The organism is Cystobacter fuscus (genome assembly GCF_044360685.1).
Classification (GTDB): Bacteria; Myxococcota; Myxococcia; order Myxococcales; family Myxococcaceae; genus Cystobacter; species Cystobacter fuscus_C.
Genome location: NZ_CP043491.1, coordinates 4,773,970 through 4,889,312, shown reverse-complemented (window position 1 = coordinate 4,889,312; position 115,343 = coordinate 4,773,970). Strand labels below are relative to the sequence as shown.

General features: G+C 68.1%; 92 protein-coding genes (1 of these 92 running past the window's edge). 43 read left to right on the top strand and 49 right to left on the bottom strand.

The annotated features are described in order from the left end of the window. Positions 1-449 precede the first annotated feature (449 nt). The 3 genes from F0U63_RS20095 to F0U63_RS20085 all read left to right on the top strand — a co-directional run bounded on the left by F0U63_RS20095 (position 450) and on the right by F0U63_RS20085 (position 3,401). A complete protein-coding gene (locus F0U63_RS20095) occupies positions 450-1,217 on the top strand; it encodes an SDR family oxidoreductase (RefSeq protein WP_395847543.1) in 768 nt (255 codons plus the stop codon). A gap of 841 nt (positions 1,218-2,058) precedes the next feature. After that, positions 2,059-2,928, top strand: coding sequence for a hypothetical protein (locus tag F0U63_RS20090; protein WP_395847542.1), 870 nt, complete (start codon positions 2,059-2,061; stop codon positions 2,926-2,928). Beyond that, positions 2,925-3,401, top strand: a complete 477-nt coding sequence (locus F0U63_RS20085; RefSeq protein ID WP_395847541.1) for a DUF2019 domain-containing protein — start codon at positions 2,925-2,927, stop codon at positions 3,399-3,401. Before F0U63_RS20090 ends, F0U63_RS20085 begins: the two co-directional genes overlap by 4 nt. A gap of 330 nt (positions 3,402-3,731) precedes the next feature. Here F0U63_RS20085 and F0U63_RS20080 read toward each other — a convergent pair whose 3' ends face one another. The 7 genes from F0U63_RS20080 to F0U63_RS20050 form a co-directional block, all read right to left on the bottom strand. Further along, positions 3,732-4,661, bottom strand: a complete 930-nt coding sequence (locus F0U63_RS20080; protein WP_395847540.1) for a branched-chain amino acid ABC transporter permease — start codon at positions 4,659-4,661, stop codon at positions 3,732-3,734. Further along, positions 4,658-5,545 (bottom strand): branched-chain amino acid ABC transporter permease, encoded by an 888-nt coding sequence (locus tag F0U63_RS20075; RefSeq protein ID WP_395847539.1) that lies wholly within the window; start codon positions 5,543-5,545, stop codon positions 4,658-4,660. The genes F0U63_RS20080 and F0U63_RS20075 overlap by 4 nt, the downstream gene beginning before the upstream one ends. Positions 5,546-5,555: 10 nt before the next feature. Then, complete coding sequence (locus F0U63_RS20070; RefSeq protein WP_395847538.1) at positions 5,556-6,866, bottom strand: ABC transporter substrate-binding protein; 1,311 nt, start codon at positions 6,864-6,866, stop codon at positions 5,556-5,558. Positions 6,867-6,897: 31 nt separating this feature from the next. Further along, positions 6,898-7,617, bottom strand: coding sequence for an ABC transporter ATP-binding protein (locus F0U63_RS20065; protein WP_395847537.1), 720 nt, complete (start codon positions 7,615-7,617; stop codon positions 6,898-6,900). Then, positions 7,610-8,365: an ABC transporter ATP-binding protein gene (locus F0U63_RS20060; protein ID WP_395847536.1), complete on the bottom strand. Its 756-nt coding sequence runs from the start codon at positions 8,363-8,365 to the stop codon at positions 7,610-7,612. The genes F0U63_RS20065 and F0U63_RS20060 overlap by 8 nt, the downstream gene beginning before the upstream one ends. A gap of 208 nt (positions 8,366-8,573) precedes the next feature. Beyond that, positions 8,574-9,323, bottom strand: a complete 750-nt coding sequence (locus F0U63_RS20055; RefSeq protein ID WP_395847535.1) for a hypothetical protein — start codon at positions 9,321-9,323, stop codon at positions 8,574-8,576. 108 nt (positions 9,324-9,431) lie between these two features. Then, the gene (locus tag F0U63_RS20050) at positions 9,432-10,757 is read right to left on the bottom strand and encodes a sensor histidine kinase (protein WP_395847534.1); all 1,326 of its coding nucleotides are present in this window, start codon (positions 10,755-10,757) and stop codon (positions 9,432-9,434) included. A 403-nt stretch (positions 10,758-11,160) separates the two neighbouring features. Here F0U63_RS20050 and F0U63_RS20045 point away from each other — a divergent pair, with 403 nt between their 5' ends. The 3 genes from F0U63_RS20045 to F0U63_RS20035 are packed head-to-tail and all read left to right on the top strand — an operon-like array spanning position 11,161 to position 14,617. Continuing rightward, the gene (locus F0U63_RS20045) at positions 11,161-12,180 is read left to right on the top strand and encodes an esterase (RefSeq protein ID WP_395847533.1); all 1,020 of its coding nucleotides are present in this window, start codon (positions 11,161-11,163) and stop codon (positions 12,178-12,180) included. Further along, the gene (locus tag F0U63_RS20040) at positions 12,177-12,854 is read left to right on the top strand and encodes a hypothetical protein (protein ID WP_395847532.1); all 678 of its coding nucleotides are present in this window, start codon (positions 12,177-12,179) and stop codon (positions 12,852-12,854) included. Before F0U63_RS20045 ends, F0U63_RS20040 begins: the two co-directional genes overlap by 4 nt. Next, the gene (locus F0U63_RS20035) at positions 12,851-14,617 is read left to right on the top strand and encodes a GMC oxidoreductase (protein WP_395847531.1); all 1,767 of its coding nucleotides are present in this window, start codon (positions 12,851-12,853) and stop codon (positions 14,615-14,617) included. Before F0U63_RS20040 ends, F0U63_RS20035 begins: the two co-directional genes overlap by 4 nt. A 33-nt stretch (positions 14,618-14,650) precedes the next feature. Here F0U63_RS20035 and F0U63_RS20030 read toward each other — a convergent pair whose 3' ends face one another. Beyond that, positions 14,651-18,673, bottom strand: a complete 4,023-nt coding sequence (locus F0U63_RS20030; RefSeq protein ID WP_395847530.1) for a protein kinase — start codon at positions 18,671-18,673, stop codon at positions 14,651-14,653. Between the two features lie 157 nt (positions 18,674-18,830). On the opposite strand from F0U63_RS20030, the gene F0U63_RS20025 reads away from it, so the two are divergent. After that, positions 18,831-19,799: a D-2-hydroxyacid dehydrogenase gene (locus F0U63_RS20025; protein ID WP_395847529.1), complete on the top strand. Its 969-nt coding sequence runs from the start codon at positions 18,831-18,833 to the stop codon at positions 19,797-19,799. Positions 19,800-19,803: 4 nt separating this feature from the next. Here the strand turns inward: F0U63_RS20025 and F0U63_RS20020 are convergent, their stop codons facing one another. Both F0U63_RS20020 and F0U63_RS20015 read right to left on the bottom strand, forming a co-directional pair. Then, positions 19,804-20,109 carry a hypothetical protein gene (locus F0U63_RS20020; RefSeq protein ID WP_395847528.1) on the bottom strand — a complete coding sequence of 102 codons (306 nt, stop codon included), beginning with the start codon at positions 20,107-20,109 and terminating at the stop codon, positions 19,804-19,806. Positions 20,110-20,170: 61 nt separating this feature from the next. After that, complete coding sequence (locus F0U63_RS20015) at positions 20,171-20,551, bottom strand: MarR family winged helix-turn-helix transcriptional regulator (protein ID WP_395847527.1); 381 nt, start codon at positions 20,549-20,551, stop codon at positions 20,171-20,173. Between the two features lie 182 nt (positions 20,552-20,733). On the opposite strand from F0U63_RS20015, the gene F0U63_RS20010 reads away from it, so the two are divergent. From F0U63_RS20010 to F0U63_RS19995, 4 genes are all read left to right on the top strand, one after another. Beyond that, the gene (locus F0U63_RS20010) at positions 20,734-22,122 is read left to right on the top strand and encodes a TolC family protein (RefSeq protein WP_395847526.1); all 1,389 of its coding nucleotides are present in this window, start codon (positions 20,734-20,736) and stop codon (positions 22,120-22,122) included. Then, a complete protein-coding gene (locus tag F0U63_RS20005; protein WP_395847525.1) occupies positions 22,110-23,291 on the top strand; it encodes an efflux RND transporter periplasmic adaptor subunit in 1,182 nt (393 codons plus the stop codon). Before F0U63_RS20010 ends, F0U63_RS20005 begins: the two co-directional genes overlap by 13 nt. Before the next feature lie 78 nt (positions 23,292-23,369). Next, on the top strand, positions 23,370-26,519 hold the full coding sequence (locus F0U63_RS20000) for an efflux RND transporter permease subunit (protein WP_395848393.1): 3,150 nt from the start codon (positions 23,370-23,372) through the stop codon (positions 26,517-26,519). 673 nt (positions 26,520-27,192) lie between these two features. Beyond that, positions 27,193-27,720 (top strand): hypothetical protein, encoded by a 528-nt coding sequence (locus F0U63_RS19995; protein WP_395847524.1) that lies wholly within the window; start codon positions 27,193-27,195, stop codon positions 27,718-27,720. Positions 27,721-27,758: 38 nt separating this feature from the next. Here the strand turns inward: F0U63_RS19995 and F0U63_RS19990 are convergent, their stop codons facing one another. After that, positions 27,759-28,649 carry an HNH endonuclease gene (locus F0U63_RS19990; protein ID WP_395847523.1) on the bottom strand — a complete coding sequence of 297 codons (891 nt, stop codon included), beginning with the start codon at positions 28,647-28,649 and terminating at the stop codon, positions 27,759-27,761. Between the two features lie 208 nt (positions 28,650-28,857). Between F0U63_RS19990 and F0U63_RS19985 the strand changes: the two genes are divergently transcribed. The 3 genes from F0U63_RS19985 (at position 28,858) to F0U63_RS19975 (ending at position 31,230) form a co-directional block, all read left to right on the top strand. Further along, the gene (locus F0U63_RS19985; protein ID WP_395847522.1) at positions 28,858-29,358 is read left to right on the top strand and encodes a MarR family winged helix-turn-helix transcriptional regulator; all 501 of its coding nucleotides are present in this window, start codon (positions 28,858-28,860) and stop codon (positions 29,356-29,358) included. A 50-nt stretch (positions 29,359-29,408) separates the two neighbouring features. After that, the gene (locus tag F0U63_RS19980; protein ID WP_395847521.1) at positions 29,409-30,602 is read left to right on the top strand and encodes an FAD-dependent monooxygenase; all 1,194 of its coding nucleotides are present in this window, start codon (positions 29,409-29,411) and stop codon (positions 30,600-30,602) included. Positions 30,603-30,759: 157 nt separating this feature from the next. After that, a complete protein-coding gene (locus F0U63_RS19975; RefSeq protein ID WP_395847520.1) occupies positions 30,760-31,230 on the top strand; it encodes an NUDIX hydrolase in 471 nt (156 codons plus the stop codon). 77 nt (positions 31,231-31,307) lie between these two features. On the opposite strand, the gene F0U63_RS19970 is transcribed toward F0U63_RS19975, so the two are convergent. The 4 genes from F0U63_RS19970 to F0U63_RS19955 all read right to left on the bottom strand — a co-directional run bounded on the left by F0U63_RS19970 (position 31,308) and on the right by F0U63_RS19955 (position 36,643). Beyond that, the gene (locus F0U63_RS19970; protein WP_395847519.1) at positions 31,308-32,219 is read right to left on the bottom strand and encodes a DUF2381 family protein; all 912 of its coding nucleotides are present in this window, start codon (positions 32,217-32,219) and stop codon (positions 31,308-31,310) included. Continuing rightward, complete coding sequence (locus F0U63_RS19965; protein ID WP_395847518.1) at positions 32,216-34,141, bottom strand: serine/threonine protein kinase; 1,926 nt, start codon at positions 34,139-34,141, stop codon at positions 32,216-32,218. The genes F0U63_RS19970 and F0U63_RS19965 overlap by 4 nt, the downstream gene beginning before the upstream one ends. Before the next feature lie 61 nt (positions 34,142-34,202). Next, complete coding sequence (locus F0U63_RS19960; RefSeq protein ID WP_395847517.1) at positions 34,203-35,324, bottom strand: DUF819 family protein; 1,122 nt, start codon at positions 35,322-35,324, stop codon at positions 34,203-34,205. After that, a complete protein-coding gene (locus F0U63_RS19955; RefSeq protein ID WP_395847516.1) occupies positions 35,321-36,643 on the bottom strand; it encodes a pyridoxal phosphate-dependent decarboxylase family protein in 1,323 nt (440 codons plus the stop codon). The genes F0U63_RS19960 and F0U63_RS19955 overlap by 4 nt, the downstream gene beginning before the upstream one ends. Positions 36,644-36,816: 173 nt before the next feature. Between F0U63_RS19955 and F0U63_RS19950 the strand changes: the two genes are divergently transcribed. The 10 genes from F0U63_RS19950 to F0U63_RS19905 all read left to right on the top strand — a co-directional run bounded on the left by F0U63_RS19950 (position 36,817) and on the right by F0U63_RS19905 (position 48,163). Next, on the top strand, positions 36,817-38,445 hold the full coding sequence (locus tag F0U63_RS19950; RefSeq protein WP_395847515.1) for a peptide-N4-asparagine amidase: 1,629 nt from the start codon (positions 36,817-36,819) through the stop codon (positions 38,443-38,445). Positions 38,446-38,540: 95 nt separating this feature from the next. Then, positions 38,541-38,687, top strand: coding sequence for a LysR family transcriptional regulator (locus F0U63_RS19945; protein WP_395847514.1), 147 nt, complete (start codon positions 38,541-38,543; stop codon positions 38,685-38,687). Next, complete coding sequence (locus F0U63_RS19940) at positions 38,687-38,950, top strand: LysR substrate-binding domain-containing protein (RefSeq protein WP_395848392.1); 264 nt, start codon at positions 38,687-38,689, stop codon at positions 38,948-38,950. The genes F0U63_RS19945 and F0U63_RS19940 overlap by 1 nt, the downstream gene beginning before the upstream one ends. An 86-nt stretch (positions 38,951-39,036) precedes the next feature. Further along, complete coding sequence (locus F0U63_RS19935) at positions 39,037-40,770, top strand: DUF3616 domain-containing protein (RefSeq protein ID WP_395847513.1); 1,734 nt, start codon at positions 39,037-39,039, stop codon at positions 40,768-40,770. Between the two features lie 173 nt (positions 40,771-40,943). Then, positions 40,944-42,167 (top strand): cytochrome P450, encoded by a 1,224-nt coding sequence (locus F0U63_RS19930; protein ID WP_395847512.1) that lies wholly within the window; start codon positions 40,944-40,946, stop codon positions 42,165-42,167. 150 nt (positions 42,168-42,317) lie between these two features. Continuing rightward, positions 42,318-43,046, top strand: coding sequence for a hypothetical protein (locus F0U63_RS19925; protein WP_395847511.1), 729 nt, complete (start codon positions 42,318-42,320; stop codon positions 43,044-43,046). Between the two features lie 149 nt (positions 43,047-43,195). Continuing rightward, positions 43,196-43,957 (top strand): SDR family oxidoreductase, encoded by a 762-nt coding sequence (locus F0U63_RS19920; protein WP_395847510.1) that lies wholly within the window; start codon positions 43,196-43,198, stop codon positions 43,955-43,957. Positions 43,958-44,115: 158 nt separating this feature from the next. Continuing rightward, on the top strand, positions 44,116-45,036 hold the full coding sequence (locus F0U63_RS19915; RefSeq protein WP_395847509.1) for an NAD(P)/FAD-dependent oxidoreductase: 921 nt from the start codon (positions 44,116-44,118) through the stop codon (positions 45,034-45,036). Between the two features lie 160 nt (positions 45,037-45,196). After that, entirely contained in the window at positions 45,197-46,492 is a 1,296-nt protein-coding gene (locus F0U63_RS19910; RefSeq protein WP_395848391.1) for a PQQ-dependent sugar dehydrogenase, read from the top strand. A gap of 66 nt (positions 46,493-46,558) precedes the next feature. Further along, positions 46,559-48,163 (top strand): AMP-binding protein, encoded by a 1,605-nt coding sequence (locus tag F0U63_RS19905; protein WP_395847508.1) that lies wholly within the window; start codon positions 46,559-46,561, stop codon positions 48,161-48,163. A 19-nt stretch (positions 48,164-48,182) separates the two neighbouring features. Here F0U63_RS19905 and F0U63_RS19900 read toward each other — a convergent pair whose 3' ends face one another. From F0U63_RS19900 to F0U63_RS19855, 10 genes are all read right to left on the bottom strand, one after another. Beyond that, the gene (locus F0U63_RS19900; protein WP_395847507.1) at positions 48,183-49,235 is read right to left on the bottom strand and encodes a serine hydrolase domain-containing protein; all 1,053 of its coding nucleotides are present in this window, start codon (positions 49,233-49,235) and stop codon (positions 48,183-48,185) included. 195 nt (positions 49,236-49,430) lie between these two features. After that, positions 49,431-51,467 carry a secreted glycosyl hydrolase gene (locus tag F0U63_RS19895; protein ID WP_395847506.1) on the bottom strand — a complete coding sequence of 679 codons (2,037 nt, stop codon included), beginning with the start codon at positions 51,465-51,467 and terminating at the stop codon, positions 49,431-49,433. A gap of 98 nt (positions 51,468-51,565) precedes the next feature. Beyond that, positions 51,566-52,462, bottom strand: coding sequence for an RluA family pseudouridine synthase (locus F0U63_RS19890; RefSeq protein WP_395847505.1), 897 nt, complete (start codon positions 52,460-52,462; stop codon positions 51,566-51,568). A 161-nt stretch (positions 52,463-52,623) separates the two neighbouring features. Continuing rightward, positions 52,624-53,238 (bottom strand): HD family hydrolase, encoded by a 615-nt coding sequence (locus F0U63_RS19885; RefSeq protein ID WP_395847504.1) that lies wholly within the window; start codon positions 53,236-53,238, stop codon positions 52,624-52,626. Between the two features lie 173 nt (positions 53,239-53,411). Then, positions 53,412-59,939, bottom strand: coding sequence for an AAA family ATPase (locus tag F0U63_RS19880; protein ID WP_395847503.1), 6,528 nt, complete (start codon positions 59,937-59,939; stop codon positions 53,412-53,414). Positions 59,940-60,082: 143 nt separating this feature from the next. Continuing rightward, positions 60,083-60,739 (bottom strand): 2-hydroxychromene-2-carboxylate isomerase, encoded by a 657-nt coding sequence (locus F0U63_RS19875; protein WP_395847502.1) that lies wholly within the window; start codon positions 60,737-60,739, stop codon positions 60,083-60,085. Between the two features lie 27 nt (positions 60,740-60,766). Further along, entirely contained in the window at positions 60,767-61,717 is a 951-nt protein-coding gene (locus tag F0U63_RS19870; RefSeq protein WP_395847501.1) for a hypothetical protein, read from the bottom strand. Between the two features lie 10 nt (positions 61,718-61,727). After that, a complete protein-coding gene (locus F0U63_RS19865) occupies positions 61,728-63,287 on the bottom strand; it encodes a caspase domain-containing protein (protein ID WP_395848390.1) in 1,560 nt (519 codons plus the stop codon). A gap of 38 nt (positions 63,288-63,325) precedes the next feature. Next, on the bottom strand, positions 63,326-64,081 hold the full coding sequence (locus F0U63_RS19860) for a zf-HC2 domain-containing protein (protein ID WP_395847500.1): 756 nt from the start codon (positions 64,079-64,081) through the stop codon (positions 63,326-63,328). Continuing rightward, positions 64,078-64,593: an RNA polymerase sigma factor gene (locus tag F0U63_RS19855; protein ID WP_395847499.1), complete on the bottom strand. Its 516-nt coding sequence runs from the start codon at positions 64,591-64,593 to the stop codon at positions 64,078-64,080. The genes F0U63_RS19860 and F0U63_RS19855 overlap by 4 nt, the downstream gene beginning before the upstream one ends. Before the next feature lie 418 nt (positions 64,594-65,011). Between F0U63_RS19855 and F0U63_RS19850 the strand changes: the two genes are divergently transcribed. From F0U63_RS19850 to F0U63_RS19840, 3 genes are read left to right on the top strand one after another with little or no spacing between them, the layout of a single operon-like run. Then, complete coding sequence (locus F0U63_RS19850) at positions 65,012-66,358, top strand: hypothetical protein (RefSeq protein WP_395848389.1); 1,347 nt, start codon at positions 65,012-65,014, stop codon at positions 66,356-66,358. After that, entirely contained in the window at positions 66,348-67,025 is a 678-nt protein-coding gene (locus F0U63_RS19845; RefSeq protein WP_395847498.1) for a hypothetical protein, read from the top strand. Before F0U63_RS19850 ends, F0U63_RS19845 begins: the two co-directional genes overlap by 11 nt. Positions 67,026-67,034: 9 nt before the next feature. Next, positions 67,035-68,585 carry a hypothetical protein gene (locus F0U63_RS19840; protein ID WP_395847497.1) on the top strand — a complete coding sequence of 517 codons (1,551 nt, stop codon included), beginning with the start codon at positions 67,035-67,037 and terminating at the stop codon, positions 68,583-68,585. Positions 68,586-68,646: 61 nt separating this feature from the next. On the opposite strand, the gene F0U63_RS19835 is transcribed toward F0U63_RS19840, so the two are convergent. The 3 genes from F0U63_RS19835 to F0U63_RS19825 all read right to left on the bottom strand — a co-directional run bounded on the left by F0U63_RS19835 (position 68,647) and on the right by F0U63_RS19825 (position 71,250). Continuing rightward, a complete protein-coding gene (locus F0U63_RS19835) occupies positions 68,647-69,159 on the bottom strand; it encodes an imm11 family protein (protein ID WP_395847496.1) in 513 nt (170 codons plus the stop codon). 154 nt (positions 69,160-69,313) lie between these two features. Continuing rightward, positions 69,314-69,895, bottom strand: a complete 582-nt coding sequence (locus tag F0U63_RS19830; protein ID WP_395847495.1) for an imm11 family protein — start codon at positions 69,893-69,895, stop codon at positions 69,314-69,316. After that, complete coding sequence (locus F0U63_RS19825; RefSeq protein ID WP_395847494.1) at positions 69,892-71,250, bottom strand: AHH domain-containing protein; 1,359 nt, start codon at positions 71,248-71,250, stop codon at positions 69,892-69,894. The genes F0U63_RS19830 and F0U63_RS19825 overlap by 4 nt, the downstream gene beginning before the upstream one ends. Before the next feature lie 216 nt (positions 71,251-71,466). On the opposite strand from F0U63_RS19825, the gene F0U63_RS19820 reads away from it, so the two are divergent. Both F0U63_RS19820 and F0U63_RS19815 read left to right on the top strand, forming a co-directional pair. Beyond that, positions 71,467-72,882 (top strand): serine/threonine protein kinase, encoded by a 1,416-nt coding sequence (locus F0U63_RS19820; RefSeq protein WP_395847493.1) that lies wholly within the window; start codon positions 71,467-71,469, stop codon positions 72,880-72,882. A gap of 117 nt (positions 72,883-72,999) precedes the next feature. Then, positions 73,000-73,671: a hypothetical protein gene (locus F0U63_RS19815; RefSeq protein WP_395847492.1), complete on the top strand. Its 672-nt coding sequence runs from the start codon at positions 73,000-73,002 to the stop codon at positions 73,669-73,671. Positions 73,672-73,689: 18 nt separating this feature from the next. On the opposite strand, the gene F0U63_RS19810 is transcribed toward F0U63_RS19815, so the two are convergent. The 3 genes from F0U63_RS19810 to F0U63_RS19800 form a co-directional block, all read right to left on the bottom strand. Next, positions 73,690-74,181, bottom strand: coding sequence for a serine/threonine protein kinase (locus F0U63_RS19810; RefSeq protein ID WP_395847491.1), 492 nt, complete (start codon positions 74,179-74,181; stop codon positions 73,690-73,692). A gap of 64 nt (positions 74,182-74,245) precedes the next feature. Beyond that, complete coding sequence (locus F0U63_RS19805) at positions 74,246-75,172, bottom strand: DUF2381 family protein (RefSeq protein ID WP_395847490.1); 927 nt, start codon at positions 75,170-75,172, stop codon at positions 74,246-74,248. 573 nt (positions 75,173-75,745) lie between these two features. Beyond that, on the bottom strand, positions 75,746-76,858 hold the full coding sequence (locus F0U63_RS19800; RefSeq protein WP_395847489.1) for a DUF3800 domain-containing protein: 1,113 nt from the start codon (positions 76,856-76,858) through the stop codon (positions 75,746-75,748). A 556-nt stretch (positions 76,859-77,414) separates the two neighbouring features. Here F0U63_RS19800 and F0U63_RS19795 point away from each other — a divergent pair. After that, positions 77,415-77,594, top strand: coding sequence for a hypothetical protein (locus F0U63_RS19795; protein WP_395847488.1), 180 nt, complete (start codon positions 77,415-77,417; stop codon positions 77,592-77,594). Positions 77,595-78,192: 598 nt separating this feature from the next. On the opposite strand, the gene F0U63_RS19790 is transcribed toward F0U63_RS19795, so the two are convergent. Beyond that, positions 78,193-79,443, bottom strand: coding sequence for a hypothetical protein (locus F0U63_RS19790; protein ID WP_395847487.1), 1,251 nt, complete (start codon positions 79,441-79,443; stop codon positions 78,193-78,195). 304 nt (positions 79,444-79,747) lie between these two features. On the opposite strand from F0U63_RS19790, the gene F0U63_RS19785 reads away from it, so the two are divergent. Further along, positions 79,748-80,506, top strand: coding sequence for a zf-TFIIB domain-containing protein (locus tag F0U63_RS19785; RefSeq protein ID WP_395847486.1), 759 nt, complete (start codon positions 79,748-79,750; stop codon positions 80,504-80,506). Positions 80,507-80,515: 9 nt separating this feature from the next. On the opposite strand, the gene cglE is transcribed toward F0U63_RS19785, so the two are convergent. The 14 genes from cglE to F0U63_RS19715 form a co-directional block, all read right to left on the bottom strand. Continuing rightward, complete coding sequence (gene cglE, locus F0U63_RS19780) at positions 80,516-81,112, bottom strand: adventurous gliding motility protein CglE (protein ID WP_395848388.1); 597 nt, start codon at positions 81,110-81,112, stop codon at positions 80,516-80,518. An 81-nt stretch (positions 81,113-81,193) separates the two neighbouring features. Beyond that, on the bottom strand, positions 81,194-83,104 hold the full coding sequence (locus F0U63_RS19775) for an AgmX/PglI C-terminal domain-containing protein (protein ID WP_395847485.1): 1,911 nt from the start codon (positions 83,102-83,104) through the stop codon (positions 81,194-81,196). 39 nt (positions 83,105-83,143) lie between these two features. Further along, positions 83,144-83,425, bottom strand: a complete 282-nt coding sequence (locus F0U63_RS19770) for a hypothetical protein (protein ID WP_002627483.1) — start codon at positions 83,423-83,425, stop codon at positions 83,144-83,146. A 183-nt stretch (positions 83,426-83,608) separates the two neighbouring features. Then, the gene (locus F0U63_RS19765) at positions 83,609-85,009 is read right to left on the bottom strand and encodes a tetratricopeptide repeat protein (protein ID WP_395847484.1); all 1,401 of its coding nucleotides are present in this window, start codon (positions 85,007-85,009) and stop codon (positions 83,609-83,611) included. A gap of 11 nt (positions 85,010-85,020) precedes the next feature. After that, positions 85,021-88,695, bottom strand: coding sequence for a tetratricopeptide repeat protein (locus tag F0U63_RS19760; RefSeq protein ID WP_395847483.1), 3,675 nt, complete (start codon positions 88,693-88,695; stop codon positions 85,021-85,023). 273 nt (positions 88,696-88,968) lie between these two features. Next, entirely contained in the window at positions 88,969-90,441 is a 1,473-nt protein-coding gene (locus F0U63_RS19755) for a tetratricopeptide repeat protein (RefSeq protein ID WP_395847482.1), read from the bottom strand. Between the two features lie 10 nt (positions 90,442-90,451). Next, complete coding sequence (locus tag F0U63_RS19750; protein WP_395847481.1) at positions 90,452-91,465, bottom strand: outer membrane beta-barrel domain-containing protein; 1,014 nt, start codon at positions 91,463-91,465, stop codon at positions 90,452-90,454. A gap of 13 nt (positions 91,466-91,478) precedes the next feature. Then, positions 91,479-92,294, bottom strand: coding sequence for an outer membrane beta-barrel domain-containing protein (locus F0U63_RS19745; protein ID WP_395847480.1), 816 nt, complete (start codon positions 92,292-92,294; stop codon positions 91,479-91,481). 280 nt (positions 92,295-92,574) lie between these two features. Then, positions 92,575-93,222 (bottom strand): 50S ribosomal protein L3, encoded by a 648-nt coding sequence (rplC, locus tag F0U63_RS19740; protein ID WP_395848387.1) that lies wholly within the window; start codon positions 93,220-93,222, stop codon positions 92,575-92,577. A 176-nt stretch (positions 93,223-93,398) separates the two neighbouring features. After that, positions 93,399-94,172 (bottom strand): hypothetical protein, encoded by a 774-nt coding sequence (locus tag F0U63_RS19735; RefSeq protein ID WP_395847479.1) that lies wholly within the window; start codon positions 94,170-94,172, stop codon positions 93,399-93,401. Between the two features lie 46 nt (positions 94,173-94,218). After that, entirely contained in the window at positions 94,219-94,614 is a 396-nt protein-coding gene (locus F0U63_RS19730) for a hypothetical protein (protein ID WP_395847478.1), read from the bottom strand. A gap of 136 nt (positions 94,615-94,750) precedes the next feature. Next, positions 94,751-95,830 (bottom strand): HupE/UreJ family protein, encoded by a 1,080-nt coding sequence (locus F0U63_RS19725; RefSeq protein WP_395847477.1) that lies wholly within the window; start codon positions 95,828-95,830, stop codon positions 94,751-94,753. A 35-nt stretch (positions 95,831-95,865) separates the two neighbouring features. Then, complete coding sequence (locus F0U63_RS19720) at positions 95,866-96,426, bottom strand: hypothetical protein (protein WP_395847476.1); 561 nt, start codon at positions 96,424-96,426, stop codon at positions 95,866-95,868. Between the two features lie 9 nt (positions 96,427-96,435). Then, positions 96,436-96,591, bottom strand: coding sequence for a lmo0937 family membrane protein (locus F0U63_RS19715; protein WP_002627494.1), 156 nt, complete (start codon positions 96,589-96,591; stop codon positions 96,436-96,438). A 269-nt stretch (positions 96,592-96,860) separates the two neighbouring features. Between F0U63_RS19715 and F0U63_RS19710 the strand changes: the two genes are divergently transcribed. The 12 genes from F0U63_RS19710 (at position 96,861) to F0U63_RS19655 (ending at position 113,350) form a co-directional block, all read left to right on the top strand. Beyond that, the gene (locus tag F0U63_RS19710) at positions 96,861-97,574 is read left to right on the top strand and encodes a lytic transglycosylase domain-containing protein (RefSeq protein ID WP_395847475.1); all 714 of its coding nucleotides are present in this window, start codon (positions 96,861-96,863) and stop codon (positions 97,572-97,574) included. Positions 97,575-97,776: 202 nt separating this feature from the next. Further along, entirely contained in the window at positions 97,777-98,100 is a 324-nt protein-coding gene (locus F0U63_RS19705; RefSeq protein WP_002627496.1) for an STAS domain-containing protein, read from the top strand. A gap of 214 nt (positions 98,101-98,314) precedes the next feature. After that, positions 98,315-99,298, top strand: coding sequence for an AAA family ATPase (locus F0U63_RS19700; RefSeq protein ID WP_395847474.1), 984 nt, complete (start codon positions 98,315-98,317; stop codon positions 99,296-99,298). 32 nt (positions 99,299-99,330) lie between these two features. Beyond that, entirely contained in the window at positions 99,331-100,260 is a 930-nt protein-coding gene (locus F0U63_RS19695; RefSeq protein WP_395848386.1) for a DUF58 domain-containing protein, read from the top strand. Beyond that, a complete protein-coding gene (locus F0U63_RS19690; protein ID WP_395847473.1) occupies positions 100,257-102,287 on the top strand; it encodes a DUF3488 and DUF4129 domain-containing transglutaminase family protein in 2,031 nt (676 codons plus the stop codon). The genes F0U63_RS19695 and F0U63_RS19690 overlap by 4 nt, the downstream gene beginning before the upstream one ends. A 350-nt stretch (positions 102,288-102,637) precedes the next feature. Continuing rightward, the gene (locus F0U63_RS19685; protein ID WP_395847472.1) at positions 102,638-103,537 is read left to right on the top strand and encodes an RNA polymerase factor sigma-32; all 900 of its coding nucleotides are present in this window, start codon (positions 102,638-102,640) and stop codon (positions 103,535-103,537) included. Positions 103,538-103,652: 115 nt separating this feature from the next. Further along, positions 103,653-106,136 carry an OPT family oligopeptide transporter gene (locus F0U63_RS19680; protein ID WP_395847471.1) on the top strand — a complete coding sequence of 828 codons (2,484 nt, stop codon included), beginning with the start codon at positions 103,653-103,655 and terminating at the stop codon, positions 106,134-106,136. Between the two features lie 64 nt (positions 106,137-106,200). Continuing rightward, positions 106,201-107,445: an AAA family ATPase gene (locus F0U63_RS19675; protein ID WP_395847470.1), complete on the top strand. Its 1,245-nt coding sequence runs from the start codon at positions 106,201-106,203 to the stop codon at positions 107,443-107,445. Then, entirely contained in the window at positions 107,442-108,116 is a 675-nt protein-coding gene (locus tag F0U63_RS19670; RefSeq protein WP_395847469.1) for a hypothetical protein, read from the top strand. The genes F0U63_RS19675 and F0U63_RS19670 overlap by 4 nt, the downstream gene beginning before the upstream one ends. Before the next feature lie 208 nt (positions 108,117-108,324). Next, entirely contained in the window at positions 108,325-110,088 is a 1,764-nt protein-coding gene (locus tag F0U63_RS19665; RefSeq protein ID WP_395847468.1) for a HEAT repeat domain-containing protein, read from the top strand. Between the two features lies 1 nt (position 110,089). Next, a complete protein-coding gene (locus F0U63_RS19660; protein ID WP_395847467.1) occupies positions 110,090-111,409 on the top strand; it encodes an HD-GYP domain-containing protein in 1,320 nt (439 codons plus the stop codon). Between the two features lie 90 nt (positions 111,410-111,499). Continuing rightward, positions 111,500-113,350 (top strand): DUF885 domain-containing protein, encoded by a 1,851-nt coding sequence (locus tag F0U63_RS19655; RefSeq protein ID WP_395847466.1) that lies wholly within the window; start codon positions 111,500-111,502, stop codon positions 113,348-113,350. Positions 113,351-113,353: 3 nt separating this feature from the next. Here F0U63_RS19655 and F0U63_RS19650 read toward each other — a convergent pair whose 3' ends face one another. The 3 genes in view from F0U63_RS19650 to F0U63_RS19640 are tightly spaced (at most 18 nt apart) and all read right to left on the bottom strand, a layout consistent with a single transcriptional unit that may run on beyond the window. Then, on the bottom strand, positions 113,354-114,370 hold the full coding sequence (locus tag F0U63_RS19650; RefSeq protein ID WP_395847465.1) for an NAD(P)/FAD-dependent oxidoreductase: 1,017 nt from the start codon (positions 114,368-114,370) through the stop codon (positions 113,354-113,356). 10 nt (positions 114,371-114,380) lie between these two features. Next, entirely contained in the window at positions 114,381-114,707 is a 327-nt protein-coding gene (sugE, locus tag F0U63_RS19645; RefSeq protein ID WP_395847464.1) for a quaternary ammonium compound efflux SMR transporter SugE, read from the bottom strand. Positions 114,708-114,725: 18 nt separating this feature from the next. Further along, positions 114,726-115,343: the 3' portion of an RluA family pseudouridine synthase gene (locus tag F0U63_RS19640; protein ID WP_395847463.1), read on the bottom strand. The gene runs 330 nt beyond the window's last position; only the last 618 of its 948 coding nucleotides appear in the window; the start codon falls outside the window, past its right edge — the gene reads right to left on this strand; it ends in the stop codon at positions 114,726-114,728.

The window sequence follows — 115,343 nt, the reverse complement described above, 5'->3', positions numbered from 1 at the left end:
CAGGGGGTCAGCGGGCGAGAGACGCCTGTCCGCACGTGTTATTTATCAAATATTTGGAGCCGATAACATGCTTCATTGGGAAAACACGTCTTCCCATCCGGCAGGTCAATCCCAGGTTGACCACTTGGAAAGTGGGCCGGGGCCTCGGGCGGGCAATCGGCGTCTGGGATGCATGGTCATCGCAAGGCGTAGCACCCCAAGGGGCCACCTTCCATCGGGGCGAAACAATACAGGTCGGGTCCCGCCCGCTCCCGCGAGCGCGTCGTGGCCTTGCAGCGCAGCCGCGACACGGGCTGGGGGCAAGAGGGCCGGAGGGGCCGCGCAGCGCGTGCGACGGAGCCGGCACTGTAATGCGCCGCTTAACAGCCCATGAAGCGGGCGACGCCTGGTTCAGCACCGAGTGCGAGCGCATACTCCTGTTGTTGACATCAAGAGATCGGAGACTCGACATGAATCCCACGTACGATTTCAAGGGTCAGGTGGCCCTGGTCACCGGCGCCGCGATGGGCATGGGGCTCGCCACGGCCCGCGCCTTCGCACAGACCGGCGCATCCGTGGTGCTGGCCGACCGCGACGGAGTTCTTGCCGCGAAGCAAGCGGCGAAGATCGTCGAGGAAGGCGGCATCGCGCTCGGCGTGACTTGCGACGTGACCGACGAGGCGCAAGTCGCCGCCGCGGTCGATAGGGCGGTCGCCGAATATGGCCGGCTCGACATGGCGTTCAACAATGCCGGCATCCAGGTGCCGCCGAGCGATGCCGCCGACGAACCGGCCGAGAACTTCCAGCGCGTGATGGCGGTCAACCAATTCGGCGTCTGGGCATGCATGAAGCACGAGCTGCGCGTCATGCGCGCGCAAGGGTCGGGCGCGATCGTCAACTGCTCGTCGCTGGGCGGCCTGGTCGGCCTACCCCAGCGCGCGGCCTACCACGGCACCAAGCACGCCGTGCTCGGCATGACCAAGAGCGCCGGTGTGGAGTATGCACCGCGCGGCATCCGTATCAATGCGGTCTGCCCCGGCACGATCGACACGCCGATGGTGCAGGACATGCTGAAGGGCCAGTCGGATGCGATGGAGGAGATCCTGAAGCAGCAGTCGATCGGCCGCCTCGGCCGAGCCGAGGAGGTCGCGGCCGCCGTGCTATGGCTATGCAGTCCGGGCGCGAGCTTCGTGATCGGCGTCGGCCTGCCGGTTGATGGCGGCTTCACCGCGCACTGAGCTGTCGCTCCAGCTCGTGCTGCTCAAGTGCTTTGACACCCTCCCGGGGCACCGTAACCCTCGGGAACGTCACGTTCCCGCCTGTAGAGCAAGTGAGAGAGCAAGGGAAGGTGCGTGAGTAATGCCGCCGCGCCATCCGGTCCGAGGGAAACACAACCTGCCTGATAGGCGCCCAGCGCCTCACCAGACCCGGCGTCTTGACCGAGCTGTCTTCCGCTCTCTGTAATCGGCGGATTTGGCCTTCCAGCTCGGGCGGATCGCCCGGAGAGGTGCGGCAATGTCTAGGCGTTCTATCGATACTCGCCCCGTGGACACACGGCGGCCCTTGCGCGTGGGGGCGCTGGCGCTGGCTGCGCTGATGTTGTTTACAGCGTGCGCCACGGGGGCCCCCATGGGCGCGGCGTACCGTTCCCCCCCGAGCGCGCCGCACGACTCGCCCGAGACGTGGGCACTGGAGTCGGAAGCCGAAGGCGGGGGCCGGGAAGAGGCTATATTTACCAAGCTGCCAACAGACTTCGCGCCGGTGCAGGTGAGTGACGCCGAGTTTTCGGCAACCATGACAACGCTTTGGCTCAACATGCCGCTTCGGGTGGCCGCGCCCCGCCCCCCGTTGTATGTGGGCCGTAGGCTGGCGTTGGCTTCCGCGCCCTTGAGCGGCAACGCCTGGCAATCAGACCTGGCTCGGACCTATGGGAAGTTTTGCGAGCGGTGCGGCACTCCAGGGGATTGCCTGACGCTGTTTGAGGATGGGTCCCACTTCCAGGATGATGACATGCGAAGCCTTGCACTTGCCCTGGCGGTTGGGCCAGCCTTGGAAGGCGTAAACGCGGAAGTGCGGGCCATGCTCGACCCCACACGAATGCTCGCGATGATTAGCATTAGCATCACGGCTTATATGGCGCTGCTGATGGCGCCAGTGCCCGAGCCGATAACAAAGGGCGCGGCCCTGGTGTTTAGCGCCGCCTTGTGGGGCTATCTCGGTTATGAATTCTTCGACCTGCTGCGGGCCTATGCGCAGCTTTACGAGGATGCGCCCCGGGCCTCTACCTTTGCGGAGTTGCGCGAGATTGGCGAGCGTTTCGGGCGTGTCATCGGTCCCAACAGTGTGCGGATTCTCGTCATCGTTGGGACGGCGGCGATAGGTGAAACGATGGCCCTTGCTTCCAAGGCCCCGAAGCTCCCTGGATTCACGCAAGCGTCGGAGAGAGTCGCGACTCGTACTGGGTTGGGCCTGATGGAGACGGCAACCGGAGCCGAGTGCCTTATTGTCTCTGTGCCAGAGGAGACGATCCGCGTGGTGTTGGCGCCTCATGCCGTGGCCATGGCGGCCCGGGGCGTTGGCGCTGGGAATCCTGCGCCGAGTCGGGGTAAGCTCCTGCCGAACGGACACAGGGCGTGGGGGTCGTTTAGTGGCTTCAAGTCAGCTATGGGGAAGGCGGGCCCCGGAAAGGAATGGCATCACATCGTGGAGCAGACTCCGGGCAACGCGAAGCGGTTCGGGGGCGAGGCCCTGCATAACACCGAGAATGTCATCGCACTAGATAAGGCGGTTCACACACGGGTTGGTGCGCTCTTTTCTAGAAAGGTGCTTAGGATTACGGGCTCAAGGATTCTGACGGTGCGGCAGTGGCTCAGCACTCAGTCTTATGAAGCGCAACGGGAATTTGGCCTGCTGGCCATTCAGAACATCAGGAACGGCATTTGGCCATGATTGATTTGCAAGGTCTTGTGGCGGAGTTTGCGCGGCATGTACAGGCAGAAACCGAGGCGGCTTGGCGAGGTGATTCCAGGACGGCGAACAAGCACGTTGATCAGTGCTTAGCCGTGTTTGACAAACTGCGGGCTCATGGTAACACCGGACGGGATGCTCTCGCGGTGCTCTTCACTCATCCACGAATGGACGTGCGTGTGTCAGCGGCGGCGCTGCTGTTGCGCCATCGCACGGCGGAAGCCAAAGCGGTTTTGGAGGAAGCCGCGAAGGGCAAAGGACTGGTCCCTTTTGAAGCATCCCAGGCGTTGAAACGCTGGGAAGAGGGTACATGGGCCTTAGACCCTGCCGACGATGAGGCGGGGCCGCCGGAATCAGCCCGCCCGGCACCGTCCAGCAAGCGCAGCCGCCCACTCACGGAACGCGCCGCGACTGGCAGACGCAGGGGGAGTAAGCGGGACAAACCGGGCGGCTGAGTCGAACTTCCCACCGAGCCGGAACAGCCCCACTCGCTCGTGCCGCGGGTCCTTCTCGTCCGCCACCTGCTGTCCCCTCGTGAGGGCGCACCGATGCGCCAGCCGCGCAGGGAAGCGGATTCAACCATTCGAGTCAAGGCGAAGGACGTGTCCTGTTAGGTGACGCGAAACAGCCGAGAGGGTGTCCGAGAATTCGAGTGACGCGACACGGCATGACGCGCGACGGAACCTGGCTCGCCATCCGGGGCCTGGCCATGAGAAGCAGGGCGGCCTGTGTAGTCGCGCTCCGCCAGCTTGCCATATGCCTCCTGAGGTCCTTCGTTTCCGGAACTACCCAGGGCGCCGGAACAGGCGGCCCAGCTCACCCACGAGGCCCCGGCGGAAGGTGAGCACGCAGAGCACGAACAGGGCGCCCTCGGCCACCAGCACCCACGAGCCCAGCTGGGCGAGGGAGTGCTCCAGCGCCACCACCAGGAAGGCGCCCACCACCGGGCCGAGCAGCGTCCCGAGCCCGCCCAGCAGGGTCATCAGGATGACCGCGCCCGAGGTGTGCCAGTGCACGTCCGTCAGCGAGGCGAGCTGGAACACCAGCGCCTTCATGCCGCCCGCGAGCCCCGCGAGGGCCGCCGAGAGCACGAAGGCGAGCAGCTTGTAGTGGTCCGGCTCGTAGCCGAGCGACACCGCGCGCGACTCGTTCTCGCGCACCGCCTGGAGCACCTGGCCGAAGGGCGAGTGCACCACGCGCTGAAGGAGCAGGAAGCCCCCCAGGAAGACGGCGAGCACGGTGTAGTACAGCGGCAGCATCGCCTCGAGGTCCACCACGCCGAACAGCAGGCCGCGCGGCACCGCCTGGATGCCGTCCTCGCCGCCCGTGAAGGGGGCCTTGAGGTAGTAGAAGTAGGCCATCTGGGCGAGCGCCAGGGTAACCATGGCGAAGTAGATGCCCTGGCGCCGGATGGCGAGCGCCCCCACGACGAGCCCGTAGCCCGCCGCCACCGCGGTGCCAAAGAGGACGGCGCCCTCGGGCGGCCACCCCCACACCTTGGCCGCGTGCGCCGTGGCATAACCCGCGGCGCCGAAGAAGAGCGCATGCCCGAAGGACAGGAGCCCCGCGTAGCCGAGCAGCAGGTTGAACGCGCACGCGAAGAGCGCGAAGCACAGCGCCTTCATCAGGAACACCGGGTAGACGCCGGTGAAGGGCGCGAGCGCGAGCAGGCCCGCCACCCCCCCCACGGCAACCCAGCGCGGCGGCCGCCTCATGCCGTCCTCCCGAAGAGCCCCGAGGGCTTGACGAGCAGCACGAGCGCCATGACGGCGAAGATGACCGTGCTCGAGGCCTCCGGGTAGTAGACCTTGGTGACACCCTCGATGAGCCCGAGGGCGAAGCCGGTGAGGATGGAGCCGAGGATGGAGCCCATGCCGCCGATCACCACCACCGCGAAGACCACGATGATGAGGTCGGCGCCCATCAGCGGGCTGACGCGGTAGATGGGCGCGGCGAGCACTCCCGCGAGCGCGGCGAGCGCCACGCCCACCCCGTAGGTGAGCGTCACCAGCCGGGGCACGTTGATGCCGAAGGCCTGCACCAGCGCCGGGTTCTCGGTGGCCGCGCGCAGGGTGGCGCCCAGCCGGGTGCGCTCGATGACGAACCAGGTCGCCAGGCACACCACCCCCGAGAAGCCCACCACCCAGGCGCGGTAGCGCGGCAGGAACATGAAGCCGAGCGCGTAGCCCCCGCTGAGCCACGCGGGCATCTCGTAGGGCTGGCCCGAGCTGCCGTACTGGTTCTGCAAGAGCCCCTGGACCCCCAGCGCGAGCCCGAAGGTGAGCAGCAGCCCGTAGATGGGATCCATCCCGCCCAGGCGCTTGAGCATCGTGCGCTCCACCAGCGCTCCGAGCAGTCCCACCAGGAGCGGCGCGAGCACCAGCGCGCCCAGGTAGCCCACCCCCGCGAGGGTGAGCAGGAACCAGGCCGCGAACGCGCCCAGGGTGTAGAACGCGCCGTGGGCGAAGTTCACCACCTGGAGCAGGCCGAAGATGATGGCCAACCCCAGACTGAGCAGTGCGTAGAACGAGCCGTTGATGAGCCCCACCAGGAGCTGGCCGAGCAGCGCCTGCACGGGGACGCCGAAGACGGTGGGCATGGCGCGCGCTCTACTTCTTCACCAGCGGGCACTCGCTCTGGGCGAGCGGCTTGAAGGCCTGCTCCGCGGGGATCGTACGCACCAGCTTGTAGTAGTCCCAGGGCTTCCTGGACTCGCCGGGCGCCTTCACCTCGTAGAGATACATGGGGTGCAGCTTGCGGCCATCCGCGCGGATGCTGCCCTTGCCGAACAGCGCATCCTCCGTGGGCAGCTCCTTCATCCGCGCCACCACCGCGCGGCCGTCCGCGTCACTGCCGAGCGCCTGCACCGCCTTGAGGTAGTGCAGCACGGACGCATAGACGCCCGCGTGTCCCATGTCGGGCACCCGGCCCCCGTTGCGCTCGGCGAAGCGCTTGGAGAAGGCGCGCGTCTGCTCGTTCGTGTCCCAGTAGAAGGGACTCGTCAGCCGCAGCCCCTGGGCCGTGGGGAGCCCGAGCGCGTGCACGTCGGAGATGAACACCAGCAGGCCCGCGAGCTTCTGTCCTCCCTCGGTGATGCCGAACTCGCGCGCCGCCTTGATGGCGTTGATGGTGTCCCCGCCCGCGTTCGCCAGGCCGATGATCTTCGCCCCGCTGGACTGCGCCTGGAGCAGGAAGGAGGAGAAGTCCGCGGTGTTGAGCGGGTGGCGCACCGAGCCGAGCACCTTGCCGCCGCTCGCCTTGACCACGTCGGACACGTCCTTCTCCAGCGACTGGCCGAAGGTGTAGTCCACGGTGAGGAAGAACCAGGTGTCGCCGCCACTCGCCACCACCGCGCTGCCGGTGCCGTGCGCCAGCGCATAGGTGTCATAGGTCCAGTGGATGGTGTTGGGCGAGCACGCCTTTCCCGTCAGCTCCACGGTGCCCGCGCCGGAGTCGAGCAGCACCTTGTTCTTGCCCTTGACGATCTCGCTGACCGCGAGCGCCACCGAGGACGTGGGCACGTCCACGATGACGTCCACCTTGTCCACGTCGAACCACTGGCGCGCGAGGTTCGCGCCAATGTCCGGCTTGTTCTGGTGGTCCGCGGCGACGATCTCCACCGGCGTGCCGTTCACCTTGCCGCCAAAGTCCTCCACCGCCATCCGCGCGGCGAGCACCGAACTCTGGCCGCTCATGTCCGCGTACAGGCCAGACTGATCATTGAGCACGCCAATCTTGATGACCTTGTCGGTCATTCCAGCGGACGGAGGCGCGGGCGTGGGGACAGGCGCCTTGGTCGGAGCCTGGGCCGGAGGCGGCGTCCTGGCGGGGGGCTTGGGCTGGGCCAGGGCGTGGGAGGGCAGCGCGGCGGCCAGCAGGCTCGCGAGCGCCACCAGCTTCGAGGTGCGGGAGGAGGTCATGGGTGCTCCGGGTCGGGGGAAGGAGTGGGGCTCACGCCCCGAGGTAGCTCTCGAGCCGGCTCCGGTTGGACTCGAGCTCGGCGCGGGAGAAACGGTCGATGATGCGCCCGTGCTCCATCACGAAGTGCTCGTCCGCGAGGGCACTGGCGAAGCGCAGGTTCTGCTCGACGAGCAGGACGGTGAAGCCCTCCTGCTTGAGCCGGCGCAGGGTGTCGCCGATCTGCTGGACGATGACGGGGGCGAGTCCCTCGGTGGGCTCATCGAGCAGGAGCAGCCGGGCGCCGGTGCGCAGGATGCGGCCCAGGGCGAGCATCTGCTGCTCTCCGCCGGACAGCTTCGTGCCCGGACTGCGCAGCCGCTCGCGCAGACTGGGAAAGAGCTCGAGCACGGCGTCGCGCGTGAGGCCGCCCGGGCGCACCTGGGGCGGCAGCATCAGGTTCTCCTCCACGTCGAGGCTCGCGAAGATGCCGCGCTCCTCGGGGCAGAGCGCCATGCCCAGCCGGGCGATGCGGTGCGAGGCGAGCCGGATCGTCTCCTGGCCCTCGAGCCGCACCGAGCCCTCGCGCCGGGGCACCATGCCCATCAGCGTGCGCAGCGTGGTCGTCTTGCCCGCGCCGTTGCGCCCGAGCAGGGTGACGAGCTGGCCCGGACGCAGCTCCAGGTCCACGCCGTGCAGGATGTGCGACTCGCCGTACCAGGCCTGCAGCCCCGAGACAGTGAGCAGCGCAGGGGAAGCCGGGGCCTCAGACATGCTCGGCCCCCAGGTAGGCCCGTACCACCTCGGGGTGGCGGGACACCGTGGCGTAGTCGCCCTCGGCGAGCACCTCGCCGCGCGCGAGCACGGTGATGGTGTGGCACAGGCGGGCCACCACGCCCAGGTTGTGCTCCACCATCAGCACCGTGCGCTGGGCGGCGACCTTCTGGATGAGCGAGGCGATGCGGTCCACGTCCTCGTGGCCCATGCCGGCGGTGGGCTCGTCGAGCAGGAGCAGCTCCGGCTCGAGCGCCAGCGTGGTGGCGAGTTCGAGCGCGCGCTTGCGCCCGTAGGACAGCTCCGCCGCGAGCAGGCCCTCGTGACCCGCGAGGCCCACCGCGTCGAGCAGCTCGCGCGCGCGGGCGTCATAGGCACCCAGCACCCGCTCCGAGCGCCAGAAGTCGAAGGACGCACCGCGCTGCCGCTGGAGCGCCACGCGCACGTTCTCCAGCACGCTCAGGTGGGGGAAGGTGGCGGAGATTTGAAAGGAGCGCACGAGGCCCCGCCGGGCCACGGCCGCGGGACGCGCGCGGGTGATATCCCGGCCCTGGAAGAAGATGCTCCCCCGCGAGGAGGGCAGGAAGCGGGTCAGCAGGTTGAAGCACGTCGTCTTGCCCGCGCCGTTGGGGCCGATGAGCGCGTGGATGGTGCCCCGGCGCACCCGCAGGTCGACGCCCTTGACCGCGACGAAGCCCGCGAACTCCTTCGTCAGTCCCCGCGTCTCGAGCAGTACCTCGTCGGCCATGGCCATCCCTCGACGGAGGAATATGGATGGGGAAGTCCCGTCCAGGCAAGCCGCGCGGCGGAAAAGGGAAGAGCGGAAAGCTGGCCGGAAAATCCCCTCGCCGCCACCGTGCCGCCGCCTCGACGAAGGCCCCCGGAGCCGGTGTGCGCGCCCGCACGGATATTCATGCCGAGTCAGTTCCCCTGGTGCGAACCCACGCCCGGCGCGCTCAAGGCCCGGCGGATTGCGGCGGACGGCCCTGCTCCTTCGCCACCGGCAGATAGCACTTGCCCTCGTACTCGGCCCGGTCCTCGGCGCACGGGGGCTTCTGCGCGAGTTCCACCCAGCACCCGCCGTTGATCTCCACCTCGAGCTGATGCCGGGTGTTGCAGGGCGCCTTCTTCTGGTTGCGGAAGGGCTGTCGGGGCGGTGGGTAGGCGATGGCCTGTCCGGCGGCCTCCCCGGTGTTGATCAAGGACGGAGCCTCCAGGGACATCTCCACCGTGGGGCGGGGGCGCTCGGGCGGAGGGGCACCGGCGGTGACGTGGAACCAGACGCCGAGGCCCAACACGAGCACGGCGGCGCCCGCGAGGACGGGCAGGGACTGGCGCGCCCGGCGGGGCTTCACGGGCCCGGCCGCGAAGTGGGCGTGGAGCCGGGGACTGTCCTCCACGCGCCGGAACGCGGCGCTCATCAACACGAGCAGGTCGGCCACCTGGGTGGGGGGAGCGAAGGGCGGAGCCTTCTCGACCGTCAGCGACACGTCGGGGGAGCCCTGCTCGCAGGAGAGGCCAAGCCGCCAGGGACCCTCATGCAGCCAGTACACCCGGCCGCTCGGCCGCAGCGTCACGGCCGGCTGGCCCGTGTCCACATGCCGCGACTCATAGAGGTGCCCCAGTTCGGGCCCCACCTCGCCGAACTTCCCGCCGAGCCGGAACGGCCCCACTCGCTCGTGCCGCGGGTCCTTCTCGTCCGCCACCTGCTGTCCCCTCGTGAGGGCGCACCGATGCGCCAGCCGCGCAGGGAAGCGGATTCAACCATTCGAGTCAAGACGAAGGACGCGTCCTGTTGGGTGACACGAAACGGCTCAGGCCACCGCCGAGGGGCGCTCCCGAGTCACGGGCAGCAGCAGGACGAAGCGGGCGCCCCCCTGGGCGCGGTTCTCCGCGAAGAGCGAGCCGCCGCTGCGCATGACGTACTCCTGGCACAGGGCCAGCCCCAGCCCCGTCCCCTTTCCGGGCGGCTTGGTCGTGAAAAAGGGATCGAACAGCCGCGGCAGCACCTCCGGGGAGATGCCCGGACCGTTGTCCTCCACCTCCAGACGCACGACGCCCTCGAGCCATCGCGCGCCCACGGCGATCCGGACCTGTCGCGCGGGTTGGGCCGACTCCACCGCGTCCACCGCGTTGATCAGCAGATTCAACATCACCTGCACCAGGTGCCGATGGCCCAGCCGCACCCCGGGCAGTTCCTGCGCGAGGCTCATGCTCACCTCGCCCCGTCCGCCCAGGCGGACCGACACCAATCGCCGCGCCTCCAGGAGGGCTTCTTCCAGGCGCCCGCTCTCCTCGGTCCCGTCACCGGCACGAGCGAAGCCCTTGAGATCCATGACGATCTGCTGGATGCGCAGCACGCCCTGCCGCGTCTCGGACAGCACCTCGCACAGCTCCTCGCACTCCAGGGACCTGCCGCCGCGTGCCTCCCGCTCGAGGAAGGCCAGGTTGGACTTCACATAGGCCAGGGGGTTGTTCACCTCGTGCGCGACTCCGGCGGCGAGCTGCCCCACCAGCACCAGCCGCTCCATCTGGGCGCGCTCGCGCTCGGCGCGCACCCGGCGGCGCTCGCTCTCCGCGAGTTGTTCCAGCGCCTGGAGCCGGGCGCGCTGGGCCTCGCGCTCCGCATCGCCCTGGCGCCGGTAGGTGCGCGTGCCGAAGAGGGACAGCAGCGTGAACATGGCGAAGCCCGTCAACTGCATGATCATCAGGCGCGTGGACACGCCCCCCATCGTGTCCAGGAGCACCACCGCGCCCAGGGTCAGCACCCCCCCCAGCACCGTGGGCAGCCAATCATCCGGGTTGAACATGGCGATGAGGCAGGGCAAGGCGCCGAACACCTGGAAGTAGGGACTGGCCGGCCCCCCGCTCAGGTGCACGAGCAGGGTCGCGGCCACCAGGCCGATGAGCACGGAGCTCAGCCTCGTGCCCCGGGGGGACATCCAGCCCCGGCCCAGGGCCACGCCGAGCCCCGCGAAGCTCGCGCTGCACCCGAGTTGTAGCGCGAGCAGCGGCCAGGTGATGTTCTCGTCCACCACACAGTAGAGGACGAGCCCCACCAGGAAGAAGGCCGCGCACACGAAGGCATTCTTGCGCTGCACCCGGAGCAGGGCCTTCGACTCGGAGGGAGGGGGGCTCATCGGCGGCCATGACGCTACCGCCCGCCTGGACGCCGCGGGACGATGCCGCGGAGCGTCGACCTGTCGATCATCTTCCAGGAAACAGACGCGCGGGAACTCTGGGTAAAGCGCGGCGAAGGGATGAGGTTCATTCATCCAATCATGTGAGGAGCGTGACCGCGAACGGTCGGTTCCCCGAGGGCTCTTCGCGCTCCGTCCGGCTCTCACAGGACCCCTCGTCACATCCGCCGTGACGGCCGTCCATTGGGGAGAAGGCCCCTGGCTTGGCCAAGGCGGTCAGGGAAACGGGCCCTGCACAATGCCGTGTCATCAAGCATGTGCATCGCCAATCATCCAAATGTAGGGGGAGTTTTCCATAATGCGTGCCAATACCGTTATCTATTCCCACCCTCGTGAGGAGATCGTGAACTTCCGTGCGGGTGATGGCAAGCCATTGAATCTCATCCGGGTCCGAGGCTCTCCCGCTCCAGTCAGGGGGCCGGTGATCCTCGTGCATGGCGCCGGCGTGCGCGCCAACATCTTCCGCGCCCCCATTCGGCGGACACTCGTCGATACGCTCGTCGCCGACGGCTACGATGTCTGGCTGGAGAACTGGCGGGCCAGCATCGACGTGGCGCCCAACGAGTGGACGTTCGATCAAGCGGCCGTCCATGACCACCCCAAGGCCATCGAGACGATCGTCCAGAAGACGGGCTGGAACGAGGTCAAGGCCATCGTCCATTGTCAGGGCGCGACGAGCTTCATCCTCTCGGCGGTCGCCGGGCTGCTGCCCCAGGTGAAGCTGATCATCAGCAACGCCGTCTCCCTGCACCCGGTGATGTCGCGCGCCACGTGCCTCAAGCTGCGCCAGCTCGTCCCCCTGTTCTCTCGGTGGACGTCCTACCTGAATCCCCAGTGGGGCCTTGGGCCCGAGGGCCTGATCCCCCAGGCCGTGACCCTCCTGGCGCGAGCCACCCATCACGAGTGCGACAACACCGTGTGCAAGATGGTGAGCGTCATCTACGGCCTGGGCCATCCCACGCTCTGGAGTCACGAGAACCTCAATCCGCAAACCCATGAATGGGTGAAGCAGGAGTTCGCCCAGGTTCCCCTCTCCTTCTTCCGGCAGATGCTCGAGAGCCTGCGGGCGGGCTACACCGTTCCCGTCGAGGGCTACCGGGAGCTGCCCCAGGACGTGGCCCTGCGCCGTCCCCAGACGGATGCCCGGTTCGTCTTCATGGCCGGCCGCGGCAACCGGTGCTTCCTCGCCGAGAGCCAGCGGCGCTCCTACGAGGCCATGTCCCGCTACCGGCGCGGCTACCACTCGCTGCTCGTGGTGCCGGGCTACGGCCACCTCGATGTCTTCATGGGCAAGAACGCGCCCTGGGACATCTTCCCCCTCATCCAGGCCGAGTTGAACCGGCCCGTTCAGGAGCGCGCATGACGATGAACGAAGATCGAGAAATCCAGGACACCGCCCCCGAGCTCTTCTTCCGCGAGACCATGTCGGGGGGGCTGGCGCTGGGAACCACGGACCCCCGCCAGGGCGCCGCCCGGGGCCGGCGCACGCCCTTCACCTTCCACGCCACCATCCTCGTGGACGACGTGGAGGCCTTCGTCGAGAACCCGGCGCACACGGCCCGGCTGCTGGCCCGTGCCTCCTATTCGCCCTTCGGCCAGGAGCTGCTCGTGGAGCGGGGGCGCTTCAACCTGTTCCGGCCCGGAGACACACCGGGGATCCGGTTGATGACCTATGGCCTGCCCTTCGTGAGCGGAGGGCGCGCGTATTACCTGTCGGGCACCAAGACCGTCCGTGACGACCATGGCTGGGACCTGTGGCGCGACACCACCCGGCTCTCCTGCCGGCTCCACGAGGGCGAGGACGAGCGCGGCCCGCTCGTGGGCGCGGGAGTGCTCTCGCTGGGGCTCCGGGATCTGCTCGCGCTCGTGGCCTCCATGGGTTCCCGCCTCCCGGAGCCCATGGGTCTCCAGACCCGGCTGCGCTTTGGCGAGTTCTTCCTCGGCTCCCTCTGGCGGCTCTACGCCCCCCGGGTGCTCGCTCCCCGGCACGCGGGCCAGCCCTTCATCCCTATCTCCCCGCGAATGGAATTCCCATGAGTCCGAGACAACAACGACGAGAACATTTCGATGTCATCATCGTGGGGTCTGGCTTTGGCGGCTCGGTGATGGCCTGGCGGCTGGCCGAGGCGGGCCTGCGTGTCTGTCTCCTGGAGCGGGGCAAGGCCTATCCCCCCGGCTCGTTCCCGCGCAGCCCCTATGGCATGCGCCGCAACTTCTGGGATCCCCACCAGGGGCTGCATGGGCTCTTCAACATCTGGTCCTTCCCCGGGCTCGCGGGCGTGGTGTCGAGCGGGCTCGGCGGGGGCTCGCTCATCTACGCCAACGTGCTGCTGCGCAAGGACGAGAAGACCTTCGTGCGCGAGTCTCCCCGCCACGAGGGCTACGAGTACTGGCCCGTCAACCGCGAGGAGCTGGAGTCACACTACGACGCCGTGGAGAAGATGCTCGGCGCCCAGCGCTACCCGTTCAATCAGGAGCCCTACCGCCGCACCGCCAAGACGATCGCGATGAAGCTCGCCGCCGAGCGCATGGGGCTCAAGGCCGACTGGGAGTTGCCGCCCCTGGCGGTGACGTTCGGCAACCCTGGACAGCTCCCCATCCCGGGCGAGCCCATCCACGAGCCCCAGGGCAACCTGCACGGGCGCACCCGCCTGACGTGCCGGCTGTGCGGCGAGTGCGACATCGGCTGCAACTACGGCAGCAAGAACACGCTCGACTACACGTACCTGTCGGCCGCCAAACGGGCCGGGGCGGAGCTGCGCGCACGCTGCGAGGTGCGCTCCTTCTGGCATGAGCGCGGCGGCTATGCCGTCGAGTACCTGGACCATTCCCAGGCCCGGGAGGGCGAGCCTCCCCCGATGCCCCTGTCCGACCAGCGGGGCAGGATCATCACGGCGGACAAGCTCGTGCTGTCGGCGGGCACCTTCGGCACCACGTTTCTGCTGCTCAAGAACCAGGCGGCGCTGCCGGGGCTCAGCACCCGGCTCGGCACGCAGTTCAGCGGCAATGGCGACCTGGTGTCCTTCGTCTCCAAGTGCGTCCAGAAGGGCAACCGGGGATACGAGCCCCGCCTGCTCGATGGGGGCCATGGCCCGGTCATCACCAGCAGCCTGCGCATTCGCGACGCGTCCCAAGGGGGCACCGGCCGTGGCTTCTACATCCAGGACGCGGGCTACCCGGAGTTCGTCAACTGGCTCCACGAAGGACTCAACCAGGCCGCCCTCACGCACCGCCTCGCCCGGCTGGGGTTCCGGCTCGCCCAGAGCTGGCTCGGCTTGAACAAGGACACCGACGTGAGCGCGGAGATCGCCGATGCGATTGGCGACTGCGTGGGCTCCTCCAGTTCACTGCCACTGCTCGCCATGGGCCGGGATCTGCCCACCGGGCGCATGTCCCTCAACGAGGCGGACATGCTGACGGTGGACTGGAAGATGCGCGGCTCGTCGGCCTACTTCCAGCGCGTGCAGCGGACCATGGCCCGGGTGGCCCGCGTGCTCGGGGGACGGTTCATCCGGAACCCGCTCAGCTACCTCAGCCGCATCATCGTCGCGCACCCGCTCGGGGGCTGCCCCATGGGCCGCTCCGTGGCCGAAGGCGTGGTGGACTCCCATGGCGAGGTCTTCAACCACCCCGGCCTCTACGTGGCGGATGGTTCGGTGTTGCCGGGCCCCACGGGCGTCAACCCGAGCCTCACCATCGCGGCGCTCGCGGATCGTTTCGCCGATCACCTCATCGAGCACTCGCGCCCCCCCACCCGCTCGCGCGTCTCCGGGCGCGAGCAGGCGGTGGCCGTCCACTGAAGGGAGGCGGCGCCCGACGCGGTGGGCTCCGGCTCACTCGTGTGCGTGCCGCGCCGCTTCCCCGGGCCGCGCCTCGTGTGACTCCAGGAGCAGCAGGGCGCGCTGCTCGAACAGCCCGGCGCCCTGTTCCCGCGCGATGTGCACGGCCCGCTCGAGGAATTCAAGTGCCCGGGCCTCGTCGCCCAGCTCCCGCCACGCCTGGGCGCCGACGCGGTACACCTCCGCCTCGAAGAAGCGCTCGCCCGTCGACTCCACCCATCGCAGGGCCTCGTTCACCGCGCGCAGGGCTTCCTGGGGCCGCCGCCGCCGCAGGTGCACCTGCGCCAGCAGGCCCACGAAGTGGGGTATCGCCGCGTGCAGGCCCACGAGGCGCCACCGGCCCAACCCCAGGCGCATCTGCGCCAGGCCCGCCTCGGGCAACTGCAGCTCGGAGAGCGCCCAGGCGCGCAGCATGCCGACCCACATCACCCATTCCACCAGCAGGCGCACCCGGTGCTCGCGCACCAGCTCGAGACAGGCCTCGGCCAGCGCGAGGGTCCTCCGCGCATCGCCCTGGAACTGACTGGCCACCGCGGAATAGAGGAGCACATAGGCGTGCGTCAGGGGATGACCGATGCGCTCGGCGAGTAGACGTGCGTCCCGGCCCCAGCGCAGGGCCCTGTCGTGGTTGCCGGCCACGGATTGGATGAGGGCGCCGTGGGCGAGCGCCACCGCGGTGGGGTCTACCCAGTGCCGCACGGCCAGGCGCATATGCTCCTCCAGGGAGAAGTCCGAGCACGCCACGGCGCGCTCCGCGTAGTCGAGTGCCTCGCGCATCCGCCCCCACATGAAGAGGATGTTGGCCATCATGCGGTAGCCCAGGACGAGCAGCTCCTGGTGCCGCTGGCGGGAGCCCACCTCCACGAGCTGTTCGCCCAGGGTGTAGGCCTCGCGGTACTCGGCGCGGCAGTAGGAATAGGAGAACGACCCCCAGTAGGACACCTCCAGGGTCGGTAGCGCGTCGCCCACGAGGGGGATCAGCTCACGCACCCGGGCGTAGGTGCGCTTCACCTCGGGGGCTCTCAAGCCGCGCACCTGGGTCAGTGGAATGCCCAGGAGGGAGAGGAGCTGCAATTCCTGCTGGGTGCGTTGGGGCGTGTCGGGTTGGGTGCCGAGCAGCGTGAGCGCCTGGTTCAGGTGGTTCACGGCCTCCTGGTTCGCCGAGCGCTGCAGGGCGCGCTGCGCGGCGCTCCGCCAATAGACGAGGGCCCGCGTGGGGACCCCGGCCTCGGTGTAGTGGTGGGCGAGCAACTCCGGCTGGGTCTGCACCACCTTGGGGAACTGCTCCTCCAGGGCCTGGGCGATCCGCCGGTGGTGGTGACGCCGGGGGCCCCGGGGAAGGGACTGGTAGGCGGCCTCCTGGAAGAGGGCATGGCGGAACTGGTAGGCGACGCCCTCCTCCACGTCTTCACTCCGCTGGAGCAGACCCGCGGTTACCAGCGCGCCCAGGTCCTCGCGCAACGAGGATGGCTCGCGCCGGGTCAGCGACGTCATCAACGTCCGGGTGAAGCCGCGGCCCACCACGGCGCAGAGCTGGGCCAGGGTCTTGAGCCGCACCGGCAGCGCGTCCAGCCGGGCCAGCAGCAACCCATTCAGGGTGAGGGGCAGTGAGGGCACGCTGCCGCCGGCGGCCACCTGATGCGTCAGCTCCTCCACGAAGAGGGGCACTCCTTCCGTCTTCTCCACCAGCAGGTGGACCGTCTCCTCCGGCAAGGCCGTTCCCGCGGCCTCGCACACCAGACGGGCCGTGAGGGGCGCTGGCAGCCGATTCAACGCCAGGTGGTGGAAGGACAGCCGCTCGGCGTGAAGTCCGGAGCCGTCCGCGTCGCGGGTGCTCGCGACGACGAGCACCCGCGCGTGCTCCATCCGGCTGAGCACCATGTCGAGCAGCTCCCGGGTGGAGGGATCCGCCCAGTGCAGATCCTCCACCAGGGCGAGCACGGGCCGCGTGCGGGACTGGTGGAGCAGCAGCGCCGTGAGCGCCTCACGGGTGCGCTCCTTTCGCTGCTCCGGCGACAGGGGGAAGCGTGGAGCGGCGCCCCCCGAGGGGAGCGAGAGGAAGGCGGCGAGGAGCTCCCGCTGCTCTTCGTCCAGGCCCCACTGCGTCAGGCGGGCGTCCAGCACGCGGCGGTTGTCCTGGGGCGAGCCCTCCGGAGCCAGCCGGAGCAGCCCCTGCATCATCTCGATGATGGGGTGGAAGGCGCTCTGGGTGTACTGGCTCCAGCATTGGCAGCGCAGGAGGATGCACGAGGACGGCGGGATTCGCTGGCGCAGCTCCTCGAGGAGCCGGGACTTGCCGAGGCCCGCCTCACCCGAGAGCAGCACGAAGGAGCCTCGGCCTTCCTGGGCCTCCTTCCAGAAGCCGAGCAGCCGGCGCAGCTCCTCGTCCCGGTCCACCAGGGGGGTGAGCGCCCCGGCGGCCAGCGTGCGATCGAAGCGGAACACCGTCTCTCGCGCGCGCTCCACCCGCCACAGCGGCATCGAGCGCGCCTTGGACAACCCCTCGAACGAGCGCTCGCCGAGGGGAGAAGCGTCGAAGGCTGGCCGCACCAGGGCATGCGTGGCCGGGCTGAGGACGACGGTGCCGGGACGGGCCTGGCGGGCGAGCCACGCGGCGATGCGGGGCGCCTCGCCCTGGATGGTGGGCGCGCGGCCATGAAGCTGAGGAAGACCGTCATCCAACACCACCGTCTCCGTATGCAGGCCCAGTTGGAGGGTGAGCCCGTCCGCGGAGAGTTCGAGCGCCGCCGCCACGGCGTGCTCGGCATCCTCCTCGTGGGCCACCGGGTAGCCGAAGCAGGCCAGCACTTCCTCCCCCATGCAGCTCGTGATGGAGCCCCCATGTGCCTGGATGATCTCCGAGCAGCGCTTGTGGAAGGTGGCCTCCAGCTCGCTCAGGTCCTCGGGATCGGACGTCTCGGACACTCCCTGCGCGCCCACCAGGAGGCAGGACATCAGCGTTACCGCCCGGCGCTGCGGCACCACCGCCCGGGGTTCCTCGCGCCAGGGACCCAGGCCCTCCTGCAGTTGGCGCAGCCGCGCCAGGAGTTGATGGGCGGAAGGCAGACGCGCCTCGGGCGCCTTCGCCAGGAGCGAGGCCACCAGGGCCTCCACCTCCTCGGGCACCTCCGGACAGCGGAGGCGCACCGAGGGCACCGGCTCGGACGAGGTGACGTGCTCGCGCAGCGCATCCAGCCCGTCGTACGGATAGGGCAGCTCCCCACACAGCAGCTCGTACAGCAGGAGACCCGCGGACCAGAGATCACTGCGCGCGTCCTGCGCGCCTCCCCGCCACTGCTCGGGGGACATATAGGCGGGCGTCCCGGCCATGGGCAGGAAGGCCGAGGCGGCATCGCCGGCGAGACGAGACCAGGCGAGCCCGAAGTCGAACAGCTTCACGCGCCCCTGGGGACTGATGAAGACATTGCTCGGCTTGAGGTCGCGGTGGAGGACGTGACGCTCGTGCGCGTGCGCCAGGCCGGCCGCCACCCCCTCCATCACCTCCAGGGCACGCCGCACGCCTGGCCGCCGCTCCCGCCGCAACAAGGACGCGAGCGATTCACCCTCCAAGCACTCCATGATGAGGAAGGGAATCCGGGGCTCCCACGAAGCGCCCACCCATTCGGCCACGTCGAAGACCCGGATGATGTTCTCGTGATCCAACCGCGCGATGGCCCGCGACTCCTGCCGCAACAGCTCCAGGGAGGAGCCATTGGCTCCGGCATCCGCCCGGGGCCGGAAGAACTTGAGCGCCACCACCCGCTGCAGCTCCGCGTCGCGCGCGCGGAACACCTGCCCCATGCCCCCCTGCCCCAGCTCTCCGAGGATCTCGAAGCGCCGCCCATCCGAGCCGCCCAGCCGTTCCCCGATGGCTGGCTTGCGGAACAAGGCGGGGCCGTCGGCCACGGCCCGCAGGAGGGAATCATCGAACTCGGAATCATCCAACCCGGCGGTCTGACTTCGTGGCGCCGGGCTCGAAGAGGGATTGTCGGTGCTGTCCGGGAGCCCATCAGCCATGCCCTACCCCCAATCGGGTTACCCCCTCCCGTCGAGGCCAGGAGCCCCGATGAGCATAAGGTAGGGGTCCACTGCCCCATGGACCAGCAGGCCCTGGCGAAGGCAGGTCCACGGTCACCCAGGCGAGTCGGCATGGGACTGATAGGGTCGGCGGCCCATGAACGTCGAACAGCTGCTGGTCCTCGCGGATCCCTCCTCCCCCTCCGTGTCCGCCCTGCGGCGGCTGGCTCCGGGCCTGCGCCTCACCGTCGGCCTCTCCGAGGAGCAACTGGCCCCGGCCATCGAGCAGGCCCAGGTGTTGCTGCTCGGCGTGCAGAAGAAGGAGGTGCTGCGCGCGCTGCTGCCACGGGCCCGCTCCCTGCGGTGGATCCACGCGCTCTCCGCGGGGGTGGAGAACCTCCTCTTCGAGGAGATCCTCCAGAGTCCCCTTCCCCTCACCAACTCCAAGGGCGTCTACAGCGGTTCGCTCGCCGAGTTCGCCCTGGCCGCGATGTTGTTCTTCGCCAAGGATCTGCGCCGCCTGGTGCGCCAGCAGCGCGAGGCGCGCTGGGAACAGTTCTCGCCCGTGGAGCTGCGCGGACAGACCCTGGGCATCCTCGGGTATGGGGACATCGGCCGCGCGGTGGCGGAACGGGCCAGGCCCTTCGGCATGCGCATCCTGGCCTGCCGGCGCCAGCCGTCGCGCAGCGCGGGGGACCCACTCGTGGACGAGCTGTTCCCCTTCGAGCGCGGGCACGAGATGATCGCCGCCTCGGACTACCTGCTGCTCGCCCTGCCCCACACGTCCGGAACGCATCGGCTGATGGGTGAGCCGGAGCTGCGCGCCATGAAGCCGGGCGCCGTGCTCCTCAACATCGGCCGCGGTAGCACCGTGGACGAGCCGGCGCTGGTGAAGGCCCTGGAGGAAGGACGCCTGCGCGGGGCCGCGTTGGATGTCTTCGAGACCGAGCCGCTCCCGGCGGGACATGCCTTCTGGCGGCTCGACAACGTCCTGCTCTCACCGCACTGCGCGGATCAAACGCCCACCTGGCGCGAGGACGCCGTGGTGCTCTTCCTGAAGAACCTCGAGCGCTTCGAGAAGGGTGAGCCTCTGCTCAACGTCGTCGACAAGGCGGCGGGCTACTGACGGACTACATCTCGTCCGCCGACTGCATCACCTTGCCGTCGAAATCCTCGCGGACCCGTACCAGGATGCTGGGGCGCCGGAAGCACCCGGTCCGGTCCGTGGGCGGATCGAGCAGGTCCAGCGCGTCATCCTCGAACCCGATGACCGTGCGCCGAGGGCTCTCCACCGGAAGCGTCGAGGGGCGCACGGCGACATCCTCGAACCGGATGATCGTCATCCGAGGGCTTTCCGCCGGGGCCACGTTCTCCGCGCCCTGGGCGGGCAGCTGTCCGGACAGGGCGAGTGGGAGCACGGCGAGCAGCGTCTTCATCGGGCGGCCTCCTCGGAAGGTCCCCTCATGATGAGGGAACCCGGGGGCGGCCTCAACCGGCTCACTCCGCGAGCTGCTTCTCGTTGACGGCCGTGTTCGCACCGAGCGCCACGTGCACCTTGTCCAGCAGGCGCTTCAACTCGCTCATCTCCTCGGCCGTCAGGTGCTTCGCCACCTCCTCGTCCACGCGCCGCACCTCGTCCTCCAGCACCTCCACCTCCGGCCAGCACGCGTTGGTCACCTGGAGCCGCACACAGCGGCGATCCGCTCCCGCCTCGCGCGTCACCAGCCCGTCCTCCTGGAGCCGATCCACCAGCCGGCTCACGGCGGGGGCGTCGATGAGCAGCCGCTCCGCCAGTTGCGCCTGGGTGTGCACCCCCCGCAGGGCGATGACCTTCAGGGCCACCAGTTGGTGCAACGACCGGCGCGTCCGCGAACTCAAGCGGCGGACCAACAGCCGGTGCGTGCCCCGGCGCACAGAAGCGAGTTGCTCACAGAGACTCATTTGACGTAGACAATGCTTGTGGTCGACAATAGTTGTCAACCGCCGCAACGCGCCGGTTCTTCCGGGGGTCACCCGGACGACACGCACCGCGTCAACTCTTTCTGGGTGTCCGTCCCCGTATGACTTCCCGTCTCGCCCTTCTCGTCCTCGCGCTCACCGCGGCCCCGCCCCTGGCGGTGGCGCAGGAGCCGACGGCCGCGCCCCCGCCGTTCCAACCCCAGGTGAATGATCCGATGCTGGCTCCGGTGGAGCCCGCCTCCCGGAGGGTGGCGACGTGGCAGGAGGCCCTGGCGCTGGTGCGCGAGCGCTCCACGGACCTGAGGACCGCCGAGGCCAACGTGCAGCGCGCCGAGGGCCGCTGGCGTCAGTCCCTGTCGGCGCTCCTGCCCAATGCGCGCCTGAGCGCGGGCGTCTCGACGGACCTGCTCCACCCGGGCCTCGCCGTGGGCCTCACCGGCGCGCCCATCATCCCCCAGGGCAACCAGCCCACTCCCACGGTGCCGCTGGCGAGCGCCACGGCGTCACTCACCCAGTCCCTGGTGGACGTGAGCGCCTGGCGCGGGCTGCACTCGGCCCAGTTCGCCGAGACGAGCGCCCGGGAGAGCCTGAAGGACGTGCAGCGGCGCCTCACCCTGGGGCTCGCCCGCTCGCTCGTGGCCACGGTGGCCGCCGAGCGCTCGGCCGAGCTCAACCGCGTCGGCCTGCTCCGGGCCCTCGAGCGGGCGGCGCTCACCGAGCGCTCCTTCCAGCTCGGCGTGGGCACCCAGCTCGACGTGGTGCGCGTGCAGCAGGACGTGGAGATCGCCCGGCAGGCCCTCATCTCCGGAGACGAGCAGCTGCGCCGCACCCGCGAGGCCCTCGGCCTCGCGCTCGGCCTTCCCCAGGAGGTGGGTGTGGAGCCCACCTTCCAGCTCCAGGGGTTGGTGGATCAGGCGGTGAGTGAGTGCTCCGCCCTGGAGAGTGCGGACAAGCGCTCGGACGTGGAGTCGGCGCGTGCCCAGCTCCACTCGGCCCGGGACAGCAGGCAGCAAGCCACGGCGGGCTACCTCCCCACCCTGTCTCTGAGCAGCAACCTCAACGGCTACACGACGTCGAATCCGGCGCCGGCGACGCTGACCACCTGGAGCCTCGCCGCCGTGCTGGCCGTGCCCATCTGGGAGGGCGGTCTGCGGGGAGGGCTCGTGCGCGAGCGCCGGGGCGTGGAGCAGCAGTCGGCGGAGACGTTGGAGAGCACGCGGCGCAACGTGGAGGTGGAGGTGGCGCGGGCGAAGCGCAACGTGGGGGTGTCGGAGTCGTTGGTGAAGACCTCGGCCGCGTCGCGGGAACTGGCCGCGAGGACGGATCAACTCACCCGTCGCGCCTACGAGGTGGGCCGCGGGAGCAGTTTGGAATTGGTGCAGAGCGGAGCGGCGTTGCGGCAGGCGGAGCTGTCGCTGGCTCTGCGTGAATTCGAGCTCGTCCAGGCACGCCTGGACGCATTCTTGACGGAGGCCCGGTGCGACTGGTGAACAAGGGACGCCCCCTGAAGGCGATGATGATGGGAGTCTGGGGAGCCGCGATGTTGGCGGGGAGCGTGGGATGTGGTGGCAAGCCTCCCGCCAAGCCGCCTCCGCCGCCGCGCGAGGTGGAGGTGGTGCGGCTGGCGCCGGGCGAGGTGCGTGACACCGGGGAGTACCTGGGCACGCTCCTGTCGCGGCAGAGCGTCAACGTGCTGTCGCAGGTGCCCGGCTACGTGCGCAAGATCCACGTGCGTCCTGGCCAGAAGGTGGAGCAGGGAGACGCGCTCCTGGACGTGGACTCGCGCGAGGCGAGCGCCGCGCTCGACAGCGCCCGGGCCCAGCGCGCCTCCTCGGAGGTGAACCTCGAGCAGTCGCGCCGCACGCGCGCCCGCATCGAGTCGCTCTACAAGGAGGGCCTCGCCAGCGCCCAGGAGCTGGAGCAGGCGCGGGCGCAGGTGGACGCGCTGGAGGCCAGCACGCGCGCCGCGGCGGCCCAGGAGACGCAGCGCGCGGTGCAGCTGCAGTACAACACCGTGCGCGCGCCCTTTGGCGGCACGGTGGGTGACGTGCTCGTGCGCCTGGGTGACTTCGTGGGTACCACCACCCCGCTCACCAGCGTGGCCCAGGCGGACGTGCTGGAAGTGAGCGTGGCGGTGCCCTCCGAGCGCGCGCGCTCGCTGCGGCCCGAGACGCCGCTCGAGGTGCTCGACTCCAACGGACAGGTGCTCGTCTCCAGCCCCATCTTCTTCGTGGCGCCCCAGGCGGACCCGCGCACGCAGCTGGTGGAGGTCAAGGCCGCCTTCCGCAACACCGTGGGCCTGCGCCCGAGCGAGCTGGTGCGCGCGCGCGTCATCTACTCCACGCGCAGCGCGCTGAGGCTTCCCGCGCTCGCCGTGCTGCGCCAGAGCGGCCAGCCCTTCGCGCTCGTGGTGTCGGAGAAGGAGGGGAAGACGGTGGTCAACCGCCGGCCCATCCAGCTCGGCGCGCTCGGCGCCATGGCCTATGTCGTGGAGGAGGGCCTCCAGCCGGGAGATCGCGTCGCCGTCAGCTCGCTGCAGGCGCTGCGCGATGGCTCGCCGGTGAAGGTCAAGGAGTCGGCGCCCGCCGCGTCGCCCGCCCAGGCCGAGAAGGCCATCCAAGCCAACGGTGGCGGTGGTGCCGCCGGGGGCAGCCGCTAGTCACACCCGTGGAAGCCGGGCGCGCCCCCCTGGGACGCCGCGCCCGGCTTGCGCCGAGAGAATGAGGGCTTCACCGCCGTGTTCGTCGACTTCTTCATCCGCAGACCCGTCTTCGCCGCCGTCTGTTCCATCCTGCTGACGCTGGCGGGGGTGGTCGCTCTTCCCACCCTGCCCATCTCCCAGTACCCGGACCTGGCACCGCCCCAGGTGACCGTCACCAGCACCTACGTCGGCGCGAGCGCCGAGGTGGTGGAGAGCGCCGTCACCATTCCGCTCGAGCAGGAGATCAACGGCGTGGAGGGCATGCGCTACATGTCCTCCACGAGCAGCAATGACGGCACCAGCTCCATCACCGTCACCTTCGAGCCCACGCGCGACATCGAGGTGGCGGCCGTCGACGTGCAGAACCGCGTGAGCCGCGCCGCCTCGCGCCTGCCCTCGCTGGTGAACCAGACGGGCATCGTCGTGAACAAGGCCTCCAGCCAGATGCTCCTGACGGTGGGCCTGTCCAGCCCCGACAACCGCTACGACGCGAAGTTCATGAGCAACTACGCGGACGTGAACCTCAAGGACGCCATCAAGCGCGTGCGCGGCGTGGGCGAGGTGCGCATCTTCGGCGAGCGCAAGTTCTCCATGCGGCTGTGGTTGGACCCGTCCAAGCTCGCCAGCCGCGGCCTCACGCCCCAGGACGTGACGCGCGCCCTCCAGGAGCAGAACCTCCAGGTGGCCGCGGGCCAGGTGGGCCAGCCGCCCTCCGCCACCGAGCAGCCCTATCAGATCGCCGTGCGCGCCCGTGGCCGGCTCATGGAGCCCGAGGAGTTCGGCGAGGTCGTCGTCCAGCGCAACACGGACGGCAAGCTCGTGCGCGTGAAGGATCTGGGCCGCGTGGAGATGGGCGCGGAGAACTACGGCACGCTCCTGCGCTTCAACGGCAGGCCGGGCGTGGGCCTGGCCATCTTCCAGTTGCCCACCGCCAACGCGCTCGACGTGCGCGACGGCGTGTACCGGGAGCTGGAGCGGTTGGGCAAGCAGTTCCCCCCGGGGCTCGAGTTCAAGACGGGCACGGACACCACGCTCGCGGTGCGCGCCTCCATCAACGAGGTGGTGCACACGCTCATCGAGGCCATCGCCCTCGTCATCCTCGTCATCTTCCTGTTCCTGCATGGCTGGCGCAGCGTGCTCATCACCGCCATCACCCTGCCGGTGTCGCTGGTGGGCACCTTCGCCTTCGTCTACCTGATGGGCTTCTCCATCAACACGCTCACCCTGTTCGGCCTGACGCTGGCCACGGGTCTCGTGGTGGACGACGCCATCGTGGTCATCGAGAACATCGAGCGGCTCATGGCCGAGCGCCACCTGTCGCCCTTCGAGGCGGCGCGCGAGGGCATGAAGGAAGTGGCGGGCGCGGTGGTGGCCATCTCCATCGTGCTGGTGGCGGTGTTCGTCCCCGTGGCCTTGTTCCCGGGCACCACGGGCGCCATCTACCGCCAGTTCGCGCTCACCATCGCCGCGTCCGTGGGCCTGTCCACCTTCTGCGCCCTCACGCTGACGCCCGCCCTGAGCGCGCGCCTCTTGCGCCACCACCAGGGGGAGAAGTGGGTCTTCTTCCGCATGGTGGACAAGGCGCTCGACTGGACGCGCGACACCTACAGCCGCGGCCTGCACGCCGTGCTGCGCTATCCGCTGCTCATCCTCGGCGCCTTCCTCTTGTGCATCGCGGCCACGGGGCTGCTCTTCCGCTCGGCGCCCACCGGCTTCATCCCGGACGAGGACCAGGGCTATATCATCACCTCCATCCAGGGCCCCGAGGGCATGTCGCTCGCCCAGACGGAGAAGGTGCTCATGGACGTGGAGAACGTGCTCAAGGAGCAGCCCGAGGTCGTCACCATGTTCGCCATCGGTGGCTTCTCCATGCAGGGCAACGGCTCCAACTACGCCACCGTCTTCACCCTGCTCAAACCGTGGGAGGAGCGGCTCGGCAAGGAGCAGTCCGTGGCGGCGCTCGTGGAGCGGCTGCGCGGGCCGTTCAGCCGCATCGGCGGGGCGCGCGTGCTGCCCTTCCAGCCTCCGGCCATTCGCGGCGTGGGCAGCGTGGGCGGCTTCCAGTACATCGTCCAGGACACCGCGGGCACGCGCACGCTGGATGAGATCGCGGCGGCCACGCAGGACCTGATGGCGAGCGGCAACGAGGATGGTCGGCTGCGCGGCGTGTTCAGCTCGTTCAACGCCGACACGCCGCTGCTCGACGTGGAGGTGGACCGGCAGAAGGCCAAGGCGCTCGGCGTGCCCGTGGAGCAGATCTTCAGCACGATGCAGATCTACATGGGCAGCCAGTACGTCAACGACTTCAACTACGCCAACCGCACCTACCGCGTGTACATGCAGGCCGAGCAGCAGTTCCGCGACACGCCCGAGGACATCGGCTCGTTCTACGTGCGCAGTGACAGCGGCGCGATGATTCCCCTGGAGTCGCTGGTGAAGGTGACGCCCACGGTGTCCGCCCAGGTCATCCGGCACTACAACCTGTTCCGCTCGGCGGAGATCAACGGCCAGGGCGCGCCGGGCGTCTCCTCGGGCCAGGCGCTCGAGGCGATGGAGTCGCTCGCCCAGGAGCGGCTGCCGCAGGGCATGAGCGCGGAGTGGACGGGCATCAGTCTCGAGCAGAAGGAGAGCGGAGGCCAGACGGTCATCATCTTCGGCCTGGGCATCCTGTTCGTGTTCCTGGTGCTCGCGGCGCAGTACGAGAGCTTCACCCTGCCCTTCGTCATCATCCTGTCGGTGCCACTGGCGATCATGGGCGCCATCGGGTTGCAGCTGGCGCGGGGCTACGCCAACGACGTGTTCTGCCAGGTGGGACTGGTGATGCTGGTGGGTCTGGCGAGCAAGAACGCCATCCTCATCGTGGAGTTCGCCGAGCAGCTGCGCGCGAGCGGCAAGAGCGCGGCGGACGCGGTGGTGGAGGCAGCGGCGGTGCGCTTGCGGCCCATCCTGATGACGTCCATCGCGTTCCTGTTGGGCGTGGTGCCGCTGATGACGGCCACGGGCGCGGGCGCCGCCTCACGCAACTCGCTGGGCACGGCGGTGTTCGGCGGAATGCTGGTGTCCACGGTGGTCAACTTCCTCTTCATCCCCGGCCTGTATGTGTTGATGCAGCGGCTGCGGGGGGAGACGAAGCCCGAGGCCGAGCCGCACCACGGGGAGCCCGTCCTCCCCGCTCCGTCGCCCTGAAGCAAGGCCGACGGTTGGAGTTTCCCCGCCGCGTCCTCTCCTCACGGAGAGGGCGCGGTTTGTTTTTGGAGACCAGCGCGAGTCCTTGGTGAAAAGGCGACTCCGCGAGCGGCCGTGCGGCTTCGGGTTATTGGCTGCCCGACAAGGCGCGACGCACGTCGATGCTGCCGCGTGACTTCCCCACGAAGCGCCCTCATCTTCGAGCGGCCATGATGTTCGAGCACCGGCTGCCGGGGGGCCAGCGCATGCGTTACTCAATATGGTGGGTGCTGCTCTCTCCGTGTCTCCTGGGCTGTTCAGCGAGTCGATATCAACTCTGTCAATCTCAGGGACCTGGGCCGGGTCCTGGTTGTGCAAGTACGCTCGACTGCATGTGCCAGAAAGGCTCGGAAGCGGCCTGTGAACAATTGGGGAAGGCGCCTCCCAAGCCCGCGGCAACTGAATCCTTGAAGCCCCTTGGCGCGAACAACGCGCTGGGGAAGAAAGCCGATCAGCCTGAAGACGACTCCCACGATCGGTGCGCGGAGCATTATGCGAAGTGCGTGACGGAGGGGGGCGAGAAATTGTCCGGCCACGTAGCTGGTTATACGCGCTGCGGCTCTTGTCTCGCCTATTGTTCCGCGCAGGGCTTCTGGCCTGAAGCCATCTACACATGGAACGGAGCGCGCCTGCCATGCCCCGGACTCTGACGCGAGAAACCCAGGAGCGGTTCCTGCGTTGGGGACAGGAACGCGGAAACCTCTTTCGCGCTCTAGGCGACGCCCCCATCGCCGAGAAGGTCCGGGCCTACAAGCAACTCGAGAAGCGAATCGTCGCCGAAGCACGAACCGCGTCCGAGAAATTGGAACTGCGGAGGCGAATCACCGAGGACCTGCTCATGATCACCTGCACGGGACCATGGAGAGGATTCTCGCCATACCTCCGGCGGATGGAGAAACTCGGCTATTCCTCGATAGACTGCCGCCTGCTGGTCTGTGGTTGGTCAGCGCGGGCCAGCAAGGACTCCTTGGTGGGGAAGCGCAAGACCGCGGAGCTTCTCGCCAGCTTCGAGCGGCGAACACGTTCTCAGAAAATTCCCCCCGCGCTACGGGAGCAGCACGAGGGCGTTCTCGCGCGGGCCCGGCAACTGGCGGGGCTCAATGAGCTTCCGGTGGATGGCGGCCCGAGGGCAACAACTCCGCGGAGGAGAAACGTACCGTGAACCTCGGTGGTTTGCTCGCGGCCAGATAGGGCGGTCAATCACGGGCCCTTGAAGACGTGCTCCCGGTGGAATCTCAGGTAGCTGGCGTGGGGCCACCACTCCTGCCGCTGGGGCAGCCGCAAGGGACGATGGGGTTGGATCAACCCGCCCATGCCCTCGGGCAGTTCGCCGCGGGCCACCAGGAGCCGGTGGTCGTCATCGACGGAGATGAGCCCTCGATCGAAGAGCCAGTGCACGGTGCCGGTCAGGGCGAGGCCGTTGCGCACCGAGTCCGGTCCGTGCCGGGCCACCGGCTGGATGTGCGCGGCCTGCACCTCGGGACGTCCCCCGCCATTGATGAGCCGCAGCCCCGACACGGCGCAGGTGTTGTCATAGGCCTCGCGCACGTGGCGACGGAAGGCCTCGTCCCGGAAGGGCCGTGACACCACCTGGGTGACGATCGGCCGCTCCGCGTAGGTGATGGCGGGCTCCCCGACCTCCGGGGCGAGCCGCTCCCAGGGTTCGAGCTCCCGCGTGAAGCCCGCGCGCAGGATGGCCTCGAACTCGGCCTCGTCGAGGTTGCGGACCGCGCGGCCAAACGCGCCCTTGTTGGTGCTGCCGTCCGGCTTGCGCAGGGCGCCCTCGTAGTACAGGTCTCCTTCCCGAAAGGGCACCGGGCGATCGAACTCGAGGTAGTCCTCGACGTAGGCGTAGTAGTGGTCGGGTGTGGCCTCGTCCCGCTCCACGCGCGCAAGCCGGGCCACGGCGAAGTAGGCCTGACGGCCCGTGGTGCTCCGGGGTCCCTGCGTGCGGCGAGGCTCGTAGTAGAGGACCAGATCTTCGAGGGCGGCCTCGGCCTGGCGCAAGTAGGTCTTCGGAAAGTGGTAACGGACCTCGGGCTGGTCGTCGTACGCGGAACTCTCCGAGGTCGTGAAGATCGCCTTCGCCATGGGCCTTTCACCGGGGCGCGTCCGCGCACCAGGTTAGCGCCACGACCTGGCGGGATGCACCCCGGAGGTCCTCGGGAACGGACCTGCTGGGTCTCCCCCGCTCTCGGGACGAATCCGCCCCAGGCTCGGATTGCCTTGCCCCTTGGCTAACGGTCATTATATTCAAACCACTTGGTAGCTAACCAATTTAATCAATATTGAGGGTGCCATGGCGAGAGGTCGTACGCCCCCGGGTCCGCCCGAGGCGGAGCTGGAGCAGTTGCGACTCGCGGGAGGTGAAATCGGCGATCGCCTGCGGCTCATCGCGGTCCTCACGCGGAAGATCGAGCAGCGCATGGGCGAGCACCTGGGCGTCAACCTGACGGATCTCTCCGCCATGGAGCACCTGGTCTCCGAGGGGCCGTTGACCCCCAGCGATCTGGCCTCGCGCCTGGAGGTGTCGACCGCGGCCAGCACGCACATCGTTGATCGGCTGGAGCGGGCCGGACACGTCTCGCGCGAACGCGACGCCGCGGACCGCCGCAAGGTGCTCGTCGTCCCGGCCGAGGCGTCCGTCGCCCGGGTCATCCAGCAATTGATGCCGGTACTCATGAGCCTGGATGCGGTCGTGTCCGGGCTGAGCGAGGCCGACCGCGCCGTGGTCGAGCGGTTCCTCGGCCAGGTCATCGACGTCTATGTCACCGCGCTCGAGCGCCCCTCCGGCACCTGAGCGCCCACCGTACGCCCTACCCACCCGCGGCACGAAAAGGAATCCACCCCATGGCTGAACGAACCGTCCTCATCTGCGGAGCCAGCATCGCCGGTCCAGCGCTCGCGTTCTGGTTGAAACGCCACGGCATGCGTCCGGTCATCGTCGAGCGGGCCCCGGAGCTGCGCACCGGGGGACAGTCGGTGGACGTGCGCGGCGCGGGGCAGGCGGTCGTGCGCCGGATGAACCTCGAGCAGGCGATCCGCGCCCGGACGACCCATGAGGCAGGCCTCGCCTTCGTGGACTCGGAGGGGCGGGAGAAGGCGCGCATCAGCTCCGAGGCGCTGGATGGCAAGGGACCGACAGCCGAGCTGGAGATCCTGCGCGGCGAACTCGCCCGGGTCCTCTACGACGCCACCCGGGAGGACACCGAGTACCTGTTCGGCGATCGGGTGGCCTCCCTCACCGACACCGGTAACCGGGTCCGGGTGGGCTTCCTCCACGGCCCCGAGCGCGAGTTCGATCTCGTCATCGCCGCGGATGGAATCGGCTCGAAGACGCGGCAGCTCGTGTTCGGGGACGAGGCGAGGATCCGCTCGCTGGGCCTCTACATCGCCTACTTCACGATTCCCCGGGAGCCGTCGGATGACAACTGGGCGCGCTGGTACAACGCCCCGGGCAGCCGCAGCCTGGTCCTGCGGCCGGACAACGTCGGCACGACCCGGGCCTTGTTGACGTTCCTCAGTCCGCCCCGCGGCTATGAGCGGCTCGGACAGGCCGAGCAGAAGGACGTGCTCCGGCGGGTGTTCGCCGATGCCGGGTGGCAGGTGCCTCGGGCCCTGGCGGGGCTGGCCGGGACGACGGACTTCTACTTCGAGGCGATTGGCCAGGTGCGCATGCCCCGCTGGTCGCGAGGGCGGGTGGCGCTGGTGGGCGATGCGGCCTATTGCGCCTCGCCCATCAGCGGCATGGGGACGAGCCTGGCGCTGGTGGGCGCCTACGTTCTCGCGGGAGAGCTGTCCCGGCATGCGGACCATGCCGAGGCGTTCGCGGCCTACGAGCGAGTGATGCGCCCCTACGTCGCGCAGGCGCAGGATGTGCCCTCGTTGGCACCGAGGCTCGCCAATCCGAAAACCCGGGCCGGCATCGCCTTGAGCCACACCGTGCTGCGCTTCGCCACCGCGCCCGGGGTGCGCCAGCTCCTCGGTCGGCTCCTGACGCCCCCCGCCGAGGCCATCACCCTGCCGGACTATGGCGTGTCGTGATGGACACGGGCGGCTCCACGCGCCCTCGCCACAACGACTGAGTCCGACGCACCGGAGCGGCCGCACCGGCGTCGCGCCTCCCGGGAGAAGGTGAACGAGTCGCGTTTCATATGAAGCGCTACGATCTCCCGATTAACTTCACCCCCTGGAGAGGTCGATGACCGACGGACGCTCCTGGCAGGGCAACTGGAAGGTCCGCTTGTATGAGCGAGTCCGCGAGCGGGGTTACGACTCCCTCACCGCCTTCGCCGACGCCCATCCCACCGCCTCGTTGGTGGCGCTAGCCCAGACGCTCGGCGAGGATGACATCAACGCCGTGCAGGTGTTCAGCGGACTGGTGGCCGAGGAGGAGCGGAGCCATCGACTCACGCGGTTGGCGCGCGGACAATTGGTGCGCGAGCTGTCCGAAGGTCTCCCCAATGGCTGGCCGGCCGTGCTGGATGACGCCAACCGTTTCGAAGTCGCCAAGGCGCTCAGTTCGTGGATTGCCTACACCCCTGATACTCACCAGGACAGAGCAAGGCAGGTCAGCGCGACGCTCCTCGCCACGCCGCCGCCTCGCGGCTGGCGCCCGCTTGGCCCCGACGACGAGCTACTGCGCACGCTCCTGCCCGATGAGGATGTCTAGTCTCAAGCCCCCCATGGGCCATCGGCCACCTCGAGGGCCACGACCTCGACCTCAGGACATGGTGAGCCGAGGGGAAACTACTTCGCGGAAGGAAAGGCCACCTGCCTCAGGGTGACGGTGCGGGCCCGCCCCTCTTCCCAGAGTTCGATCTCGCAGGGGCAGCGCAGGGGGGCGGGAGCCCGTTGGGCACCGACCACGACCACCCCCCTGGACCCCGGAGAAAGGGGCGCCTGCTGCCATGCCAACAGCTCGAGCTTCCTCCCTGCGCCATCCGTCAACACCGCGCCCGCCACGCGCCAGGGAGCAGAGGTGCCGTTCAACAGATGGAGCCGCACCGCCACACTCTGCGCGTGCCGGTAGCTCCTGACCTTCGTGGCGTGGAGCGCGCTTCCGGGAGAGCGCCCGCCGACTTGAGAAAGCTCCTGCCATCGCCTGTCCACATCACGTTCGAGCCATGCGATGCCCATGAGCCCCCCCGGAGCCTCGCGCTCCGCCAGGAGACGCGCTTTGTCTTGCTGGCACTGACGCGCTTCGCTCCTCGCTTCGGCGGCCTCCCGCCAGGTCCCCCCTGGCGGACGCGTGTGGTGTGACACTTCCACCCTCCGCGCGCTCCGTGCCGGATGACCCACCAACCAGAACTCCACCCAGACGGGTTCCGCCTCCCCGGAGAAGCGCACCGAGAGTTTGACGCGCTCACCTGGCGGAAACTCCGCCCGGGGAAGCACCATGAGGCTCCGACCTTCCCTGCCCTGTGCCCAGTCCGCCAGTCGTTCCTCCGGTTGGATCTTCACCGCCCCCCATGCGACGGGGGTGTCGAAAACCAGGGTGGTCGGCTGGTCCGGGCTGACGCAAACCTCGGGCACGAAGGGAGAGGAGGCATCCCCCAGGTCCACCCAAGACGCAGCAGCGCAGTCGGAAAACCGTTGCGGTTCGGCGGCGCGCACACTCCGCGAGAGCAAGACCAGACACAGGAGGACGCCGCGGGTCATTCCTCTTCCCCGAAGTCCTTCGTCGGCGCCACACTGAAGCGTTGCCAGAGCAGGTAATGTCCTGGCGAACTTCCTGTCGCCGGGCAGATGCCCACTCCCGGACGAGCACAATAAGAGGCCTCCCCATATTGATAGGCTTGAACGCAGATCGGATAGCGATGCCCGTCTGGCGTCCGGGCGTGATCGAAGCGGCCGAAGATCCGATTCTCTCCAAACTTCAATGTCCCGGTGAAGACAGTACCTTGGGGCATCTGCATCCAAGGCTCGTCCAATACCACGGTCAAGGGACCCTCCTTCACCTCGACGCCTCTTCCATATTCCCCGCCTGTGCCTGGCTGCACGACCTCGACTTCCATGAAGATCAGTCCAAACAGCTCATGGGTGTCCTTCCAGCCAGCGGGGCACTCGATGACGGGGGGCGGCGAGGGGCGCACCTGGGGCGCCGTCGCGCCCGTGCAACCCTCGAGCGCCGCACCGGCCAGGGCGCCCACGGCGGCCGTCTTCCAGCAGGAACGCCCCGCCTCACCGCGGGGAGGATTGGACCGGGATGGTGTCTGATTCACATCGGCGGAATGGGACATGGGTGTCTGGGATGACGCGGGGGGTTGTGCCCTGTCAGGCGCCGCGCCCGGTTGAGCTTGGAATGGCTCCCCTGTCCGCGCCATTTCATGGACAAACACGGCCTGTTTCGTTCCCCTACCCTGGGTGGACGTAACAGGTGGGTAGGACGCCCGATGCCAGAGCGCCACGGCGCAGACCGCGAGCACGAGTCCCAGGAGCACCCACCCCCACGCCCATCGCGGCGTCTTCTTCCCGTCCGGCACGCGCTGCTCCCCGGCGGCATCCGCCACCGAGCACACCCGCGAGGCCATCTCCCCGGCTGGAGCCACCCCTGGCCCGCCACGCTCCTCCCAGGCCCCCCGCCCCCGCCTGGGCGCCCTCCCGGGAAACCCGCTCTCGTCTCCCTCCGGGTCCGAGCCGCCCTCCCCCGCTGGCCACGGCGGCTCGGGGTCGATCAAGGGCTGCTCCCAGCCCACCTCCCCCTCGGACGCCGCGAGCAGTTCCTCCACCGCCACGAGGAGCGCCTCGTGGGTTTGAAACCGCGCCCAGGGCTCCTTCTCCAACATGCGCAGACACAGCCGGCTGACCGCCTCGGGAACCCGGGGGTTGAGCACGTGGGGCGCGAGGGGCGTCTCCAGGCGGATGCGGTCATTCAATCCCGGCGTGTTCCGCGAGCCGAAGGGCAGCGTGTCCGTGAGCAGCCAGTACAGCAGCACCCCCGCCGCCCACAGCTCGTCGGACAGGCCATACGTGTACGTCAGCGCTCCGGTCTCGCCCCGGGCGAAGCGCACGGCCTCGGGGCTGCGGTACTCCGGCGTTCCCGGCGGCAGCAGGCCCGGCACCGTCCGCGTCGGGTCTCCCCTCACGGCGCTGAAGCCGAAGTCGATCAACACCGGCTCGCCGTCTGGCTCCCGGATGAGGATGTTGGACGCCTTGATGTCCCGGTGCAGCACCCCGAGCTCGAAGATGTCCTCGAGCGCCATCACCGCCTTGTGGAAGACGGTCAGCACGGCGCGGACCGGGGGATTGAGGCGCCGCGCCCAGTCCTCCAGCGACAGGCCGGGGACGAACTCCATGACGATGCACGGGTAGCCCACCTCCGCGTCCGGCCACCGGTCGAACGACTTGAAGCGCACCACGTTGTCCAGGCTCAGCCGCAGCATGGCCGCGAGCTCGCGCCGGGACCAGCCGCCCTCCTCCAGGGTGTCGAGCACCTTGATGGCGTAGAAGCGCCCGCCCCGCTCCGCCTTGTAGACGTGGCCCGAGCCTCCCCGGCCCAGCTTCTCGATGATGCGATAGGCGCCCACCATGGCGCCGGGTTGGGGCAGGCAGATGACCAGGACGCGAACCTCCGAAGTCACCGACTCTAGCAGAACCCAACCGCGCCAGTGGGACCGGCGGAGACGACGGCTGCTGTCGCCTTCAGGGCCGCAGCAGCCAGGCCACGGCCAGGCCCAGGTAGGTCCCCACCGCGTAACCCATGAGCCCCGTGGTGAGCCCGGACACCACGAGCTCGCGATTGCGCAGCGCGCGCGCCACCGGACCGATGAAGGGCGGACCGAAGATGGTGGCCGTGGAGGTGATGAGCACGGTGTCCGCGTCGATGCGGAAGAGCGCGGCGAGCGCGAAGTGCAGCCCCACGGACACCCCCACCACCGCCGCGCAGAAGGCGAAGACGAACAGGCTCGCCTCCCCCAGGCGGCTCGCGTCCGCGAGCGTGCCCACCGCCACGCAGAAGACGAGCAGCGCGTAGTCCCCCAGCGCGTAGCTGGGCAGGTGGCGCACCGCCGGGTGGAAGGACGCGGCCAGGCTCAAGGACGTCAACACCAGCAACACCACCGGCGGCTCCAACCCCCCCAGCACCACCTGGGACGCCCCCACCGACAGGCCCACGAGCACCGCCGCCAGCACCAGGGCCAGCGCCATGTTCCCCACCTGGCGCTTCGGGAAGAGCGCCGCCCTCCCCTGCTCCGGCGCGTCGTCCCAGCCCGTGGCCGTGGGAAAAGGCGGCAGGAACTTCAGGGCGATCCGCTGCGCCACCGTCACGAGGAAGAGCAGGTACACGGCCCCCACGACGATGTCCGCGGTGTTCAAGAGGATGAGCGTCTCCTCGCGCACCCGGAGCGCCAACCCGATGGCGTTCATGTTGGCGGTGCCCCCCGTGTAGACGCCCACGAGCATGCCGGACATCTTCCACCACTCGTCCGAGCGCTCCCGGACCATGAGGCCCACGAGCGCCGAGCCCGCCATGGCCGACCCACACGCGAGGACGAACGACAGCAGCGTGGAGCGCGCCAGCCGCCACCACCGGCGCACGTCCGTGGAGAACAGCAGCAGGGGGATGGCGAGCGGCACGGCGGCCTCGCTCACCGACAGGCTCAGCCGCTCCGACAGCGCCACGCCCGGCACGTTGCCCAGCAGGATGCCAAAGGCGTAGCAGACGACCACCGGCCCCACCCACTCCACCTGTTTGATGTGGCGCGCGGCGAGCAGGGCCAGTGCCGGAAAGCCCACCAGGGCCAGGACTTGAAGGGGTCCGCTCATTCCGCCGAGTACAGCCCGTCCATGAACTGCAGGAGGAAGCCCTCGGCCTGGGCGCGGTCCGGAATGGAGCCCAGCATGCCGTACATGGCGGCGCTGCCATCCGGGGCGGGCGCGCCGGAGGCGAGCAGCGCGGCACACGCGCGCAGGTCCGCGAGGAAGGGCTGCACCACCGCCGCATGGGCGGGCGTCACCATCAGGTGCAGCGCGGGCGGCGACATCTGCCGGTCCAGCTTCCAGCCACGCGCCTCCATGGCATCCCCCAGGGCGTAGACATCCAGCGTGTCCGAGGAGAACGCGAAGATGCTCAGCGAGGGCTCCCCCAGCAGCGTCAACCCGGGTACCGCGGCGATGCCCTCGCGCAGGGCCTGGGCGGTGTCGAGCACCTGGCGCGACAGCCGCAGATAGCCCTCCTCGCCGAGGTACTTGAGCACGGCCCAGGCCGCGGCGATGGCGCCTCCGGGGCGCGTGCCCGCCATGGAGGGCGAGGCGTAGAGGCCGCCGCTCCACCCGGCGAAGGTGAAGAACTGGTACCGGCGCAGCTCGGGCGTGCGGTAGAGCACGACGGACGCGCCCTTGGCCGCGTAGCCGTACTTGTGCAGGTCCGCCGAGATGCTGGTGACTCCGGGCACCGCGAAGTCGAACTCGGGGATGGCATGGCCGAGCCGCCGCGCGAAGGGCAGCAGGAAACCGCCCAGGCACGCATCCACGTGGAAGAGCACGCCTTTCTCCTGGGCCAGGGCGGCCAGCTCGGAGATGGGGTCCACCACCCCGTGCGGATAGGAGGGCGCCGAGCCGACGACGAGCACCGTGCGCGGACCGATGGCCGCGCGCATGGCGTCCACGTCGGCGCGCAGATCCGCCCCCACGGGGATGTTCAACGCCTTGACCCCGAAGTAGTGCGCTGCCTTCTGGAAGGCGGGGTGCACCGAGGCGGGCAACACCATCTCCGGCTCGGTGATGCCGCGCTCGGCCCGGGCGTAGTCACGCGCCGTCTTGATGGCCATGAGGATGGACTCGGTGCCACCGGACGTCATGGTGCCGGCGGCCGTGTCTCCGTGAAACAGCTCCGCCGCGATCGTCAGCACCTCGGCCTCGAAGCGCCTCAGGCTGGGAAAGGCCAGGGGGCTCAGGCCATTCTCGGACATGAACTCGGTATAGGCCTCCGCGGCCACCCGGCGGAGCTCCTCGCCCGCGTTGTAGACGAGGCTCCACGTGCGGCCCTCCTGCCAGCGGGCATCGTCGGTGCGCATCGCACGCATCCGCGCGAGCACGTCCTGGTGGCTCATTCCCTGGGAAGCCAGATGGGCACTCTTCGACATCACTGCTCCGGAAGTGGGAGGTGTTGAAAATCCCACTATAGGTGAAGTTCCGGAGCCGCCGCGCGGGGGGGTCGAGCCGCTGTCGCGCCTCTTCGGTGCGAGGGGGTGTGTCATTGCCCCCGGCGGCCATGAGTCCTACTCTCCAGGCTTTCCTTGCCTACCTGGAGAACACCATGAATCGTCTCCCCGCGCTCCTCACGGCAACGGGCCTCGTGCTCGGCGCGATGAGCCCCGCCCGGGCCACCGAGCCGCCCCCCGAGTTCGGTACGGATTGGGACGACCCGCGCACCGCCGCCCCCGCGGTGGAGAAGCCGGCGACGGCGTCGTGCACGGTGAAGATCGTCGACGAGAAGTTCGACGACTTCACCCCCTACACCAGCACCTTCACTCCGCCCGCGGACTGCCCGGGACCCTGGAACAAGGTGGTGCTGCGCATGGAAGGCAAGGTCCAGGGTGTGCAGTACGACCGGCTCGGGCACCTGGAAGTGGGCGGGGTCACGATCTTCAAGACGTCCACGCCCGAGCCTTCCCGGGAAGGCATCGCGTGGTCGGTGGAGAAGGACGTCACCGCCTACGCCCCGCTGCTCTCCCGGCCCCAGCCCATCTGGATGCTGATTGGCAACGTGGTCAACGAGACCTATACCGGCGTGTTGGACGTGCAGGTCTACCTGACCTTCTACCAGGCCAAGGGCCGCTACAAGCCAGCCGACACCGCGAGCGACGTGCTGCCCCTGGCCAACCCGCGCCGCGAGGGCAGCGCGCTCGTGGGCGAGGTGACGGTGCCCGCCAACACCGAGCGGCTCGTCGCCGAGGTGTACGCGACCGGCTCGGGCGGAGGCTGCGAGGAGTTCTGGTACTTCACCGTGCCCACCGTGGTGCCCTACTCCTGCCCCGCCGACTCGGGCCCGTACCGCGAGGTGCAGATCGAGGTGGATGGCAAGGTGGCCGGTATCGCCATGCCCTTCCCGCACGTCTACACGGGCGGCTGGTCCAATCCCTTCCTGTGGTACGTGCTGCCGGCGCCGCGCGCCTTCGACATCCGCCCCATCCGCTATGACCTGACCCCGTTCGTCGGAGGGCTGACCGACGGCCAGCCGCACCAGCTCGCGGTGCGGGTGCTGGGTGTTCCCGAGGGCCGCCCGGGCTGGGACCTGCCGACCCACGTGTTCGTCTGGCGCGACCCGCGCGGCAAGCGGGTCATCGGCGAGCTGACCGAGCATTGGCTCGGCGCGCAGACCAACGACTCGACGCACGCGCTGGTGGACGGCTGGAACCAGTTGGACACGCGGGGCAGCCATCGCCTGCGGACCTCTGGCTACCTGTGGACCTCGCATGGCCTGGTGGTGACGACCGTCGAGCAGTCGGTGTCCAACGAGAGCATGCACCGCTGGATGGGAGAGCAGGAGAATCCGGATGCGCTCACCGCGACCTGGAGTGACAGCAGCACCGTCACGGTCTTCGACCGCGGCCTCATCCCGACCGTGAGCCGGTCCGACAAGCGCTTCACGCTCGATGGGCGCATCGGCGTGTCGCCGGAGAACCGGCTCACCACGACCATCTCCCTGCACGACGAGGAGGACGCGCGCACCACCCGGTGGCCGCTCACGCTGGAGCACCGGGAGCTGAGCGACCTCTATACCGGCGAGGCCGCCTACACGATGGGCGTACCGCGCGCACAGCGCAACGCGGTGGGCACTTCCACCCAGCGCTACCGGCTGACCGGGGAGCGCGGCGCCTGCTACGACCGCTCCATCTCCACGCGCAACGGCACGGTCACCGAGGACGTCCAGCACTGCGATTGACGGACGCGGGCGGGAGGAGGCCCACGCCCGGCGGAGCGTGGGTCCCCGAACCACCGGGAACACCAGGCGGGCACTCGAAGCGAAGGGCGAGGTGAATGGACCGTTTCGACGCGATGCGTGTCTTCACGCGCATTGTCGAGTTGGGCAGCTTCACGAAGGCGGCGACGGACCTGGGGTTGCCGCGCGCGACCGTCACGCTCGCGGTGCAGCAACTGGAGTCGAGGCTCGGCGCCCGACGGTGATGGACTCGGAGGCGTACATCTCCGGGTGCCTGGCGCACTTCGGGCTCATCCAGGTGCCGGCCTATCGCCTCGCGGCCCACGTGGCGGACGGACGATTGCGCGAGGTGCTCCCGGACGCACGCCCCCCTCCCCTGCCGCTCGCGCTGGTGCACCCCTACCAGCGAAAGGTGCCGCCGCGCGTGCGGATCTTCATGGACTGGATCGCCACCCTCTGCGCGAAGCAGTTCGGCACGAGCGCGCAGGAGGCGTCCGCCGGGGACTGACGTGGATTGTTGACGAAACGTCACGTGGCGCACGCGCCGGATGGGCCACCGTCCGCCTCTTCGCCTCAGGGCGCGAGGGACATGACATGCGTGGATGGAAGGTTCCAGTCAGTGGTGCGTTGGCGATGTACTTCCTGGTGGCCGCGGGGTGCGGCTCCGAGCGGTTCGACGAGAGCGGCGCGGAGACGGAGTTCTCCTCCCTCTCCCAGGGGCTGACGAGCACGTCGTTCCAGGACGGGGTGTCTCCGTCCTCGAGCTACGCGGGGACCCGCGATGCGATGATCGAGGAGGAGGACGCCAACGCCAATCACGGCTCGGCCACCAGCCTCTCGGCGAGCGGAGACACCCCCGCCGGCAGCGGCAACGAGAACTACATCCTGCTGCGCTGGGATGTCTCCAGCATCCCGGCGAATGCCACCATCCGCTCGGCCTCCATCGTCGTGACGGTGTCCGACAAGGCGGACCAGAGCTACGACTTCTACGAGCTGACGCGCGATTGGAACGAGGGCCAGGTCACCTGGGAGCAGGCGGACTCCAGCCAGGACTGGACGTCGAATGGCGCGGATGGAGCAGGCGATCGGAACACCGCCTCGCTGGGCTCCATCCGGGCCTCCGCCACGGGGACGTACACCGTGACGCTGAACGCGCAGGGGCTCGAGGTGATGCGCGGGTGGGTGGCCAACCCCGCGAGCAACCACGGGGTCATCGTCGCCAACAAGGACAATGACAACCGGCTGGAGATCCGCTCGAGCGAGTATTCGACCAAGACTTCCCGCCCGAAGCTGACGGTGTCCTGGGAGGTCTCCAGCGGGGATGGAGGAACGGACGGAGGGAGTGGCTCCGACGGTGGCACGGATGGAGGGGCTCCGATCGCGGGGACGTACAAAGGCACCTGCGACGGCTCGGGCGGGGTGTGGCTCGACTCCACCCACTTCCTGAACTTCAACGATGAGTCCCAGACCGCGCGCGTCTTCGCCCAGGGCTCGGGCGCCACCGCGGTCCAGAGCAAGGACCTGAACAGCGCGTTGGGCCTCTCGTCCTCGGACGAGGCGGACTTCGAGGACGCCGCGCGCGTGGGCAACCGCGTCTACGTGACCACCTCGCATGCGCGGAACAAGAACGGGGAGCTCGAGACGTCGCGCTACAAGTTCTTCGCCCTCGACGTCTCGGGCACGGCCCCCACCGCCTCGCTCCAGGTCGCGGGGACCTCGTCGAACCTGCTGAGGCACATGCTGGAGGCGTCCAACTGGACCGTCCCCAACACCTCGGTCATCTCGCTGCTCAAGGAGCGCTCGCGGCTGTCGGAGGCCACGGTGCCGGAGCTCGCGCCGAAGGTGAATGGCACCAACATCGAGGGCCTGGCGGCGCTTCCCACCGGGGAGCTGGTGCTGGGCTTCCGCAACCCGCGCTCCGGCTCGAACGCGGTGATGGTCACGCTCACCAATCCCGACGCGGTGGTGGCGGGTGCCACGGCCCGGTTCGGTCAGGCCATCCTCGTGAACCTGGGAGGCCAGGGCATCCGGGGCATGGCGTGGTCCGAGGCCCACCAGGCGATGCTGCTGCTCAGCGGACCCTCTGACGAGAGCAACGGGCCCTTCGCGCTCTGGCGGTGGAGCGGCGCCGCGGGCAGTGCGCCGGTGAAGGTGATGGACTTGAGCGCGCCCTCGGACTCCGCTCCGGAAACGGTCATTCCGTCCCCTGTCAGCAAGGACGTGCGAATCCTGTTCGACATGGGCTCGCACCTGCTCGGCGGGACGGCGTGCAAGGACACGTCATCCTCCACTCAGTCCTTCAGCGATCGGATCGTTCACCTGGACTGAACGCGAGGGAGAAGTGCGCCAGAAGGTGGATGTGGGTAACCTGGAGACCGGGCTGTCTGGGGCGCTATCGGAAATCGAGGCGTTGTCTTCTCCCTGGCGACCTCTCATGCGCTCCCTGACATGATACGCCGCCGGCGAGCGCGACCTCCTCTTCCACCGCGCTCAGGAGCCCCATGCAACACGCCACCCAGCAGCAGCCCTCCACGTTCGATTTCCTCAGCCTCGAGGCCGCCCGGAACCCGCACCCGATGTACCACGAGCTTCGGGCCCAGCAGCCCATCCTCTGGAGCCCCCAGCTCAACGGCTGGGTGCTCACCCGCCACGCCGACATCTCCCAGGTGCTGAAGGATCCCCGCCTGGTGGCCGGGCCGATGACGGGGCAGTTCGAGCGTCTTCCCGAGGAGGTCCGCACGCAGCTCACGCGCCTGCGCGACGCCGTCAACATGTGGATGGGGCACACCACCAACGAGGGCCACCTCCGCTTCCAGGCGCTGCTCAAGCGCTACTTCACCCCGCGCACCGTGGAGAACTTCCGGCCCCGCATCCAGGCCCTCACCGACACGTTGCTCGACACCGCCGCGACCCGCGGCTCCTTCGACCTGGTGAAGGAGCTCGCCATCCCCCTGCCCGCGAACGTCATCGCCGACATGCTCGGCGTGCCGCTCGCCGACGAGCACCTGCTCCAGCGTTGGTCTCGCGACCTGGCGGCCATCTTCAGCAACTTCCAGCCCGAGCAGCTCTTCCACAGCCAGAAGAGCATCCTGGAGATGATGGACTACATGCGCGAGGTGCTCTCCAAGTACCGCCGCGGCTCGGGCGAGAACATCCTCGAGGTCTTCCTGCGCGCCCAGGACGAGGGGCTCGTCACCGAGGAGGAGATCCTCGCCAACTGCGCGCTGCTGCTGTTCGCCGGCCATGAAACCACCGCGCGGCTCATCAGCCGGGGCCTGGCACTTCTCTTCGACCACCCGGAGCAGCTCGCGCTGTTGCGCCAGCAGCCCTCGCTCATTCCCCAGGCGGTGGAGGAGATACTGCGCTACGGAGACGTGGCGGGCATGACCAACCGGCTCACCGTCGCGCCCGTGGAGCTTGGCGGCCACACGATGCAGCCGTACCAGATGGTGTACGTGATGCTCGCCGCGGCGAACCGGGATCCCGCCCTCTTCCCCGAACCGGACCGTTTCGACATCACCCGCAAGCCGGGCAAGCACGTGGCGTTCGGGTACGGCTCGTTCTACTGCCTGGGCGCGGCGCTGGCGCGGCTGGAGGCCCAGGTCTTCTTCGAGACGCTGCTGCGGCGCTTCCCCAACGTGCGGCCCGCGAAGGACGCCTCGCCCGAGTGGAAGCAGGAGGGGCTCCTCAACATGCATCTGGTCTCGCTCCCGGTGGAGCTGTAACCCACCGCCGCCTCACACGCGGTGCCGGTTCTCCAACACCCGCACCGCGTTTTTCATGGAGGGCCGCACGATCCGTGGCTCTTCCCGTTGACGGTGCCGTGCGCGTCCCCGAACATGGCCACAGGGGCCGGCCTACTCAGGGGAATACCCATGAATCACCCGCAGTCCTCCGTCCGCGCGGCGCCCCCGCGTCTCCCGGCGCCCCGTCCCGCTGTCCTGCTCCTGCTCCTGGCTCACGTGACCGTCGTGGGATGCGAGCTGGGACCCACTCCCACCGATGCCGGTCCGACCGATCAGACCCCGGGACAGACCACGACGTCCTCGCACACCCTGGCCGAGGCCCCCAGCGACACGACGGAGGCCACCTCGCCACAAAAGGAGCGCGCCCTCCGTGGCGAGCTCACTCCCACGTCCCTGTTCGGCGGCCAGTACTTCCGTTACGACGCCTTCGTGCTCACCGCGCTGCGCAGCGGGACGGTGACCCTCAGCGCCGACGTCATCTCCGTGAACCCGAAGGGCTACGTGAACGGCTACGGGTATCCGCTCAGCATGGCCTCCATCGAGGAGGGCGCGACCTTCACCTTCATCGGGGGCGAGTACCTCCAGGACGCGCTCGATACCGGGACGGCAGTGATTACCTACCCCGTCATGGCGGGGCGTCAGTACGTCGTCACCTACAAGACCTTCGACGGCTTCACGCCGCAGAAGTACCGGCTCCGGTTTCCGCCCTCGATGATACGGGTGGAGGGGAGGATCGACTCCCTGCCCGCGCCCATCCCGGTGACCGGGGGCGACTCGGGGCAGATCTCCCTGGAGAACCCACGTCCCGCCACGTTGAGCCGCATCGTCGAGTGGATGGGCTCGAACGTGGACTCCTGACCGCCACGGTCCCTCCCCTCTCGAAGAGGTGGGACCATGAAGGCTCCTTCGTCAGGAAGCCCGCCAGCGCGCTGGTGCGAGTCCAACCTCTTTGTCACCATGCGCGCGCTCGGCCTGGAGCCCCAGTGTCCGAGCGCAGGGGGAGTTGCATGAACGGGAGACTGGAAGGCAAGGCAGCGCTCGTGACGGGTTCGGGTTCTGGCATCGGCCGTGCGACGGCGCTGCTGTTCGCGCGAGAGGGGGCGCGGGTGATCGTCTCCGACGTCAACGTCTCCGGAGCCGAGGAGACGGTGGCGGCCATCCAGAAGAAGGGGGGCCAGGCGCGCTTCATCCGCTGTGACGTCTCGAAGTCCACCGAGGTGGAGGCGCTCATTCGCGGCACGGTGGAGGCGTTCGGGCGGCTGGACTGCGCCGTGAACAACGCGGGCATCCCCGGGGTCATCGGCCCCACGGGGGACTACCCCGAGGAGGCCTGGAATCGGGTCATCGCCACCAACCTCACGGGGGTGTGGCTGTGCATGAAGCAGGAGATCCAGCAGATGCTCAAGCAGGGGGGCGGTTGCATCGCCAACACCGCCTCGGTGGCGGGGCTGGTGGGCTTCCCGATGTCACCGGCGTACACGGCCGCCAAGCACGGCGTCGTGGGTCTCACGAAGACGGCCGCGTTGGAGTACGCGAAGGCGAACATCCGCATCAACGCGGTGTGTCCCGGGCTCGTCCGTACACCCATGATCACGGACAGCACCAGCAAGAATCCGCAGCTGGAGCAGGCACTGATCGCGGACGAGCCGGTGGGCCGCATGGCGGACCCGGAGGAGATCGCCGAGGCCCTGGTATGGCTGTGCTCGGGCGCGGCCTCCTTCATCACGGGCGCCGCGCTCCCGGTGGACGGAGGAGTCATCGCTCGCTAGTCCCACGGCGCGGGCCGCGCTCCCCCCTCGGGCCAAAAACTCGCCGATCGGACCGAAAGCCGCGCCCTTCAGGTAGCCGACGCCGGCCGTTACGACAGGGACATGGCGAACGAGACCGGACGATCCCGTCCCGCGCTTGAGCCGCCAGGAGACCCAACATGCCTTACGACGTCGTCATCGTGGGAGGAGGTCCCGCCGGACTCTCCGCCGCTCTCGCCCTCGGCCGCGCACGCAAGCGCGTCCTGCTCTGCGACGCGGGGCCGCGCAGAAACGCGGCCGCCGAGCACCTCCACAACTTCGTCACGCGCGACGGAACGCCACCGCGCGAGTTCCGGGAAATCGGCCATCGGCAGCTCGCGGAGTACTCGAGCGTCGAGGTGCGCGACGTTCGGGTCGAAGCCATCACGGGAACGCGAGGCGCGTTTCAGGTCAAGCTGAAGACGAACACGGTCGAGGCGCGCCGGGTCCTGCTGTGCACCGGGATGATCGACGAGATGCTCGGGCTCGACGGGTTTCGCGAGTTGTGGGGTCACTCCATCTTCCAATGCCCCTACTGTCACGGATGGGAGGTCCGGGACCGGAAGTGGGGCTACCTTGCTCGAGGGGTAGAATCCCTCCACTTCCCGCTTCAGCTGCGTGGATGGACGCGTGATGTCGTCGTCTTCACGGGCGCGGCATTCGACGTTCCGGAACCCATGCGCGCCCGCTTCGGCGAGATGGGCATTCGACTCGAGACGCGGCCTGTCGCGCGCCTGGTCGCGCACGAGAACCGGCTGGAGAGCATCGAGCTCTCGGACGGCACGACCATCCCGTGCGAGGTGCTGTTCGCTCATCCGCCGCAACGTCAGGTCGACCTCGTGCGGGCACTGGGGGTGGGCCTCGACGAGGAGGGCTATGTGCGGGTCGACCCGATGACCCGCGAGACCTCCGTGCCTGGCATCTACGCTGGCGGAGATCTGCAAACGCGAATGCAGGGAGCGATCATCGCGGCGGCCTCCAGCGTGCAGGCGGCGGCCATGCTCAACCACGAGCTGACAGTCGAGTTGGCTACCGCTGAAGTGGCCGGAGGACGCGAATGAAGATCTTCGTCACGGACGCAGCGGGCGACCCTCGAACAGCCGGTCCGGTGCGTTCGCGCTCGAAGGGATCGAAGTAGACACTGTCCGCTTGTCAAAGCCCCGGCGTACCTCACACGCCCCATGCGCCCGGTCCAGGGAATGATCCGCGCCCATGAATGCAATGCGAGTATGGGGAGTGGCAGGGCTGCTGGGCAGTGGACTGCTGGGATGCACCCACGCGGAGACCGCTCCCGCGGCCCGGGTGACGACGGCGACGGGAACGGTGGAGTTGCCAGCACCGTACACCACGGACTCGGTGCGCCAGTTCAGCAAGGTCGTGGGCTGGCCCGAGGGAAAGGCCCCGGTGGCCGAGGGCTTCACGGTGAGCCGCTACGCCACCGGGCTGGTCAGCCCACGCAACCTCTACGTCACACCCAATGGGGACGTGCTGGTGGCCGAGGCCAACACCGAGCTGCACGGCTTGAGGAAGCTCGCCGCGAAGCTGGTGGGCTATTCCGCCTCCCAGCGCACCGGGCACAGCGCCAACCGCATCACGCTGCTGCGCGACGCGGACCACGACGGCGTACCGGAGACGCGCACGGTGTTCCTGTCTGGCTTGAACCAGCCCTTTGGCATGTGGGTGCTGGGCGACTCCTTCTACGTGGCCAACACGGATGGGCTCTGGCGCTATCCCTACCGGTCCGGGGACACCGCCATCACCGGCGAGGGAAAGAAGCTCCTCGACCTGCCCGCGGGCGGCTACAACAACCACTGGACGCGCAACCTCCTGGGCAACCCGGAGGGCACGAAGCTCTACGTGTCGGTGGGCTCGGGCAGCAACGTGGGGGAGCACGGCCTCGCCAATGAGGCCCGCCGCGCCAACGTGCTGGAGATCAATCCGGATGGCTCGGGCGAGCGCATCTACGCCAGTGGCCTGCGCAACCCCGTGGGCCTGAGCTTCGCACCGGGCACGCGCGTGCTGTGGACCGCGGTGAACGAGCGGGACGAGCTGGGCGACGAGCTGGTGCCCGACTACCTCACCCACGTGGAGGACGGGGGCTTCTACGGCTGGCCCTTCAGCTACTTCGGCGCCCACCTCGATCCGCGCGTGAAGGAGCAGGACCCAGAACTCGTGAAGCGCGCGCTCGTGCCGGACGTGCCGCTGGGCTCGCACACCGCCAGCCTGGGGCTCGCCTTCAACGAGGGAACGATGTTCCCCGAGCGCTTCCGCGGCGGCGCCTTCATCGGCCAGCACGGCTCGTGGAACCGCTCGAAGCTCTCCGGCTACCAGGTGGTCTTCGTGCCGTTCTCCAACGGCCGGCCCACCGGAGCGCCCGAGCCGTTCCTCACGGGCTTCATCCAGGACGTGGACAGGCGCGAGGTCCACGGCCGGCCCGTGGGTGTGACCTTCCTGCCGGATGGCTCGCTCCTGGTGGCGGACGATACCGGCGACACCGTGTGGCGGGTGAGCCGGTAGCCAGGACAGGTACACTGGGTCTCCGCACGTCGTCCCGGTCTTCTCGCCCGAAGGAAAGGAAGCCGCATGAGTGAAGCGACTCAGGAAGCGCAGTACAGGCGCATCAGCCGGGTCTCGCTGGGAGACGTCGTCCACCGGTCGGCGCTGCGCTGGCCGGAGAAGACGGCGCTCGTCGACGGGACGCTCGAGTTCTCCTATACGGAGCTCGACCAGCGCTCGAGCGCGTTCGCGCACTACCTGCTCGCGCAGGGCCTCCCCCAGGGCGCGCGCATCGCCATGCTCTGCGGTAACTCCGCGCAGATGGTCACCGCGTTCATTGGCATCTACAAGGCGGGCCTCGTCTGGGTGCCGATCAACACCGGCCTCGCCGTGGATGCCGTCCGCTACATCCTCGAGCATGCCGAGGCGACGCACGTCGTCATCGACACCGAGTTCCTCGCGAAACAGGAGCTGCGGGCGATGCTCGACGCGCTCGGCACCCGCCTCATCGTCTGCGTTCCCGAGGGCCAGGCCTCTCCGGAAGGGAACACGACCGCCTTCCTCGACGCGCTGAAGGGCCAGCCCGGCACCCCGCCGGAGGTGGACCTCGAGAACGGCCAGCTCGCCCAGATCATGTACACGAGTGGCACCACCGGCCAGCAGAAGGGGGTCATGCACTCGCACGCGTCGGTGCACGCGGCGCTCAGTGGAAACCTGTTCGAGCTCGGGCTGCGGCCGAGCGACTCGGCCCTCTGCGTGCTCCCGATCTTCCACTGCGCGCAGCACGCCGTCTCGATGTCGTTCCTGCTCGCCGGCGCGACCCTCGTCGTGCGGCGCGCCTTCGAGCCGGGCGCGATACTCGCGACCATCGAGCAGCGCGGCATCACGTTCCTGATGGGCCTGCCCATCATGTACGCCGCGATGCTCGCGCACCCGGCACGTCCGACGACGAAGCTGTCCAGCCTGCGCCTGTGCCTCTATGTCATGGCACCGATGGCGCGCACGTTGCTCGTGGAGCTCATCGAGAAATTCTGCCCGGGAGGCTTCGCGCTCGCGTCGGGGCAGACGGAGATGTACCCGGCGACGACCCTGTTCAAGCCGGAGCAGCAGCTCAAGCGCTTCGGTTCCTACTGGGGCGACTCGGTCGTGACGAACGAGACGGCCATCATGGACGATGAAGGCCGGCTGCTCGGGCGTGGCGAAGTGGGGGAAATCGTCCATCGCGGACCGAACGTGATGCTCGGCTACTACAAGGACCCGGAGGCGACCGAGCGTTCGCGCGCGTTCGGCTGGCACCACACCGGTGACCTCGGCATGTTCGACGCCGACGGCCAGCTCCTCTTCGTGGACCGCAAGAAGGACATGATCAAGACCGGCGGCGAGAACGTCCCGTCCATCAAGGTCGAGGAGGTCCTCCTGCGGCACCCCGCGGTCCTGCAGGTCGCGGTCGTGGGTCTGCCGCACCCGCGCTGGTCCGAGGCGATCACCGGCTTCGTCGTGCTCAAGCCCGGCGCCTCCGCGACCGAGGCTGAAATCATCGCTCACTGCCGCCAGCACCTCGGTGGGTTCGAGGTGCCGAAGTCCATCGTCCTGCTCGGGGCGATGCCTCAGACGACCACCGGCAAGGCGCGCAAGTTCGAGCTCCGGCGACAGTACGAACGGCACTACGCGGACGAGAGCGGGGCGGCCTGACAGGTGGCCGCCGGGGGACTCACTCCACGGGCGGTGGATTGTAATCCCAGCGCCAGGGCATCCCCGTCTCGCCCAGGATGACGTCCACCAGCGACGGGAACACGGCGGGACCCTTCACGCTGTTGGCCAGCAACAACACACAGCGCCTCTCTCGTTCGAGGCAGAGGGCGAAGTTGTCCGTCCATTCGTCATGGCCTCCCTTGAAGAAGGCGGGGCCGGCGCGCCCGTTGAACAACACCACGCCGAGCCCGGCCGACAAGGCAATGGCCTCGTTTCGCTCATCGGTCTCCGTCAGCAGCGTTGGAAACTGGTGGGCGGAGGAGATGGCGATCTGCGGCCGCAGCATCTCGGCCCGTGCCTTGGTGGACAGGCCCTCGCCCCGCATGAAGCCCGCCAGGAACTTGGCATAGTCCTCGACCGTCGTGTCCATGGAGCCCGCGGCACGCACGCTCTCGCGCTGGTCATGGGGCTCGACCTTGCCCGCCTCGTCGTAGCCTTGGGAGACGTTGGCCGCGAAGTCGTCGCGCCAGACCATGCTGGTGCGCTTCATGTCGAAGCGGTCGAAGACGCGGCGCTGCATCTCCTGGCCGACCTCCAATCCCAGGCCGGCTTCGAGCACGAACTGCAACAGGTTGATGCCCTCGCCGGAGTACGCGTAGCGCGTGCCAGGGTCGAACTTGAAGTCGAGCTTCCCGTCCGGATTGAGGAAGCGGAAGTTCGGAAAGCCGGGCGTGTGGCTCAGCAACATGCGTGGGGTCAGCCGCTTCCAGCGCGCGTCGGAGGCGAGGTCGGCGTACTTCGAGTACTCCGGGAGGGGTTTCCGCAGGTAGCGCTCGATGGGGGTATCCAGGTCGACACGTCCTTCGTCGACCAGTTGCATGACCATGTACGCGAAGGCGGCCTTGGTCAGCGACGCGCCGTACATCACCGTGTCGGTCCGCAGCGGAGCCGCCTTCTCCACATCCCGGAGGCCGTAGGCCTTCACGTAGCTCACTTGCCCGTTCTCGATGATCGCCAGGGCCAGGCCCGGGAGCCCCGCCTCCTTCATCAGCCGGAGCGCGGCGGCGTCCACCCCCTCTCCGCTCCACGCGGGTTTCTCGGCAGGCGGGGCGGCGGCCCCTCGGGATGGGGCCGCGCACGCGGGGACGAGAATGGAAAGACAGAGGAGCGGCAAGAGGCCACGGTGGACGAGTCTCATGCCGCTACCATGCGAGGACAGGGCCGCCTTCGCAAGGCAACCCCGGCATCCGCCCTCCGCGGCGCGAGACTACCGATCGCCCGTCCAGTTGTTCCCGCCGCCGTCCTTGAACGAGAACGTCCCGGTCGAGACCTCATCCTTCGAGAACAGGTTTCCGGAGTTCGCCCGGGAGCCGGTGATGGTCGAGTTCTTGAGGGTGATGGAACCCGTGGTGGAGATCTTCCCGCTCAACGGTCCAGGAGGTGCCTTGTGCGAGTCGTTGGCCACCAGGCCAGACTCGCCTGACTTGTCCATGACGATATGGATGCCGTCGAACTCGGTGTCCTCGATCCGCTGCCCCTGCGTGGTCTGAACCAGGACCCCGTAATAAGCGGGGTCGATGATGTCGATGTCTTTCAGCCGGATGCCCTGGAAGCGGATGGGGGAGTACGGCTCGGCCGGAGAGTACGGGTTGGCGGCGAACAACCAGACCGCGCCCCACTTGCGCCGCGTGGTTTCGTCTCCATGCACTCCGTCGTCGTCCCACCACATGCGGCCTCCGCAGCGCTCCACCGTCATGTTCTGAAGGGTGGTGAGCCCGGAGAACTCGTGTTGGGGCGCGAACTCGTTGTCCACGGTGATGCCCGGGTAGCGCAGGGTGTCGTAGACCACCGAGTCCTTGATCACGTTGTCGTGGCCGCCGTAGACCGCGAAGCCAGCCGCCCGCCAGATGAGTCCCGCGGTGCACCGCTCGATGACGTTGCCCTGATCGGGACCCTCGGGCTGGTGAACCCAGGGCGTGTCCCCAATGGGCGACTTGTCCCAGGTGATGGCGGACCACATGGCGAAGGCATCGTCGCCGTTGTTTCGCGCCGTGCAGTTCACGATCCGCGAGTTGGTGGTTCCGTTGCAGAGGTTGATGCCATCCGCCAGCGTGTTGCGGAACCGGCTGTCCTGCCACAGCAGGTTGTTGCCGCCCTCGACCCAGCCGCCCACGATCATCCGCTCGATCCACAGCCGCTTGAAGACCGCGTTGTTGTGCATGTAGCGGTCGAAGGCGCGCCCGATCCCGTCATAGCTGTCCCACGGCCAGTTGCCGAGATCGGCCGCGGCCTTGTTGTAGCGAGCCGTCCGGTTGCGCCAGGAGCCAAAGATGGCGAAGTCCTGGAAGGTGATGTTGTCGCCGTTCAGACGGAACCCGAACTCGTAGTTGTAGCCCACCTGCTGCGGGGGAGGCGGTACGAAGCGCGTGTACCACATGCCGGCGCCCTGGACGGTCAGGCCGGCGGGAACGTAGACCTTGGGGACCGCCGGGTTCACGTGCGACATCACGTAATCGCCAGGCGGGAGGAAGATGCCAGGTTTGCCGCCATTCACGGCGTCCTGAAGGGCCCGCACCACCGCGGCTTCGGTGAATTCGCTCACGACGACATAGTCCGCCGGGGCGGAGAGCGGCGCCGGCACGAGCTCGAGGTCCATGAAGTCGATGGTGACGGGAAGTTGCGCGGAGGCATCCGGCGAGACGATCTTCACCACATCGCCCTCGTTGATGGTCGCCCCGCCGTCGGTCGCCAGCAACACGTGCGCCTCGTCGTAGATGTGGTGCGCGGAGTTCCAAGGCAGCTTCAGGCCAAAACCCTCGTCACTGGTGCTCGGGTTCTGGGGGAGTTCGTCCACCTGCTGGCGCGGCAAGGCATTGTGCGTCCCGGTGTTGTTCGGGCCGGTGTAGAGCCAGGCGAAATCCGAGTTCACCGTGAGCGTGGCGACCTTCGCGTCGTTCACGTAGACATCCAGATGGGCCTCCTTCTCGTCCGGCACGCTGTAGCGCACCAGGACGGAGTTGGCCTTCACGCGGCTCGTCCACGCGACCGCGTCGGTGGGGCCATGCAGGGTCACCGCCTTGCGGCCCGAGGCCTCGCCGGAGGGCGTGCCTTCCAGCCACGGGCCACTGGTGGTCTGCTCGAGCGTGGCGCCACCGGAGGAAACGCCCGCCTCGGCCTCGTACTCGTCCCAGGGAACGGTAGCGCCGCGGGGGACGGTGGCCTCGCCAGGAGTGTCGTCAGGGCTGTCGCGGCAAGCAGCGAGCAGAAGGCACGCGCAGAGCGGTATGAGGATCGGACGAATCATCGTTTGATGGTTCCTCTTCGAGACGTGAAGTTTCAAAGTATACACACTGCTCCTTCAGCGGCTCCTGGCCGTGCGACCGGGCTCTTGGCCAGCTCCCGCTACCGCACCTCGAGTCCGCTCGGAATGGAGGCGTGGAGTTCCAGGCGCTCGCCCGTGAGCGGATGCACGAAGCACAGCCGCTCCGCGTGCAGCAGGTAGCCGCTATCCCCGAGCAGTCCCGGATGCTCGGCACGCGGCACGCCTCCCACCGCGTAGACGGGATCTCCCTCGAGCGGATGCCCGATGAAGGCCAGATGGATGCGGATCTGCTGGGAGCGGCCCGTCTGGATGTCCACCTCGAAGAGGGTGCTCGCCGCGCGCCGCTGGAGCACGCGCGCCTGGCTGCGCGACGCCTTCCCACCAGGCATCGCCATGGGGACCATGCCCATGCCCGGATGCACCGCCTCGCCAATGGGCGCCGTGATGTCGTAGTGCTCCTGGGCGGCCACGCCACTCGACAGGGCCCGGTAGCGCTTCTCCACCTCGTGCTCGCGCCAGGCGCGGGACAGCTTCGCCGCCGCGTCATGCGTGCGCGCGAAGAGCACCAGGCCCGAGGTGCCACGTCCCAGCCGATGCAGGGGACTCGCCTCTGGAAAGCGCTCCCTCACGAGGTGCAGCAGGGTGTTCACGAGGAAGCCCCCACCCGGCACCGTGGGCAGGCCGCCCGGCTTGAGGACCGCCAGGATCGCCTCGTCCTCGTACACGAGCGAGTAGTCGCGCGGCGTCTCCTTCTCCTCCCAGGGGGGCCGGTTCCAGACGAGCCACTGGCCGGGTTTCAGACTCTCCTCGCCCGTCGCGGGGAGGTCATCCAACAGGACCTCGCCCCGGGAGAGCCGCTCCCGCCACACCTCCATCGGGGAGTGCCGGTAGGCGGCGACCAGATAGGAGAGCGTGCTCTGTCCTCGTGCCCGGGCGCCCAGCTGCTCGCGGTAGGCATAGCCCGTGTTGAGTGCCATGCCGCTACGCCCCCTCGAAGAGGGGGAAGAACTCCCGGGGGACACGCTTCTCGCGCGGATCGTGCGTGATGTCGCTCATGGTGCGGAGGGGTAGCATACCTTCACGCCGGGCAACCCCGTGGAGGCGGGCCCTGGGGTTGGGCCGACGTTGTAGCCCCGCCTCAGGCTCCGAACCAGCCCTTCTGGCGGGCCTCCTCGAGCCGGACTTCCAGATACGCCCACAGGGCCGGGCAGCCCGCCTTGATCGGCGGAGCGATACGGCGGACCACGCGCTCATGGCTGACGCCATTCTCGCGCCAGCTTTGACCCGCGTTGGCCAGGTTCAGCAGGACCGGCATGGCCCGGTCCACGGCATGGGCGAACCGGGCCTCCGGCGTGTCACCCTGATCGAACTCCTGCCACAGCGCCAGGAACGCCGCACCTTGCGGCTCCGGCAGCATCCCGAAAATCCGCTTCACCGCCGCCAGCTCGGCCGCCTTGCGCTCCTCCCAGCCGCCCTCGGCGTACACCAGGGTGTCCCCGGTATCGATCTCTCCGATGTCGTGCACCAGCAGCATGCCGACCACCCGGTTGATATCGATGGCGCACCCGGCATGGTGCGCCAGAGAAGTGGCCATCATCGCGATCTGCCAGCTGTGCTCCGCGGAGTTCTCGTAGCGCTCGAGGCCAAGCGGACGGGTTTTGCGTGTCACCCCCTTGAGCTTGTCCAGCTCCAGAATGAACTCGACGATCCGTTGCATGTCGCCGCCGTGAATCTCGACCCGCTTTCCATCCACCGTCGTGCCTCCAAAGGCTAGCTGTGCTGCCCACTCTACTATCGCTGGGGAGAGCGGATCCTCCCCGCGCAGGAAGCGCTCCAGGTGAGCCAGGGAGCAACGCCTGGGCGTCCAACCCCACCGCGCCCGCGCAGGCGAGCCCCCCAGACAGGGGGCTCCCAGTCAGGGGATGGTCACGCTGTCGTCAACGGCTCGGGCCCACCAGCCGCCTTCGGCAACGGCCTTTGTCGACTCCCGCTGGCCCTTCGAGGGAACTCGACGAAGAAGGTCGTCCCCACCCCAGGCTCGCTTTCCAGCCAGATTCGCCCAGCGTGCGCCAGGACGATCTGCCGCGCGATGAAGAGCCCGAGGCCGAACCCACCGTAGTTGTGCGAGGCCGCGCGTTCGAAAACCTCGAAGATCCTCGTCTGGTCCTCCTTGGGAATCCCGAGCCCGCGATCTTCGACCCGCAGCAGCGCCTTGTCTTCCTCGCTCCATACCTTCATCCGGATGGGGCGCTGCGCTCCGTACTTCATGGCATTGGTCAGCAGGTTCATCACCACCTGCTCGAGGCGAAGCCTGTCCCACTCTCCAACCACCGGTAGCTCGAGCTCCAGCTCGAGCGTGCAACCGGCATTCTCGATCTGCTCGGCGAGTCGCTCCGCGACCTCTCGCGCGACGGCGGCGAGGTCTGTCTCTTCCACGTGCAGCTCGAGCCGCCCGGTGTTGATACGGGAGACGTCGAGGAGTTGATCGACCAGTTGCCCCAACCGCTTCATCTGATCACTGAAGGTGGCGAGCATGCTCGACACCTTGCTGCCGAGCTGTGGCTCCAGGGGATGATGGGCGAGGGCGAGTTCCACCTGCCGGGCGCGCAGCTTCATGGAGGTGAGGGGGGTCTTGAGTTCGTGCGAGGCGATCGACAGGAATTCATCCCTCACGCGAATGGACTCCTGGGCTTTGCGATAGAGCAGGGCATTGTCGATGGCGAAGGCCGCTCGGCGTCCCAGTTCCTCCGCCAGGGCCAGGTCGGCCGGGCCATAGACCCGGCTCGACCGCGTGGAGAGCAGCGACAGCACGCCGAGGCAGCGCCCCCTCGCCCAGAGCGGCACGCAGATGGAGGGTTTCCCCTCCAGTGCCTTGAGTGCGTTCCACCGCGTCTCCTCTGGAATGGGCTGCCCCAGGAGCCCGGACCTTCCCGGGAAGGCCTCCGGCTGGCCAGAGCAGATCACCTGGTGAGGGCCGGTCGAAGCGTTGGCATCCAGTGGATGGTGATGGAGGAACTCGCGCACGCACTCGGCTCGAGCTGGGAGGACATCGGCCACCGCCATCGGCCGGCGTTGCCCGCTCTCGTGGAGCGCGAAGACGATGCACAGCTCCGCCAGCTGGGGCACCACGAGACTGGCGAGGCGCTGGAAGGTGGTTTCGTAGTCGAGCGAGGCCACCAACTCCCTGCTGGCCTCGGCCAGGAAACGCTCCGCCACTTCCATCCGCTTCCGCTCGGTGATGTCCGTGGCGATGGTGCAGATCGCGTGGGGGGCCTCGGCCGCGAGGGGAAACTTGACGGAGAGGTACGTATGCGGGCCATCGCCCTGGTTCACCACCTCCTCCCATTCCAGCGGCCTGCCCGCTTCGAGCACCTCGAGATCATGGGCGCGGGACTGCGCCGCCCGCTCCTTCGGAAAGACCTCGCCGTCGCGCTTGCCAATGAGCCGTTCCGGCTTGATTCCGAGGAGGCTCTCGAATCGCCGGTTGACCAGGAGGAAGCGTCCCTGGGTGTCCTTGATGGAGACGAGCGCGGGAGTGTTGTCGATGATCGACTGGAGCTGGTGCTGGCTTCTGCGCAGTGTCTCCTCCGCCTCCTTGATGTCGGTCACGTCACTGACGACGGCGACCCCGCCTCGTGGGGTGCCCTGGTCGTCCTTGAGCGGGCGGGCGCTCACGAGCAGCCACGTCCCCTCCGGCTTCGTGGAGTGGCGCATGAAGAGCTCCACCCTGTCCACGGCCTCGCCCCGGATGGCCCGGGCGAGCGGCAGCTCCGCGGAGGGATGGAGAGTGACCTGGTCGTGCAGGTAGAAGCCGTAGTGCTCCGACCATTGTCCGAGGGGCGTGTCGGTCACACCGATTCCCAGGACCTGTTCCGCCGCCGGGTTGAAGAGCACGAACTGTCCGTGCTCGTCCGCGACCACCACTCCTTCTCCCATGTTCGTGAGGATGGACTGGAGGAGTTGTCTCTCGGCGTGGAGCGCCTGCTCCGAGCGGGCCAACGCCGCTGCCCGCTCCGAGGCGGCTGCCTCCGCCCGCTCGCGCTCCCTGCTCTCCTCCTGCACATCGGAATAGAGCCGGGCATTCTCCAGGGAGATGGCGGCCTGGGCGGCCAGCAGATCGAGCGTCGCCATCCGGTCCGCGGAGAAGGCATTGCTCGCCAGGTTGTTCTCCAGGTACAGGAGCGCCACCAGCTCTCCCTGCCTCAAGATGGGCAGGCACAGCGCGGAGCGAGGCAACCGCGAAGCGCCGGAGCCGTCCGCGCCGAACAGCCCCGGGGTGGACGAGTCCCCCAGGATGACTCGCTCCCGGGTCCGCTTCACATAGTTGATGACGGCTTGGGGCGGCGCCTGGGCCGAGGGCTCCGGAGGGAAGAGCCGGACCACGACCTCCTCCGTGTCGAGCCGCGCCTCGGCGCTGATGGACAGGTCCTCTCCCCGGCGCAGCATCAGCAAGCCCCTCTGGGCACCCGCCTGCTCGAGGAGGATGCGCATCAGGGTCTCCAGGAGCCGCTCCAGCACGATTTCACCGGAGATGGCCTGCGAGGCCTTCATCACCGAGAGCAGATCCAACTGCTCCGGGTGCGCCACGACCGTGGCGGTGATGGGGAGCGCTGGCCGCCCCAGCAGATCCGGGTAGCGCTCGTCGAGCTGCCGGACCTTCCCGTCGGCTCCCCAGCTTTCGTAGCAGGCTCGGGCCTTGCTCAGATAGGTGTGGGCGAAGTCCTCGTATCCCCGCTGGAGGTAGAACCGGGCGGCCAGCTCGTAGGAGAGGCCCTCGTTCTGGATGAAGCCATTGTCCCGTGCCGAGCGGATTGCGTCCTCGTACAGGCGCATGGCCTCCAGGTCCCGGCCAAGGAGGCGGGCGCTCTCCGCCGACACCAGGGCATGGGTGTTGGAGAAGTTCTCCGGACAGTTCGCCGCCCACGCCTGGAGCTGCCGCTGGTGGGTGGCGAGCGTCTCCAGACAGCGCGCACGTTCATCGGGAGGAGCCTTGTCATGGCGGGCGGCCAGGGTGAGCGCGGCGTAGAAGTGATAATCGTGAACCTGGATGAGTCCGAGGGCTGTCCACAGGAACTTCTTCGCCCGGGACGCCGCCACGAGCGCCTCCTCGTCATCGCCTGACATGAAGCAGGCCTGGAGCTTGAGGATGTGGTACAGGCAGACCCTCATGCTCAGCCGGTTCTCTGTCCGCCGGACCTCGGATTCCTCCTGGTCGAAGCTCTCATCCGTGAAGGTCGAGAAGCCCTGGGTGAGTCCTCGCATGTTCTGGATGAAGCATTGAATGTTGACGATGGTTTCGTCGAGGTCCTGGAACCTGGCCTTGCGCACGTAGTCCAGCTTCTCCTCGGTCTCGCGGTAGACCTCGCTCAGGGGAACTCCCTGGGAGAGTTCCGCCGCGATGAAATTCTCGCAGCAATAACAGGCGATGGAGATGTCACCCGTCTCGGTGGCCGTCTGAAACGCTCTCTGGATATAGCCGAGATCCTCTCGGAGCGGACGGCTCCAGTGGGAAATGATCGCCATGGCGAGATTGACCTTGGCTTTGTATGCGAGGAAGTGCTGTGTGTCGACGAGGTCGCAGGCCAGCCTTCCGAAGCGGTAGCCGTCCTGGTAGCGGTGGAAGGCGGAGCCCAGCATGAGGCCGAACTGGACGTAGCCGTGGGGCGTGGCGTCGGTGGTGCCATGGTGAAGGCTGATATTCACCATGTGGCAGAGGTGGAGGTAGTACAGGTTGTGGTCCGTGAAGTAGGCCGGGGCGAACAAGGTCGACAGCACCCTCATGGTGGTCTGTACCTCGGGGTCCGTCGTGAGGGGCAGACCGAGGAGGTCCTCGATGCGACGGCCGCCCAGGTTCGCCCAGACCTGCTCGTATTCCGCCTCGACCTCGCTCCAGTCCGGATGGGGAGACAGGCGGAGGCCGAAGAGCGCGAGGCATTCCAGGGCAATGTCGACGGCCCTCGCGTTCTCCGCTTTCGTGACATGCAGTTCGATCAAGACGCGATAGACCGTGGCCTTGTCGGCCCGCGTCCTGGCCCGTTCGAGGACCCCGGTGAGCAGCCGCTCCGCCTCTTCGATGCCGCCACTCAAGAACTCGCACTCCGCCAACTCCTCGTGCAACGCATACGCCAGCGCGTACTGCGCTTCCCAGCAGCGCCCGGAGAGCAGCGCCACGCCGGCGGACAGATACTTGAGGGCGGAGCGGTAGGCGGTGGACGCCTTGGCCTTTCTTCCGGCCAGGAGGTTGAGCCCCGCGAGCCGCTCCTTCTCCTCGGGCGAGACGACGCCGGAGACACCGCGGTCGAGCTGGTTCACCACGTCGAAGATCCTCTCTTCGACTTCCGCCGGTGGGAGCTGGGCCAGCAGCAGGCGGCCATTTCGCAGGTGCGCCGCGCTTCGTTGGTCCTCGGGGATGAGCGAATAAGCCGCCTGCTGGACCCGGTCGTGAAGGAATCGATAGGAATCCCCCATGCGCAGCATCAGCCCTTCCCGGACGGCTTCCCACATCTCCCGGTGGAGCTCCTCCTCCGCTTGACCGCGAATCACCGCGAGCAGCCGCGCCTCGATGCGGTCGCCAATACTGGCGGCGAGCATCAGCACGTTCTGGGTTGTCACCGGGAGGCGCTTCAGCCTCGCCACCATCAGCTCGACGACGTTGTCCGTATAGCTCTTGGCGCGGATCCGATCGATGTCCCACCGCCACGCCGCCGCCGCCCGCTCCAGCTCCACCAGGCCCTCCTGATAGAGCATCGTCAGGAATTGGGTGACGAAGAAGGGGTTTCCCTGTGTCTTCTCCTGGATGAGCCGGGTCAGCGGGTAGGTATGGGATGGCTCCTGATGCAGGGTGTCGGCGACGAGCAGATTGAGGTGCTCGAGGGAGAGCGGCGAGAGGACGAGCTCGTTCACGACCACCCCCGTCTCGCGGATTTCGCTCGAGGTCAGCATCAAGGGGTGGGAGGGACTGACCTCGTTGTCCCGGTAGGCGCCAATCACCAGGAGGTGCCGGGTCCCCGGGTGGGTGATGAGGTGTTGGAGCAACTGGAGGCTGGCGGCATCGGCCCACTGGAGGTCATCCAGGAAAAGGGCCAACGGGTGCTCGCTCCGGGTGAACACTCCCAGGAACTTCTGGAAGACCCGATGGAAGCGGTGCTGCGCCTCGAGCAGCGGCAGCTGCTGGATGGGTGGCTGCCTGCCGATGATGAGCTCTATCTGGGGAACGACATCGACGATGAGCTGCCCATCGAGCCCCACGGCCGACTGGAGCCGCTGTCTCCAGTCCGCGATCCGCTCTTCATCCTCGGTGAGGAGCTGCTGCACGAGTTCACGGAAGGCCTGGGAGAGCGTGGCGTAGGGGGCGTCCCGTTTGAACTGATCGAACTTGCCCGAGAGGAAGAGCCCCCTCGCCTTCACGAGGGGCCCGTACAGCTCGCGGACCAGCGAGGACTTCCCGATGCCGGGGTATCCCGAGACGAGCATCAGCTCGGGGGCTCCGCTGGAGACGACCCGCTCGAAGGCATCCAACAGCGCGGCGACCTCCTTCTCGCGTCCGTAGAGCTTCTGCGGAATCTGGAAGCGCTCCGAGACATCATGGGCACCGAGTGGAAAGGGCGCGAGGGAACCGTGCGCCTTCCACTGCTCGAGGCACCTCTCCAGGTCGAACTTCAGGCCGAGCGCGCTCTGGTAGCGCTCCTCGGCCATCTTGGACATCAGCTTGAGGACGATCTGGGAGAGCACCTCGGCAACCGCGGGGATGATGTCGGAGGGGCTCGGTGGAGGCCGGGCGATGTGGCAATGGATCCAGCCCAGGAGATCCTCGGCGTGGAAGGGCAAGGTGCCGGTGAGCATCTCGAAGAAGGTGACACCGAGCGAGTACAGGTCGCTGCGATAGTCGACGGCCCGGGCCATCCGTCCCGTCTGCTCGGGAGACAGGTAGGGCAGTGAGCCTTCGATGAGCTGGGGGTTCTGCAGTCCCTGGTATTCTCGGGGGAGAAGTGAGGCTCTTCCGAGGTCCGTGAGCTTCACCTCTCCCGTTTCGGGGTGGACGAGGATGTTGCCGGGCTTGATGTCCCTGTGAGCGACACCGTGCCGATGGAGCTCGGCGAGGGCCCGGGTGATTCGGGTGGCGAGTTCGAGGAAGCGCCCGGGTTCCATGGGGGCGCCGAGGAAGTGCGTGAGGGGCTGGCCGCCAAAGTCTTCCAGGATCAGGACCAGCCGGTCCCGGCTGCGCTCCAGGGAATACGGCTTCACCGCCGCCGCGCCCCCTACCCGCATCCCCAGCTCATACTCACTTCTCAGCCGCTCGAGGTCTCGCAGGGCTGGGTGCTCGGTGCTGGGCATCTTGAGGATGACCGGCCGCCCATCCTGTTCCCGCAACGCGCGGAAGACGACGGTCGAGGCTCCTTCCCGGATCGTTTCGGTGACGGTGTATCCCTGGAGGACAGGCGTACCGAGAGGCATACCCAGACGTTAACCACTCTCCCGGAGCACCATGCCTCGCGAGGGTGGTGGGCGAGCCATCGCCCTTCCCGCGTCGCCGCGGCCAGCGCTCAAGCGGTAGACCGCCGGGCCGCAGCGGCGAGGGCGCGCCCGCGCGGGGTGTATCAAAGACGGGACGCGGCCACGGGGAGGGTCCGCAGGCGCTCGCGCTCCTCGGGGGAGAGGGGATCCTCCCCGCGCAGGAAGCGCTCCAGGTGACCCAGGGAGTCGACGCCGAAGAAGAGCTCCCCGTCCGCGAGGACGGTGGGAACGCCGAAGCCTCCCAGCGCGAGCAGCTCCTCGATGTTGCGGCGCACCTGCTCCTTCACGTCCGGCGTCACCGCGGCGGCGAGCAACGCCTGGGCATCCAGCCCCACCGAACTCACACAGGCGGCCACGCGCTCGGGTTCCACGAGCCCTCCCCCGCCCGCCCACGCCGCCGAGAACAACGCGGAGACGAGCCGCTTCCGGGCGTCCTCCTCCCGCACCGCGACCGTCACCCGGAGCGCGAGCAGCGGATTGAAGGGGTGCGCCGGGGGGAAGACGAAGGGCACGCCCAGGTCATGGGCGAGCCGGTGGGTGTGCTTGTAGATGTAGAACCGCTTGGCGGGCACCTCCGCGGGCCCCATCGTGCCGAGGGTGTTGAGCACGCCGGCGAAGAGCACCGGCACGACCTCGAGCGCGCGGCCATGACGCTCGGCCAGGGCGGGAAGCTGCGTCCACGCGAGGTAGGCATACGGCGAGACGTAATCGAAGAAGAGGCGGAGGGGAGTGGGGCTCATGAACCCAGGACTCTAACCCCGGGGTCCTCACTCCCCCAGCGCGGAGACGTCCGGGCAGGAGGAGGCATGGCCCTCCTCGAGCATCTCCCAGCTTCGCTTCTCGTAGGTGATGCGGAAGCTGGCATCCCAACACTCGACGACAGTGACGGTGAAACCCGTGGGCACATCTCCCCCTGTCGCCTCCACGAGGGCCATGCCCCCCTGGTCTTGCGTCCAACGGCTGAGGATGGCCAGCGGCTCCTTCTGTTCGCCGGGGTAGATGTCGATGTGCTCGCTCGAGAACCGCATTTCCCCCGAGCCTCCAGGAATCTCCTGGTAGGCGTAGCCCAGCTCGCTCCCACTCTCGGGGGTGAAGCGCATCCGAACGCTGATGGGCAACGTACTCGTCTGGTAGTCGATGTCCAACCGCTTCATGTCCGACATCCAAGGCACGTTGATACCGTGATCCTTCGCCTCCGCCACGAAGATGCTCAGCGTCCCCTTGCCCTTGCGCGGCCCTCCTTCCGACTGGAAGCTCCCTACCAGGGCGGACCACCACGCCGCCTCGTCCGAGCCCATGGGACGAAACTGGATCCGGTAGTCGAAGTGCCCGGCCTCGCGCGTCATCATGAATCGCGTCTCGTGGCCGGGATTGCCCGGGTCTTGCGCGGGCCCCCAGATGCGGAGAGCCGGCGCGCGTGTCGTCGGAGGACTCATCCGAGTCTCCTCCAGGACAGAGAGCACTCCATCGAACCCTCCGTTGAACTTGTCCGCTGCCTGGCGCGTGAGTTCGTAGAGTCGGGAGTGTTCACCCAGCACCAGCGCGTCCACGCGCTGACGTGAGCTTCCCTTTCCCTGGAAACCCGCGGCTCCGGGCAGCTTGGCGGACAGGACCTCTCGCGTGGGCAGCGCGTTGAGGAACTGGAGATCGTCGTTGGAGATATTCCCACCGCACGCGGTGGCGAGGCAGCCCAGAAGCAAGAGCCAGGTCCGCATCATGCCTTTCCTTTCAGAGGCGGTACTTCACGATGACCAAGAACTCCCAGAACCCGAGGGAGCGCTCGTAATCGACGTTGTAGAAGAAGTAGTGGGCGCGGAGGTTCCCGGTGAACTCGACGCGCTCCATGGGCCGCCAGCGCACGCCCCCCACGAGACCCGGGGTGAGCATCCCATACCGTTGATCCGGGAAGTTCGGATCCTCGAAGTCGCGCTGCATGCCGAGGTAGGCGAGCCGGGGTCCGACGAAGGGAGACACGCGACCCAGGGGCCACTCGACCAACAGCGAGGTGCCCGCGGTCACCACCGAATAGCGGTAGCGCGTTCCCTCGAGGGAGGGGAGCTCCAGCCTGGCGTTTTGCATGCCCAGGGCCAGATCGAAGGTCCAGCTCCAGCCCTCGCGCAAGTAGTCGTGCAGGCCCAACTCCAGGCTCATCAGGGGCACGTAGGGGAAGAGGTTCTCGCGGGTGGAGGAATCGAAGAAGGAGTGATGTCCGAGGGCGACACCCACCGTCCAATGCGCGAGGGGCTCGCGCGCCCGGGAAGGCACGCCTTTCACCGGATCATCCGAGAAAGGCGTGTCGCGCAGCCGCGACTCGTCGAGCACCGTGGTGCGCCCGCGCTGGACCTCGGCCTCGCCCACGCGCAGCCGGTCCGTCAGCCGCCGCTTCACCGTATACGTGCCCGGGGCCAGGGCGAGCCTCCGCTCGGAGTCCACGGCCTTGTGCAGCTCCGCCACCACGAGGCCGCGAGGGTTCACGAAGTAGTAGTCCCCCGCGGGCGCGGTGCGAGGCACCAGCAGGCCCTCGTTGCTCCCTCGCGGACTCGTCAACACCAGGTCTCCCTGGCCGGCCATGTCGTAGCTGAAGGTCGGGTGTTGGGCCCCCGCGCTGCTGTCCGCGGTGTCCGCCACAGTGCGGGCATAGGCATGGGAGTAGGCCTCGAAGAGTGTCACCTGGCCATCCGCGGAGCGGTCCGCGTCCCCCATCAGTCCGCTGACCAGGTGGTGGGAGAAATAGCTGCCCCCCAGCAGATCCGACTCCTGCGAGTCCTCGTCCGCCGAGCTGGAGGTGAGGATGACGAGCCCCCGGCTTTCCTGCACGCTGCCCGTGTCGACGTCGAAGGAGGGAGCGCGCCGGGCGCCCTTCCTCCGCGTGAGTGCCCCGGAGCGGCACGAGTCCAGGATGGCGATGCGGATGTCCACGGGCGTCGCCGCCAACCGGTGCTTGAGCGCCTCCAGGTTCAGCGCGCTGGCTCCCATCCGCAGCGAGCCGTCCTTCGCATGGCCCGAGTAGTAGACGAGGAGCGAGGTGCGCTCGCCCCGGGCCCGTGCCGCTTGTACGCGTGTTTCCAGCCTGGCGAGCGCCTGGAGGAAGTCCTCCGCGGACTCGTCCAGCAGCAGTCGCGCGTCTCCGGGCTCCACGCCACCCAGCCGCACCAGGAGGTCGTGCAGCTTGCGCGCATCGTCCTTGGCGAAGCGCAGGGGCCGGGTACCCGCGCCGCCCTCGTCGTTGCCCGCCACCAGGGCGAAGCGGCGCAGCGGCTGCGCCTGCACGGCCGTCGCCAGCAACATCCCCAGGACGAGCACCCAGGCATGACCCGCCAGGTGCCTCAGGGCTTGAGCAGCAGCCAATGGAGTTCCTCACCCTCCACGTCCAGCGTGGACATGGCCGCCACCTTGCCTCCCGCGGCCTCCCAACCCCGCCGGGCCGCCGCCTGAACGGCCTCCACCCTCAACGGGTTGTCGGAGAGCACCAACACCACCCGCTCGTGGCCCGAGCCCGTGAACTGCACGCTCTCGGGCAGCCAGTGTCTCCCGGCCCCTGCTTCGACGGGGAGGCTCACCCCCTGCTCCGAATAGAGCGCCGACACCTCACCGGTATCGTCCACGGACACCGCCATCACGTACTGGTAGGAGCCCGCCACGTACCCCAGGCGTACCCGCTCGTCCGGCAGCAGCGCCTCGGTGTCGCCCGGCTGGAGCGCGCGCTGGGGCCCATCCCCGCCAATCCGCAGCTCCGCGGAGGCTCCACCCTTGAGCCGATTGAGGGAAGGAGAAGACGGCGAGAGCAGCGGCCGGGCCGCCACCACCAGCAGGACCGTGGCCGCCACGGCGATCAGCAGACCATTGAACTGGGGCCGGGATGGCGCCGGTGGCGGCTTGCGCAGGGCGCGCTCCACATTGGCCGCGAAGCGGTCGAAGGGAACCTCCTGCTCGAAGCGGGCCTGGTCCGCCTCGAGGTTCTTCATCACCTCGTGGCACTCCGCGCACGAGGACACATGCGCCTGGACCTGCTGGGTCTCCGGGCCGGGAAGCTCTCTGGCGTGCAGCCGCCGCAGCGTCCATTCCAAGGGATGAGTGCTCATGAGACCTTCAGCTCCTCGTTCGTCAGGGCGGCGAACCGCTCCAGCCGCTTGCGCACCGTGGGCACCGAGCGCTCCAGGATCGTGGCCACCTCTTCCAGCGTCATTCCGTCCACCCAGTAGTGCACCACCGCCGCCTGCGTCTCCAGGTCCACCCGGGAGAGCAGCGAGCGCACCAGCTCCCGCGCCTCCATCTTCTGCTCTCCCCCATCCGCCTTCGGACGGGCCAGGGCGGTCAGCTCGAACCAGCGCCGCCAGGGGGCCTGCTCCGCGCGCAGCAGGTTGAGACAGTGGTGGGTGGCGATCTTCAGCAACCACGCCAGGGGTGAGGAGCCCGCGCGAAATTCGTCCGCGGAGTTGAGGGCGCGGGCGAACACCTCCTGCATCGCGTCCTCCGCGTTCGTGGGGTTCTTCAACAGAAAGAGGCAGCGCCCGTACACGCTGCCGCCATACGCCGTGTACAGCTCACGCAGGAACTCGCTCCGGTCCTTCTTCCCTCCATGGATAGCCTTCAATGCGGATGGGGTGGCTCCTGCCACGAACGTCCTCGCCTCGCTACGGGATGGAGAACCCGGAGCATACGACGGGGTGTCACGCGGCGTGGCGATGGTACTGAGGAGGGCGGGCTGGCGTCCCAGCGCCCGTGTCTCGCGCTGTTCCAGCCCAGGGACATCGATTTCGAGGGTGAGCGCCAGGTCGATCTTCCCGATGCGGGTTGTTCCCCCTAGAGACACCGCGGGGCCCGGAATCAGAAAAGCCGATCCGCATGGGGCCGCCTGGAAGAAAGCGCATCGCGGTCTTTCATCGAAATGCCGTTGGCGTGTTTTTGCACCGGACCCTTTCCACCGAGGAGCACTGGTGCTTCGACGACTCATACTGGCAGCCACTCTCTGCCTCGCGGGGGGCGCGTTGGCCAAGCCTCCCGCGGGAGGCGTGTTCTGCTCGACCTACCCTTCGGCGCCCGCGTGCACGGGACAGCAGCCGTCCTGCAACTACTGTCACATCGCGCCGCCCCAACGGAACGTCTTCGGCGCCGGGCTGGAGCCCCACCTGGCTCCCGGCGCGGCACGCCCGTTGTCCGACACGGACTTCGCCTTCGCGCTCCCCACGGCGCTCAAGGCCGTCGAGATGGAGGACGCCGACGGTGACGGGGTGTCCAACCTCGTGGAGATCCAGCGCGGCACCCTCCCGGCGGATGCCACCAGCGTGCCCGTGGACACCGGCCGCTGCCAGGAGGGGGACACCAATCCCCGCTACGACGTGTGCCGCTACGACGCGCGCTTCGCGTACAAGCGCCTGCTGCTCGACGTGTGCGGCGTGCCACCCACCTACGCGCAGCTCAAGGAGTTCAATGCGTTGGGCCATGATGGCCAACTCGCCCGGCTGGATGCCGAACTGGACCGGTGCACCCAGAGCGAGTTCTGGCGCGGCAAGAACGGGCAGCTCTGGAAGCTGGCCCACCCGAAGATCCGCCCGGTGGGCACGTTCAAGGCGGGCCCGGAGGACACGGGGAGCAATCCCCTCGCCGACTATTATGACGACTACGCGCTCTACGCCTACACGCAGCTCGATGACCACGACGCGCGCGAGGTGATGACGGCGAAGTACTACGTGCGCCGGGAGAGCAACCCCACCCGCTACACGGCGGTGCCGTCACTGCCCACGCAAGTCCTGGAGGAGCAGTACCGCGCGGGCAACATCAACTCCCATTGGAGCATCCTCTACTTCGTGATGTTCAGCGCGATGCCGCGCAACGCCGCGTCCCAGGCCTATCGGGCCTACCTGGGCCTCGACATCGCCAGGCAGGAGGGCCTCTTCAGCATTCCCGGCGAGCCCCGTGACTACGACCACGCGGGCGTGACCGCTCCCGCCTGCGCGGCCTGCCACGCCACGCTCGACCCACTGACCTACCCCTTCCGCAACTTCCAGGGCATCTACATCTACGCGCCTCGCAACACCTGGGGCAGCTACGTGCCCAACCGCCTCGAGAACCAGTTCTCCTATGTCTCTCCGATCATCGGACAGACACCGGAGACGGGCTACCTCTTCGGCCAGAAGGTGAACAACGTCGCCGAGTGGGCGCAGGTCGGCGCCAACAGCGATGCCTTCGCCATCGCCGCCGTCACCGACTACTGGAAGCTGCTCGTCGGCCACCCTCCCACCCCCGAGGAGAACACCGAGTTCGTCTCCACCTGGAAGCGCTTCAAGGGCACGCATGAGTACCGCGTGCAGCGCATGCTTCATGACCTGATCCGCACGGAGGCCTACGGTGCGCCCTGATTTCCTTCGCGTGTTGTTGCTGTCCTCCGCCTGTGTCCTCTCCGCGTGCCCCGCTCCTGCTCCCGCTCCCTCGGAACCGGATGCCGGGACGCCGCCCGCCGATGCCGGCACGGGTTCCTCCGGTGACGTGACCCCCTCCTCGCGCAACAGCCTGCGCATCATGAATCCGGAGCAGCTCACGGCCCATTTCTCCGCGGCGCTGTCCCTGCCGCCGGAGCAGGTGTGCAACGAGCTGGGCAGGTACGCCTGCACCACGAACGTGCACAACGTGGTCCTCAACGGCGTCGATCCGTATGTCGTCGGCCTCTTCGAACCCCTGAAGACCACGGGCGCGACGACTCCCAACGTCATCGACCGCGTGGCGCTGGCGGCCTGCGCCCGGCGCGTCTCGCTCGACGTCACCACCCCTGGGGAGGCGGTCCTCTTCAAGGGCCTCGAGCTCGACGCGCAGGGGCGCCTGGCCCACCGGGAGGGCGCGCCAGTGCGTGACGCCATCACCTCGCTCTACCAGCGCACCCTGTTGCGAGACCCCTCGGAGACCGAGGTGGACACCCTGTCGCAACTGGCCACCCAGATCGAGGCCTCGGGCAGCCAGACGCCGGGCCGCGACTGGATGACCATGGCCTGCTTCGCCGTCCTCTCCTCCGCCGAATCCATCTTCTTCTAAGGGAACGTCATGTCACTGCGTAACAATGGACGGCTCTCGCGCCGGGAAATCTTGAAGGCGTTGTCGATGTGCGCGGCGGGCTCCGCGATGGGGCCCCTGCTGACGGGCTGCCGGGACGGACTCAATACCCCGGCGGCACTCGAGCAACTCGGGGGCATGCGCCAGGCACGCCTGGATGGCAAGCCCCGCTTCCTCATCGTCGTGGGCGCCGTGGGAGGCGCCTCCATCGTCGACAGCATGCTGGCGGTGCGCGCCTCGGAGACGACGGCGGCAGGCGGCGACGCCAAGAAGCTCAACACCTTCGCCGACGCGCAGGTGCAGAACGTGGACGGCTCTCCGTTCCGCGCCGTGAAGGTGGAAGCCGGTGTCCTGGGCAGCATCCCCATGGAGTTGAAGACGGACCAGTTGCCCTTCGTGAAGAAGTACAAGGACTCCATGCTGGTGGCCACCTCGACGGGCACGTCGGTGAACCACGTCATCGCGCAGAAGCGGAGCCTCACCGGCAGCAGCGCCTGGCGCGGCCGCACGTTGCAGGAGTGTGTGGCCCTCCAGTACGGCGCGGGTTTCCCCCTTCCCAACGTGAACATGGGCAATCAGGGCTTCTCCGAGCGCGGCTCCGACAACTCCCTGCCGGCCTACTGCTACGGCGAGGTGGTGACCAAACCCTCGTTCTGGCCCCTGGGCCTGGATGGCATGAAGGGCATCAAGGACCTGCCTTCCCGCGACGTGGTGAACCTGACCCGGGTCGTGCGCAACTCGCTCGACTCCCAGTCGGTCTTCGGCAAGACCTTCGACGACGCGGCGGCGCTCGAGCTGTGGAACGAGCAGCGCACCTCGGGGCAGTCCGCGCTGGAGATGCAGGAGCTGATCGGCCGCCTCAACATGATGCCCGACAATCCGGAGACGCCGCTTTCGGAGTACGGCCTGTCGAGCTCCCCCGACGCGGAGCGGCTGCGCGCGGTGTTCCCGAACTACTTGACGGATCCCGTGGAGGGGCAGGCGGCACTGGCCTTCCTGCTGATCAAGAACCGGGTATCGGTGACGGTGACCCTGGGTCCTACGTTCAACATCGCCATGGGTTCCTCGAATCAGTTCACCAACCCGCCGCTGGCCTTCGACTTCAGCCACAACGAACACCGCTCGGTCCAGGCCTTCATGTGGTCGCGCCTGATGGAGACGATCGACAAGCTCATCGAGTTGCTCAAGTCGGAGCCCTTCGACTCGAGCGGCGAGAGCCTGTGGGACCGCTCGTTGATCTACATGGCGACGGAGTTCGGGCGCACGCGCACACGGCAGGAGGGGGCCACGCGGTTCGGCACCGGGCATGACCTCAACAACGGGTTCATGATTCTCTCACCAAGAGTCCGGGGCAACACGGTGCTGGGAGGCGTGGATCCGAAGACCACGCTGACCTACGGCTTCGACCCGCGCACCGGCGCGCCGCAGCCCGGCAAGATGGATGCGAACGAGGCGGACATCTTCTCGGGCATCCTCACCGCGATGGGCGTCGATACCTCGGGCAGCGGCCTGCCCGACGCGAGCGCCTTCCTGCGCACCTGAGCCGCGGGAGTTGGCCCCCTCTGGCGCACGCCATTGGGGGCTATGCCCTGCTCGAGAAAACTCAAACCTCGACGAAATCGGTGCCGGTGATGCCGTCTTCGTCCATGGCCAACTTGACGCGCTCGGAGACGATGAGGACCACTGTCCAGCCCCAAGGACGGAAGATGTTGGCGTCCCCTACTCTCGCCGGATCCACCTTCAGCCCTCGAACGTTCTTGTAGTGCCCCACCCTGTCCGGCTCACCGTCCTCGGGCCCCCAATAGAACACCTCGTCGCACCGGGCATCGTCGATGCACCGAATGATTTGCAGGACGTTGAGGATAAAGAAGGGCTCCGACTGACCTTCTATTTCAACTGGGATGAATTGCACTTCCCGCTGAAGACCCAGACGCTCGAAGAGCGCGACCACCCGGCGGTGGACGATGGGAATCCCAAAGGCATGAGAGAACTCGAGTGCAGTTCCAGCCGGCATCAAGCGCATACGAATTGGATGCTCAATGGTCAGGAACCTTCCCTCGCTGAAGCGCCAGACATCGAACATCTCTCCCTGACCCGCCTCATCGGTGCGAGGCATCCTCAAGTACCATCGCCCTGGAATATACTTGTCGTCATCAATTCTGTAATACCTCATCTGCGCTGCCATTGTGTCCTCAAGGCGGGCAAGACCAGACACGGTCAGACCACATGAGCGGAGGTCTCCCTGTATCCAGCACCGGGCTTGAGGAAACTCAAACCTCGACGAAATCGGTGCCGGTGATGCCTTCTTCGTCCATGGCCACTTTGACGTACTCGGAGACGATGAGGATTCCATCCCAACCCCAGGGGCGGAAAATGTTGGCACTCCCTATCTTCACCGGGTCCACCTTCAGCCCTCGCACGTTCTTGTACTGGCCCACCCTTTCTGGTTGGCCATCTTCGGGCTGCCAGTAGAACACCTCTTCACACCGTGCGTCATCGATGCACCTGATTATCTGTAACGCATTGAGGATGAAATAGGGCCCTGCATGCCCCTCCACCTCGACCGGAATGAACTGGACTTCATCCAGAAGATCCAGACGCTCGAAGAGCGAGACGACCCGGCGGTGGACGATGGGAATCCCTAGAGCATGAGAGAACTCAAGTGCAACACCCGCCGGCTCCACGGATATTCGGATCGGATGCTCGATGTTCAGGCGCCTTCCATCGTTGAACCGCCAGACGTCGAACATCTCTCCCCGGCCCTCCTCATCGGTGAGAGGCATCTGCAGGTACCATCGCCCGGGAATATACTTGTCGTCGTCTATCTCATAATACTTTATCAGCGCTGTCATGGCGTTCTCGTCGCAAGCTTGTTGAAAGTAGAGCCGGGCGTACATACCTCCCCCGCTATCGCATCGAGCGTTCTCACGAGAATGGCTCGACATGAAACCTGAGTCCTACATCCCCTGAGCGCATTCCTGAGTCGCTTGAAGATTTCGTTGTGGTACTCCTTGGGATGGGGCCCTTTGTGGTCTCGCAGGTAGACGATGTTCGCTGGGTCATCGAGGCTCATCCCCGCCTGTCTGAAGAGTCCCTCGAACACAGGTGTCCAGGGGCCACCATTGATCTCGGACTTGTCGTTCTTGTTGGTGCACAGATGGTGGGCATGGTTGTCGTCCTTCTTCGATTCGGCACAGGCGCCTGTCGTCCGTGCCGAGGACACCGCCGAGGCCGCAGCGGAGGCCGTCGTGTTCGCCGATACGCCCATGAACACCACGGTCCCGCTCGCCACGCTCACCTGCGCACGGGCCCCCGTCCCCACCGAGAAACCGCTCCGTCCACCCGCGAAGGCGAATCGCGGAGGTGACAGCCTCCCCCATAGACCACCCCGGGGCACCTCCGGCAGTCCCCTGGCCAGCTTCGCCCCCGCCACCGTCACCAGCACGCGCAGCCCCACTCCCCCCAGTGCCTTGCCGAAGCGCTCGGCCACCGCCTCCAGTTGCGCCTGCGTCCTCGCCGCTTCCGCCTCCCGGTACAGCGTCAGGCACGCCATCCCCACGTTGTAGAGCTCCGTCGCCGTGTACGTCATCAGCAGCCCCAGCGTCACCGCCGCCGCGAATGCCTTGGAGAACAGGGGCTCCGGCGCCGCCCACGCCACCATGTAGAGCATCATCGACATTCCCACCGAGAACGCCACCGCCGGAGAGCTGAACATCTCCACTGCGGCCTCTCGTATCCCCTCCCCCATGTAGCGCGGGGAGAGCTTCAGGGCCTGGAACCATCTGGCGCTCTCCAGCGACGGTGGCAGCGGCAGCAGGGCCGTTCCATACAGCGCCTCGTCCTCTTCGCGTACACGCCTCTCCAGGTCCGACGACCAGGCCTTGGGCACCGACCCGACCACCATCCCCGCCGACAGCGCGCCCAGAGTGGCCGCCCCCGGCGAACGCGGCTCGGGCCTCGCCACCTTGAATCCCCCCTCCAGCGCCGCCACCACCGCCCGCGCCTCCTCCAGCGAAAACAGCGCCAGCGCCGGATTGGGCCTGAGCGGCTCGAAGGTGAGCTTCAACCCCTCCCCTGGCTCACCTCGATAGGGGCTCACCCGCACGGGTTCCAATACGGGCAGCCGCGCTTCGACTTCGGACGAAGCCGCTTGGACCGCGAGCGGCACCAGCAGCAGACAGAGGACGGGGATGATGCGCGAGTGCATGACACGCGATTGTGCTTCCCCGGCGCGGTGGGGAGACCAGGCCCGGCCAGACCACATGAGCGGAGGACTCCCCGCCCCCACCAGGCACTTGCTCCGACCATGACCTGTCGTGTCACCTCTCCTCGAGAACATGGCCCTCCGTCCGAGGTTACTTCCGCCGTCACCTCGTAGTATGAGGCCGCGTCCTCGTTGTCGGACGGGTGCGGAGGTTCAAGGGTGTCCACGAACCATGGAGAGGTGATTGTCTCCCCGGACGAATTGGAGCCGGGGACGCAGGTGGGCCGCTGGCGAGTGGTGGAGCGATTGGGCGTGGGAGGCCAGGGCGCTGTCTACCGCGTGGAGGACATAGACCACCCTGGCCACTTCCATGCGCTCAAGCTCGCGCTACATGCGTGCACCAGGCGGGCCGAGCGCGAGGTGGCACTGATGATGAGCCGGGCAGCCCATCCCCACGTGGTGGGTTTCCACGGCTGCGTGCGCTGGCCCCACCCTCGCGAGGGTGCCCTGGGCTTCGTCATGGACTGGGTGCCCGGCCTGGCCCTGGACGTATGGGCGGAGACGGACGGCACCACCTTCCGGCAACTCGCCACCGCGGGCGCCTCGGTGGCGCATACCCTGGGCGAGTTACATGCCCGGGGAGTCCTGCACCGCGACCTCAAGCCCGAGCACATCGTGGTGCGCGAGTCGGATGACCAACCCGTGCTGCTCGACTTCGGCGTGGGCTGGTACGAAGGCGCGGCCCCACTCACCACGGGCCCCCTTCCCCCAGCCACCCTGTACCTGCTCAGCCCCGAGGCGGTGCGCTTCCTGTGGCACAGCCCCGAGCGTCCCGGCGCACACTACGCCTTCCAACCCACCGATGACCTGTACTCCCTGGGCGTGTGCCTGTACCGGGCCACCACCGGGCACTACCCCTTCTCCGAGTGGCTGCCGGCCGACGTGTTGCAGTCCGCCATCGTCCACGTGCGGCCGCTGGCGCCCGTCCTCGTCAATCCCCGGGTGCCGCGGGCCTTGAGTGACGTGATCGTCCGGCTGCTGGCGAAGAACCCCTCGGAGCGCTACCCGAGTGGCGCGGCGCTCCACGCGGCGCTGAGCGCGGCGGCGTCCAGTCGGGAGACAGCGTGGGACGCGAGCATCTTCGAATGGGAAGAATTGCCACCGGTGCAGGAGGGAGGAACACCCGAGCGGCACATCCTGCGGCCCCCGAGGCCCAGGCCCGTCTTGACCTCTCGGCCGCCCGTTCCCTTGCCTATGGCTCGACGGAGGCGCTGGCCCAGGAGGCTCGCCCTCGTCGCATCGGTGCTGCTGACCCTGGTGTCCGTGACGCACGTTCCACTCGAGGCGCCAGGCCTCCGTGTTCCAGACGAGCAGTGGGCCACGGACGGCCGGAGAGACCCGGCTCCCGTCCAGTATGAACAGGCGCCGTTACCGGTGAGAAATCAGAAGCAGGCCCCCTGCACAAAAGAGCTTGAAGTGGAGCTGTCCGGCGCGTGCTGGCTTTCACTCGTCAAGCGACGACCTCCGAACTGCCCACCCCAGACGGTCGCGTACAAAGACGAGTGCCTCTGGCCGGTGCCGAAACCCCATCCTGTTCCGACCAGCATGGATGGCGGTGGACCGAAAGCTCAGTGAACCAACCAACAGGCAAAGCAACACCCGAGGAGTTCGAGGCATTCTTGCGCCAGCTCTACAGCCGACCCGAGATGCGCGCGAGGTTTCCCAATGACCTCTGACCCTTCCTCCCAGAACATGCGTTTCTTCGTCCTGGAGAAGCTGCGCGAAGGCCATCACGACACTGAATTCAACAGGCTCAGTTCGAACCTCGGCCCCGCAATGCGCTGTCCTCGATGTGGCGACACCATCGGAGGGCTGAACTGGCTCCCTCCCTACCAAGGCGAACTGGAACTCCACGGCAAGGACTTTGGAGATCTCCTCAAGGGTCCTTGTGGTGGACTGCTGATCACCGAGCGCTTCGCTAAAGACTTCAAGGCAGAGGGGTTGACGGGTCTCAGCGGCTTCCATCCCGTCGAGGTGATGCGGGTACGCCGCAACCACCGTGGCCCCAAGTCGGGTCCACCGCCAAGTTATCTTTTCGTCACCCCGTCCTATGGACATCCGGCTCTGGACATGGAGCGCAGCCGCATCCGAAGCAAAAAAATCATGACATGCACCTGGTGCCGCTACATCGGAGCTGACGCCATTGACGGACTCACTTTGGAGGCCGGAACCTGGAACGGTGAGGATGTGTTCCGGCCACGTGGCCTCTGGGGAGTTCTCATCGTATCTGAACGGTTCATGCGTCTTGTCGAGAGATATTTCACAAGTCACATAACCCTGGTGCCTCTCGAAAAGTACGTCTGGGACCCTCTGGGTCTTTACCATCCCCGACCTCTCCAACTGGAACCGCCGAGCAAGAGCTAACACGGCGGCAGCGATGTCTCAGCGGAAGGAATCGACTATCCACATGGCCGCACCGGAGTTGGTAAGTAGTGCCACCCCCGGAGGAGAGTCTGGACGCTTCTTCAAGCCGCCTCGGTCATCCCGCGCCACCCCACAGATGGCAATGGGCTCTCCATCCGGGGGACGCGCTTCGTAGTAGCGGATGACGACATTGGGTCCGCTCGTCCAGACTCGGCCATACAGGCGCGTCATCGAAGGCAGCGTGCCGAGCCGCTCGGTCGTGTAACTCTCGATGGGCCCGTCCGTGAGCGAGATAGGACTCTGATCGACCTGGTTGGCGTCGATCTCCATGAAGGCGGCCTCGCCAGGGCGCAGCCGCAGGATCTTCATCGTTTCCAGCGCCTTCTCCGAGCACTCCTGTGGGCCAGGACTCCCGTCGGGGCGCAGGGACACCCCCGAAGCCGAGCAGGCCAGACCCGAGGACGACAGCAGGACAAGAAGCCGGAGGCGCTTTGTTTTCGTCGAGAGCATGATGGGGCTCTTCTATCGTAAGCGTTCATCCCCGCGCAGCAGGCGCGGAGCCGCGTGTCGAAGCTCAGCGCCGATGCCGGGGTGCTGGCTCCATGTAGACGCAAACCTGTCGAAGTCCCCCATCCCTGAAGATTTCGAGCACGAGCTGGTCCCTGCCCTTGTTCGAGAAGAGCGAGTCCGCATCCGTGACGATGGCGATGCGCCCGGTCTTTCCTGGGGAGATGACGGCCGACGACATGCGGAGGGCAAAAGGCTTCTCCTCCGAAGTCAACAAGCTGGTGAGGCTCGCTTCCTGAAGCGCCCAGGGCTTCTGCTCATCCAGGTTCTGGAGCGTGAAGACGACAGCGACCCGCTTCAACTCATCGTCATCGAAGATGACGACTTCTGCCTTGATACCGTTCTCATTGAGGCGCCACTTCCTCCACAGCTTGAACGGGGTTAGTTCCACACGGTTGGCCGCCAGAAGAGCCGCCAGCGCGTGGTTCACCGAGGTCTCCTCCTCGTTGTAGCGCCGGACCTTGGCATGCAGTGACCTGTTCTCCTCCTGCATCTCCTCCAGCCTGGATCGGATGGCGGCTGGAGACTCCGGCTCGGCGAAGACATCGACCTGACCGTCCCCCCCATGCTCCCCAGCCCTCACGGTGAAGGGGAGCGAGGTCCCATCCATGAACGTCACCAGCAGCATGAAGCGGTCGTCTGGGTCCAACTTCTGGACGGGAATGAGGACCACGGACTTCCCGCCGACCAGCAGTGGCTCGAAGCGGGCCTCCCACCCCAGGAGCTTCGTCTGCCCCGGATCACAGGGGCGCTCGAACCGGAGCGTGGTCACGTTCCCCGCGGCGACGAACACCTCCGTCACTTCATCCCTGGGGCTCATCGGGAGGTAGACACTCCGCTGCCGGACAAGAACATCCTGAGCCGCGCCGACCTGGGACAACAGGGCCAGAAGGCAGGAGATCGCGTACAGGAATCCGCAGAAGGATCGTCTCATGGAGCGCCTCCTTACCTTGGAAGTCGCTCCCGCGTCTACCTTGGAGGTCAACCGAGTATGCTGTGATGTACAGGCCGCCACAATGCCCTGTATTTCCCGCCACTGCGCGGACCCTAGAAGTTCGCAGATGAAGAGGCACAGAGGAACTCGGCTTCCAGCAGATAACAACTCGAGCCAGGAGGCGCTCTCTTCTCGGGTCGTAAGCTGACCCGTGCCGTCGGCTCTGCCCCTCCTGCCTTTAGCGAACGTGCGTTTGGTCCGCGTGGGCCCCAGGAAGCAAAATCTGGCCACAGGAACTCGTCCATGTAGGGACTTGAGGTGACTAAGAGCGCCTAACAAAAACAAGGGTTGGACCCTCCAGCAACAGAGGCCGCACCCCTCAATCCGGATTTCTGTTATGCTCTCTAAATCCGGACACTTCGAGTCCACGGGGCAGTCCCGCCTGTCGCCCGGGAGCTCCTTCAGTCTTGGAGGTATTTTGGAGACGGAAACAGGGGGCATGGGCCACCGCGTGGTCATTGTGGGCAATCCCCCAGTGAAGCCCGCCTGGAAAATGAGCGGGGATGTCGCTCACTACTGCCTGGGATTCGGGATGATTGGACGCAGCAGGCGAGACTTGAACTCTTCAGAAGCAACGCAAGACCAGGGCGGACAATCAAATTGGTCCTGAATCAGCCCCGGTAGAACCAAGCGGCCTGCCTCGTCCAGCGTCTTGTCGGCCTCCATCAATCCCAGAGCAACGAGTCCCTGCCCCTTGAGCGCTGACGCGAGCACGTCGGCTGCTTGGAGAAGCGGTTCATCCCGCGAGTTTCGCAAAACGAGATCGTCCACGAACCCTATTCCACCTCGCAGTGTTCGACCGTCCTCGATGGTTCCGAAGTGTGCAGGCCCGAGGCGTTTAAAGAACACGAACGTGGCAGCGAAACTCCGTGCGAATTCGGAGGTTTCGTCATGCACGATGATGCCCCTTCTCCCACTCTTCTCGAAGAGGAAGTCCACTGTGCGGATCATATGCGCGAACGACGGGTAACTCAGGCTACCTGATACGTTTCGCGGAATCGGCTCCAAACCGAGGTCGCGAACAGACTCTTCCGCCGTGTGTCGTTCACCGGCCACGATCTCGTCCAATGCTTCCCCGACGCACCCGGCGAAGCTCCAGGCGAGCTTCTCCAGGCCAGCAATTCGAAGTGCTGCTTCGAAGGCACTCGCGATCTTTCCCAGGGATTCTCGGGTTGGTGAGCGGAACGCCGCGATAAACTTCTCGAAGTAGCTTAGCGGCAAGCACGCTAGAAGTTTGTCGGCCACCGCGTTTCGCTGAAGGTTTGCACCGGCTGGGAGCCAGTCAGCACGCGGGTTGTGCATCGGATCGAGGAACGTCTCGACCACTCTGAGCGCAGCACAGAACCGCTTCTCCCAGATGCTAAAAATGGGCAATGCGAACGAGCGAGCCTCTTCCAGCAACCGCAACATCTGTCGGCGGCCCTTGGTCGTCGTCAGCATCCTCCCGCCCTTGAGCTCGGGCATCCCCATTGCTTCGCGGACCGTCTCAACTGCCCTCGCGAAGCCGACCAAGTTCGGCTCGCGTACTAGCCACCCCGCGAGGACATGAATGGGCTGTTGCGGGTCCAGGTAATTGGCCCCGGTGTTCCCAGATTCATCGAGGAAAGCGGTGAGAGAGGGCGTCATTTTTCTGGTGGCATCCTAGTGACGGGTCCCGCGATACAGGGAACGACAAGTGGGTGAGGAAAATGAAGGGCCTATAGTAACCAGCAGCCATCAGGAGGTCAGCGGGGAGCAGGTCATCCACAGGCTCAACCCGACTCCCCTCTGCCCACTCCCTCACTTTCGCTGTTGGTACCCACAGTCTGCGCACCGGTACCGTGCACTCCTTGCTGCGTGCAGTGCGTTTTTCCCATAGTTCTTGCGTTCCGACCCATTGGTCCGCGTGGAAAGCTGTCGAGCGACAATCCGCTCGCGCTCCTCAAGATAGGGCTCTGCCACTCTCTTGCGAGCCGACGGAAGATTTGTGGGGCCCTGGGTCTCGTAGAGGTAGCGCAGCGCCGTCTTGAGGCAGCCCTGCACCGCGGATGGTGCGGCATCAACACGCTCCTGGATGAACGACGAGTTGTCGAATCTCTCAGAAGGAATCACGAACTCGTCTGATACTTCGATTCGATGCTCCACTGATCCCATCCTGGTGCAATGCCGGACTTCCAGCAGTTGGAACACTCTGAGCCTCGCTATGGCCAACCAGGGAACGACGCGGTTCCGCGCGAGCGCCCCACCCCGCTCCCAGGCGCCGATCGCCATCTTCCCCGCCGCGGAGCCGTCCACTCACCACAAGGGCTTCGACCTCGTCGAAGTCGGCGGCGAGATCGTGGTGGAAGGCGTGTTGGATTACCTCTTCCACCTGATCTTCTGAATTGCCTGCTCAGATTGAAAGGTATTACCGCGCAATCAACATGCTCAACCGCCCGGCTTGTCCCGCTTGCTTCCCCTCCGCCTGTCAGTCGCGGCGCGTTCCGTGCGCGGTCGACTGCGCTTGCTGGGTGGTGCCGGGCGGGCTGCTTCTGGCGGCCCCGCCTCATTCTTGGCGGGGTCTAGAGCCCAAGTGCCCTCCTCCCAGCGCTTCAGCGCTTGAGAGGAAGCAAATGCCACCAACCCCTCACCTTTCGCTGCCTCCTCTAAAATCGCCTTGGCCTCCGCTGTCCGGTAACGCAGAAGAAATGCCGCCGCCGTGGTCCTCACATCCATGTTGGAATGCGCAAATAGAGCCGCGAGCGCATCCCGCCCGGCATCCCCATGCGCGCACAGCCTATCGAACGCAGCCAAGCACCGATCCGCATGCTTATTCCCGGTCTTGGCGTCTCCGCGCCAAATCGCCGCAGTCTGCGCTTCCACATTCCGCGCGAAGTCCTCAACCAACTTTTCAAGACTCGTCAAGGCCAAATTCCATTCCGGATGTTTCTAATAGTCAGCAAACCAAACTCGCGCTGTGCTTCATAGGATTGAGTGCTGAGCTACTGCCGTACCGTTAGAGTTCGTGAACCAGTAACCCGGAGATACTTTGAAGAGTAGAAAGCACTCATGCGGGTATGGAGAGCCTTGTCCAATGCGGTGACGTTCTCCGTATTGTGTAGGGCCTCGCCCCCGAACCGTTTCACGTTGCCCGGTGTCTGTTCCACGATGTGATGCCATTCCCTGCCTTTCCCCGCTGGCCCTATTGCCGACTTGAAACCACTGTACGAGCCCCATGCCCTGTGTCCATTGGGGAGAAGTTTACCCCGACTCGGGGCAGGACTCCCAGCGCCAACGCCCCGGGCCGCCATCGCCACGGCATGAGGCGCCAACACCATGCGGATCGTACCCTCGGGTACAGAGACAATAAGTCGCTCGGCTCCGGTCGCCGCATCCAGCAAGCTCAAGCCAGTACTCGCCGCGGCTCTCTCCGACGCTTGCGCGAACCCAGGGAGTTTTGGCGCCTTGGAAGCGAGGCCCGCCGCTTCACCTATGGCCGCGGTCCCCACGATAACGAGGATGCGCACACTGTTGGGTCCGATGACGCGCCCGAAACGCTCACCAATCTCGCGCAACTCCGCGAAGGTCGAAGCCCGGGGCGCATCTTCGTGAAGCTGCGCATAGGCCCTCAGCAAATCGAAAAATTCATAACCGAGATAACCCCACAAGGCGGCGCTAAACACCAGGGCAACGCCCTTGGTCACCGGATCTGGCACCGGCGCCACCAGCAGCGCCATATAAACCGTGATGCTAAGGCTAAGCATCGCAAGTATCTGCCCAGGGTTGAGCATGGCCCGCACTTCCGCATTTACTCCTTCCAGGGCAGGACCTACAGCCAAGGCAAGCGCGAGACGGCGTTTGTCGTCATTCTGGAAATGGGGCCCATCCTCGAACAGAGTCAGGCAGTCCCCCGGAGTGCCGCACCGCTCGCAGTGTCGCCCATAGGACCGAACCAAGTCCGATTGCCACGCTTCGCCACTTGAGGACGCAGCAGCCAACGCCAGCCTGCGGCCGACATACAGCAAGGGGCGTGGCGTGGCCGCCAGCCGCAATGGTGTATCGAGCCAAAGTCTTGTCATGGCCACCGAAAACTCGGCGTCACTCACCTGCACCGGCGCGAAATCCGTGGGCAACCTGGTGAAGAAGGCCTCTCCCGGTTCCGCTTCGTTCGATTCCGACTCCAAGGTCCCCGCTTCGGGTGAGTCGTGCGGCACGGGTGAAAGGTAACGGGAAGCCGTCAACCCCGTGCCCATGGGGTGCCCTGTAACGCACGCGGAAACCAGCATCAACGCCGCCAGGGCCAGCGCTCCCACGCGTAACCGCCGTGTACCCACAGGGTGAGCATCAATAAAGTGCCTAGACATTGCCGCACCCTCCGGCGAGCCACCCGGGTTGGAAGGCCAAACCCCTTGATTAGAGGGAGCGGCTCACAGCCAGGTCAAGCCGCCGGGTCTGGTCAGGTGCAGACAACCCATCGGATAAGTCATGAAGGCAAGGCCTGGAACCACGCCTTGGGAAGAGGAATCCGGACTAGAGTGCGCCCCATCGGAGGTCACGATGAAATGTCCGGAGTGCAAGCAGCCCATGCTCGAGCGCGCCTTCGAGGGCCGCAACGGCACGCGCGTCACCATCGATGTCTGCCAGGAGTGCGGCGGGCTGTGGTTCGACACCCACGAGAGCCTGCGGCTCTCCCCCACGGGCACCCTCCAGCTCTTCCGCGCCGTGTACGGCCAGCGGGGCTCCTACCACCCGAGGCGCTCGGGCACCCTGTCCTGTCCGCGCGGTGACGAGAAGCTGGCGCTCGTCCACGACATGGCGCACGGCCACCGCTTCCAGTACTCGCGCTGCCCCCAGCAACACGGCCACTTCATCACCTTCTTCCAGTTCCTCCGGGAGAAGGGTCTCGCCCGTGAGCTCACCCCCAAGGAGCAAGCGGAGCTGCGCAAGCACGTGGACACCCTGCTGTGTTCCGATTGCGGCGAGCCCGTGCGTCTGGCCAACATGACCGCCTGCGCGCGCTGCCGCGCCCCCTTGAGCCTCCTCGACCCGGATTGTGTGGAAACGACCCTCCGCGAGGCCCAGAAGCCGGGCGACTCGCGCCGGGACGTGGCCCCCGAGGTCGCCGCGCGGCTCCTCATGGCGAACCAGGGAGCGACGCGGTTCCGCCCCAGCTCCCCTCCCCGCCCCCAGGCCACGGCCCCGCTCGTCGTCGTCCCCGCCGCGGAGCCGTCGAACAAGAGCGAGACCTTCGATCTCATCGTGTCCGGCGGCGAGCTCCTGATGGATGCCCTGGAGCTGCTGGACCTGATCTTCTGAGCCGTCCGCTCAGAAGGTGTACTTCACCCGCGGGAAGACGGCGAAGGTCGGGATGTTGGGCCCGATGAGGTAGCGCGCCATCACGTCCGCGCCCACGGAGAAGTGGTCCAGGGGCGTCGCGTACTCCACCCCAATCCCCACGCCCGCGTTGGGCACCGTCTGCGGCGCCGCCGGATCCCCCGTGCCCGTGGGCGCCAGATCCAACCGCGACAGCCCCGCCGCCAGCTTCGGCACCAGGTAGAAGCGCGTGGCCAGCGGCACCAGGTAGCCCGCCGTCACGTCGGCGAACACCACCGAGAAGTTGTCACTCCGGGCGCAGACGTTCGTCCCCGGCAGGTAGCTGGCGAAGCAGTTCGCCGCCGATGCCCCCAGGCCGAAGTGCAGCCCCAGCGACACGCGGTCCGAGAGGTCATACCCCACGCCCAGTTGCAGGTACGTCTGCGCGTTGGAGTAGCGGTTGAGCCCTCCCACCGTGAAGAACACCCCGATATCGGCCTCGGTGAAGAAGCCCCGGCGCACCTCGAGCGGTACTCCCTCGGGGGCGGTGGCCGACAGGGCGGCGGTGGGCAGCAGCGCGAGCACGGCGGTCAACAACGGCGTCTTCATCTCCACGAACCCTCTCGTAAAAACTCGCCCCCCTCCCAGGCCGGGAGAGGGGCGTGTATCAGCGCTTCAGATTGGCAGGGACTACTCGCCCGCGGGCGAGAACAGCCAGGGATACGTCACCGCCACGACACCGCCCCCCTTGGGCTCGGGGAACTTCCAGCGGCGGATGCGCGAGAGCATGCAGGCCTCGGCCGTGGAGTTGTTCAGCGTCGTCTCCGTCACGTTCGCCTCGGCCACCCCACCCGCCGGATCAATCGTGAAGGCCACCGCCACCTTGCCCGCCAGGCTCGGATTCTTGTTCAGCTCCGTCTCGTAGCAGTATTTGATCTCGTTCTGGTGGCTGCGGATGATCTTCGCGATGACGTCCTTGTCCAGACCGCCAATCACCGTGGTCTTCCCGGGGACGATCTTCGTCACCGTCTTGCCACGGCCGGACAGGTCGATACCGCCACCGCCCATGCCCCGGCCGTTGCCCTTGGTGCCCAGGCCGCCCATGCCGAGCCCCGTGCCACCACCGCCCGTGCCCTGGCCGCGCGAGCCCAGTCCGCCCACGCCCTGCGCGTCACCCATGCCCGCGCCACTCTTGAGGCCACCCAGCGCGGTGTTGATGCCCGTGCCCAGGCCGCCCGGGCCGAACACGTCCGAGGCGCCGCCCTTGAGGCCCTTCATCGCGCCGAGCAGACCCACCTGGGCGATCGTCTTGCGGTCCTGCTCCTTCTTGTTCTTGTTGACGATGGGCGTGCCCGCCTTGGACGGATCCGCCTCGGCCTTCTTCGCCTCCTCCTTGCCGAACTTGCCCTCCTCGTCCTTGGCCTTGGCCCCCTCGTCCGCGCTCTTCTTGTCGAAGCGCTTCATGTCGATGGGCTTGCTCGGCTTGACGAGGAACTTGGCCACCCGCTGCTGCGCCTGGAACACGTCATCCGCGTTGGGCGCGTCCGAGCGGGGCGTCAGCAGCATCGCCGCCACCACGGCCGCGGCCGCCAGCAGGCTGACGCTGAGGATCTTGAACCAGGTGTAGTCCGCCGGCTTCAGGTCGTTCACCGGAAGCGCCGGCGAGGGCTTCACGAAGCGCACCACGAAGGTGAGCGTGCCGAGCGACACCTCGGCGCGCTCGTGCAGCCCCAGCGTGTACTGGTGCTCCCCGTCCGTCGCCTTGAGCCGCCCCTGCGAGCGCAGCATGTCCTTGGTGCGCACGTCCCCGTTGTCGGTGACGATGACGCCCGCGCCCGCCGGCACGCGCAGCTCGAACTGCTCGCCCGTGGCCCGCGCCAGCACGTGCCGCGCGCCCACCTCGGGCTCGTACACGTGGAAGAAGTTCTTCTTGCCCTCGCCGATGGTGACCGGCACCCCGTCCCGGAAGTGCTCCACCGCCAGCATCTGATCTCCCCAGAGCTGACGCACCTGGAGCACCTTGGCGTCCTTCGTCGGCAGCGCCTCGGGCGGCAGCGGCTCCTGCAGATACGCCGCGGCCTGGGTCCTCGGCTTGCGCGCCACGGCGGCCACGGGCGCCGGCGCGACCGACGGAATCCCCGTGCGGCTGCGCATCCCCGGCGGCACCGCCCGGGGCGCCTGCTCCGGAGCCCTGACGGGAGCCCTCGGCGCTGGCGCGATCACCCGCGAGGCCGGCAGCAGCACCGAGCCCTGCATGGAGCCGCTGTTGACCTGCGCGCCCGCGTGCGACTCGTCCCCGAAGAAGACCTCCACCTGCGAGCCGCCCACCAGCAGCACGTCGCCCGGAGCGAGCGTCTTCGGGCCGATCACCCGCTGGCCGCCCACCTGCGTGCCCGCCTCGCTGCCCAGATCGATCGCCGTCACCGAGCCGCGCTCCACCTTCAACATCACGTGGAGGTTCGAGACCCGTGGATCCAGGATCTTCACCGCCGCCTGCGCGCCCGAGCCGACGATGACGCTCTCGGCGTCCGAAACGGCCTCGTGCACGGAGCCGTCCGGACCGGTGATTCGCAGCACCAACCCATTCATCTTCCCCACCATCCCCGCCTCCTCCCTTCCGTCCCGCGTTCCTACCCGCCCCTAGAGGTTGTCGACCGACTTCTGCAGCTCCGGATTGAAGTTGTCCCGGACCCGGATGAGACTTTGAAAGTCTGTTTTCTTCCGGTTGAGCACGTACGAGCCCTCCGGCTTGGTGAGCTCGCCCTCCACCGCCATGTCGGTGAAGTCGATGGTCGTCTTCTTGCGCACGACCACCTTGTCCTCTTCCTGGATGACCTTGACCTGGGTCTGCGATTCACCCTGGGCCAGCACGGGGGCCGCCCACATCGCGACCACCAGTACCGCCGCCGTCCATCGTCTCATCTCGGTTCTCCTCGTCCCTGCCGCTTGGACCGCACGGGGTGGATGAAGCTCCTCCCCCGTGCTCTTGCATGACCTGCACCAACCGTGAGGCACTGGAAGTCCGCGAAACTCCAAGCGCGGTTCCCAGCGCCTTCCTCACGAAGCCCACCAGGAGGAAAAAATTTCCTCCGGGCGGGGTGCAGCTTATTCGGCCTTCGGCGCCTCGGCTGGAGGCTCGGAGCCCTCGGCCTGCCCGGCGGGAGCGGCCTCCTGCGCGGGGGTGCCCTCCGGGGCGGCCTGCTCGGCCTGCTCTCCAGACGAGCCACCCTGCAGCGCGCCGCTGCCGCCCACGGCGGTGGGCGACGAGGCCCCGTCCTCGGCCGGAGCCGCGGGCGCGCCGCTCTTGCGCATGGCGGCGATGCCCTGGAGCTTCGCGGCGATCAGCTGCTTGTCCTGCGCGCTCGTGGTCGCCGCCGCCTGGCAGCGCTGGAGGAAGCCCTCGGCCTTGTCCCAGCCAGAGCGCTCCACCGCGTAGGCCCAGCCCGCGCCGCACACGGCCTCGGGCGAGTCGGCGCGCAGCGCGAGCACCTTCTCGAAGGCCTCGCCCGCCTGGAGGCCCTTCTTCGCGTCCCGGCCCTTCTGTCCGTCCAGCGCGTAGGCGTAGGACAGCCAGGCCTCGTGCGACTGGGGCTCCAGCTCCACGGCCTTGGAGAAGGAGCGCTCGGCGCCCGCGTAGTCGCGCCAGGCGAGCGCCAGGGCGCCCAGGTTCACGTAGCCCGGGGCGAAGCGCTCGTCGAGCGACACCGCCTTCTGGAACTGGGCGAGCGCGCGGGGCCGGTCCTCGAGCTTGAGGTAGACCATGCCGAGGTTGTTGGAGATGCCGGGGTCCTTCTCGGCGAGCTTGCGCGCGTTGACGAGCACCGTCTCGGCGAGCCGGTAGCGGCCCTGCTCGTAGTAGACGAGCGCGAGGTTCTTGTAGGCCTCGGCGTCGTTGGGGTGACGGGAGAGGACACGGCGCGAGGTGGCCTCGGCCTGGGGCAGCTTGCCCGCGAGCCGGTAGGCGACCGAGAGGTTGTTGAGCAGCGAGGGCTCCGTGTCGCGCCCCGGCGTCTTCAACCCGGCCTCATAGAGGGAGATGGCCTCGGCGTACTTGCCCTGCATGCGGTAGAGGCGGCCCAGGTTGAGCAGCGTGGGCACGTGGCCCGCGTCGAGGAAGCGCACCTTCTCGTAGGCGGCCTGGGCGTCGGCGAGCCGGCCCTGGCGCTCGGCGATGACGCCCAGGTTGTACTGGGCGTTGAGGCTCTGCGGGGCGCGGTGGAGCACCTCCTGGAAGCCCTCCTCGGCGCGGGCGTAGTCCCCCGCGTCGAAGGCGGCCACGGCCTCGGCGAAGCGCTCACGGGCCTTGGCGGCCGGCGTGTCCGCGGGGGCCGGAGCCGGCGCGGGCGGCGCCTCGATCTGAACGGGCACCGGGGCCTCGGCGGTGGCCACCGGCGTGGACTTCACCGACGAGGTGGTGGCGCACGCGGCGGTGAAGGCCAGCGTGGTGGCGGCCAGACCGCGGCCGAGCGACAGGAGCGTCCTGCCCATGGAGTGGAGTGGATGCATGGTGGTCACCTTCACGGCTGGACCTCTCGCGAAGCAGTGGACGGCTTGGGCGTCTCCTCGGCCCGGGGGGTTTCTCCCTCCTTGGGCTCGTCGGCGACGCCGGATTCCTTGGCCACGTCGGCGGTGGCGAAGAACTCGCTGCCGCGGAAGGGCACCTGGCGCACCTGGGCATAGGTGCCCGGATGGTAGCGGTTGACCTGCTCCTGGGCCGCGAGCGTCCACTCGTTGTACAGGGACAACTCGTAGGCCTTGCCCAGCGCCTTGTCGAGGGCCTCGCTCGCCTTGTCCTCCAGGGGCAGCGCGAGGTTCTCCAGCTCGCCGCGGTACATGGCGAGCTGCTCCTCGTCGAGCCCCGGCGGGTTGGGCGACTCCTGGATGTTGCGCGCGAAGTCCGCGTAGGCCATGCCGATGCGGGTGAGCGCCGCGATGCCCCACTCGCCCGAGCCGCTGGAGAGCACGTCGATGTAGGACTTCTCCAGCTTCTGGATGGCGCGCTGCTTGGCGACCAGGTCCGCGCGCACGGTGGACACGCGCTTGAAGCGGATGGCCACGTACTGGTTCCAGTCGTCCTCCACGGCGATGAAGCGTGCGTGGCCGTAGGCGTCGATGATCTCCGGCTTCTGCTTGTCCTCGGGGCTCAGGCGGTTCCAGAGGTAGACGAGATCCTTCTGCAGGCGCTCGGCGTTGGAGGCGTCCTTGAGCTTGCGGTAGCCGGTGAACTGCTTGTAGCGCGCGAGGTAGACCTGCGAGGCGGAGGTGCGCGAGTCGCGGCCATACGTCTCGACGAAGGAGGTGAAGGCGCGCACGGCGTCGCCCCACTTGCCGTCCTTCTCGTGCACCAGGCCCACGTTGTAGGCGATGCGCGGCACGTCCGGCAGATCCTTGAAGCGCGAGAGGTAGGTGCGGTAGGCGGTGAGCGCCTTGTCGGACTCGCCGAGGCTCTCCCACCACAGGCCCGCGTTGAAGAGCGCGTCGGACACCCACTTGCTGGCCTCGGCGATGAGCGCGCGGCGCTCCTCTTCCCGCGAGCCCGCCGTCTCGTCGGAGGGGGCATCGGCCGGGGGCGGCGCGGCGGCGGCGGTGGGCGTCTTCTTGCCCTTGTTCTTGCGCGCGGCGGCGCGGGCCTCGGCGCGGGCGGCGGCCTGCTTCGCCTTGGCGTCGGAGATGTCACCGCTGGCGGCGTCATAGGCGGCCACGAACGAGGAGTACATGGCGGCGGCCTTGGCGAAGTCGGCCGTCTTCTCGTAGAGGTGCGCGAGCGTGTAGCGCACCTTGGGCTCGAAGATGCTGCGCGGGTAGTCGGCGAGCACGCGCTCGCCGGCGCTCACGCCCCGGTCGATCTGCCCGGCCTCCTGGAAGAAGACCATGGCGGAGGTGAGCGCCCGGTCCGCGTTGCCCGAGCGCGGGAACTCCTTCACGTAGTCCAGGAAGAGGCTGGCCGCCTTCTCCGGGTTCTTCTCCTTCTGGTAGACGACCTCGTGGATCCACTTGTACTGCGCGCCCTCGGCGACGCGGGCCACGCGCGCGGCGAACTCGGGATTGGGCTTGATGAGCTTGTCGTTGGCGAGGAACAGCCGCGCCTGCTTGCTCAGCTCCGCCCATTCCCCGCGCGACTCGAGGATGAACATGGTGAGGTCGGCCGCGTCACGGCTGCGGCGCTCGGCGGGGAACTTCTGGATGATGTCGCCGAAGCGGCGCGCCGCGTCCACGTAGTGGTGGCGATCGTAGACGGTGAGGGCCGCCTGGTAGCGCAGATCAATCTCGTCCGGGTTGTCCGGGAAGAGGCGGTTGTACGTGTCGCACGCGGCGACGAGCTTCTCCTCGAAGCGCGTGAGGGGCTCCTCGGCCTGGTTCGTGTCCTTCTTGGTGATGCGGCCCTTCTTCTCCACCTGGCCCTTGGACTTGTTCTCGTCGACCTTCTGGCCGTCCTTGAGGTCGCTCTGGGCGAGCTGGCCGCGCTCGATCTTCACGAGCTTGTCGTAGGCCATGACGGCGGCGAACGAGGCGCTCTTGCGGTAGCTCTCGTTGGAGACCTCGCGCGCGGAGTCCCGGTCGGGCACCTGGAAGTTGGCCACGAGGTCGTACTGGGTGGCGGCGGCCTCCCACTCCTCGAGCGCCCAGAGGATCTCCGCGTAGAAGAAGCGCATGTTGAACGCGGAGTCGGAGAGGAACTCGGGATCCTCGCTGGAGGCGAAGGTGTCCACGTATTCCTTGTAGATGTCGCGGGCGAGCCGGTACGTCTCCACCTGGCGCGTCTTCTGCGCCTCCTGGTGGTAGTCCGTCACCATCACGCGCATGGCCTCCTCGGTGACGCTGAAGGCGTTGCGCAGCACGGGCGTGTTGCCCTCGTTGGCCTTCCACCAGTCGCCGCCGGGCCGGTAGGAAGCCACCATGTGCTTCATCTCCGCGCGCACCTTGTCGCGCTGGCGCAGCCCCTCGTAGGCGCGGACGATCGCCTGCTGGTACTCGGGAGCACCGGCGCCCATGGGCCGGTCCTGGATGAGGACGCGGTAGGTCTCGATGGCGCTGTCGTACAGACCCACGTCCATGAGCTGCGCGGCCATCTTGGAGATGAGCCGCTCCTGGCGCTTCTCCGGGGCCTTCTGCTTGAAGAAGGCGATGCCCTCCTTCGCCTTGTCGAGCTTCACGTAGAAGACGATGAGATCGTTGAGCGCCTCGGTGCGCAGATCGCCCAGCTCCTCGCCGCGAGCGCTCGCGAAGTCGACGACCTCGTGCATGCGGGCGAGGCCCTCGTCGTAGCCGCCGGCGTTGTAGTCACACCAGGCGAGTTTGTAGACGGCGTAGGCGTAGATCTTCGGCACCTTGGAGGCGAGCGCCTTCTCGTAGTAGCTGCGCGCCTCCTTGAGCTTGTTGTTGTCGAAGAAGTGGTTGCCGAGCTGGATGTACGTGTCCGGCACGAACTGGGACTGGGGGTACTTCTCCACCAGCTCCAGGTAGTTCTTCACCGCCTCGTCGCGCTGGTTGAGCTCCTGCTGGTTGTAGCCCAGGTAGAAGAGCGCCTCGTCGCGCTGCGGCCACTCCGGGTAGTCGCGCAAGAGCGCCTTGTAGATGCGCATCGTCTCGGCGCGGTAGCGCTCGCTCTCGGCGTGCTCCTGCTTGGGCTGTTCGATCTGCTCGCCCCGGGCGATGGCCGCGTCATAGGCCTTCTCCGCGGCGAGGAAGCGGTTCATCTCCAGCTGGTAGAGGTACTTGGACTTCTCCCAGTACAGCTCGCCCATGCGGTAGAGCATGTCCGCCTTGCGGTGGGAGCCCTCCTGCAACTTGGGGATGAGGCGCTTGAAGCCCTCCAGGGCCTCGTCGCGCTTGGCATCGGCCAGGGCGTCCTTCTTCTCGTCCGCGATGCGCGGAGCGCTGGCCATGGCCGCCGGGCTCATGCGCGCGGGGCCCACCCGCGTGGGCACGTCCTCCTCGGCCGCGATGGCCGTCTGGGGCCGGGTCTCCGCGGAGGCGCGGCCCGCCGCGTCCTTCTTGTTGGAGGAGGGCTTGACGGCCCCTGCCTTGCGGGAGGCCTGCTTGCGCGGGTTCGCCTTGGACTTGGAGGCAGTGCCCTTGCGCGATTCCACCGTCTGGGAGGACTTGGAGGAAGACTGGGCGGCCTCCCCTGTTCCGCCCGCGGTCAGCGCCACACCCATCGCCAGCGCACCGAAACGAAGGACCGACTTCATGCGAGCTCCTGTGGTGGGGCCAGGAAATAGAGGGCACCTTGGCGGCCCCGGGGGCTCCGATCTCCGGAGTTGCCCTTGTCCGCCCCCATCGCCTCCGTCACCACCCACCGAAAGGTACGGGCCAAAGTAGAAACGGGGAGTTGGAATGAGAAGTGCTCTACCCACGGAGATCCGCACGCTTCCCAACACCGTGAAAAAACACCGAGGGGCGGCGCCCCGCGATCATCCGCGTGGGCCCGCCCCTCGTGTGTGATTCCAGACGTTGTGCGCGCGCTACTGGGGCTTGGCCGGGCAGCCACGCTTGAGCGTGTACTGGTAGTAGCCGATCTCGTCGCGCCAGAACTCGCCCTCGAACTTCCAGTAGTTCCACGCGGCGCCCGGCATCTTCGGCCGGTAGATGGATTGGGTCTTGAGCACTGCCTTCTGATCCACACCGGCGAGCAGCAAGTCCTTCTCGTCCAGGGCCGTCTGCACGCGGATGATCTCCGCCTGATCCGCGAAGGTGCGCAGGTTCTGGGCGGCCTCGAGCAGGCGGCTGTGGGCGAAGCGGCCGCCGATCTGCGTGAGCGTGGCGCGCACCTCCTCCAGGCCGGACACCGCCTCCTGGACAAGCCCCGTGCCCCGCCAGGCCGCCCGCTCGCTGATCCGCCGGCGCTCGGCGTCCACCTGGGCCACCATCCGCATCACGTCCTGGATGCGCTCGTTGCCGTTAATCCACAGGTAGACGGGCCCGGGCAGCCGCCGGTTCTCCGCCGACACCAGGTTGTAGGCGCTGAGCGGATCCTCGTCCCGGGTGAAGGGCTCGAGCTGCTTCGCCATGGGCTCGTAGAGGGCCTCGTAGGCGGCGAGCGTGGTCTTCACCTCGTCGAACAAACAGCTGTAGTAGTAGACGGTGGCCTTGAGGATCCACGACTCGGGCTGGAAGGCCCCCTCGAACTGGGGGGCGTGCAGCGCCTGGAGGCTGCCGAGCGCGCCGCCGAAGTCCTCGTCCTGGAAGCGGGCGAAGCCGTTCTCGAACAGGGCCTGATCCCAGAAGCGGCCGTAGCGCGGCACGGCCTCGTAGGCGGCGATGGCCTGGGGGTACTCGTGCCGGCCGTAGTGCAGGCGGCCGAGCCCCAGCAGGGCCAGCTGCTTCACCTCGTCGCGGCCGAGCTGGTTGGCCTTGGCGTCGCGCGCGGCCTGGAAGGCGGCGACGGCGGCGGCGTCCAGCGTCTGCGCCTCACCGGGGCGGCCGGGGAACTTGGGATCCGCGAGCACCACGCCCAGCAGGTAGCGCGAGCGGGCGTACACGCGGCTGTCCGCGGGCACGGCCTCCAGGAGGGCACGGGCCTCCTCGAGCCGGCCGCGGCGGTGGTGGATGGTGCCGAGCTGGTAGTTCACCCGGGCGAGCACCTCGCGGGGCAGCTTCGTCCAGGTGTCGCGCGCCTCCGGGGTGTAGGCCTTGTCGAGCAGGTTGGGCACGAGGTTCTGCTCGTTGAGCCGCTCCTGCATGTCCACGAGCCCCTCGAGGGCCTGGAGATAGGCGGGGTGCTTGGGCCCGGCGGCGACGATGCGCGCGTAGGCGACGAGCGCGCTGACGGGCAGGTCCTCGCTGGCGAAGGTCTGGGCGAGCGACAGCTCGGCGCGGCCGCGCTCGTCGGCGTTGGTGGAGCGCGTGGCCTGCTCCTGGAAGCGCAGCGCCGCGTCCTGCGCGGAGGCGGCCAGAGGAGCGAGGAGCAGCCAGGAAGAGAGAAACAGGCGTTTCATGGCTCGGGCCTCAGAAGAGGTAGGAGAAGCCGGCGTAGAAGCCGAGGTTGTTGAGCACGTCCGACGAGGGGTTGCCGACGAGGTCCTTGCCCAGGACGATGTCCTCGCGCAGGTTCTTGCCCGTCTTCGGATCCACGCCGTCGAAGCGCGAGTACTGGCAGCCACCGCTCAGGGGCAGCGCGCTGAAGGGCTCGCCGGTGCCGCGCGCCTCGTCGAGCCGCGCGAAGTCCTGCTGGTTGCACCCATCCACGCGATCCACGCGCGCGGTGTAGACCAGGTCCCGCAGTTCCAGGCGCAGGGCCATGGAGTCACCGAACTGCACGCGCAGGCCGCCGCCCACCGAGCCGACGAACTTGGTGCCCGTGTCGCCCAGGCGCGCCGGGACGACGGTCCCCACCCCATCCACCTGGTTGGTGACCTGGGGCCGCACGAGCACGCGCGTGGAGCCCACGCCCGCCGCGCCGTTGATCACCACGCTGAACTGCAACAGGTGGTTGTCGTAGAAGGCGAACTTGCCGTAGAGCGGCGTGACTTCCACGCCCGCCTGCGCGCCCCACTGGAGCAGGAGCGCCGTGGCCGCCTGGGCCTGCTCGCGCACCTTGTCGATGAGCTCCAGGTTGAAGGCGCTCTCGTTGGCGTACCAGTTGTACTGGCCGGTGAGCTGCAGGGCGAAGTTCTCCTGCAGGTGGTAGGTGTAGCCGAGCGCGCTGCCGGCGTGCTCGGTGAAGCGGCCATTCACCTGGGGGATGGCCGGGTAGAGGGTGAACTCGTGGCGGCCCGCGTCCGCGAAGCGCTTCTTCTGCACCACGTGCACGGCCACGTTCGGGTTGTGCAGGGGCGCGCCATTGACCAGGCGCTGCGCCTGGGGATCGGCCACCGGCAGCGGCGCGTCCGGGCTGGCGGTGGAGGCCAGCGGGGCATCCGCGGCCCTCACGGGCAGAGGCGCCTGCTCGACGGGAGCCTGGGCCAGGGCCGGCGCGCAGACCGTGGCCAGGAGGAAGGAGAGGAACGAGGTGGGTCGCATGGGATGCGCAGCCTCAGAAGAGGAAGGTGTAACCGAGGTCGAACTGCACCAGGTGCGTGAAGCCGGGGTTGCGCGCGGGCTCGCCACTCTCGCGCCCCGCCTCCCAGTCCTCGCGCACCACGTTCACGCGGTAGCGGTCCGCGAAGATCCAGTCGCGCAGCTCCAGGCGCAGCGCGTGCCGGGGGCCCAGGAAGAAGCGCAGGCCCACCGCGCCGGAGACCACCGGCGCCACGCGCGACTCCACGCGCCAGTAGGACTCGGTGGCGGTGGAGCGATCGGCCACGTCCGTGCGGTTGTCACACACGCCCTGCTCGCGGTCGATCACCTGGCCGCACTGGATGATGGACTGGCGCCGCAGCGAGGCGAGCCCGCCTCCGGCCCACAGGTAGGCCTGGAAGTGCGCCGTCGCGTCGGCCAGCAGGGACAGCTTGCCGTAGATGGGGGCCCAACGCGCGCCCACCACGCCGTGCGCGCCCATCTGCCACATGTCCGCCAGCTCGTCGGTGAGCTGCTTGTCGTCGCGGGCGAGGAAGCTCTCGGAGATGGAGCGGGCCAGCCCCGTCTGCCGGCTGAGCGCGTAGCCGACGCGCGCCTCGAGGGCGAACGACTCGACGAAGTTGTAGGCGAGCGCGGCGTTCAGGTTGTAGTGCGCCGTGAGGTACTCACGCGCCGGCAGGCCCACCGCGAGCGACAGCTCCAGGTGTTGCTGGGGCGAGTAGAGGCGGTGGCGCACGGCGGCGGGATCCAACACCTGCTGCTGCGCCGAGGCGCTCAGTGCCGTGAGCACCAGGGCCAGCGAGACGAAACGAAGAGGAAGGCGTGAAGTCATAAGTCCGGATGGCGCAACCATGTGGGCATGGCTCCGCGTGAGGGCAAGAGAGTCAACCTCGCGGGGAGGAGCTTTCACACACCCAGCACGCGCACCGCTCGCTGGCCAACGTTTGGCGGCCCGTTCCGGAGCCCGGAAACACGAACGCCCCGCCCGGTGGGAAGACCGGAGCGGGGCGTCGAGGAAGGCCCTGTGGCGGTGCCTGGAGGCTCGGTAGGACGAGTGACCCGGCCCTCCCCGGCATACGAGGAGGGAGCACACACAGGGCGGTACGGCGGGACTACTTGCCGGCGCGGGCGGCCTTGTGCTTCTCGCGCAGCGCGACCTTGATGCTCGGGCGCACGACGATGAGGCCGTCGTTGTGGCCGGGGACGGCGCCCTTGACGAGCAGCAGGCCCTTCTCCACGTCCACGTCCACCACGGTCAGGTTCTGGGTGGTGACCTGCTCCACGCCGTAGTGACCGGGCAGCTTCTTGTTGGGGTACACGCGGCCAGGCGTCTTACGCTGACCGATGGCGCCCGGGTGCCGGCGGTACTCGTGGGTGCCGCGCGTGGCCGTCTGCGAGCCCTTGAACTTCCAGCGCTTCATGACGCCCTGGAAGCCACGGCCCTTGGTGATGCCCGTGACGTCCACGAGCTGGCCCTTGGTGAACAGGTCCGCCTTCACGGCGTCGCCCACGTTGAAGCCCGCGGCCTCCTCCGCGCTCACCCGGAACTCCTTCAGGTGGCGGCGCAGCGGCACGTTGGCCTTCTTGAAGAAGCCCAGCTGCGGCTTGTTCAGGCTCGTCTCGCGCAGCTCGCCAAAGCCCAGCGTCACCGCCGAGTACTGATCCTTCTCGGGGGTGCGCTTGCCCACGACCGTACAGGTGTTGACGTCGATCACCGTCACGGGAACGAGGTTTCCCTCCTCGTTCCACACCTGGGTCATCCCAATCTTCTTGCCAATCAGACCCTTCACGTCGTCCTCACAGCTCGCGCGTCAGCGCGCGAAAACATCAATGATTTCAGCAGTTTGCGTCCGAATTCCCATTCCCCGGACGCCAGGAAGCGGCGCAATGTAGCAGCTTGCCCCCCCTGGTCAAGCACGGTGGGAGGGCCCGGCCCTCACTTTGCGCGATCCAACCGGGGGTAGAAGGCGGAGAGCTGCGCGTCGGCGATGCGCTGGGCGTACACGTCCTCGCCGAGCAGGAACAGCGCCTGATCCAGATAATCTTCCGCGGCCTGCACCTCGCCCTCCTTCTGGGCGATCTGCTGATCCAGATCGGCCAGGGACGCATCGACGCTCTCCTTGCGGGCGAGCATCTCGTCCTCGAGGGCGAGGATGCGCTTGTGGGCGATGATGCCGGGAGCGCCGGGCTGCCCGGGCTTGGGCGTGAGGGCCAGCTCCACGTCCCGCTCCAGGGTCTCCACCTCGCGCGTCAGGCGCATGGCCTGCAGGCGGTTCTTCTTGATGTTGTCGCGCGAGAGGGAGAGCTTGGACTCGTCCCGGGTGGTGAGCTCCAGGTCGGCGTGCTTCTTCTCCATCTTCTTGAGCGCGTCCTGGGCGTAGCGCAGATCGGCGCGGCGGCTGGACAGCGTCTTGCGGAGGGTCTTCGTCTCCCCCTCCACGGCGTCCACCGCCTTCTTCCACTTCTGGACGATCTCCCCCTGGACGGCGCGCATGCGCTCGTACTCGGCGAGGTAGTCCTGCCAGGCGGCGTCCTCGTCGTTGAGCTGCGCCTCGAGCGCGGCCAGTTCATCGCGCCGGGCCACCAGGGCCTGCTCGGCGCGATAGACCCGATCCATGGTGCGCGGACAGTTGGGTTTGCCCGCGAGCCGGTCCCTCGCGAGGTCCCCCAACTGGAAGATCAAATCGTCATAGCTGTCGGCCTTGGCCATGCCCGCCGTTTTACGCCCAAGGCGAGCGGGCTGTCAGCAAGCTCGGTTACTCGGCGGGAGCGGCGGCCGCCAGCTGGGACTCGCTCACGGCGGCCTGGGCGGCGCCCTCGGCGAGCGCGAGCAGCTCCCGGGAGCGATCCTGCTCCTCGGTGCGGTTGAGCTCGCAGACCCAGGCGCTGGAGAGGTCGGCGTGCTGGCGGGCCAGCTCGGCGGTGGCCTCGTAGCGGGCGGCGGAGGCGCGGGCGAAGGCGCCCTCGCGGCGCAGCTCGCGCACCGTGTCGTCGTCGAGCGTGATGTCCTCGGGGGGCACGGGCAGCGGACCCCGGCCGAGCGCGGCCAGGCGGGCCAGCAGCCGCGAGGCATGCGCCCGGCAGAAGGCGGCAAGCACCATCAGACGGGCCCGTCCCCTGCTGTCACCCAGCCGCTCGGCGAGCATCGTCATGCGCCGTGCGGATACCACTTCGGATTCCCATGCCGCGGCCAGTGCTGCAGCCAGACGGGTGTGCCTCGCGCCCATAATCCCTCCCCATGTACCAGCCCCTACCCGGTTTCGAAGCTATGAACGGGTTCCCCAGGATTCAACCGATCGGAGCCAAACCCCGCTCCAGCAACCAGTAGAGCGCCGTCAGCCCGAGCAGGACTGACAGGAAGCGGACGGCGCGCCGGTGCCACGCGGGCCGGCGTTGGAGCATGCGCAGCAGCGGCAGCAGCACGGCGACGACGGCCGCCTGGCCCAGCTCCACGCCGAGGTTGAAACCGAACAGCCCGCCCACCACCGAGTCCCCCAGGCCATAGCCCGTCAACACGCTGGCGAAGCCCAGGCCGTGCACCAGACCGAAGAGGAAGGTGACGGCCACGCGGTGGCGGGGCGCGCGCCGCACGAGGTTCTCCCCCGCCACCCAGAGAATGGAGGCGGCGATGGAGGCCTCCACCCAGCGCGTGCGCACCTCGTCCAGGGGGAACCAGCCCAGCGCGGTGGCCCCGAGCGTGAGGGAATGCGCCACGGTGAAGGCCGTCACCAGCAGCAGCACCCGCCGCGTGCTCCCCCCCACGAGCAGCACCGCCAGCAGGAACGCCAGATGATCCGGCCCGCCGAGGATGTGCGTGACGCCGAGCCCCACCCAGCCAGCGAGCCCCGTGGACGCCTCCTCGGCGGAGTCCTCCGTGGACACCACGAGCGTGGGCTGGGCGGCGTCGGCGAAGCGCTGTCCCCGCTCGCCCTGGACGAGGCTGCCGAGCACCACCCGGTAGCCTGACGGCAGCACGGCGAGCAGCGTGAAGCGCTGGCGCAGCTCACCCGGCGCGCACGAGAAGGTGGCTCCGAGTTCCACGAAGGACTCGCGCACCCAGGCGCGCTGGGCGGTGCGGGCGCAGGGCTGGCCGCCGGCGCTCAGGGGAATGGCGTCCCAGAAGCCCACCGCCAGGGCCCGCTCGCGCGCGTCGAGATCCGCCTGGCTCAGCACGCCGTCCCCGTCCGCGTCCGCGGGCAGCAGGCGCGCGAGCGTGTCCGCCGTGAGGGTGATGCGCTCGCGCACCTCGGCCCCCCTGGCCTCGGGACGCCAGAGCTGCGCATAGAGGATGTCCGCGTCGTGCGCGCCCGCTCCACCCGCGAGCAGGCACAGGACGAGGGCCGCCGCCCACCGGGCCGTCCACCACATGGGTCCGGCAGCCTGCCCGCGCGGGCCGGGGCCGTCTACTCCTCGATGAACTCCAGGTGGACCTGCTGCCGGCCGCTCAGCCCCCCGTGGCGGGTGCCACAGCGCGGGCAGAAGAGGGGCCCGTCCCAGTCCCAGTGCGCCTTGACCTCCTCGCCACAGCACACGAGCGGCAGTGCCCGCAAATCATCCACGTCCGGGGCCATGGGACCCGGCAGGGCGGGCGGCCTGACACTCACGAAGGTGGGCCGCGGGTTGTCCGCAAGCGTGCGCGACACGTGCGCGAGCTGCTCGTAGCGCACGTGGTTGGCCCAGGCGCGCGCCACGCTCTCCACGTGGGCCTGCTGCGCGGCGGTGAGCCACTCGTCCCCCGCGGCCCGGTGGCCACAATAGAGACACCACGCGTCGGGCACCTCGTCGAAGCTCTCGTGCGCGTTCTCGAACGGAAAGAGCGACGCGAGCCGCCTCTGGAGGATGTTCCCGTCGTGCGCGCACGGCCGCGTCTTGAAGTCACGCTGGCAGCGCGGACACTCCCTGCGCACGAAGCCGCCCCCGTCCCGGGACAGCTCCACCAGGCAGATGTCGGGCACCTCCTTCATACGGCCTCCTCAGGCCATGGAGCCACGGCCCCGCTGCGCCACCGCCAGCAGCAGCGCCACCATGGAGAAGAGGAGCAACAGATGCACCCAGGCTCCCTCGGTGGAACCACTGATGGATCCGACGATCCACAGCACGAACAGGATGGCACTCATCGTCCAGTACACGCCGCCCACTCCTCTCCCAGGTTCACACGACTGCGCGCAAAGCTGGGGTGCCGGAGCGATGGGGGCAACCCCTCCTTTCAACAGCCCTTCCGGAGGTCAACGGACCGCTCCGGTAGACCTTTTTTCTGGAGGGGAAGCTCCTACCTCGGCCCCATTTCGAGTGATTCCGCGAGGTTGGCGGATGGCACGGTGACTGCTTTGAACGCCGGGCATCTGCCACATGGGACACGTGGCCTGGGTTGGCACGTGTGGGGAAGAGGGTTGACGATATGAAGGGTTGGGCGGCGGCGCTGATGGTGGTGGGGTCGATGGTGGGTCCGGTCGCGGAGGCGTTCCAGCCTTACTTCCCGGGAGAGAAGAGCCCGGAGATGGTGGAGCTGAGAGCGCGGCTGGCCGAGCGCGCGGTTCAGTTCGAGCAGATGGAGGAAGAGGCGGCGCTCTACGCCGAGGCGGAGGCGCTGGGCATCACCACGGCGGTGCAGGCCTCGCAGCTCCCCCCGCGCCAGCAGCGGCGCCTGGCGATGGCGATCGTCCGCGAGGCGCGCGCCAACGGGTTGGATCCGCTCCTAGTGGTGGCGGTCATCCACTGCGAGAGTTCCTTCAACAACTACGCGGTGTCGGGCGTGGGCGCCATGGGACTCATGCAGGTAATGCCAGACACGGGCAGCTATCTGGCGGACAAGGCGGGCTTCAAACTGCAGCGCCACTCCAACCTGTTTGATTCGGAATTGAACATCGAGTTGGGAACGGCCTACCTGGCCAACCTCATCGAGCGCTTCGGCACGCCGGAGCGCGCCCTGGTTGCCTACAACGCGGGCCCCACCCAGGCGCGGAAGATCCTCGCCCAGAGCGGCGCGCGCGAGCGCTTCCTCGCGGGCTACCCCGCCAAGGTGATGCGCGAGTTCCGCAACCTGAAGGCGCAGCGCTCGCGCGAGCTGACCCGGCGCGAGGCCCAGAAGAAGCCCGTGAACGGGCCGGGGTGATGGGTAGAGAACAGTGCGTGCGCTCGGTGCACGACACTGACTCGGAATTCCCTCCGGCTGACTGCCCTTTCCAGGATTTCAGATGCACTCTCCGCAGTGACTCTTGTGCGCCGGGGTGGGCGGTTCCACTCCGGGCCGGACGTACCCGACACGCGCCGGTTTCCCAGGGAAACGCACGCGGCATCGATGGAGAGACACACTCATGGTGGGACTGGAAATTCACCAGGAAGAACGCGCAGGCCGTCTGACGCTGCGTCTGACCGGAACGCTGGACAACCAGACCGCCCTGCTCCTGCGCCAGTCGCTGGACACGCTGGGCTCGAGAGAAGTGGAGTTGGATTTCACGCACCTGCGCGAGTTCCGTGACTCAGCGGTGGGGGTGCTGACGAACGGACTGGTGGACCGCAAGGTGCGCCTGCGCGGCCTGGCCGGGCATCACCAGCGCATGTTCCGCTACTTCGGGTTGAGCATGGGCGAGGCGTCCTCGTCGCGCGCCTACTACACCCCGGAAGAAGTGCTCGCCTGAAGTCCTGTCGTCGGGAATGAGCCGCGGGATGGGAGGGGGAGAACCCCTCCCGCGCCCGCCTCCCCTCCCTTCCGGCAACCCCTCCGGAAGAGCAACACCTCCCCGCCAGGCACCTTGTCTCCTCCCCTCTGCGTCCAGGCGGACATGCCCGTGGCCTCGGGTTGTCGAGACAGGCGTTCAGGAGTCGTCGGACTGGGGTAGAGTGGGTCCCCCGATGAACTCCCCAGCTCGAGCAACCCCTGCCCTTTCCTCTCCGGCGGCCGCGAGATCCGCGCTGGAGCAGGTGGCCGCGAATCTGTCCCTGGCCGTGCGGGGCAAGGAGAAGGAAGTCCGCCTCGCCGTCACCTGCGTGGCCGCGGGGGGCCATCTGCTGCTCGAGGACGTGCCCGGAGTGGGAAAGACCACGCTGGTGGAGGCCCTCGCCCGCTCCTTCGCCCTGTCGCTGTCGCGCGTGCAGTTCACCGCGGACCTGATGCCGGCCGACATCCTCGGCGCGCAGATCTTCCACGCCGCCACGGCCTCGTTCTCCTTCCGGCCCGGCCCCATCTTCCGCCAGCTCGTGCTGGCCGATGAGCTCAACCGCGCGCCGCCGCGCACCCAGTCCGCGCTGCTGGAGGCCATGGCCCAGGGCCAGGTCTCCCTCGACGGCGTCACCCACCCGCTGCCCCGCCCCTTCACGGTGGTGGCCACGCAGAACCCGGTGGACTTCTCCGGCACCTATCCCCTGCCGGACTCGCAACTGGACCGCTTCCTCATGCGCCTGTCGTTGGGCCACCCGGCGCCCGACGTGGAGGCGCGTCTGCTGGTGCTCGCGCGCGACGCCGCCACGGCCGGTGCAGTGGTGGAGCCGGTGAGCTCGGCCGAGGCGCTCAACGGGCTGCGCGCCCAGGTGGCCGCCCAGCGCCTGGACGACACCGTGGCCGACTACGTGGTGCGCCTGGCGCACGCCACGCGCTCGCACGGCGACATCGAGCGTGGCGCCTCCACGCGCGCCGTGCTGGCGCTGGGCATGGCCGCCCGGGCCCACGCCCTCTGGGAGGCGCGGGACTTCGTGACGCCCGGAGACGTGCGCGCGGTGCTCGGGCCGTGCCTGGCCCACCGGCTGCTCCTGCGCAGCGCCAACCAGGGCACCTACACGCGCGACGAGGCGCTCCACCTCATCGAGGAGATCGCCCGGAAGGTGCCGGCGCCCCGGTGAGCCCGTCCCGCACTCCCTCGCCGTGGCGGCGGTTGCGCGCCACGCTCCGGCCGCCGCGCACCCTCAAGGTGACGGGCATGGGCCGCACCTATCTGGTGGTGACGCTGGGCGTGGGCTTGGGCGCGCTCAACACCGGCAACAACCTGCTCTACCTGGTGCTCGGCCTGCTGCTGAGCGTCATCATCCTCTCCGGCGTGCTGTCCGAGCGCTGCCTGCGCGACCTGTCCGTGCGGCGCGTGGGCAGCGAGGGCGCCTTCGCGGGCGAGCCCTTCGCCTTCCGCTGGGCTCTCACCCGCCAGAAGGGGCATGCCTTCGCCCTCACCCTGTCCGAGGTGGACGTGCCCCTCACCGGCGAGGGTGGCGTGGGCCACCTGCCCGCGGGCGTGGAGCACGTGGTGCGCGCGGATCTCACCGCGCCCCGGCGCGGGCCGGTGAAGCTCGTGGGCGTGCGCGTCACCACCACCTGGCCACTGGGCCTGTTCGCCAAGACGCGCGTCTTCCCCCTGCCGGGCACGCTGCTCGTCTTCCCCCGGCGGGGCTTCGCCTGTGCCTCCCCCGAGGACGCGGCGACGGGCCACGTGGGCGAGGCGCACCACCCCCACCGGTTGGATGGCACGGGGGACGTGGCGGGCCTGCGCGAACTGGGCGAGGGCGAGGATGCCCGGCGCGTGCACTGGCTCAAGAGTGCCTCGGTGGGCAAGCTGCTCAAGGTGGAGCGCGAGCGCGAGGAGCGGCGCACCTATGTGCTCGAGGTGCGCGCCGGACTGGCCGAGGAGGCGCTGGAGCGGCGGTGCGAGGAGGTGGCCGAGCAGGCCCACCGGCTGCTCGAGGCCGGCCACGAGGTGGGGCTGGAGCTGCCCGGCCAGCGGCTGCGGCCGGGCGCGGGCAGTGGCCAGGAGCGCCTGCTCTTGCGTGCCCTGGCGTGGGTGGGCTTCGAGGAGCAGCGCGAGGAGGCGGCATGAGGCGACCCCTGCGATTGCGGCTCGTGTTGAGGGATCTGAGCACGGCGGCGGCCTTCGCCTCCATGGCCATCTCCAGCCAGGTGCCCGTGTGGACCATGGTCCTCTTCGCGCTGGCGCTGATCGTGGCGTTGACGGGCCGGCGCCCCCTGGCGCGCGCGCCCCGGCTCACGGCGCTGCTGCTCTTGCCCGTGGCGGGCGTACTCTACTTCGCGGTCTCCGCGGGGCAGATGGACCTGGTGGTGGCCGCCTGCTCCTTCGCGGGCATCGTCGCCGCCCAGCGGTTGCTCTCCGAGAGCAGCGCCGCCACGGACGGCCAGGTGCTGCTCGTCGGCCTGTTGATGATCGCCGGCGGCGCGGCGCTCTCCGGTGAGCTCGTCTTCGCGCTGTGCCTGCTCGCCTTCGCGGTGCTCGCGAGCCTGTCGCTGGGGCTGGCCGTGGTGGAGGCGGCGGTGCCCCCGGGCGAGCCGGTCCCGGTGCGCGCGGTGATGCGTCCGCTCGCACGCGGCACCTCCCTGGCCGTGGTGGGCGCGCTGCTCTTCTTCATCCTCATTCCACGCCTCAACTGGAACATGGGCGTGCGCCGCGCCACGCCGGGACTGGGCACCGCCACCAGTGGCTTCTCCGACACGGTGCGCCTGGGCGGCTCGGGTACCCTCAAGAGCAATCCCCGCGTCGTGCTGCGCGCCCGGCTGACGCCGGACCCGGTGCAGACCGAGCACCTGTCGGCCTATTGGGTGGGCCGCACCTACGACACCTTCGATGGCCAGGAGTGGTCGACGATCGGCGCGGCCAAGCAGCGCCACCGCACGCGCGTGACGCTGCGTCCGGGCGCGGACAAGCAGGTGTACCAGCGCATCGAGCTCTTGCCCGCCTACGGTAGCCGCACGCTCATCGCCCTGGAGACGCCCGCCAAGCTGGGCAATGCCCTGATGCACACGCCCACCGGTGATCGGCGCACCCGGCTGCAGGAGCTGGGCGGAGACGAGCTGCGCTTCGTGGATGACGGGCTCGGCTATTCCTATGAGGTGTACAGCCTGCCGCCCGGCACGGACACGGATCCCGGCCGGATGAACCAGACGGAGGCGGATCAGCTGCTGGCGCTGCCGGAGAACCTGGATCCCCGGGTGGAGCAGCTGGCGCGGCAGGTGGTGGGTGACGAGAAGGATCCCCTCGCGGCGGCCCAGAAGCTGTCCGCCTGGATGCAGCGCGAGTACCAGTACACGCTGGAGCTGAGCGGGGACCTGGCGGATCCGCTGATCGACTTCCTCTTCGTGCGCAAGGCGGGCCACTGCGAGCACTTCGCCACGGCGCTCACGTTGATGCTGCGCACCCTGGGCTTCGAGTCCCGGCTCGCCACGGGCTTCTTCGGCGGCGAGCGCGTGGGGGAGGAGTACATCGTCCGCGCGGGCGACGCCCACGCCTGGACGCACGTGCTGGTGCCCGGGCGTGGCTTCATCACCGTGGACTCCACGCCGCCCGCGTTCCGCCCCAACCAGTCCCTTCAAATCCTCGAGTCGCTCATCTCGTTCTACGAGGCCATCGAGGGCATCTGGCGTACGTCCGTGGTGGACTACTCGTTCCGGGATCAGCTCGACTTCATGCGCGGCCTGTCTCGCCCCCCGCGCGACCCCTCCTCCGGCGAGCAGCGGCCCTCGGGCCCGCCGGCCCGTGCCTGGTGGACGGCGGGGCTCGTGGCGCTGGGCGTCTACGGCTTCGTGCGCTACCTGTCGCGGCGTCCCCGGCGCTCGCCCCTGGGAGAGGCCACGCGCCTGGTGGACGCCGTGGAGCGCCAGCTCACGCGCGCCGGCCTGCCTCCCCGCGAGGGCGAGACGCTCGAGGACGTGTCCGCGCGCTTCACCCGCGACGCGCACCCGCTCGGCCCCACGCTCGCGCCGCTCACCCGCCGCTACCTGGAGGCCCGCTTCGGCCAGCGCCCGCTCGAGTCCGGTGAGCGCGCCCGGATGCTCGAGGACCTGCGGCGCGCGCTCGATACCTGGCGTCAGGGCTCGCGCTCCAACGCCCCCTGAAGCACCACCACGCCCGGCTCGCCCTCCTCCGCCCGCTCGCCCTCCGATGGGGCGGGTGTGACGGGGGCGCTGGCCGCGCGTGCCGCCTTTATTACCCCTGGGAAAACACGAAGCGACATGTGGCGGCATCGCTTGCCAGGAGGGATGGGCCCGGACCTGTAACGCTTACGGACTGCCTTCCGGGGCGGGTCGGGGGGGCTCGGCCAAGTATCCGTTGTGACTGATGAATTCTCGCGTGGAGGTGTGGCACGCACGTTGCTCTACGCCCTACACGTCCGGTTGTCGTTTGACAGGAAAACCTACCTCTTTTCACCGGCCTCCCAGCGAGGGGGGCCCTTCGGAGACACACCATGCAGCTCTCCACGGAACAGTCGTCCAACTCCGGCTCGCTGGCGATGTACCTCTCGGAGATCAACCAGTACGCCCTGCTCAAGGTCGAGGAGGAGCAGGCGCTGGCGCGCGGCTTCCTGCAGGGAGATCTCGCCGCGGGCCACAAGCTGGTGACGAGCAACCTGCGCTTCGTGGTGAAGGTCGCCTACGAGTACCGCTCCTACGGCATCAAGATGTCCGACCTCATCCAGGAGGGGAACATCGGCCTGATGAAGGCGGTGCAGAAGTTCGATCCCGACAAGGGCATCCGCCTCATCTCGTACGCGGTGTGGTGGATCCGCGCGTACATCCAGAACTACATCCTCAAGAGCTGGAGCCTGGTGAAGCTCGGGACCACGCAGGCCCAGCGCAAGCTCTTCTTCTCGCTCGCGCGCACGCGCCGGGAGCTGGAGAAGTTCGGCACGTTGGACGGCTCGGTGGTGAACGTGGAGGAGATCGCCCGCAAGCTCAACGTGAAGGCCACCGAGGTGCGCGAGATGGAGCAGCGCATGGGCGGGCGGGATTTGTCGCTGGACGCGCCCATGGGCGAGGAGGGCGGCAACAGCCACGTGGACTTCGTGGCGAGCGAGTCCACCTCCCAGGATGACGAGTTCGCGGACCGCGAGGAGGCGGGCCTCATCAACACGCGCGTGCGCACGGCGCTCATGCGCCTGGATCCGCGCGAGCGCTTCATCATCGAGCAGCGCGTGATGAACGAGCGCCCGATGACGCTCAAGGAGCTGGGCGAGCACTTCGGCTTCTCGCGCGAGCGCGCGCGCCAGCTGGAGATCCGCGCCAAGGACAAGCTCAAGGCGGAGCTGGCGGCGCTGATGGCCGAGGTGGATCCGGACTCCGGCGAGGCGGCCGCGCAGCAGCAGTAGGCCAGGCGCGCGAACGGCACAAGCCATCCGGGGCGCCTTCACCGCGAGCGGCGGTGGGGGCGCCTCGTGCTTCGTCCGCTCCTTTGTCTGCTACAACGGCCGGGTGAACCCTCCCGTGCCCCCTGGTTCCCCTCCGCTCTCCGAGGACCGGGTCCCCCTCGTGCAGCAGCCGCCGGGTCCCCACCCCCACGCGCCCTATGTCCCCGCGGTCCAGTCGCCGCCGGAGCTGACGGGGCGCGGACTCGTGTTGGGCTCGGTGCTGGGCATCATCTTCGGCGCCTCGTCGGTGTACCTGGCGGTGAAGGTGGGCCTGACGGTGTCCGCGTCCATTCCGGTGGCGGTGCTCTCCATCGCCTTCTTCCGGGCCCTTGGCCGCTCGAACATCCTGGAGAACACCATCGTGCAGACGGTGGGCTCGGCGGGCGAGTCGCTCGCCTTCGGGGTGGCCGCGGCGCTGCCGGCCCTGCTGCTGCTCGGCTATGACGTGGACCTGGTGCACGCCTTCCTGGTGTCCGCGCTGGGGGGCGTGCTGGGGGTGTTGATGATGATCCCCCTGCGCGAGGGGCTCATCGTCCACGAGCACGGCACGCTCACCTACCCCGAGGGCACCGCCGCGGCGGACGTGCTCGTGGCCGGCGAGGAGGGCGGGACGAACGCGCGCACGGTGCTGCTCGGCTTCGCGGTGGGAGGGCTCTACAAGTTCGCCTACGCGGGGCTGCGCCTCTTCAAGGAGGTGGTGGGCACGGCGCTCGGCTGGGTGGAGACGACGGCGGCGGGCGTGGTGCGGCGCGTGGGCTACACGGGCGGCTCGCTCTCCATGGAGATCAGCCCGGAGCTGCTCGGCGTGGGCTACATCATCGGCCCCCGGGTGGCGGGCATCACCGTGGCGGGCGGAGTGCTCAGCTACCTGGTGCTCATCCCCCTCATCACCGTCTTCGGCGCGGGCCTGGACGAGCCGTTCCTGCGCACCGATGGCGTGCTCATCCGGGACATGGATCCGGACACCGTGCGCGACGCGTACCTGCTCTACATCGGCGCGGGCGCGGTGGCCACCGGAGGGCTGTGGAGCCTCGTGCGCTCGCTGCCCACGCTCGCGGGGGCCTTCCGCCGGGGGATGGCCAGCTTGAGGGCCTCGCGCCGCCGGGAGGCACCGGTGGTGCTGCTGCGCACCGAGAGGGACTTGTCCCCGGGCGTGGTGGTGGTGGGCAGCGTGCTGCTCGTGCTGACCATGTGGCTGGCGCCGCCGCTGCACCTCAATCTCCTGTCCGCGCTGCTCATCGTCGTGTGCGGCTTCTTCTTCGTGACGGTGAGCGCCCGGGTGACGGGGGAGATCGGCTCGTCGTCCAACCCCATCTCCGGCATGGTGGTGGCCACGCTGCTGCTCACGTGCCTGGTGTACCTGATGCTCGGGTGGACGAGCGCCGAGGATCGGTTCATGGCGCTCACCACGGCGGCGCTCGCGGGCATCGCGGCCTCCAACGGCGGCACCACGGCGCAGGACTTGAAGACGGCCTGGCTCGTGGGCGGCACGCCGCGGCATCAGCAGGTGGCGCTCTTCGTGGGCGTGCTGACGAGCTCGCTCTTCATCGGAGGCGTGCTGGTGGTGCTCAACCGTGGCGCCACGGCCACGGTGCCCGAGTCGCACCCGGGCCAGCACGTGAGCGTGCTGAGCGACGAGCAGCGGACGCAGTCCACCTATGCGTGGGCCGTCTCGGAGGCGGCGCTGGCGGCGAGGGGCGTGACGGTGGCGCAACTCAAGGGGCCGCTGTGGAAGCAGGGCCTGGAGGTGGCGGAGGGGCCTGGAGGGGCGCTGGAGCTGCGCGGGTGGAGCGCGTGGCCGGTGGAGCGCGTGGCGGCCACGGACGTGCGCCTGCCGTCGGGACAGAGCGTGAAGGTGGCCGAGCTGGGTGCGGTGACGGCGGGCCCCGAGCGCACCTGGCGGGTGGGCTACGTGCGCGGCGCGGAGACGCCACTGCCCGCGGGCACGTACCTGGTGGATGAAGCGGGCAGCATCCACTACGTGGTGGATCCAGGCATTGGCGGACGCATCACCAGTTACGAGGGGCAGCCGCTCACGCGCTACCCGGCGCCCAAGGCGCAGCTCTTCGCGCTCATCATCGACGGCATCCTCACGCGCAAGCTGCCGTGGGATCTGGTGCTGGTGGGCGTCTTCATCGCGCTGATGCTGGAGCTGTGCGGGGTGTCCTCGCTGCCCTTCGCGGTGGGCGTGTACCTGCCCCTGTCGAGCACCACGCCCATCTTCGTGGGGGGGCTGGTGCGCGCCGTGGTGGATCGGGTGCGCGGAGGCACCGCCGCCGAGAGCGAGTTCTCCCCCGGCATCCTGCTGTCCTCGGGCTACATCGCCGGTGGAGCGATCGCGGGCGTGCTCATCGCCTTCCTGGAGATCGCCAGCGATGGGGCCTGGACCCAGGCGATCGACATCCCCGCCCGGCTAGGGGACACGGCCCTCGCGCGCCTGCTCCAGGACTCGAATGCATGGGGCCTGGGCGTCTTCACCGCGCTCACCGCCCTGCTCCTGTGGACGGGCTGGAAGGGCGAGAGCGGCCTGCCGGAGCGCGAGGGCGGGAGCACGCCCTGAACTGGTTCGGGAGCGTCCAATGATTGGCGCTCCCCCCTCCCCTTGCCTCAATATTCCCGGCCCCATGCCAACGCCGCTGCTCGAACTGTCGGTGAAGAACTACAAGAGCCTTCGTGACGTCTCCGTGCGGCTCGGGCCGCTCAACGTCCTGGTGGGACCCAATGGCAGCGGCAAATCGAACCTGCTGGACGTCATCGAGTTCCTGGGGAATTCAGCACGGGAAGATCTGGGACCCGCCCTGGAACGGCATCTGGGCTACCAACGGATCTACTTCCGGGGCGAGACCTCGGGGCCCATCCGCATTCACGTCAAGGCGATGGTCACCTCGTATGCGCATGAAGGCGCCCCCGACGAGTACAAACTCAGCATCAAGGGAAGCACGATCCCGCCAAAAATCAGGCAGACCCATCCAAGACAGTGGACCATTGGAGCGCCCAAGCTTCTTCTGCAACGGCAAGAGGAATTTGCCTTCAAGCGCGTCAGGGGTCGGGGCAGACGCATCACGATCAGTGGAGGAAAATCCGAGCTCGTCGATCTCCGGGGTGACAAGGAGGAGAAGAAGAAGCGAGGGATCTCCCTGCGCAGCGACTCGCTCGGGCTTTCCACGCTTCCGAAACTCGCCCCCGAAGAAGGGGGAGAAGGCGTCCGGAAGATGGCGGAACTCTTCTCCACGTTCCGTGTCTTCGATGTCGACGCCCGCGCCGCACGCCAGCCTTCCGCGTCATCAATGGAGCAGGTTCTCCAATCCGATGCGAGCAACCTCGCGGCCTTCCTCCGCTATCTGAGCGAAAACGAGGAGACCTTCGAGCAACTCCAGGAAGACGCCCGCGCCATGGTCCCTGGCCTCCAGCGCATCCACCTGCGCCCCATCGGAGGAGCGACAGAGGCCATCGCCATCGAGCTGGAAGAAGCGGGTCTCAAGGGCCGAACAACCCTCGCGGAGGCGTCCTTTGGCACCATCCGCGCGCTCGCGCTGCTGGCCATGCTCTACGATCCCAATCCTCCTCAACTCACCTGTGTGGAGGAGATCGATCACGGCTTCCATCCCTATGTGCTCGACAGACTGGTCGACCGTCTGCGCTGGGCTTCCCAGCGCACCCAGTTTCTCATCGCCACGCACTCACCCACTCTGGTCAACCGGCTCCACGCCGATGAACTCATTGTCTGCGAGCGCAATCCAAAGACAGGCGAGTCCCTCATCCCCGCCGCCGATCCCGAGGATGTTCGCGCCATGGAAGAGCGAGCCCAGGGCAGGATGGGGTTGGGCGAACTCTGGTTCACGGGTTCACTCGGAGGGGTGCCTCGATGAGCCGGAAGAAGCAAGCGCGCGCTCGTCCTCCGCTCGTCCTGGTGTTCGGTGAAGACGAGAACGACACCCGGTCCATTCGGGAACTCATCGAGGCGCTCCGCCCCGACCTCGCCGGCAAGGTGCAGCATCGGCGGCAGCCCCTGGTCCTCATCAAGAATGCACGGCCCGAAGATGTGCCAGAGCGCGCGCGGAAGATCGCGGAGGCGGTGGACATCGAGCGGGCCACCTCCCATGTGGTGTGCGTCTTCGCCCACGAGGACCAGGATGGCCTCGAGCCCGCGCATGAGGCGACCTGCCAGAAGATCGAGGCCGCGCTCTCGAAGGCGGGGTGCCCCGCCCATGCGGTCGTTCCCGCCTGGGAACTGGAGGCCTGGTGGTTCATGTGGCCCGAGGCCGTTCAGGCGGTGCGGCCCCGGAGTTGGCGCCTCCCCGATGACCATCTGGGCAAGCAGGTGGGACGCATTCGTGACGCGAAGGAGGAGTTGAGGAGGAGTCTCGTCCCCAAGGATCTCAAGCCAGAGAAGCGCAAGGGCTTCCCGCACTACCAGGAGTCGGATTCCCCCGCGATCGCGCGGCAGGTGCGCGAGAAGAAGTTGGCCCGGACCCCCAGGGCCTCCAGTGGCTCCTACACGCGCTTCATGGCGAGCGTGGACCGGTGCACGGTCGAATAGACCCGCACCGCCACCCCCCTCTCCTCTTCGACAGGCGCACAAGTAGGCAAAGGTAGACCCTCCCTCCTCCGGATGGGCACCTCGGGCCTCGGGCGGGCACCCTTTCCAGATGGAAAGGAGTGCGGGAATTACTGGGAGTACGGAGGATCGGGGGAGAGAATGGGGGTAGACTGCAAGCCCCTGCTCACCCACCCGCCTCAAGGACTTCATGGCTCAGGTTCAGCCCGCTAACAGCCCGTCCTCGGAACCCGTGACGGATCCCGCCGTCCTGGAAAAGGTGGAATCCGCGCGCTTGGTGGCCGCCCAGTTGCTCAAGGGCATCAAGCAGATCGGCATGTACCGGCACAATGAGGCGAAGTTCCCCGAGTTCCTCGCCCGGACGCACGAGGCGCTCACCGCCCACACCGAGAAGCACGGCGCGCTGCACATCAAGGTGGAGCAGCAGAACTTCATGACGTACGGCGAGCCGCTGTTCGCCGAGGACACGCCGCTGCCCTACAAGTTCTTCCGCGACGGCATCCGCCAGCTCATCCTCCGGCCGGGCTTGAGCCTCGAGGAGCTGGTGACGTTCACGCTCATCGCCCTGTCCGAGCCCGAGCGGGGCGCCGAGGACGTCCTCGCGCAGCTGTGGCGCTCGGGCCTGGAGCACCTCGAGTACGTGGTGGTCGAGGGCTTCCGGATGGACGAGGTGAGCGAGGAGGAGGTCGAGGTCGAGGTCGACCGGGTCGTGGGCTACCTCTACTCGCGCCTCAAGACGAGCTCGGACGACTACCTGCGCTTCGCGCGCGTGAACGCGGAGGACCTGGACTCCAAGCTGGACGGCGTGGAGCAGATGCGCGGCCTGGTGGTGGCGGGCAGCTACGCGTCGGATGATCTCAAGGCCCGGCTGCAGCGGGAGATCTCCGAGGAGGAGGGAGCCCGGCTCTTCCCCAAGCTGGTGAGCGCCATCTTCCTCGTCATCGAGGGGGGCGTGGAGGATCGGGAGCTGCTCGAGGAGATCTTCGTGCAGCTCCTGGACGCCATGCTCATCCAGGACGACTACGGCACCATCAACCAGATGCTGCTCAAGATGCGCGCCCTGGCGCAGCGCGCGCCCGGGGGAGAGATCGAACGGCTGGTGAGCTACTTCACCCAGAAGATGGGGGACGAGCAGCGGGTGATGCGGCTGGCGGAGATGCTCAAGGCGACGCGCCCGCGCAACCCCGTGGACATCAACCGCTATATCCAGGCGCTGGACAGCTCGGCGGTCTTCGCGCTGCTCAACGCGTTGGAGGCGATCGAGATCCCGGAGAACCGGCTGCTCATGTGTGATGCGCTGGCACGATTCGCCCAGGACAACCCCCACCCCTTCGTGCAGCGCCTGGAGTCCGAGCGGCCCCAGACGGTGCGGGACATGGTCTACATCCTGGAGAAGAGCGACCACCCGGAGCGGGTGAAGATGTTCGGGCTGGTGATGCTCAACAAGAACCTCGCGGTGAAGCTGGAGGTGATGAACATCATCGCCCGGGGCCGCACCGCCGAGGCGCGCAAGCTCATCCTCGACGCGCTCAACGACCCGGCCGCCCAGGTGCGCATGCTCGCCGCCCGGCTGCTGCCCGAGTTCGATCGGGACCGGGCCTACACGGACCTGGTGCGGCTGATGCGCGAGGCGGGCTTCGACAAGAAGAGCCTCGAGGAGCGCATGGCCTACTCCGCGGCGCTGGGCTCCACGGCGCTGCCGGGCGCCATCTCGCTGATGCTGCAGATGTTGTCGGTGAAGCCCACGCTGCTCACCAAGAAGAAGGTGCTGGAGGACAAGCTGTTGGCGGTGGCGGGACTGGCGGCCGCCTGCTCCATCCCCGGGTACAAGGCCCTGCAGGGCGTGGTGGAGGACAAGACCCAGCCCATCGAGGTCCTCACCGCGGCGCGCAAGGCGATGTACCAGACGAAGAAGACGTTGTTCGGCGAGACAACCCCGCTCGAGGAGGCGTGAGATGGCGGACAACCTGAAGGTCGCGCTCGGAGCCCAGGGCCAGGCCGAGAACCTCAGCGAAGTGGGCCGCGCCTACTCGGAGAAGCTGCAGACGCTCGCGCGTGGCCTCATCTCGGGCCTGTACATGCTCATCCGCTCGGTGAAGATGTACGACCCGGAGAACTCGGTCTTCGAGAAGCCGCTGTTGCAGCTCCAGGACATCATCAACCAGATCATCTCCAAGGAAGGCCGGCTGGAGCTGGTGGGCGTCAAGGAGTCGTACTACCTCAACAACATGCTGGTGAAGGTGGACCTCAACTCCATCGACAACCAGCGCTACCTGCTCGCGGAGATGCGCTCCAAGGACGTGGGCGGCATCTCGCTCACCAAGATCATCACGGTGCAGGAGCTGAAGAACTTCATCTGGATCTTCAGCAAGGAGCAGCTCTCGTGGGCCGACGAGGATGGGCTGGCGGACCGCAAGCTGCTCAACATGAAGGTGGCCAAGTTCTCGCGGCTCCGGGAGAAGCTCAGCCAGGAGGATGACGGCAAGCAGGACCAGAAGGTGGACCGCAAGAAGTACGCGATGACGGTCTACGCGCGCGCGGTGTTCTTCCTCACGCGCTACCTGGAGTCGGTGCAGGCCGGCAAGCCGCTGAACACCTCGCGGGCGCTGCGGCTGGTGCAGGACTTCGTGGACATCTCGTTCGAGCAGCGCACGCACTTCCTGGGCATGACGACGATGAAGCGCGAGATGGACTATCTCGTGTACCACCAGGTGAACGTGTGCCTGATGAGCATCGTGTTCGGGCAGGAACTGGGCCTGACCAAGCCCCAGCTCAGAGACCTGGGCTACATCGCGCTCTTCCACGACGCGGGCATGGCGACCATCCCCGAGGAGCTGGCCACCAAGAAGGGCGCGCTGAGCGCGGAGGAGAAGGCCATCATCCAGAAGGCGCCGCTCATCTCCATCCGCAACATCCTCATGGAGAAGGGCTTCTCGCGCTCGACGCTCCTGCGCGTGGTGACCACGTTCGAGCACAAGGCGGACTTCGGCACCGCGGTGCGCGACGCGCGGGGCGACATCCAGATGATCATCCCCAAGACGAACCTGGGGGCGTACGCGAAGATCATCGCCATCTGCGCGGCGTATGACGCGCTCACCTCCAAGCGGCCCTACCGCGACGCGTACGGCCCGGAGGTGGCGCTGATGCTCATGTGGACGGAGATGCGCAACAAGTTCGATCCGGAGCTGCTCCAGGTCTTCATGCGGGTGATGGCCATCCAGCCGGTGAAGGTCCTCAGCCGCCGCCAGCAGACGATGACGCTCGGCGGGCTCTGAGCGCCATCCGACGATGAGCGGACGCGTGGTTCCGCGCACCACGCGCCGCGGGCTATAGACGGGCCCTTCCCTCCTCGCAAAGGAATGCCCGTGCCGTCCTCCCGATTCCTCGCGCCGCTGCTGCTCGTGCTGTCCCTCGGCGCGTGCGCGACCTCTTCCCCCGCGGTCTCGTCCCCGCCCCCCGCGGCGGATGCCAGGACAGGTGGCGACAGCGATCAACGCCTGCTCACCTTCCTGGACGCGGCCTACGAGGAGCGCCTCGCGCTCAGCCCCGAGAGCCTCACCTACCAGGGCTCCAAGCAGTCCTATGATCGGCTCGACGACTACACCGAGGCGGGGGCGCGCAAGCAGCAGGAGCTCGCCGAGCAGCAGCTCGCCCGGATGAAGCGGGAGTTCGATGAGAGTGCCCTGAGCCCCGCCTCGCGCCTGTCCTACCGGCTCTTCGAGGATCTGGTCGTCCGGGGCCGGGAGCGGCTGCGGTGGTACTCGCACGCCTTCCCCGTCACCAACAGCTCGAGCCCGACCAGCAACATCCCGGTGTTCCTCATCAACGCGCACCGGGTGGGCTCGGTGAGCGACGCGCGGGCCTATGTGTCGCGGCTGCGCGAGGTGCCGCGGGTGATGAAGGAGATCTCTGAGCGGATGCGGGCGCAGGCGGCGCGGGGAATCGTTCCGCCGAGGTTCGTCTTCGCGCCGGTCGAGGCCGATGCCCGCCGGGTGCTCGCCGGCGCGCCGTTCGACGCGGGAGCGGACAGCGCGGTGTGGGCGGACTTCCAGAAGAAGGTGGGCGCGCTCGAGGCGCCCGCGGACGAGAAGGCCCGGCTGCTCGACGAGGCGCGCGAGGCCCTGAAGGGTCCGTTCAAGAGCGGCTACGAGACGATCCTCGCGACGGTCGCCGAGGTGGGCCGGCAGGCGAAGGGCAATGACGGGGCGTGGAGCCTGCCCGACGGCGCGGCCTACTACGCCGATCAGCTGCGCTTCTTCACGACCACGGAGATGACGCCGGAGGAGATCCACGCGGCGGGGCTGGCGGAGGTGGAACGCATCCACGGCGAGATGGCGGCCATCCAGAAGCAGGTGGGCTTCCAGGGGACGCTCCAGGACTTCTTCGCCCACGTGAAGGCGGATGCGCGCTCGCACTATCCGAACACCGAGGAGGGCCGGCAGGCCTATCTGGAGGACGCGCGGCGGTTCATCGCCCAGGCCATGAAGGAGGCGCCCCGGCTGTTCCACCGCCTGCCCCGGGCGGCGCTCGAGGTGCGCGCGGTCGAGCCCTGGCGGCAGGAGACGGCGCCGGTGGCCTTCTACAACTCGCCGGCTCCGGATGGCTCCCGGCCCGGCATCTACTACGTCAACCTCGCGGACATGAACCAGGTGCTCAAGCCGCAGATCGAGGGCATCACCTACCATGAGGGGGCGCCCGGCCATCACTTCCAGATCGCCTTCGCGCAGGAGCTCGAGGGCATGCCGAAGTTCCGGCGCTTCGGCTACTACGGCGCCTATATCGAGGGCTGGGGCCTGTACGCGGAGAAGCTCGGGCGGGAGCTGGGCTTCTACGCGGACCCCTACTCCCGCTTCGGCCAGCTGTCGCTGGAGCTGTGGCGGGCGACCCGGCTCGTCACGGACTCGGGCATGCATGCGAAGCGCTGGTCGCGCGAGCAGGCCATCGAGTACTTCAAGAAGAACACGCTGCTGAGCGACCGGGACATCGTCAAGGAAGTGGAGCGCTACCTCGTGTGGCCCGGGCAGGCGACGAGCTACAAGGTGGGCGAGCTGCGCATCCTCGCGTTGCGAGCCCGGGCCCAGGAGGCGCTCGGGGCGGGCTTCGACGTGCGGGACTTCCACCAGGTCGTCCTCGGCGACGGCTCGCTGCCGCTCGACATCCTGGGCGAGCAGGTGGACGCGTACATCGCGGCGAAGCGCGCGCCCGCGGCCCGCTGAGCCTCACGGCCGCCAGAACACGATGCGCCGGGAGAGCTCCATGCCGCTCAGGTAGGCGCCCTCCACGCGGGAGCCCGCGCACCAGTCGCCACACGCCCCGAGTCCCCGCTTCTCGTCGAAGAGGGCCCCCTCGGTGAGAGGGGGCTCGGCCAGGGCGTAGCGCCAGCGGTGGGCCACGCTCCGCACCGGGCGGACGTCCACCCCCGCCGCGCGGGAAAACGCCTCGACGAGCAGGGGCGCCACGGCCTCGGGGGAGTCCTCCAGGTGCGCGCGGGAGAAGTCCGGGGTGGCGTGCAGTACCCAGCGCTCGCCCGCGGGACGGCCCGGCTTGCTGTTGTCCCGGGCGGCCCAGGACAGGGGCGAGCCGTGGATGAAGGCCCCATCCACGGCCAGCGGCACGGGCGCGTCGAAGCTCACCATCACCGACCAGCACGGCTCCATGCGCACGCCCGCCACGCGCGCGGAGAGCTCGGGCGATCCGGCCAGCAGGGGCACCGCCTGCGGCGCGGGGACGGCGGCCACCACGGCGTGGAAGGCCCCCAGGGCCTCGCCCGTGTCGGACGTGAGCGCCCACGCCTCCTGTTCGCGCCGGACGTGCTCCACCCGCACGCCACAGCGCACGTCCACGCGCGAGGCGAAGGACTGGGCCAGGGCGCTCATGCCGGGGACCCCCACGTAGCGCACCGGGCCCTCGTCCTTGGGCGTGAGCGCGCCATCCTCCAGGGTGCCGAAGCGCGCGCGCCACTCGGCGGCGATCCCCTGCTCCACCCACGTCTCCACCTGACGTTGGAAGCCCTCGTCGCGCGCGGTGAAGTACTGGGCGCCATGGTCGAAGCTGCTCCCGTCCTCGCGGCGCGTGGACATCCGGCCCGCGGGGCTCCGGCCCTTGTCGAAGACCTTCACCGAGAGGCCCATCTCCGTGAGGATCCGGGCGAGCGTGAGGCCCGCGAGTCCCGCGCCGATGACGGCCACGCGGGGAAAGCGCGAGGAGGACGAGTCCGAGGAGAGCGAGGAAGCCATGGGATGGCTTCTACTGCCCCGCGCCGCCGGTGATCTTCAAGCCAATGATGGCCACGAGGAGCAGTGCGAGGAAGAAGACACGCGCGGGCGTCACCGGCTCGTGGAACAGGACAATGCCCAGCACGGCGGCGCCCAGGGCGCCGATGCCCACCCAGACGGCATAGGCGGTGCCAATGGGCAGCGTGCGCGCCGCGAGCGACAACAACACCATGCTGGCGGCGAGGGCCACGAGCGTCAGCAAAGTGGGCATCAGCCGGGTGAAGCCCTCGGTGTACTTGAGGCCGATCGACCAGCCGACCTCGAACAACCCCGCGATGACGAGCATCACCCACGCCATGACACGCCCTCCCGGGGGCTAACGGCCGCGCAGCAGCTCGAGCGCGGCGGTGAAGTCCGGAGGCAGGGGCGCCTCCACGCGCAGCACCTTGCCCGTCCGGGGGTGAGGAAACGACAGCTTCCAGGCATGCAGGGCCTGACGGCCGACGGCGTCCTGCGCCGCCCCGGCCAGGCCCTTGGGCTTGCGGCCCGCGCCGTACAGGGTATCGCCCAGCAGGGGGTGGCCGAGCTCGGCCAGGTGCACGCGAATCTGGTGCGTGCGGCCGGTGAGCAAGTCCACCTCCACCAGCGCGGCGCCCTCGAAGGACTCGAGCACCCGGTACACGGTGAGGGCGGGCTTGCCCTCCTTCACCTTGCCGGTGAAGCGCTGGCGGTGCACCGGGTGACGGCCGTAGAGCGTTTCGATGCGGCCCTCGGCGGCCTTGGGCGAGCCGTGCACGAGCGCCAAGTACGTCTTCTCCACGGTGCGCGTCTTGAAGGCCTTCTGCAGCGCCACCAGGGCGGTCTCGTGCTTGGCCACGACCAGACAGCCGGTGGTGTCCTTGTCGAGCCGGTGGACGATGCCGGGGCGCAGCTCGCCGCCCACTCCGGCCAGGTCCTTCACGCGGTGCAGCAGCGCGTTGACGAGCGTCCCCGA

Excerpts from the sequence above, each read along its gene's own strand:
- F0U63_RS20095 (WP_395847543.1), top strand. The coding sequence starts at position 450 with ATGAATCCCACGTACGATTTCAAGGGTCAGGTGGCCCTGGTCACCGGC.
- F0U63_RS20090 (WP_395847542.1), top strand. The coding sequence starts at position 2,059 with ATGCTCGACCCCACACGAATGCTCGCGATGATTAGCATTAGCATCACG.
- F0U63_RS20085 (WP_395847541.1), top strand. The coding sequence starts at position 2,925 with ATGATTGATTTGCAAGGTCTTGTGGCGGAGTTTGCGCGGCATGTACAG.
- F0U63_RS20080 (WP_395847540.1), bottom strand. The coding sequence starts at position 4,661 with ATGAGGCGGCCGCCGCGCTGGGTTGCCGTGGGGGGGGTGGCGGGCCTG.
- F0U63_RS20075 (WP_395847539.1), bottom strand. The coding sequence starts at position 5,545 with ATGCCCACCGTCTTCGGCGTCCCCGTGCAGGCGCTGCTCGGCCAGCTC.
- F0U63_RS20070 (WP_395847538.1), bottom strand. The coding sequence starts at position 6,866 with ATGACCTCCTCCCGCACCTCGAAGCTGGTGGCGCTCGCGAGCCTGCTG.
- F0U63_RS20065 (WP_395847537.1), bottom strand. The coding sequence starts at position 7,617 with ATGTCTGAGGCCCCGGCTTCCCCTGCGCTGCTCACTGTCTCGGGGCTG.
- F0U63_RS20060 (WP_395847536.1), bottom strand. The coding sequence starts at position 8,365 with ATGGCCGACGAGGTACTGCTCGAGACGCGGGGACTGACGAAGGAGTTC.
- F0U63_RS20050 (WP_395847534.1), bottom strand. The coding sequence starts at position 10,757 with ATGAGCCCCCCTCCCTCCGAGTCGAAGGCCCTGCTCCGGGTGCAGCGC.
- F0U63_RS20040 (WP_395847532.1), top strand. The coding sequence starts at position 12,177 with ATGACGATGAACGAAGATCGAGAAATCCAGGACACCGCCCCCGAGCTC.
- F0U63_RS20035 (WP_395847531.1), top strand. The coding sequence starts at position 12,851 with ATGAGTCCGAGACAACAACGACGAGAACATTTCGATGTCATCATCGTG.
- F0U63_RS20030 (WP_395847530.1), bottom strand. The coding sequence starts at position 18,673 with ATGGCTGATGGGCTCCCGGACAGCACCGACAATCCCTCTTCGAGCCCG.
- F0U63_RS20025 (WP_395847529.1), top strand. The coding sequence starts at position 18,831 with ATGAACGTCGAACAGCTGCTGGTCCTCGCGGATCCCTCCTCCCCCTCC.
- F0U63_RS20020 (WP_395847528.1), bottom strand. The coding sequence starts at position 20,109 with ATGAAGACGCTGCTCGCCGTGCTCCCACTCGCCCTGTCCGGACAGCTG.
- F0U63_RS20010 (WP_395847526.1), top strand. The coding sequence starts at position 20,734 with ATGACTTCCCGTCTCGCCCTTCTCGTCCTCGCGCTCACCGCGGCCCCG.
- F0U63_RS19995 (WP_395847524.1), top strand. The coding sequence starts at position 27,193 with ATGCCCCGGACTCTGACGCGAGAAACCCAGGAGCGGTTCCTGCGTTGG.
- F0U63_RS19990 (WP_395847523.1), bottom strand. The coding sequence starts at position 28,649 with ATGGCGAAGGCGATCTTCACGACCTCGGAGAGTTCCGCGTACGACGAC.
- F0U63_RS19985 (WP_395847522.1), top strand. The coding sequence starts at position 28,858 with ATGGCGAGAGGTCGTACGCCCCCGGGTCCGCCCGAGGCGGAGCTGGAG.
- F0U63_RS19980 (WP_395847521.1), top strand. The coding sequence starts at position 29,409 with ATGGCTGAACGAACCGTCCTCATCTGCGGAGCCAGCATCGCCGGTCCA.
- F0U63_RS19975 (WP_395847520.1), top strand. The coding sequence starts at position 30,760 with ATGACCGACGGACGCTCCTGGCAGGGCAACTGGAAGGTCCGCTTGTAT.
- F0U63_RS19970 (WP_395847519.1), bottom strand. The coding sequence starts at position 32,219 with ATGACCCGCGGCGTCCTCCTGTGTCTGGTCTTGCTCTCGCGGAGTGTG.
- F0U63_RS19960 (WP_395847517.1), bottom strand. The coding sequence starts at position 35,324 with ATGAGCGGACCCCTTCAAGTCCTGGCCCTGGTGGGCTTTCCGGCACTG.
- F0U63_RS19955 (WP_395847516.1), bottom strand. The coding sequence starts at position 36,643 with ATGTCGAAGAGTGCCCATCTGGCTTCCCAGGGAATGAGCCACCAGGAC.
- F0U63_RS19950 (WP_395847515.1), top strand. The coding sequence starts at position 36,817 with ATGAATCGTCTCCCCGCGCTCCTCACGGCAACGGGCCTCGTGCTCGGC.
- F0U63_RS19945 (WP_395847514.1), top strand. The coding sequence starts at position 38,541 with ATGGACCGTTTCGACGCGATGCGTGTCTTCACGCGCATTGTCGAGTTG.
- F0U63_RS19940 (WP_395848392.1), top strand. The coding sequence starts at position 38,687 with ATGGACTCGGAGGCGTACATCTCCGGGTGCCTGGCGCACTTCGGGCTC.
- F0U63_RS19935 (WP_395847513.1), top strand. The coding sequence starts at position 39,037 with ATGCGTGGATGGAAGGTTCCAGTCAGTGGTGCGTTGGCGATGTACTTC.
- F0U63_RS19930 (WP_395847512.1), top strand. The coding sequence starts at position 40,944 with ATGCAACACGCCACCCAGCAGCAGCCCTCCACGTTCGATTTCCTCAGC.
- F0U63_RS19925 (WP_395847511.1), top strand. The coding sequence starts at position 42,318 with ATGAATCACCCGCAGTCCTCCGTCCGCGCGGCGCCCCCGCGTCTCCCG.
- F0U63_RS19920 (WP_395847510.1), top strand. The coding sequence starts at position 43,196 with ATGAACGGGAGACTGGAAGGCAAGGCAGCGCTCGTGACGGGTTCGGGT.
- F0U63_RS19915 (WP_395847509.1), top strand. The coding sequence starts at position 44,116 with ATGCCTTACGACGTCGTCATCGTGGGAGGAGGTCCCGCCGGACTCTCC.
- F0U63_RS19910 (WP_395848391.1), top strand. The coding sequence starts at position 45,197 with ATGCGAGTATGGGGAGTGGCAGGGCTGCTGGGCAGTGGACTGCTGGGA.
- F0U63_RS19905 (WP_395847508.1), top strand. The coding sequence starts at position 46,559 with ATGAGTGAAGCGACTCAGGAAGCGCAGTACAGGCGCATCAGCCGGGTC.
- F0U63_RS19895 (WP_395847506.1), bottom strand. The coding sequence starts at position 51,467 with ATGATTCGTCCGATCCTCATACCGCTCTGCGCGTGCCTTCTGCTCGCT.
- F0U63_RS19890 (WP_395847505.1), bottom strand. The coding sequence starts at position 52,462 with ATGGCACTCAACACGGGCTATGCCTACCGCGAGCAGCTGGGCGCCCGG.
- F0U63_RS19880 (WP_395847503.1), bottom strand. The coding sequence starts at position 59,939 with ATGCCTCTCGGTACGCCTGTCCTCCAGGGATACACCGTCACCGAAACG.
- F0U63_RS19875 (WP_395847502.1), bottom strand. The coding sequence starts at position 60,739 with ATGAGCCCCACTCCCCTCCGCCTCTTCTTCGATTACGTCTCGCCGTAT.
- F0U63_RS19870 (WP_395847501.1), bottom strand. The coding sequence starts at position 61,717 with ATGATGCGGACCTGGCTCTTGCTTCTGGGCTGCCTCGCCACCGCGTGC.
- F0U63_RS19865 (WP_395848390.1), bottom strand. The coding sequence starts at position 63,287 with ATGTTGCTGGCGACGGCCGTGCAGGCGCAGCCGCTGCGCCGCTTCGCC.
- F0U63_RS19860 (WP_395847500.1), bottom strand. The coding sequence starts at position 64,081 with ATGAGCACTCATCCCTTGGAATGGACGCTGCGGCGGCTGCACGCCAGA.
- F0U63_RS19840 (WP_395847497.1), top strand. The coding sequence starts at position 67,035 with ATGTCACTGCGTAACAATGGACGGCTCTCGCGCCGGGAAATCTTGAAG.
- F0U63_RS19835 (WP_395847496.1), bottom strand. The coding sequence starts at position 69,159 with ATGCCTCGCACCGATGAGGCGGGTCAGGGAGAGATGTTCGATGTCTGG.
- F0U63_RS19830 (WP_395847495.1), bottom strand. The coding sequence starts at position 69,895 with ATGACAGCGCTGATAAAGTATTATGAGATAGACGACGACAAGTATATT.
- F0U63_RS19825 (WP_395847494.1), bottom strand. The coding sequence starts at position 71,250 with ATGCACTCGCGCATCATCCCCGTCCTCTGTCTGCTGCTGGTGCCGCTC.
- F0U63_RS19815 (WP_395847492.1), top strand. The coding sequence starts at position 73,000 with ATGCGTTTCTTCGTCCTGGAGAAGCTGCGCGAAGGCCATCACGACACT.
- F0U63_RS19810 (WP_395847491.1), bottom strand. The coding sequence starts at position 74,181 with ATGCTCTCGACGAAAACAAAGCGCCTCCGGCTTCTTGTCCTGCTGTCG.
- F0U63_RS19805 (WP_395847490.1), bottom strand. The coding sequence starts at position 75,172 with ATGAGACGATCCTTCTGCGGATTCCTGTACGCGATCTCCTGCCTTCTG.
- F0U63_RS19800 (WP_395847489.1), bottom strand. The coding sequence starts at position 76,858 with ATGACGCCCTCTCTCACCGCTTTCCTCGATGAATCTGGGAACACCGGG.
- F0U63_RS19795 (WP_395847488.1), top strand. The coding sequence starts at position 77,415 with ATGGCCAACCAGGGAACGACGCGGTTCCGCGCGAGCGCCCCACCCCGC.
- F0U63_RS19790 (WP_395847487.1), bottom strand. The coding sequence starts at position 79,443 with ATGGGCACGGGGTTGACGGCTTCCCGTTACCTTTCACCCGTGCCGCAC.
- F0U63_RS19785 (WP_395847486.1), top strand. The coding sequence starts at position 79,748 with ATGAAATGTCCGGAGTGCAAGCAGCCCATGCTCGAGCGCGCCTTCGAG.
- cglE (WP_395848388.1), bottom strand. The coding sequence starts at position 81,112 with ATGAAGACGCCGTTGTTGACCGCCGTGCTCGCGCTGCTGCCCACCGCC.
- F0U63_RS19775 (WP_395847485.1), bottom strand. The coding sequence starts at position 83,104 with ATGGTGGGGAAGATGAATGGGTTGGTGCTGCGAATCACCGGTCCGGAC.
- F0U63_RS19770 (WP_002627483.1), bottom strand. The coding sequence starts at position 83,425 with ATGAGACGATGGACGGCGGCGGTACTGGTGGTCGCGATGTGGGCGGCC.
- F0U63_RS19765 (WP_395847484.1), bottom strand. The coding sequence starts at position 85,009 with ATGCATCCACTCCACTCCATGGGCAGGACGCTCCTGTCGCTCGGCCGC.
- F0U63_RS19760 (WP_395847483.1), bottom strand. The coding sequence starts at position 88,695 with ATGAAGTCGGTCCTTCGTTTCGGTGCGCTGGCGATGGGTGTGGCGCTG.
- F0U63_RS19755 (WP_395847482.1), bottom strand. The coding sequence starts at position 90,441 with ATGAAACGCCTGTTTCTCTCTTCCTGGCTGCTCCTCGCTCCTCTGGCC.
- F0U63_RS19750 (WP_395847481.1), bottom strand. The coding sequence starts at position 91,465 with ATGCGACCCACCTCGTTCCTCTCCTTCCTCCTGGCCACGGTCTGCGCG.
- F0U63_RS19745 (WP_395847480.1), bottom strand. The coding sequence starts at position 92,294 with ATGACTTCACGCCTTCCTCTTCGTTTCGTCTCGCTGGCCCTGGTGCTC.
- rplC (WP_395848387.1), bottom strand. The coding sequence starts at position 93,222 with ATGACCCAGGTGTGGAACGAGGAGGGAAACCTCGTTCCCGTGACGGTG.
- F0U63_RS19735 (WP_395847479.1), bottom strand. The coding sequence starts at position 94,172 with ATGGCCAAGGCCGACAGCTATGACGATTTGATCTTCCAGTTGGGGGAC.
- F0U63_RS19730 (WP_395847478.1), bottom strand. The coding sequence starts at position 94,614 with ATGACGATGCTCGCCGAGCGGCTGGGTGACAGCAGGGGACGGGCCCGT.
- F0U63_RS19725 (WP_395847477.1), bottom strand. The coding sequence starts at position 95,830 with ATGTGGTGGACGGCCCGGTGGGCGGCGGCCCTCGTCCTGTGCCTGCTC.
- F0U63_RS19720 (WP_395847476.1), bottom strand. The coding sequence starts at position 96,426 with ATGAAGGAGGTGCCCGACATCTGCCTGGTGGAGCTGTCCCGGGACGGG.
- F0U63_RS19710 (WP_395847475.1), top strand. The coding sequence starts at position 96,861 with ATGAAGGGTTGGGCGGCGGCGCTGATGGTGGTGGGGTCGATGGTGGGT.
- F0U63_RS19705 (WP_002627496.1), top strand. The coding sequence starts at position 97,777 with ATGGTGGGACTGGAAATTCACCAGGAAGAACGCGCAGGCCGTCTGACG.
- F0U63_RS19700 (WP_395847474.1), top strand. The coding sequence starts at position 98,315 with ATGAACTCCCCAGCTCGAGCAACCCCTGCCCTTTCCTCTCCGGCGGCC.
- F0U63_RS19690 (WP_395847473.1), top strand. The coding sequence starts at position 100,257 with ATGAGGCGACCCCTGCGATTGCGGCTCGTGTTGAGGGATCTGAGCACG.
- F0U63_RS19685 (WP_395847472.1), top strand. The coding sequence starts at position 102,638 with ATGCAGCTCTCCACGGAACAGTCGTCCAACTCCGGCTCGCTGGCGATG.
- F0U63_RS19675 (WP_395847470.1), top strand. The coding sequence starts at position 106,201 with ATGCCAACGCCGCTGCTCGAACTGTCGGTGAAGAACTACAAGAGCCTT.
- F0U63_RS19670 (WP_395847469.1), top strand. The coding sequence starts at position 107,442 with ATGAGCCGGAAGAAGCAAGCGCGCGCTCGTCCTCCGCTCGTCCTGGTG.
- F0U63_RS19665 (WP_395847468.1), top strand. The coding sequence starts at position 108,325 with ATGGCTCAGGTTCAGCCCGCTAACAGCCCGTCCTCGGAACCCGTGACG.
- F0U63_RS19660 (WP_395847467.1), top strand. The coding sequence starts at position 110,090 with ATGGCGGACAACCTGAAGGTCGCGCTCGGAGCCCAGGGCCAGGCCGAG.
- F0U63_RS19650 (WP_395847465.1), bottom strand. The coding sequence starts at position 114,370 with ATGGCTTCCTCGCTCTCCTCGGACTCGTCCTCCTCGCGCTTTCCCCGC.
- sugE (WP_395847464.1), bottom strand. The coding sequence starts at position 114,707 with ATGGCGTGGGTGATGCTCGTCATCGCGGGGTTGTTCGAGGTCGGCTGG.